Genomic DNA, 112853 nt, shown 5'->3' on the forward strand with positions numbered 1-112853 from the left:
AGGTCCACCTGGCCGCCCATCAGGTCGTTCATGGCGGGGCCGGCGCCCTTGTAGGGCACGACGGTCAGCTTCACGCCCGCCTGGTGCATGAACAGCATGCCGCACAGCTGCGATACCGCGCCCACGCCGGCATTGGCCAGCGACACCGTGTCCTGGTGCTTCTTCACGTAGTCCAGCAGCTCGGGGAAGGTGTTGGCCGGGAAGTCCTTGCGCGACAGCAGGGTCATGGGCACGTCCAGCACCTGGCCGATGTACTCGAAGTCCTTGAGCGGGTCGTAGGGCAGCTTCTTGTACAGCGAGGGGGCCGTGGCCATGCCCATGTGGTGGATCAGGATGGTGTAGCCGTCGGGCCGGGAGCGCACGATGCGCGCCGGCGCCAGCGTGCCGCCCGCGCCCACGGTGTTCTCGACGAGCACCGTCTGCCCGAGGTACTGCCCCATGGGCACGGCGAGCAGGCGCGCCACCACGTCGGTCGGGCCGCCGGCGCTGTAGGGCACGACCAGGGTCACGGGCTTTTCGGGCCAGGTATTGGCCATGGCGCTTCCAGCCAGGCCCAGGGCCAGCAGGGCGCAGGCGGCCGTGATGCGGCGGCGGTCGGTACCGCGGCGATGGTTGAGGTGTGGCGATGTGGTCATGAATGTCTCCTTCATCTGGGTTCTGGCGGGCTTACTTCCGGTCTTGCGCCGGTTGTTCGAAGGTTCCCGGCCGGGCCGGCCGGGAGAGGGGAAAAGGCGATGCCAGGCTCACGCCAGCAGCGCGGCCGTGCGGCTCCACTGCGCCACCTGCCACAGCTGCTGCACGGCGGCCTCGGCCCGCGCTGCGGGCACGGCGCCGCCATAGGCGGCCAGGCGCAGCGCCTTGGCCGTGATCTCCTCGCGCGACAGCGTGTTGCCCGGGTCGCCCTTGGGCTCGTCGATGCGGCCCTGGAGCTGGCGGCCGTCCGTGGTCTGCACGGTGACCTTGCCGATCCAGCGCCGCGGGTAGGCCGTGTCCACCTCGGCATCGAGTTCCATGCGCACTTTTTCGCGCAGCTCCACGGTCTCGGGCGCCAGGTAGTCGCGGTCGAATTCGCCCAGGCCCGCATGGCCGTGGCGCGCGGCCAGGGCCAGCACGGTGCCCATGGAAAACTTGCTCTGGTGCACGGTGCTGGGGCTGACCACGGGGCCTAGCACGTCGAGGGCGCCCTGGTGCACATGGCAGGTGACCTGCGCGATGTCGCCGGTGCCCACGCCATGCGTGCGCATGACCTGCAAGAGCGCATCGGCCGCAGGGTGCGTGTGGCGGCATGACGCATGCCACTTGAACGAAGTCTCGGCCGTGGCCCAGCGTGTGCCAAGGCCGTCGGTGAGACGGGCGGGATCGGCGTCGCTGGACATGCCCGCGGCCATGCCCTGCGGCCCGGTGAAGATGTGCTGCGCGCCCGTGAATCCGTCCTGTGCCAGGTAGGCCGCCATCAGTCCCGCAGCGGCCGCGTGGGCCGTGTGCAGCTGTTTGCTGTCGGCGGCGGTGCGCAGGAATTCCCACAACCCCGCCGATTGCGTGCCGGCCGAGCCGAAGGCGTGCTGCATCTGCGCGGGCGTCAGCTTCAGCAGCCGCCCGACGGCGGCGGCGGCGGCCAGCGTGCCCGCCGTGGCCGTGGTGTGGAAGACCTTGTAGTGGCTGCGGCCCAGGAATTCGCCCACACGGATGCCGACCTCGTAGCCCGCCACGCAGGCCGCCATGAGCTCGGCGCCGCTGGCTCCGATGCTCTGCGCCACGGCCAGCGCGGGCGGGAAGACAACGGCCGCAGGGTGGAACACGGAGCCGTTGTGCACGTCGTCCTGCTCGGCCACATGCGAGGCCGCGGCATTGGCCAGTGCCGCCATCATGGGCGAGGTGCTGGCGCCGTGGCCTATCACCTCGCTGGGTCCCTGGCCAGGCCCTTGCGCCAGCGCGAAGCGCGTGATGCTGGCCACGGGCCGCGCCTGGCAGCCTGCCAGCACGGAGCCGAACCAGTCCACCCACAGGTCTTCGGCGCGGCGCTGCACGGCATCGGGCATGTCGCTCCACTGGAGCCGGGCGGCAAACCGGGCCAGAGGATGGGTGCTTGCTTGGGTTTCTTGCTTCATTTCGGGCTCTGTGGCTTTCGGAGAAAACGCTGGCAGCTATGGTTTTTGAATCAGATGGCCTGGGGCATCTGCAGTGCGTCGATCTGCTCGGCAGACCAGCCGAGTTCGGCCAGGATGGCCGCGTTGTGCTGGCCCACGGCGGGCACGGCGTCCATGCGGTAATCGAAGGCGCTGTTCACGCCGGGCGGCAGCAGCGCGGGCACTTCGCCCGCGGGCGTGGGCACCTGGCGCCAGCGGTTGCGGGCCTGCAGCTGAGGGTGGGCCCACAGGCCGGCCATGTCGTTGACGCGCGCGTTGGCTATTGCCGCCGCGTCCAGCCGCTCCACCACCTGCGTGGCCGTGAGGCCGGCAAAGATGTCGAGGATCAGCGCCTGCAGTTCGGTGCGGTGCCGGTTGCGTCGGGCGTTGCTGTCGAAGCGCGCGTCGGTGGCGACTTCGGGGCGCTGCAGCACTTCGTCGCAGAACACTTTCCACTCGCGCTCGTTCTGCAGGCCCAGCATCACGGTGCCGCCGTCGCCTGCCACAAACGGCCCGTAGGGGTAGATGCTGGCGTGGCTGGCACCCGTGCGCGGGGGCGGGGGGGCGCCGTCGAACGCGTAGTACATCGGGTAGCCCATCCACTCGCCCATGGCTTCGAGCATGGAGACGTCGATGTGGCTGCCCTCGCCCGTCCTGCCGCGCAGCAACAGGGCCGAGAGGATGTTGGTATAGGCGTACATGCCGGCCGCGATATCGGCCACGGAGATGCCGGCCTTGGACGGTGCATCGGGCGTGCCGGTGATGGAGAGAAAGCCGGCCTCGCTCTGGATCAGCAGGTCGTAGGCCTTCTTGTCGCGGTAGGGCCCGTCGCTGCCGTAGCCGCTGATGTCGCAGACGATGAGCCTGGGGTTGTGGCTTTTCAGCGTCTCGTAGGAAAGGCCCATGCGCGCCGCCGCACCGGGCGCGAGATTCTGCACCAGCACGTCGGCCGTCGCCAGCAGCTGCAGCAGCGCGGCCTTGGCCTGTGGCTGTTTCACGTCGAGCGCCAGGCTCTCCTTGCTGCGGTTGATCCAGGTGAAGTGCGAGGACTGGCCCTTGACGCGCTGGTCGTAGCCGCGCGCGAAGTCGCCGCTGCCGGGACGCTCCACCTTGATGACGCGCGCGCCCAGGTCGGCGAGCTGGCGTGTGCAGAACGGGGCAGCCACCGCGTGTTCGAGCGAGACGACGGTGATGCCGTCCAGAGGTCGGGTCATGTCTTCTCTCTTAAAAGTTAAAAGGAACGGGGCAGACCGAGGATGTGCTCGGCCACGTAGGAGTAAATGAGGTTGGTGGAGATGGGTGCAACCTGGTAGAGCCGCGTTTCGCGGAACTTGCGCTCCACGTCGTATTCGCAGGCGAAGCCGAAGCCGCCGTGGAACTGGATGCAGGCGTTGGCCGCCTCCCAGCTGGCCTTGGCCGCCAGGTACTTGGCCATGTTGGCCTGGGCGCCCATGGGTTCATGCTTGTCGAACAGCTCGCAGGCCTTCCAGCGCATGAGGTTGGCGGCCTCGACTTCGATGAAGGCATCGGCGATGGGAAACTGCACGCCCTGGTTCTGGCCGATGGGGCGGCCGAAGACCTGGCGGTCCTTGACATAGCTGGTCACGCGGTCGAGAAACCAGTAGCCGTCGCCAATGCACTCGGCAGCGATCAGCGTGCGCTCGGCGTTCAGGCCATCGAGGATGTACTTGAAGCCCTTGCCCTCCTCGCCGATCAGGTTCTCCTCGGGGAGCTCCAGGTCCTCGAAGAACAGCTCGTTGGTCTCGTGGTTGACCATGTTGGGGATGGGGCGCACGGTGAGGCCCTTCTTCTGCGCCTCGGCCAGGTCCACCATGAAGATGGACATGCCCTCGCTCTTCTTCTTCACGTCGGCCAGCGGCGTGGTGCGCGCCAGCAGGATCATCCAGTCGCTGTGTTGCACGCGGCTGATCCAGACCTTCTGGCCGTTGACCACGTAGCGGCCGTCCTTCTTGACGGCACTGGTCTTGATCTTGGTGGTGTCGGTTCCCGTGGTGGGCTCGGTCACGCCCATGGACTGCAGGCGCCATTCTCCGCTGGCGATCTTGGGAAGGTACTTTTCCTTCTGCGCCTTGGAGCCGTGGCGCAGCAGCGTGCCCATGTTGTACATCTGGCCGTGGCAGGCGCCGGAGTTGCCGCCGCAGCGGTTGATCTCCTCCATGATGACGCTGGCCTCGGTCAGACCCAGGCCGGAGCCGCCGTATTCCTGCGGGATCAGCGCAGCCAGCCAGCCGGCCTGCGTGAGCGCGTTGACGAAGGCCTCGGGGTAGGCGCGCTGCTCGTCGATCTTGCGGAAGTATTCATCCGGGAATTCCGCGCACAGCGCGCGGATGGCGTCGCGGATCTCGTGGTGGTTGTTGGAACTGGTGTGTTCGATCATTTCAAGCCTTCTTGAGCTGCCAGCGCTCTTGCATCAAGCACAGGCAGCCATGGTTTCGATAGTTTTCAAGCCAGCGTGGCCATAGCCTGCATGGTGAGGAAGCCTTCGTGGTCCTGGGCCCACAGCTCCACGGCCCGGCCGTCCGCGGACGGCTTGCCGTGCACGCTGAACGGGTGCAGATCGAAGGTGGGCCGCACGGCCTTGAAATCGAACTCGGCCAGCCGCGTGCCGGGCAGGCTGCGGCGCAGCAGGTCGACCAGCAGCGTGGCGATCAGCGGGCCGTGCACGATCAGGCCCGGGTAGCCTTCGACCTGGGTCACGTACCGGCGGTCGTAATGGATGCGGTGGCCGTTGAAGGTGAGGGCCGAGTAGCGGAACAGCAGCACATCGTCGGGGACGATGGTGCGCGACCACATGGCCTGCGCGGGAGGCTGTTGCGGCTGCGGCACCGGATCGCCGGGCCGGGCCAGGGGTCTATAGACGATGTCGTGTTCCTCGGTCAGCGCCAGGCCGTTCTCGTTCGAGAAACGGTGCTCCACCTGCACGAACAGCAGCTCGCCCGAACGTCCCGCCTTGTGCCTGACGCTCTGGATGGTGGAAGTGCGCTGCACCTCCTGCCCGACCTGCAGCGGGTTGCGGGCTTCCCAGCGCAGCCGTCCGCCGGCCCACATGCGGCGCGGCAGCGGCACCGGCGGCAGAAAACCGCCGCGCCGGGGGTGGCCGTCGGGGCCGATCTCGCTCTGGCGCGCATGCGGCAGAAAGTACAGCCAGTGCCACAGAGGTGGAATCTCGGTGCCCGGCACGGGTGCGGCATCCTCGCGGTCCAGCGTGGCCGACAGCGCGCGCACGGGAGCGGCGGTCATGGTGTCGAGCGTGGTCTCGCTCCTGCCCTGCCAGGATTGCAGATGGGCCAGGGAGGCGGGGTCGATGGAGATGGTCATGGCGATGGCTCAGTGCAAGGTCCCGGGAAGCTGGCGCGCCCCACCCAGGCGTGGTGAGGGGCGCGCAGCGACACGGCGGGCGTTCAATTGATCGTCGCGCCCGAGGTCTTCACGATGCGGGCCCATTTGGCGATGTCCTGCTTCAAGGTGGCGGTTATTTCTTCGGGCGTGGCCTGGCGTGCCGGCGTGCCGGCGAGTTCAACGCCCTGGGCCTGCAGCTGGGCGCGCATGTCCTTGTCTGCCATGGCCTGGTGCATGCCGTCGCGCAGCCTGGCCAGCACCTCCTGGGGCACGCCCGCGGGCGCGAACAGCGCAATCCACAGCGTGCCGTTGTAGCCAGGCACGAATTCGCCCAGGGCCGGAACGTCGGGCAACACGGGCGAGCGTTGCGCGCTGCTGACCGCCAGCGCCCTGAGCTTGCCCGCCTTGATGTACTGCAGCGTGGACGGCAGGCTGCCGAACAGCAGCGGCAGCTGTCCCCCCAGTACGTCGTTGAGCGCCGGCGCCACACCCTTGTAGGGCACATGCTGCAGCTCGATGCCGGCCATCTGGTTGAGCATCTCGCCCAGCAGGTGGTTGAGCGTGCCGTTGCCCGCGGAGGCGTATTGCAGCGCGCCGGCCCGGGACTTGGCCAGCGCCAGCAGCTCGGGAACCGTCTTGGCCGGAAACGAGGGATGGGCCAGCAGCACGTTCGGCACGGCGCCGATCATGCTGACTGGCGTGAAGTCCGCCACGGGATCGAAGCCCGGAGCCTTGTAGAGTGCGGGATTGATGGCCTGGCTGCTGCTGATGGTCATGAGCAGCGTATAGCCGTCCCTGGAGACCTTGGCCACGGCCTGCGTGCCGATATTGCCGCCAGCGCCGGGGCGGTTCTCCACCACCGTGGCCGCCGCCAGCTTCTCGCCCAGCTTCTGGGCCACGATGCGGCCGACGATGTCATTCGTGCCGCCTGCGGCCTGGGGCACCACCAGCACAATGGGGCGGCTGGGATAGCTGCCTTGCGCCACGGCCGGGAATGCAGCAGGCAGCCCCAGGCCCAGCAGAATGCTGGCGCAGGCGGTACGGCGGGATGCGGAGCAGGCATGCACGGCGGGTGTCTCCTCGTTGGAATTTGCCGCTATGCTCGCCGCGCCTGCCGCACGGCACAATCTGTCATATTGGAAGCGAGGCTTTTGTTTTTTCGAAGCCTTGCCGGGCCTGGTACATACCCTCAAGCACCATGCAGTTTGACCTCAAGGATCTTCGACTCTTTGTTTTGATAGCTCAAACTGGAAGCCTGACAAGGGCTTCAGAGCAATCCCATCTGTCGCTGGCTGCCACCAGTGCACGCATCCGCGCGCTGGAGGAACAGGCCGGCATGCCTTTGCTGATCCGAGAGGCTAGGGGTGTAAGGCTTTCGGCGCCCGGCGAGGCCTTTTTGCACCATGCGCGGGCCATGCTGCAGCAGTCGCGCCAGCTTCAGGCCGACCTGCAGGAGTACGGCGCGGGACTGCGCGGCCATGTGCGCGTGTTTGCCAACACGACGGCGGTGGCGGACTTCATGCCCGACATCCTGGCGGCCTATCTCACCGAGCATCCCCATATCAGCGTGGACCTGCAGGAGCGCCCGAATGCTGGCATCGCGGCCGACATCCGCGACGGGCGCGCCGACCTGGGAATTGTTGCCGGAGCCGTGGATACCCATGGGCTGCGCGTGATGCATTTCAGCACCGATCGGCTGGTGCTGGTGGCGCCCGATACCGAGCGCTGGGCAAAGCTGGATTGCGTGGCGTTCGCCGATGTGCTGCACGAGCGCTTCGTGGGCATGCACCGCGGCAGCACGCTGCAGACCTTTCTCGACCATTTGGGCCAGCAGCTGGGGGCCACGCTGAAGCTGCGCATACAGCTATCCAGCTTTGACACCATGTGCCGCATGGTTGCCGCCGGCGTGGGCATTGCCGTGGTGCCCGAGACGGTAGCCCTGCGCTTTCGCGGCACGCCGCAGGTATGCCGCGTGCCGCTGACAGATGCCTGGGCTGTGCGCCCGCGCTACATGCTGGTGCGCGAGGAGCAGCAGTTGTCGGCCCACCTGCAGGAGTTGATCGCCGCCATCGAGGACTATCACGATTGCCCGACGCCGGAGTTCCCCGGGGCTAGCGCCCGTTAGGCCCGGGCTTGCGCGTTCAGCTCACGCGCCAGCGTGGCCACCAGATCGGCCGCCGGCATGGCCCGCGCCAGCGGTGCGCCCTGGCCCGCCCAGTGGGCTGCGTAGTCGCTGCTGCCCTGTGCCGACGCGGCCTGGTGCAGGGCCTTGCCGGCGTCGTACACCATGGGGTAGCCGGGCAGAGCCTGCCCGTAGCCGCGGCCCAGCAGGTGCAGGCGGTTGACCATGCCGCGCGCGGGGCGGCCCGAGATGGCGGCCGTGATGCCGGTGTCGTAGGCCCTGTCGCTCTGCAGTTCGGCCCGGTAGGCCGGGCTGGCGGCGGATTCGGGGCAGAGGATGAAGGCCGTGCCCATCTGCACGGCGCAGGCGCCCACCTGCAGCGCGGCCGCAATGCCGGCGCCGTCCATGATGCCTCCCGCGGCCACCACGGGCAGGCGCGTATGGCGCACGAGGATCTGCACCAGCGCCAGGCTGCTCAACAGCCGGTCCTGTTCCGGATCGAAGCAGCCCCGGTGGCCGCCGGCTTCCATGCCCTGGGCCACGATCACGTCCACGCCGGCCTGCTGGATCTGCAGGGCCTCATCGAGCGAGGTGGCGCAAGCCATCGTGGTGGTGCCGGCCTGGCGCAGGGCCTCGATGAATGAAGCTTCGGGCAGGCCGAAATGGAAGCTCACCACTTGCGGGCGCTGGCGCAGCAGCATGGCCTGCAGCGGCGGGTTGCCGACGGCGCTTGCGTAGATGCAGCGCAGCGCCGTTGGCGGCGCGGCGCCGAAGCGCTCGAACTCCGGCGCCAGATACTCCAGCCATGCGGCTTCGCGCTGTACATCGGCCGCGGCATTGCGGTGGCAGAACAGGTTCACGTTGAAGGCGCGTGCCGTGAGCGCATGGGTCTGCGCGACATGTTGCTCGGCCTGCTCCACGCCATAGGCGCCGATGCCGACCGAGCCCAGGCCTCCCGCATTGCTGACGGCCGCCGCCAGCTGCGGCGTGGACGTGCCGGCCATCGGGGCCTGGATGATGGGGTGCTGCATGCCCAGGCGGGCCATCCATGGGGTAGGGGCGGTGTTGGCGTTCACGGGTTTCCTTTCAGGCGGCGGCAGTCTTTGGCTGCGCGCGGCTGGTGGCGATCATGATGGTACCTAGCAGCAGGGCGCAGCCGGCGATGGCGAACAGCGGACGGTAGGTGCCCAGGCCGGCATACATCCAGGCCATGAAATAGCCCGAGGTGGCCTGCATGAGGGCAAAGGCCGCCGTGGCATAGCCCCACATGCGCTTGTGCTGCTGCGGGCCGATGAGCTGCATCAGATAGCCCGAGGTGATGGCGGCCATGCCCGGCGAGAGCGCGCCGACCAGGAACGAAGAGGTGGCGTGGCCCGCAAAGCCGGCCCAGAACAGCGGCATGGCGATGGCCAGGGTCTTGATCGCATAGGCGCCCGTGGTCGTGCCCCACCAGCCAAAGCGCGTGGCGCAGAAAGCCGCCGCCAGCGGCCCGATGATGGCGCCCACGCCGAAGAAGGCCCATTGCGTGGACGCATAGGCCGTGCCCAGCTGTTGCTCGCGCGCCAGATAGTCCACCCAGAACACGGTGTGCGGCACAAAGCCGAAGGCGTCGCACATATAGGCCAGCATGACCAGGACCACGGCAGCGCTCCAGGCGGCGCCGGGCGCCGGGCTGGCGGCGCGGGCGGCTGTCACAGCAGGGCTGCCGAAGCGCCGGGCCTGTGTCAGGCCCACCGACCAGGCCAGTGCGCTGCACAGCGCCATGGCGCACCACACGGCCGTGAGGCTGAGCCGTGCAAGGGCGGGAACCAGCGTGGCCGAGAGCAGTGCGCCGAAGCCGATGCCGCAGAACATCAGCGGTCCGAGCACGGAGCGGCGCGGCAGCGGTGCGGCCGCCATGGCCATCGACGGGCCCAGCACCATCAGCACGGCGCCGGTCACGCCCGAGATGCAGCGCCACACAAAGAACCAGGCCATGCCCAGGTCCGCGCCCAGGCCCGGCAAGTCGGGCCGGGCGCAGGCCGCAAAGCTCAGCGCGGTGGCGGCCCAGCTCCAGGCCAGCGTGCGCAGCATGCCCAGGCGCTCCGCCAGCCGCGCCGCGGCCAGCGCACCGAACAGATAGCCCAGCAGGTTGGCGGCCCCGAGATAGGCCACCTGCTCGCCGCTGAACCAGCCGGCCTGCACCATTTGCGGCATCAGGGCCGTATAGCCGAAGCGGGCCAGGCCCACGCCGGCCAGCGTGGCCATGAAGCCGGTCAGCAGCAGGGGAAGTTCGTTGCGTTGGATCACGATGGTCGGGCCGATGGGCTGGAGACACTGACAGGAGGGCAGGTTAGTGGCTTGGGGAAATCATGTCCAATGATTGAAAATGATGATGTAAATCTCAAGGAAAGATGGGTGTCATGCAACTCAAGTCCCTGCGCATGCTGGAGGCCGTCTGCGATACCGGCAGCTTTGGCGCTGCCGCCCAGTTGCTGCACACGGTGCAGTCCAATGTCACGGCCCATGTCAAGAAGCTCGAGGAGGAAACCGGCGCCCAGCTGCTGGAGCGGGCCAGCCCTGTCCACCCCACGCCGGCGGGGCGCCTGCTGCTGGAGCATGCGCGGCACATGCTCCGCACGCATGACCTGGCCCTGGCCCAGCTGCAGGGCCTGGACCCGCAGGGCGCCTCGCAGGTGGCCGGCACGCTGCGCATCGGCTCCATGGAAACCACGGCCGCGCTGCGCCTGCCGGTGCTGCTGGCCCAGCTGCGCCGCCAGCACCCCGGCATCGACCTGGAGCTGGAGGCCCAGCCCACGGCCGCGCTGCTGGAAGCGCTGATGGCCGGGCGCATCGATTGCGCTTTCGTGAACGGCGCGGCGCCGCACTCCGGGCTGCAGTCCTGGCCGGTGTTCCGCGAGGAGCTGGTGCTGGTCAGCGGCCAGCCGCTCACGCGCTTTCCAACGCCCCAGGAATTCTGCGCATCGGTGTTCCTGGCCTTCCGCCAGGGTTGCAGCTACCGCCAGCGCGTGGAGCTGCTCATGGCCTCGCAGGGCGTGACGGCGGTGCGCATCATGGAGCTGGGCATGCTGGACACCATCCTCGGCTGCGTGGCCGCCGGCATGGGCTATGCGCTGCTGTCGCGCGCGCTGGTGGAGGCGCAGCAGCAGCGTTTCGGGGTGCACTGGATTTCGCTGCCGCCCGGGCTGGCCGAGGAATTCGCGTGGGTGGACACCTGCTTCGTCACCGGCTCCGTCGCGGGCTGGTCGCCGGCCCTGCGTGCGTTCGCGCAGCTGCTGGGCATCCATGCACAGGCCATTGCGGCCGGCGAGCACGTCCGGCCGGGGCCGGCGCAGCGGGTACACCGGCGGCAGGCCGAGCCTATGCCTGCATGAGCGCACGGCGGTACTGCATGGCCTCGGCCACATGGACCGGCGCAATCGCCGTGCTGCCGGCCAGGTCGGCAATGGTGCGGGCAACCTTGAGCGTGCGGTGCGTGGCGCGTGCCGACCAGCCCAGCTTGGCTGCGGCCTTGTGGGCGAACTGCAGGGCCTCGGGCTGGAGCTGCAGATGGGCGTCGAGCAGCGCACCCTGCAGCAAATGGTTGGGCATGCCCTGGCGCTGCATGGCGGCATTTCTCGCTTCTTCCACGCGGGCGCGCACTTCGCTGCTGGACTCGCCGCCAGGGGCTTCGAGCAGCTCCTGCGCGGGCAGGGCCGCGACTTCGACATGCAGGTCAATGCGGTCCAGCAGCGGCCCGCTGATGCGCGCCTGGTAGCGCGACACCTGGTCGGGCGTGCAGCGGCAGGCGCGCACGCGCGAGCCCCAGTAGCCGCAGGGACAGGGGTTCATGGCTGCGACGAGCTGAAAGCGCGCGGGAAATTCCGCACGCTGCGCTGCGCGCGCAATGGTGATGCAACCGGTTTCCAGAGGCTCTCTCAAGGCCTCCAGCGCGCTCCTGGCAAACTCGGGCAGCTCATCCAGAAACAGCACTCCATGGTGGGCCTGCGAGACCTCTCCGGGTCTTGGGGGCGAGCCTCCTCCCACCAGGGCCACGGGGCTGGCCGTATGGTGGGGCCCGGCAAACGGGCGCTGGCGCCAGCGCTCGGGGCTGAAGCGGCCGCCGAGGCTGGCAATGGCCGCGGTTTCCAGCGCTTCCCCGTCCGTCATGGGCGGCAGCAGGCCCGCGAAACGCTGGGCGAGCATGGATTTGCCCGAGCCCGGTGGCCCGACCATCAGCACCCCGTGCGCGCCGGCCGCGGCGATCTCCAGCGCACGCTTGGCCTGGGCCTGGCCGCGCACATCGCGCAGGTCGGGTGCATCCGTCACGGGGGCGGGCGGCGTCGCCGTCACGCGGTGCCAGCCGGCTGCACCGCAGGCACCGGCGTCCGGTGGCGCAGCGGGCGTTTCCCCGGCATCCGCCGCAACCGGCGATGCATGGGCCAAGAACTGCGCCACCACGTCGAGCAGGTGGTGGGCGCAGAATACCTGGGCCGAGGGAACAAAGGCCGCTTCCTGGGCGCTGCCGGGCGGCAGTACCAGTGCCGCCGTCTGCTGCTGGCGCTGCAGGGCCAGAGCCGTGGCCAGAGCGCCGCGCACGGGGCGCAGCGCGCCGGTCAGCGACAGCTCGCCCGCGAACTCGAAGTCCTTGAGGCGCCGGGCGTCGATCTGCCCGCTGGCTGCAAGAATGCCCAGTGCGATCGGCAGATCGAAGCGACCCGAATCCTTGGGCAGGTCGGCCGGCGCGAGGTTGACCGTGATGCGCCTGTTGGACGGGAACTCCAGCCCCGCATTGAGGATGGCGGCGCGCACGCGTTCACGCGCCTCCTTGACTTCCACATCGGCCAGGCCCACGAGCGTGAACGACGGCAGGCCGTTGGCCAGATGGACCTCCACGGTGACGCCCGGGGCCTCCAGCCCCAGCAGGGCACGACTCTGGATCAGCGCAAGACTCATGGGCCTCTCTTTGGCATAGCGGGGTTGGCGCCTAGCTTATGCGCGCGTGCGGCCGGCGGGCAAGAGGGCTTGTCACGGCTTGGCGGCGGGGCGTTGCTGGCTGCGGTTGCGCGGCGCCTTGGGAATGCTGCCCTGCTGCTGCATGGCGGCCGCGCGCTCCCGGATGCGGGCGAAGGCCCGGGACACGGCTTCCAGCTCCTGCTGCGGCACATCGCGCAGCAGTTCCCGGTTGATGGCCTGGACCTGGGGAAACAGCTCGGCATGCAGCGCCCGGCCCGAAGGCGTGAGCTGCAGCAGCGCCTGGCGCGCATCGCCGGCCAGCCCGTGCTTGCTCACCAGGCCCTTGGCCACCAGGGCGGAGATGGCGCGCGAGGTGCGGGTCCGGTCCAGCTGGGCCTGCTCGGCCAGCTCGGAGGGGCGCATGGGGCCGATGTCGGCCAGCAGGCCGACCATGCGCCATTCGCGGCGCGTGATGCCGAAGCCGCCTTCGCACAGGCGCACCACCATGCTGCCGGCCGAGCCCATGAGGCGGGCCAGGTGGTAGAGGAACATGTCGTCCAGCGTGGATGCCTGCTGCCAGGGATGGAGCGGGGCCGCAGAGGCCTTGTCGTCAGCCATGGGTCGTGCCTGTGGGTTTTCTCTAGGAATGATGGATTAGATCCATTATGGGGAGGCTGCTTACAGTGGCGCAAACGACAAGCGAGGAGACAACCCATGCCCAGCCCCTTTTCTTTGCGCCGCGCCGGCCGCATCGCCGGCATCGCGGCCCTGCTGGCCAGCCCCTGGTGGGCGGCGGCGCAGGCCGCCGATGCCTGGCCCAGCAAGCCCATACGCATCATCGTGCCCAATCCGCCGGCCGGGCCTTCGGACATCGCCATCCGTCCGATTGCCGCGGCCGTGCAGGGCGTATTGGGGCAGGCCGTGGTCGTGGAGAACAAGCCCGGCGCCAACGGCAACATCGGCGCGGCCGAGGCCGCCCGCTCGGCCGCCGACGGCTACACCTGGCTCTGGGCCATGGACCCGGTGATCACCGTCAACAAGCACATCTACAAGAACATCGGCTACCAGAGCGATGCGCTGGTGCCCCTGAATGCCGCGGCCCGCTTCTCGCAGGCGCTGGTCTGCAACCCCAGGCTGGGCTTCAAGACCGTCAAGGACATGATCGACGCGGCCAAGACCCGCGACCTGACCTATGCCACGGGCGGCGCAGGCTCGCCCGGGCACCTGGTGATGGAGTCGCTGCTGAGCACCGCCGGAGTCAAGATGGTGCACATCCCCTACAAGGGGCCGGCGCCCGCCATGCAGGACCTGATGGGAGGCCAGGTGGATTGCGGCTTTCTGGCTGCGCCCACCGCGCTGCCGCAGATCCAGAGCGGGCGTGTGACGGCGCTGGCGACTTCGGGCAGGCAGCGCTCGGCGCTGCTGCCCAAGCTGCCCACGATTGCCGAGTCGGGCTATCCGGAGTTCGACGGCACCTTCTGGCTGTTCCTGGCCGCGCCCAAGGGCGTGCCGCCAGAGATCCAGAAGCGCTTCCTCGCGGCCATGGATGCAGCCATCCGCTCGCCGGAGCAGCAGGAGAAGGTCAAGTCCGTGGACATCGAGATGGTCGGGTCGAGCCCCGAGCAGGCCCAGGCCAAGGCCCGCGAGCTTTCCGACAAATGGGGTGCGCTGGCGCGCAGGATCCAGCTCAAGACGGATTGATGAACGGGCCGGAGGCTGCGCCGCAATCGCGCCGGCAGCGCGCTGAAAAGGCGCGTTGCCCAGGTCCGGCATGGCCGGCGGGCTGGCCTACACTGCATTTTTTCGGCGATGTCGCGGGAGATCTATGACGATGCAAAGAAGAACCCTGGTCCGCATGCTGGCGTGCGCCGGCATGGCGGCGGCCGCAGCCAGCGCGCAGGCGCGTGCCGAGGAAGCGCTGTTCCCGAACAAGGCGCCGCTGCGCATCGTGGTCGGCTATCCGCCCGGCGGCGCCACCGACCGCGTGGCCCGCATCGTGGCCGACAAGCTGCAGGCCCGCATGGGCAGCCCGGTGATCGTGGAAAACAAGCCCGGCGCGGGCGGGCGCCTGTCGGCCCAGCAGGTGAAGAACCTGCCGGCCTCCCAGCCCACGTTGCTGCTGGCCAATCCGGCCGCCATGGTGGTGGCGCCGCTGGTGTTTGCCGACTCCGGCTACGACCCCGAGAAGGACTTCCGCCCGGTCAGCGAGGTCAACCGCTACGAATTCGGCCTGGCCGTGGCCAGCGCCGTGCCGGTCAAGCAGCTGTCGCATTTGTTCGCCTGGCTCAAGGCCAATCCGCAGCAGGCCAACTTCGGCGTGCCGGCCACGGGCAGCCTGCCGCACTTTTTCGCTCTGATGCTGGGCGAGGCGGCCAAGGTGCCCGTGGAGGTCGTGGGCTACAAGGGCTCGGGTCCGCTGCTCACCGACCTGATGGGCGGTCAGGTGCCGATCGCCGTGGACACCCTCGACACACAGATCGCCCAGCACGAAGCGGGCAAGCTGCGCGTGCTGGCCACCTCGGGCGAAAAGCGCAGCCCGATGGCGCCGGGCATTCCCACGCTCAGGGAGCTGGGCGTGGACCTCGTGGGTACGGGCTGGAACACCTTGTTCGCCCCGCAGAGCATGGCGCCGGTCACGGTGCAGCGCCTGTCGCAACTGGTGCAGGAGGTGATGAAGGATGCGGACACGCAGCAGAAGTTCGCGGCCTCCAACCTGATGCCCGTGGTCAGCAGCGCCGAGGAAACCGCGCGCATGCTCCGGGCCTACCGCGCCCAGTGGGCGCCCGTGGTCCAGCGCTCGGGCTTCAAGCCGTGAAGCGTTGAGGGCTTATGAATTGAGGAGCGGCTGACGCGCATCCTGCATGGATTTCATGCTGAAAATGTCTTGAAGTCGATGTGGATCAAGCGCTAGCTGCTTCTGTTTTTGAAACCAAACGCATGGCGCTCCGGTTCGCCGGGACGGCTTTGCACATTTCTTTTCACCATGGCTGATCCCCGCCCCAATCTGATCTTCATCCTGGCCGACGACCTCGGCTATGCCGACCTGGGCTGCACCGGCGCGCGCGATGCGCACAACAATGCCTGCGACGTCTCGCCGCGCCTGGACGCCATGGCGGCCCAGGGCCTGCGCTTCACGCGCGGCTATTCCAACTCGGCCGTGTGCTCGCCCACGCGCTTTGCGCTGGCCACGGGGCGCTGGCAGTACCGGCTGCGCGGCGCGGCCGAGGAGCCGATTGCCAGCGTGCACGGCGACAAGGTGCTGGGCCTGCCGCCCGACCATCCCACCGTGGCTTCGCTGCTGCGCGACGCCGGCTATGCCACGGCCCTGGTGGGCAAGTGGCACCTGGGCTATCCGCCGCATTTCGGCCCGCGCCTGTCGGGCTACGAGGAGTTCTACGGCTTCCATGCGGGCGGGGCCGACTATTTCGCGCACTGCGATCCGCGCGGGCGCCCCGACTTCTGGCTCAACGAGCAGCCGCACGAGGAAGACGGCTACCTGACCGACCTGCTGAGCCGCCGCGCCGTGGATTTCGTCGAGCGCCAGACGGCCGACAGGCCCTTCTTCCTGTCGCTGCACTACAGCGCGCCGCACTGGCCCTGGCTGACGCGCGACGACCGCGAGGAGTCGCTGCGCATCGCGGGCATCGGCAAGCACACCGACGGCGGCTCCATCGCAACCTACCAGCGCATGATCCACCACATGGACGAAGGCATAGGCTGGCTGCTCGATGCGCTCGAGAAGAAAGGCATGGCCGAGAACACGCTCATCGTCTTCACCAGCGACAACGGCGGCGAGCGCTTTTCCAACAACTGGCCCTTCGTGGGCCAGAAGATGGACCTGCTCGAAGGCGGCATCCGCGTGCCGCTGCTGGCGCGCTGGCCGGCGCGCATCGCACCGGGGGCGGTCAGCGACGTGCCCAACCTGACCATGGACTGGAGCGCCACCTTCCTGGCCGCGGCCGGCGTGGCCGCGCATCCGGACTATCCGCTGGACGGCATCAGCCTGCTGCCGCTGATGGACGATGCGCAATGGAATCCGCAGCGCGACCTGGCCTGGCGCATGAAGCACCGCGACCAGCGCGCGCTGGTGCGCGGCGACTGGAAATACCTGCAGGTCGAAGGCATCGAATACCTGTTCAACCTTGCGGCCGACCCGCGCGAGCGCGCCAATCTGCGCGAACGCGAGCCCGGGCGGCTGGCCGAACTGCGCCAGGCCTGGCAGGCGTGGAACGCGGCGCTGCCGCCGATTCCCGAAGAAGCCAGGGTTTCGCTGGTGTTCACCAGGGCGGAGCTGCCCCAGGCCAGCTATTGAAACTGCGCTCCCGCACTTCGGGCCTGCCGGCATGCCGGCAGGCTTTTTTTGCGTCACTGCGGTGCATGCATGCCGCGGGCCGCTGCGTCCTGCCCGGGCAGCGCGTCGTTATCCATGGTGAGGTAGATGAGCACCATCAGCAAGGTGATGAAAAAGCGGAAGGCGTCGGGCACGCCGTTCCATTGCTTGGACATCCACATGCCGAACCATTCGCCGCCCACGGACATGAACGCCACCTGCCAGGTCAGGAAACCGAGGGTCAGGCCCCCAATGGCCCAGTTCTTGGCGGCGCGAAAAGCCCCGGGCGCCGCGTTGCGCGCCTTGAGCAGCCTCGCGCCGCCGATCCAGCACAGCACCGCCGTCAAGGTCTCCAGCGTGATGATGCCGATATAGCCGGCATGGTGCACCCATTCCTGCTGGATCGCACGGTACATGATGCCGTTGCCCGGGAAGGTGGTGTCCATCAGGAACACGTGGTGCACGAAGGCGAAATTGGTGGCGTAGTCGGTGATGTTGCCGAAGGCGACCAGCGTGGCGAAGAAGGCCATGGCGAGCACCATGGCGGATTTGGACAGACGAATAAGCATTCGAGGCTCCGAATAAACAACAAGGATGGGATGAATGAACAGGCCGCCGCAGACGCGAGGTCCGGGCCGGTATTCAGGGAGACACCAACGGGGTTGGCAAGGAGACGTGCTGGCGCACAAAGGCACGGGGATCGGGACTGGAAAACCTGAAGCCGGCTGAAAGCTGGGGAAGCTTTCATTTCCGGCTGGATCGAGTCCGTGCCAGGAGGGGGCCCGATTGTCCCTGCTCTGGTCGATGCATGTCAACAAAGGTGCACCGCACTCCAGGCCGCCCGTGGATGCACTGTTTTGGTGCCGCTCGCTCGCCCGGCCCGGCCTGGCGCGGCTTGCGCGAAACGGTGCACCGCTTGTGCACAGAAGCGGTGCATGGGAGCCGGCCTTCCCAGCGCCTGCGGGGAGAAGGCAGGGGGCGGCGCAGGGCCTGCGCCAGCTGGCACGGTCTGTGCTTTATCCGTTGTGACAAATTTTTTTGCAAACCGGAGGAACCCAGAATGCCCCGTCTCGCTGCCATCCGTTTCACAACCTTCGCCAAGACCGCTGCCCTGGCATGTGCCGCGATGTCTCCGCTGTGGGCCCACGCCGAACTGACGGCCAACGTGGCGCTGACCAGCAACTACAAGTTCCGCGGCCAGGACCAGGACAGCAGCCGCAAGAAGGCCGTCAAGCCCGCGCTGCAGGGCGGCTTCGACTACAGCTTTGGCGACAGCGGCTGGTATGTGGGCAACTGGAATTCCACGGTGGACTGGCTGCCCGGCAACTCGCTGGAAAGCGACTTCTACGGCGGCTACAAGTTCAAGGCCGCCGACGTGGACTGGGACCTGGGCATGCTGACCTATGTCTACCCCGGCAATGCGCGCGGCAACACCACGGAGCTGTATGGCGCCGCCACCTACGGGCCGTTCACGGCCAAGTACTCGCACACGGTCTCCAAGGATTATTTCGGCTGGGCCGGCGCCCGCGACGGCTCGGGCCTGAAGGGGCGCAACACCGGCTATCTGCAGTTCGCCTTCAGCCAGGAGGTCATGCCCAAGGTCACGTTCAAGGCATCGGTGGGCTACACGCATTTCTCCAGCGACATCCGTAGCCTGGGTGTTCCCAGCTACGTGGACTACAGCGTGGGCGGCGCCTACGACTTCGGTTCCGGCGTGGCGCTGGCAGCCGCCGTGACGGGCGCGACCCAGCGCTCCTACTTCGGCGATGTCAACAAGCCGCGTCTGATTCTGACGCTGTCCAAATCCATGTAATCGTTCAGGAGTCCGTCATGAAAATGGTGATTGCCATCATCAAGCCCTTCAAGCTCGACGAGGTGCGCGAAGCCCTGTCCCAGATCGGCGTGCAGGGCATTACGGTGACCGAGGTCAAGGGCTTCGGCCGCCAGAAGGGCCATACCGAGCTGTACCGCGGCGCCGAGTATGTGGTGGATTTCCTGCCCAAGCTCAAGATCGAGGCCGCCATTGCCGACGAGCTGGTCGACGCGGCCATCGATGCCATCGAGGACGCGGCGCGCACCGGCAAGATCGGCGACGGCAAGATCTTCGTGCTGTCGCTGGAGCAGTCCATCCGCATCCGTACCGGCGAGACCGGCGACGCCGCGCTTTGAGCCCCTTATCCCGTCAGAGAAAGATTGCCATGACCAAGAAGCTTTTGAGTATGGGCCTGGGAGCGGGCCTGCTGGCTGCCTGCGCCTCCGTGCTGGCCCAGGACGGCGGTGCCGCGGCAGCGCCTGCCGCTGCGGCCGCCGTGGAGGTCGTGCCCACGCTGAGCGCGGGCGATACGGCCTGGATGCTGACCTCCACCATGCTGGTGATCCTGATGGTCATCCCCGGGCTGGCGCTGTTCTACGGCGGCCTGGTGCGCAGCAAGAACATGCTGTCCGTGCTGGCGCAGGTGTTCGTGATCTTCTCGCTGATCACCGTGCTCTGGGCCATCTACGGCTTCACGCTGGCGTTCGGCGGCGAAGGGAAGTTCTTCGGCGGCTTCGACAAGCTGTTCCTCATGGGCATTGCGCCCGATACGCTGTCGTCCGCGCTCAAGACCATTCCCGAATACGTGTTCGTGGCCTTCCAGTCCACTTTCGCGGCCATCACCGTGGCGCTGATCGTGGGCGCGTTCGCCGAGCGCATCAAGTTCGCGGCCGTGATCGTGTTCTCGGTGCTGTGGTTCACCTTCAGCTACATCCCCATGGCCCACATGGTGTGGGGCGGCGGCCTGCTGGCCGAGGACGGCGCGCTGGACTTTGCCGGCGGCACCGTGGTGCACATCAATGCCGCCGTGGCCGGCCTCGTGGGTGCCTACATGCTGGGCAAGCGCATCGGCTTCGGCAAGGAGGCCCTGCCTCCTCACAGCCTGACGCTGACCATGGTGGGCGCCTCGCTGCTGTGGGTGGGCTGGTTCGGCTTCAATGCAGGCTCGGCCGGCGCGGCCAACGGCATTGCGGGCCTGGCCTTCATCAACACCATCGTGGCCACCGGCGCGGCGGCCCTGTCCTGGATCGCGGCCGAAGCGCTGCACCGCGGCAAGGCCTCGATGCTGGGCGCGGCCTCGGGCGCCGTGGCGGGCCTGGTGTGCATCACGCCGGCCGCGGGCCTCGTCGGCCCCATGGGCTCCATCGTCATGGGCCTGATCGCCGGCCCCCTGTGCCTGTGGGGCGTGTCTGGCCTCAAGCGCATGCTCAAGGTCGATGACGTGTGCGACGTGTTCGGCGTGCACGGCGTGGGCGGCATTCTGGGCGCCATCCTGACCGGCGTGTTCTGCGCCAAGGGCCTGGGCGGCATCGAGCCCGAAGGCTTCAACATGGGCCACCAGGTGTGGGTGCAGGTCAAGAGCGTGCTGCTGACCATCGCCTGGTCCGGCGTGGTGTCCCTGGTGTCCTACAAGATCGCCGCGCTGACCGTGGGGCTGCGCGTCAGCGAGGAGTCCGAGCGCCAGGGCCTGGACATCACCTCGCATGGAGAAGTCGCCTACACCCGCTGAGCTGGGCCAGCTCCCTGTACCGTTTCATTACGTTGGCCCCGCGGCGCAAGCTGCGGGGCTTTTTTGCGGGCGGGGGGCTCGGACAAGGGGCGGCGAGGGCGGTCCAATCCGCGTCACAGTGCTTGTTCAAAAAAATCAAGCGCCCGGGGATGGGGGCGGGCCGCGCCAGCCGCTACCATGCGGGCCATGGACTCAGCCATCAGCCCCTCTCCCCGGATCCACCCACTGGCCGAGCGCATCCGCGCCGCGGCCGCCGACAAGACGCCGCTGCGCATACGCGGCGGCGGCAGCAAGGATTTCCACGGCCTCGCCCTGCAGGGCGAAGTGCTGGATACGCGCGCGCTGGCCGGCATCGTGAGCTATGAGCCCAGCGAGCTCGTCGTGACCGTCATGGCCGGCACGCCGCTGGCCGAGCTGGAGGCCGTGCTGGCCGCACAGGGCCAGTGCCTGGCTTTCGAGCCTCCGCATTGCGCTGCCGGGGCCACCGTGGGCGGCATGGTGGCTGCCGGCCTGTCCGGCCCGGCGCGCGCCAGCGTGGGCGCGGTGCGCGATTTCGTGCTGGGCCTGGAGATGGTCAACGGCCGCGGCGAGCTGCTGCGCTATGGCGGCCAGGTCATGAAGAACGTGGCCGGCTACGACGTCTCGCGCCTGATGGCGGGCAGCTGGGGCACGCTGGGCCTGATCACCGAGGTCAGCCTCAAGGTGTTGCCCGTGGCGCCGGCCGAGGCCACGCTGCGCTTTGCCTGCTCCCAGCCGCAGGCCCTGCAGTGGCTCAACCAGTGGGGCGGCCAGCCCCTGCCGCTGAATGCGAGCTGCTGGCTGCAGGAGCCCGCCCAAACCGAGGGTACGCTGTACCTGCGCCTGCGCGGCGCCCGGGCCGCGGTGCAGGCGGCCTGCCGGCGTTTGATCGGCGAGTGCGGCGGAGAACCGCTGCCCAACGACCAGGTGGCGGCCGACTGGGCGGCCTGCCGCGAGCAGGCCCTGCCCTGGTTTGCCGAGCGCTCTGCCGACTGCTGCCTGTGGCGCCTGTCGGTGCCGCAGACGGCGCCGGTGCTGGCGCTGCCTCCGGACTGCACGGGGCCGTTCATCGAATGGCACGGCGCACAGCGCTGGGTGCAGGCGCCGCGCGGCCTGGGCGCGCCGCTGCAGGCGCTGGCGGCTTCCGTCGGCGGTTCGGCGACGCTTTTCAGGGCTGAAAGTGCTGGCCAGATCAGCGCAGCCCCCGTTTTCGATGCCGCAGCGGGATCGGCCCTGGCCATCCTGCATCAGCGGCTCAAGCAGGCCTTCGATCCCGAGGGCATTTTCAACCGCGGCCGGCTGGCCAGCGCCTGGTAGGCGTCTTGCAGCCCTTGTCATCCCTGCCCATGCGCCGCCTGCACCTGCTGACCGACAGGCACCGCACCGGTGCCAGCAACCGCACCCTGGGCCTGCTGCTGGCCTTCAATGCGGGGGCGGTGAATGCCGGCGGCTTTCTGGTCGTGCATTTCTATACCTCGCACATGACGGGCGTGGTATCGCTGCTGGCCGACAACCTGGTGCTGGGCAACACGGCGCTGGTGCTGGGGGCCATCGGAACGCTGCTGGCCTTCATCTGCGGCGCGGCGGCGACGGCCGTGCTGGTCAACTGGGCGCGCCACCGCCAGCTGCGCAGCAGCTATGCGCTGCCCCTGCTGCTGGAGGCCGGCCTGATGCTGGTCTTCGGCCTGCTGGGCGCGGCCACGCTGGCCTGGTCCACGCCGTTCACCGTGCCGCTGACGGTGCTGCTGCTGGCCTTCATCATGGGCCTGCAGAACGCCACGGTGACCAAGATGTCGTCTTCCCAGATCCGCACCACGCACATGACGGGCGTGATCACCGACCTCGGCATGGAGCTGGGGCGCGCCATGTACTGGAACCGCAACGGCAGCCCGCCCGAGCGCCAGATCCATGCGAACAAGGCGCGGCTCAAGCTGTTCGCCGGCCTGCTGGGCATGTTCATGCTTGGCGGCGTGGCGGGGGCCGCGGGCTTCAAGCACCTGGGCTTCGTGTTCGTGGTGCCGCTGGCCGTGGTGCTGTGCGTGCTGTCGCTGCCGCCCCTGTGGGCCGACCGTGCCCGCCTGCCGCCGCCGCTGGGGCGGATGCCGCGATCCCGGTCCGAGCCGTCCAACCCATAACAAAGAACGGATCCCACCATGCAAACCCAACTCGCTCCCGAATACAGCGCCACGCCCGAAGGCCAGGAGGCCGAGGCCATTTTGCGCAAGTGCGTGCACTGCGGCTTCTGCACGGCCACCTGCCCGACCTACCAGATCCTGGGCGATGAACTCGACGGCCCGCGCGGCCGCATCTACCTGATCAAGCAGGTGCTCGAGGGGCAAAAGCCCACGCGTGCCACGCAGCAGCACCTGGACCGCTGCCTGACCTGCCGCAACTGCGAATCCACCTGCCCCAGCGGCGTGCAGTACGGCCATCTGGTCGACATCGGCCGCAAGATCGTGGACGAGCAGGTGGAACGTCCCTTGGGCGAGCGCGCGCAGCGCTGGGCGCTCAAGGAGGGCATGAACTCGCCGCTGTTCGCGCCGGCGCTGCAGCTGGGCCGTGCCGTGCGCGGCCTGCTGCCCGAAGCGCTGGCCGAGAAGGTGCTGCCCGCCCAGGAGACCGGCGCCTGGCCCGTGCGCGAGCATGCGCGCAAGGTGCTGCTGCTGGCCGGCTGCGTGCAGCCCGCGATGATGCCGCGCATCAACTACGCCACGGCCCGCGTGCTCGACGCCGTGGGCGTGCAGACCGTGATTGCCGACAAGGCCGGCTGCTGCGGCGCCGTGAAGTTCCACCTCAACGACCAGGACGGCGGCAAGGCCCAGATGCGCGCCAACATCGACGCCTGGTGGCCGCTGGTGGAAAGCGGCGCCGTGGAGGCCATCGTGATGAATGCCTCGGGCTGCGGCGTCACCGTCAAGGAGTACGGCCATCTGCTGCGCCTGGACCCGCAATACGCCGACAAGGCCGCGCGCATCAGCGCGCTGACGCGCGACCTGAGCGAGCTGCTGCCGCAGATGCTGCCCGAGCTCGGCGAGAAGCTGCGGGGCCGCGTGCAGGCACCGTCCGCGCCCGTGGCCTACCACCCGCCCTGCACGCTGCAGCATGGCCAGAAGCTGCGCGGCAGCGTGGAAACGCATCTGCGCGCCCTGGGCTTCGACGTGCGTGTGGCGCGCACCGAGTCGCACCTGTGCTGCGGTTCGGCCGGGACCTACTCGGTGCTGCAGCCCGAGATCTCGCACCAGCTGCGCGACCGCAAGATCGCGGCGCTGGACGAGCCCTTCGCGCCCGAAAAGCCGGCGGCGATTCTCTCGGCCAACATGGGCTGCATCGTCCACCTGCAAAACGGCACCGACGTGCCGGTGCGCCACTGGATCGAGGTGCTCGACGAGGCGCTGATAGGCGTGTAACCGGCATCAGCATGCCAATGCTGGCATGATGCAGGGTTTTGTTTCCCCAAGCCCACGGGCTTTGCCATGACTGAAATCATTTCTGAACCACAAGAACAGAAGGCCGTGTCCGAAGGCCAGGCACAGGTCCAGGCTGCGGCGCAAGACCTGCCGCAAGGCGGCGAGGCCGGTGCCCGCCAGCGCGCGCGCCGCGGCGGCCGAGGCCGCAAGAACAATGCGCAGGGTGCGCCGGCACAGGCTGCCGCCGGCACCGCAGCCGCTGCGCGTCCCCCGCATCCCGTGCTGGCCCAGCTGGCCCAGTGGCATCCGGCACTGTTCGGCGAACAGCTGCTGCCGCTCAAGCGCGGCATCTTCGAGGACCTGCTGGCGGCCCATCCCGAGCTGGACAAGGAAGCGCTCAAGAGCGCACTGCAGCAGCACACGCGCTCCGGCCGCTACCTGGCCGCCATGGCCAGCGGCCAGCAGCGCCACGACCTGGACGGCAAGCCGGTGGAAGCCACCCTGCCCGAGCATGTGCACCATGCGCTGATCGAGGTGTTCCGCCGCCGCCAGCAGCGCTCGCCCGAAGACCTGACGCCCAAGCTGCGCAACCGCATCATCATGGCCTACGAGGACTCGGGCCTGTCACGCGAGGAGTATGCCGAGCGCGTGCATGGCAAGGACGAAAAGACCAATGTACTGGTGGCCGAGGCCCTGGCCGAAGCCGATGCCCGCGCGGCCAAGGACGAAGCCCTGCTGCGCGCCTACACCCTCAGCGGCCAGTCTTCGGAAACCGCGTTTGCCGAGATGTACGGCATGAACCCGCGCCAGGTGGCGCAGCAGCTGGAACGGGCACGCCGCCGCCAGCGCAGCTGAGCCCTGCGGCCGGGCTTGTCGGCATGCCCCTGCGGCGCGCCGGCAGCCATCCCACATCCGGCATGCATATGCAAGGCAAGAGTCTTTTGCCATAAGCAATGCATGCCGCCACATCCGGCCATGCGCCTGCGGGTGGAAAATCCCGCCCGCGTTGCAATGGATCGCTCCCATGCCGTCTGGCCCGCACCCCGTGGGGGCGCAGGCGGCTTTGCGCGTGGAGCAGGCGCGCATCTGGGAGCAAGAATCAATGTGGCTGGGTTTATCGCTGTTTTACGTCGGGGCCGTGCTGTTCCTGAACGGCCTGTGGATGCTGGGGCGCATCGCCGACAAGGAAATCTGGGTCATCAACATCTTCACGGGCGTGGTGTCCCTGTGCATAGGGCTGGCCAGCATTTTCGGCCCGGAAGCCAATGCAGAGACCGTCAAGAGCGGCGCGCTGACGCTGCTGTTCGCCTTCACCTATCTGTGGGTGGCGTTCAACCGCTTCACGGGGGCGGACGGCCGCGGCCTGGGCTGGTTCAGCCTGTTCGTGGCCGTCACGGCCGTACCGGTCGCGCTCGATACCCTGGCCGGCGCCAGCACCGGACTGGACTGGTGGATGGGCGTCAATTGGGCGGCCTGGGCCGTGCTGTGGGCGCTGTTCTTTGTCCTGCTGGCGCTGAGAAAGCCCATCGACCGCTTCACCGGCGTGCTGTGCATCGCCCAGGGCATTCTGACGGGGTGGGTGCCCGGCTATCTGATCCTGGCGGGAAGATTGGGCTGACCCCCTGAGGCGCTGCGCGCCTTGCCCCCTGGAAGGGGCGACGCCCTTGCAGCGGGGCGGCCCTTGCTCGGCGTCTCTGGTTGGGGTTGCGCCTGTTCAAGCTTGCCTTCTTCTGCCCAGGGCCGCCAGCAGCGCGGCGGCCATGATGCAGGCGCCGCCCAGCAGCGTGCGGGCCGACAGCGTCTCATGGGCGATCAGCACCGAGGACACACTGGCGAAAGCCACTTCCGAGAGCATGACCACCGAGGTCACGCTGGATGGCAGATGGGCCGCGCCGAACTGCAGCGCCCAGTTGCCCAGCATTAGCAGCACGGCCAGCGCCAGGGCAATGCCCAGCCAGTCCAGGCGCACGGCCGGAAAAGCCGGCACCAGGCCGGCGCCGTGGGCCGTCAGCGCCGTGGCAAGGCCCATGGCCATGCATCCGGCGAACATGACCAGCATGCGGGCCTGGCCCGGGATGGCATGCAGGCGGCGCAGCAGCACATTGGTCAGCGCAAACATGAAGCCGCCGAACACGGCCAGCGCATCGGCCAGGGACAGGCCCTGCACCAGCCCGGCCGGCGAGGCGTCGGCCGGCAGCAGCACCAGCAGCACGCCGCCGAAGGCCAGCACCAGGCGCAGCAGCGCCATCGGGGTGGGGCGCTCTCCCAGGATGGCCCAGGCCAGCAAAATGGCCCAGGCCGGCATCAGATAGAACAGCAGGATCACGCGCACCACGTCGCCCACGGTCACGGCCCAGTTGAAGGCCACGTTGTTCAGGCCCGAACTGGCCGCCAGCAGCAGGAGCACGGGGTATTGCAGCGCCTGCCGTAGGCTGGACGGGCGCAGCGCGAGCAGGCCGCCCAGCAGCAGGCAGTACATCAGCGCCGTGGCCCATAGCGGATGCAGGCCTGCGCCATGCATGGCGCGGAACGGCCACCAGGACAGGCCCCAGATGAAGGCATTGAACAGCAGTGCGAAGACGGGCAGCGGACTGTGCATAAAGCATGAAAAAAGGCATCCGGCGTTGCCAGGCAAGCGCCGGATGCTATTGAATCGGAAGAGCGCGGTCCAAGCCGCGCCGGTCAGTGGCAGTCGCGGCGCGCGATGTCCAGCAGGCGCGCAACCTCCATCGGGTGCTCGCGGCAATTGCGGCGGTGCCAGATGCCGATCAGCAGCATGATGCCGGCCACCACCAGGCCGAACACGGTGATCGCGCCAAAGGCCGTGAGGCCGAACTTGGTCGAGAGGCTGTAGAACGCGCCCATGGCCAGGATGGCGGCCTGCTCGTTGAAGTTCTGCACGGCGATGGAGCGGCCCGCGCCCATGAGGTTGTGGCCGCGGTGCTGCAGCAGCGCGTTCATGGGCACGACCAGAAAGCCGCCCAGGCCGCCGAGCAGGATCAGGAAGGGCACGGCCACCCAGAGGCTGTGGATGAAGATCATGCACACCACCAGCAGGCCCATGCCGATGCCCAGCGGAATCACGCTGGTGGCCGTGTCCAGGCGCATGCGCATGGAGGCCGCCACGGCGCCGATGGCCGTGCCGATGGCGACCACGCCGACCAGGGCCGAGGCCTGGGTGGTGCTGTAGCCCAGCGCGGCCGCGCCCCAGGCCAGCACGATGTAGCGCAGATTGCCCGAGGCGCCCCAGAACAGCGTGGTGGTGGACAGCGAGATCTGGCCCAGCTTGTCGGCCCACAGGCGCTGGCTGCAGGTCCAGAAGTCGGGCAGCAGGCCGACGATGTTGGCCGCCAGGCTCTTGTCCGGGTCCTGGCGCACCGGGCGCAGCGGCACGCCGGTCAGCGGAATGCGCAGGTTGAACCAGGCGGCGATGGCGTAGACGGCGATCAGCACCATGATCGCGGCTTCGGCCGGCGTGTCGATGCCGGTGTCGATATAGGGGAAGTCCAGCGACAGCAGATGGTGGGATATGGTCGGCCCCACGAGCTGGCCGCCGACCAGCACGCCCAGGATGATGGAGGTGATGGTCAGCCCCTCGATCCAGCCGTTGGCCTTGACCAGCTGCGAGGCCGGCAGCAGCTCGGTCAGGATGCCGTACTTGGCGGGCGAGTAGGCCGCCGCGCCCAGCCCGATGACCGCATAGGCGAGCAGCGGATGGTTGCCGAACAGCATCATCAGGCAGCCGATCATCTTGATGGCGTTGCTGATGAGCATGACGCGCCCCTTGGGCAGGGCATCGGCAAAGGCGCCGACAAAGGGCGCGAGCACCACATAGAACAGGGCGAACATGGGCACCAGGGCAGCACGTTGCCACTCGGGAGCGCCATTGGCTCGCAACAGCTCCACGGCGGTCACAAACAATGCGTTGTCTGCCAGCGAGCTGAAAAACTGCGCCGACATGATGGTGTAGAAACCGCGCTTCATGAATAAGCTGAAAGCGGCACCGGCAGGGCCGATGCCAGGGAGTATGGCAAGTGACTGGCGGTTATATCACGCAGGCTGCGGCCGGTGGTGCCAGAATCCCGTGGGTCCGACTGAGAAAAAAGCATGCCTCGCCCCATTACTGCCACCATCCACCCTGCAGCCCTGCGCCACAACCTGGAGCGGGTCCGCCACGCGGTACCCGACGCCAAATTGTGGGCCGTGGTCAAAGCCAACGCCTATGGCCACGGTATCGAAAACGTGTTCGAGGCGCTGCGCGCCGCGGACGGCTTCGCCATGCTGGACCTGGCCGAGGCGCAGCAGGTGCGCAGCCTCGGCTGGCGCGGCCCCATCCTGCTGCTGGAAGGCGTGTTCGAGCCGCGCGACCTGGAGGTATGCTCGCGCCTGGGCCTGTGGCATGCCGTGCACTGCGACGAGCAGATCGACTGGCTGGCCGCGCACAAGACCCAGGTGGGCCACCGCGTCTTCCTCAAGATGAACAGCGGCATGAACCGCCTGGGCTTCACGCCCGAGCGCTACCGCTCGGCCTATGCGCGCCTCAATGCGCTGCCGCAGGTCGACGAGATCTCGTTCATGACCCACTTCAGCGATGCCGACGTGGACCATGGGCTGGACCGGCAGCTGGCGGTCTTCCATGCCACCACGCAGGACCTGCCCGGCGAGCGCAGCATCAGCAACAGCGCGGCCACCCTGCTGCGCGGCGATGCGGCCGAGGTGCGCTGCGACTGGGTGCGCCCCGGCATCGTGCTCTACGGCAGCTCGCCCGACTTTCCCCGGCACGACATGGCCGGCTGGCAGCTGCAGCCTTCCATGACGCTGTCCTCCAGGATCATCGGCGTGCAGATGCTGGGCGCGGGCGATACCGTGGGCTATGGCTCGCGGTTCAGGGCCGAAGGCCCGCTGCGCATGGGCGTGGTGGCCTGCGGCTATGCCGACGGCTATCCGCGCCACTGCGACACGGGCACGCCGGTGCTGGTCGACGGCGTGCGCACGCGCACGCTGGGCCGGGTCAGCATGGACATGATGGCCGTGGACCTGACGCCCGTGCCCCAGGCCGGCATGGGCAGCGAAGTCACGCTGTGGGGCCGCGCTGCCGGCGGCGCGGTGCTGCCCATCGACGAGGTGGCCGCCGCTGCCGGCACCCTGGGCTACGAGCTGATGTGCGCCGTGGCGCCGCGCGTGGCCAAGGTGGTGGAAGGCGAGGGCCGCTGACGGCGGGCATGCCGCCTGCCCATTCCCTGCTTGCCCATTCCCTTTGTTTCCTTGAAAAAAAGCCGTGCGGCTGATGGCTGCACGGCTTTCCCGGTGGCGCCAACGCGGCGTCAGAACGCGTGGGAGACCCCGACGCCGAACGCGGTGCCCGAATCCGCGCCGCGCTCGTAGCTCTTGCGGCCCAGGCTGGCGTAGAGCGTTGTGCGCTTGGACAGCGCATAGTCCGCGCCCAGCGAGTAGAAATGGTTGGTCTGGTCGCCCGAGCCGCTCAGGCGCTGGCGGCCGTAGCCGGCCTTGAAGGTCGTGGCGCCCACCTGGTAGGTCGCGCCCAGCGTGGCGGCGCGCGCCTTGCTGACGCCGTCGGCCGTGCGGCTGTAGTCGTAGGCGGCCATCACGGCAGCCGCGCCGAAGCGGTATTTGCCGGCCACGAACGTGTCCTTGTCGCCGCTGCCGTTGCGCTCGAAGGCGAGCATGCCGGCCAGCGCGCCCTGGTCGTAGTTGAGCGAGGCCGAGTAGCCGCGGCCCTGGTGGCCCGTGGCCTCGGTGCGCTCGGGCGAGCCGCTCAGGTGCAGCGTGAAGCCGGCCACCGTGGGCGAATCGTAGAAGATGCCGTTGGCCATGCGCCCGTACTCGGCAAAGCCGTTGTTGCTCGCGCGGTCCGTCGGGGTCAGGTAGTGCCACTGGTACCAGGCGGGCGAGGAGATGCGGTTGAAGTTGGCCCAGGGGTCGAACTGCCAGTCCTGCGACCACATGGCCGACAGTGCGCGGCCGATGCGCACATGGCCGAAGCCGCCCTGCAGGCCCACGGTGGACTCGTCATGCCAGAAGGGCTTCTTGCCGAAGTCCTCGGTCAGGCCGGTGTCCAGGTCGAAACGGGTGCTCAGCCGGAACGTGGCCTTGAGGCCGCCGCCCAGATCTTCCGTGCCGGCAATCGCCAGATTGCTGCGTTGGATGGTGCCCAGCTCGCTGGTCTTGTCAAAGCTTCTGAACACGCCGGCATCGAGCAGACCGCTGATGCTGACCTGGGATTGGGCCGAGGCGGGCAGGGCCGTGGAAAGAAGGGTGGCACAACCGAGAGAGAGGCAAATACTCAAACGCATCCTGGGAAAACTCCTTGATGGAAATGGCGGCATGGCAGCAGCGCAGCCTGCGCGGCGCGGCCTGTGCGCATGCCTGTGGCGATGATGGATGCCGCCGGTCAGCGACTGCGGCGGCGAGGGAAGGGCGTGGCTCTCCGGGAGGAAAGGCCAGCCCGCAAGGCAACCGGGGCATGCAAGGCGCGGCCGCTGGCTGCGCTCCCCGGTCAAAAAGGTACGCCCCTGCAAGAGGGGCGGTGCGACCGATTATAGAGAGCAGCTGCTCACATCGTCATGGGCACAGACCCTAGGGCTGTGCGCGGGCGTGCCGCTGGCCTCCGGGATGCGGCCGGCGCCGCGCCCGCCCTGCGGTTGCGGGGAAACCCCGTTGACCTCTGGCAAGGCGTTTTCTACATTGGCTGCAAATGAAATACAAATTTCATAAAAATGAGTCAATGAAATTTGGATGTCATCCAGCGGGGTATCACCCCTTCCTCTGCGTCCCAACCCAGGAGTTGCCATGGCTGGCCCCGCACTTTCCTCCGGACCTGATTCCCCCCGCGTCGCCGAGCTCGACCGGGCGCTCGACCAGATCGGCGTCACCCGATCGCACCACACCATCATCTTCCTGATCCTGATCGGCTGCCTGTTCGACGCGTTCGAGCAGAACGCCGTCGGCATCGTCGGCCCCATGCTGCGCGAGCAATGGGGGCTGACGGCCGCCGACATCGGCCTGCTCAACACGGCCACCTTCGCCAGCGCGGCCGTCGGCCGCATCCTGTCGGGCCTGATCGCCGACCGCTGGGGCCGCCGCACCATGCTGACGGTCGACCTGCTGCTGTTCACCATCGGCGCGGGCATCTGCGCCGCGGCGCCCAACCTCACGGTCATGGCGCTGGGCCGCGTGGTCGTGGGCTTCGGCCTGGGCGGCGAGATCGCCATCGCCGTCACAATGCTGGCGGAGTTCTGCTCCACCAAGTTCCGCGGCACGGCCGTGGGCCTGGTGAACGTGGGCGCCGGCGGCCTGGGCAACTTCCTGGCCCCCGGTTTCGGCCTGCTGGTGTTCACGCTGTTCCCGGGCGACAACGCCTGGCGCTGGCTGTTCGTCGCGCTGATGGTGCCGGCCCTGCTGGGCGCCTTCTACCGCCGCTACATCCCCGAGACGCCGCGCTTTCTGCTGTCGCAGGGCCGCATCCGCGAAACCAACGTGGTGCTGTCCCAGCTGGCCTGCGGCCGCCTGTCGGCCCGGAACACGCCGGTGACGCCCTTCCTCACCGACGACGGCAAGGCCCCCTCCGCGGCCGCCAAGGCCAAGGTGCGGGTGACCGAGATCTTTCGCGGCGCGCTGGCGCGGCGCACCATTCCGCTGTGTGTCACGATCTGGATGGCCTATGGCGCACAGATCTCGGTGCTCACGCTGATGCCCACCATTCTCGTCAGCCTGGGCTACACGGTGTCCAAGAGCCTGCTGTTCACCATGATCATGCAGGGCGGCAGCCTGCTGGGCGCCATCGCGGCCTCGGCGCTGGGCTTCAAGTTCCCGCGCAAGCGGGTGCTGACGGCCGGCGCGGTCTGCGCCGGCGTGGCGGCCCTGGTCATCGGCTTCGCGGCCAAGAGCATCGCCATGCTGCTGGTGGCCGGCGCCATCTTCCAGTTCTTCGTGCTGCTGCTCAACACCACCATCTGGATCTTCGCCCCCGAGCTGTACCCGACGCGCGTGCGTGCCTTCGGCACGGCCTTCATCCTGGCCACCGGCACGGCCGCCGGCGCCTGCATGCCGCTGGTGGCGGGCCGCCTGCTCGAGAGCGCAGGCATAGCCGGCGTCTTCGGCATGGTCGCCGTGATGTACGCGGTCTTCGTGCTCAGCATCCAGAGCGTGCCCGAAACCTACGGCCGCTCGCCCGATGCCGAGCCGCTGCTGGCCGAGGAACCCGACGCCGCTCCGCGCACCGCCTGATTCCCGGCTTACTGACGACTTTTGCCCATGCCCAATATTTTGCTCATCAACCCGAACTCGTCCCAGGCCACCACCGACATGATGGTGCGCATCGCGCAGGCCGATGCGCCTGCGGGCTTCACCGTCGTCGGCATCACCGCCAACGGCGGCCCGTCGATGATCGTGAACGAGGCCGAGCTGGCCGCCGCGGCCGTCGAGGTCGAGCGCGCCTGGCGCAGTGCCGATGTGCCGCATGCCGGCGTGATCATCAGCGCCTTCGGCGACCCCGGCATCGACCAGGTGCGTGCGCTCAGCGGCGCCACGCCCGTGGTCGGCATCTGCGAGGCCTCGATGCTGGAGGCCGCCGAGGGCGGCCGGCGCTTCGGCGTCGCGACGGTAACGCCCGACCTGGTCGATGCCATCGATGCCAAGGCCCGCCAGCTGGGCCTGGGCGAGCTCTATACCGGCGTGCAGCTCACGCCCGGCGATCCGCGCGCCCTCGCGGCCGAGCCCCGCATCCTGGAGGACGCGCTGGCCATGGCCACGCAGGAGTGCCTGGACGACGGAGCGCAGGCCGTGATCATCGGCGGCGGCCCCCTGGGCCAGGCCGCGGTCAGCCTGGCCCGGCGCTTCGACATGCCGCTGGTTGCGCCGATCAGCGCCGCGGTGCGCCGGCTGGGCCGGCAACTGGCCGTCAGCGCCTGAAGCTATTTCGCGGCCAGCGCCGCGTGCGCCGGCACTTCAGCTTTTTTCAAGCCGTGCCGCCGCCCAGACGCGGTTCATCTCGCTGCAGAAAGGCTGGGCGCAGGGCGCGCGGCCCTGGTACTGGCAGCCTTCGGTGGTGCACAGATGGGTGCGGTGCTCGCCCAGCGGGCGGCGCTCGCCGGGCACGGCGTTGGCGGCCTGGGCGGCCGCCATCATCAGCCACGGATCGCTCTTGTTCTGCAGCAGCTGCTGCACTTCCTGTGCCAGCGCCGGCGCTGGAGCGAACAGCGGCAGGCCCGCATTGCCGGGCGCCATGGGCGTGGCGATGTTCGCGGATGTGGCCCCCACGGGCGCGGACTGGAACTCCAGCCATAGCAGCGCACTGGTACGCGCGCCCGCCGGATGGTCCTGGGGCTGCAGCACCAGGGCCATGGGGCCCGAGGCCGGCAGCGGCGTGCCTTCGGGCCAGGGCAGGCGCAATGCGGGTGCCGTTGCTGCTGCCTGCGGCGCGCTGTCTGCAGGCGTTGCCGCCCCCATGGACAGGGCCCAGGCCGGGGGCACCTGCAAGGTCAGCGAAAAGCCGCGCTCGCCCTGAGGGGTGAGCAGCGTGCCCTGCTGTACCCACCAGTTCTGCAGCGGCGGCATGGCAGGCGCGGTAGGGGCTGCAGCGCAAGAAGAGGGCGCGGCGGCGGCCTGCAGCGCAGCTGCCAGTGTGGGCGACAGTGCCGCGGCCATGCGCAGCGCCGAGGCCTGGGCGGCATCGCCGGACTCGGAGCCTTGCTGCGCCGCCGCCTGGGTCTGCGCCTGGGCGAGAGCCTGTATCAGCGCCGCCGAGCCGGGCTGGGCCGCGAGCAGCTGCAGCGGCTGGCCCTGCACGGCGATCTGCTGCAGCATGACCTGCAGCCATTGCTGCAGCGGGGCGGAGAGGCCTTGCGCGGGCCAGGCCGGAGCCAGGGGCTGTCCCGGTGCCTGGATCTGCAGCGCAAGCTGGGCGATCAGCTGCTCGAAGGCCTGCAGGCGCAGCTCCTGCAGCGCCTGGGCCGACCATTGGACGCTGGTGGCCGCAGGCATGGCGGCGGGGGCAGAAGCCGGCGCCGGTACGGCCGCGGCCGGCGGCACCGTGCCCGCCACGGGCGTGGCCGCGGCAGGCGCAGCGGGATCGGGCACATTTCCCAATCCGGCGGGCAGCGCGGTCGCGGGTGCAATGGGGGTGCTCATGTATCGAAACCGATAGCTGCTTGCGCTTGTACTGCCTGGGCTGCAGGCCTTTTTAGCCTGAAATCAGGCCTCGGCCGGGTAGAACAGCCGGCGCGTGGGCGTGCTCTGCACGGCCTTGGCGATGGCGCCGATGTGGTCGGGCGTGGTGCCGCAGCAGCCGCCGACGATGTTGACCAGGCCTTCGGCCGCGAACTCGTGCACCAGGCGGCTGGTGACTTCGGGCGTCTCGTCGAAACCGGTGTCGCTCATGGGATTGGGCAGGCCGGCGTTCGGATAGCAGCTGATGAAGGTCTCGGGCGCGGCCTTGTTCAGCTCCTGGATGTAGGGGCGCATCAGCGCCGCGCCCAGCGCGCAGTTCAGGCCGATGGACAGCGGCTGCGCATGGCGCACGCTGTGCCAGAAGGCTGTGACGGTCTGGCCCGACAGGATGCGGCCCGAGGCGTCGGTCACCGTGCCGCTGATCATGATGGGCAGCACCTCGCCGGTCTGCTCGAAGGCCTCGTCCACCGCGAACAGCGCGGCCTTGGCGTTGAGCGTGTCGAAGATGGTCTCGACCAGGATCACGTCGGCCCCGCCCTCGATCAGCGCCAGCGTCTGCTCCAGGTAGGCGGCGCGCAGCTGCTCGAAGCTCACGTTGCGCGCGCCGGGGTCGTTCACGTCGGGGCTGATGGAGGCCGTCTTGGGCGTGGGGCCCAGGGCGCCGGCCACATAGCGCGGATGCTCGGGCGTGCTGTACTTGTCGCAGGCCGCGCGCGCGAGCTGGGCGCTCTTGAGATTCATCTCGTAGGCCAGGTCGGCCATGTGGTAGTCCTCCTGCGCGATGCTGGTCGCGCCGAAGGTATTGGTCTCGATCAGGTCGGCGCCCGCGGCGAGGTACTTCTCGTGGATGTCGCGGATCACGTCGGGGCGCGTGAGCGACAGCAGCTCGTTGTTGCCCTTGACGTCGTGGGCGAAGTCCTTGAAACGGTCGCCCGAGCTGCCGGGGCCGCCATAGCCTTCGCCGCGATATTGGGCCTCGCCCAGCTTGAAGCGCTGGATCATGGTGCCCATGGCGCCGTCGAGGATGACGAGGCGCTTGGCAAGAGTTGCGGGCAGTTCTCGGGCCCGGGTGTACGCGGGCTTGCGGGCGGAAAGGGTATGCGGCTGGCTCATAGCCTGCCATTGTAGGAAAGCAGGCCGCCGGTACGCCTTCGTTGTGGGTAAACCAGTTGTGCCCGGCAGGGGGCTACGGCTGCTCCGCCGGATAGCGGGCCTTGGCCATGCGGAAGGTCAGGTTCCAGCGTTCGCTGCCCAGCAGCGGGTGCAGGCCGTCCCTGAGCGGGCCGACGCCGTGGTAGGCCAGGCGCGTGGGCCCGCCCCAGACCACCACGTCGCCGTGGGCCAGCGCCAGGCGCCGCACCGGGTCCTGGCGCCTGAGGCCGCCCCAGAGGAACGTGCAGCCCAGGCCCAGCGACACCGACACAATCGGCGCGGCGAAGTCGGCTTCGTCCTGGTCGCGGTGCAGCCCCATCCTGGCGCCGGGCCGGTAGCGGTTGACCAGGCAGGCATCCGGCGCAAAGCCCGCATAGCCGGCCGCGTGCGCCGCCGCCCGGGCCTGGCCTGCAAGAAACGCGGGCATGGCGGGCCAGGGCTGCCGGGTCAGCGGGTCCACGGCGCTGTAGCGGTAGCCGCCGGCATCGCTGATCCAGCCCCAGTCGCCGCAGCTGGTCACGGCCACGGACATGGACTTGCCACCGGGCACCTGCATGATTCTGAACGGCGATGCGGCCTGCAGTGCCTGCACTTCGGCAATCCATTGCCCGGCCTGTGCCGTGGCAAAGCCGCGCAGCAGCAGGGCGCCGTCATCGAGAATTTCGGCGGGCAGGGGTTCTGGAGGAAACAACGCAAGCGTCATGGCCGGCCGATGTCCGTTAAAGGCCCGCTACCGCTGGCGTCCTACCTGGCCTGTGCCTGGGCGAATGCCAGCATGGCCTGCAGCATGCGCTGCATGGTGGGCTGGATGCGCGCGGCGACTTCGGGCAGGTAGTCGAAGGGCATGTGCTCCTGCATGTAGCTGGACTGCGTCATTTCGAGCTGCACGGCATGGAAGCCCTGCTCGGGCTGGCCGTAGTTGCGCGTGATGTAGCCGCCCTTGAAGCGGCCGTTGAGCACGCTGGTGTGGCCGGGCGCCTGTTTCGCGATGTCCAGCAGCTGCTGGGCCAGCGCGGGATCGCAGCTCTTGCCGTCGGCCGTGCCCAGGTTCAGGTCGGGCAGCTTGCCCTCGAAGAAGCGCGGCAGCACCGAGCGGATGCTGTGCGCGTCCCACAGCATGGCCACGCCGTGCTCGCGCTTGATGCGGTCCAGTTCGGCGCGCAGCTGGCCGTGGTAGGGCTGCCACCAGGCCTCGCGGCGGCGTGCGATCTCGGCTTCGTCCGGCTCGTCGGCCTTGTTCGCATACAGCGGCGTGTCGTCGAAGGTGTCGACGGGGCACAGGCCCGTGACGCTTTGGCCCGGATAGAGGCTGGCGCCGTCGGGCGGACGATTGAGGTCGATCACATAGCGCGAATGCGTGGCCACGAGGAGGGATGCGCCCAGGGCCTTGGCGAAGTCGTAGAGCGCGGGCATGTGCCAGTCCGTGTCATGGACTTCGCGGCCCTCGGGCGTGAGCTTGGCGGCAATGTCGGCCGGCACATGGGTGCCGGTATGGGGCATGGAGACCAGCAGCGGGGCCGTGCCCTGGTGGAAGATGAAGGGGGGAATGGATGGGCTCATGGGAGGAGCATCTTTCTCGAAAAATCAGGCGGACTGTAGCAGCTGGCTGCGCGCCTGGATGAATGCATGCTTGGCGACTTCATGGCCGCTGTGGCGGCTCTGGCTCACGCGCTGGCAGCCGCCCACCCAGACATCGGCAATCGCCGAAGTGCGGTGGCTGGCGAACACATGGCCGGCATGGGCGCTGTCGGCCGGCAGGCCGGCCAGTGCCACATGCTCGGCGTCCAGCACGACGAAGTCGGCCTGCCGGCCCACGACGAGGCCGGCCACTTCACCCGGCGCCACGCGGCCCGAGGCCTGGGCGCCGCCGGCCACGGCCTGCAGTGTCATGGAGGTCGCCACCTGAGGCTGCAGCCCGCCGCCCAGCACATTGCGCTGGCGCAGGTGCAGGCGCTGGCTGTATTCCAGCATCAGCAGTTCCTCGGCCGCGTTCACCGTGGCATGGCTGTCCGAGCCCACGCCCCAGCGGCCGCCGTTCTTCAGCCACAGCGGCATGTCGAAGATGCCGTCGCCCAGGTTGGCCTCGGTCGTGGGGCAGATGCCGGCCACGGCGCCGCTGCGGGCGGCGCGCGCATATTCGTCGGGCGTCATGTGGGTGGCGTGGATCAGGCACCAGCGCGCGTCGACCGGCGCATGCTCCATCAGCCACTGCACGGGGCGCCGGCCGCACCAGGCCAGGCAGTCGTCGACTTCCTGGGTCTGCTCGGCGATATGGATGTGCACGGGCGCCTGCGGCAGCATGGCATGCAGGCCGGCCACGGCCGCCTGCAGGCTGTCGGGCGGCACGGCGCGCAGCGAGTGCGGGGCCAGGCCCAGGACAGCGCCCTGCGCATGCGTGGCGGGCGCCAGCTGCTGCAAAAGAGAGAGCATGCTGTCTGTGCTGCGGATGAAGCGCGCCTGGTCCTCGCGCGGCGGCTTGCCGCCGAAGCCGCTGGTCTGGTAGAGCACGGGCAGCAGCGTCATGGCGATGCCGGCCTTGCGGGCCGCGCGCAGCAGCGCCAGCGACAGCGTGGCGTCGTCCGCATAGGGCCTGCCGCCCGCGTCGTGGTGCACGTAGTGGAATTCGCAGACCGAGGTGTAGCCGGCCTCCAGCATCTCCAGGTACAGCCAGGTGGCAATCGCCTCCAGCGCCTCGGGTGTCATGCGGTTGGCAAAACCGTACATCAGCTTGCGCCAGCTCCAGAAGCTGTCCTGCGCCTGGCCGCGGAATTCGGTCAGTCCGCCGAACGCGCGCTGGAAGGCGTGCGAATGCAGATTAGGCATGCCCGGGATCACCGGGCCTGCGGCCCGGATCGCACCCTCGGCCTCGCCGGCCTCGCCGCTTTGCGCATCCACATCGGTGAGCACCTCGGTCAGGCGGCCGTTCTGGTCCCAGCTCAGCAGGACATTGCGCGCCCAGCCCGTGGGCAGCAGGGCGTCTTCGGCAAACAGGGTGCGCGGGGCGAAGGTGGATGCGGTCATGGCGGTCGGCTCGAAAGAGGGCGGTGAAAATCAGGCAGCAGCGGGTTCCGCCTGGGCCATGGCGGCCAGCAGGGCCTGGACAAAGCGCGCGTTGTCCTGCTCGGTACCGATGGACACGCGCAGGAAATGCTCGAAGCCCGGCTCCTTCCAGGGCTTGACGATCACGCCCTGGCGCAGCAGCGCCTCGGTCACGGGGCCGTTGGGCCGGCCGATGTCGAGGAACAGGAAATTGGCCACCGAGGGCGCGATGCGCAGGCCGCGCAGCGGGCCGCCGGGCGCGGCCAGGGCCTGCAGCGCGTGGCGCAGGGCCTCGCGCAGCGCCACCGTGGTCGCCACGCCGGCGCGCATGTGCGTGGGGTCGCTCCAGGCCGCCAGCGCCGCGCGCTGGGCTGCCAGGTTCACGTTGAAGGGCGAGCGCACCTTGTCCAGCAGGCTGGCGAAGGCGGCGCTGTCGGCCATGCCGTAGCCCACGCGCAGCCCTGCCAGGCCCCAGGCCTTGGAAAAGGTGCGCAGCACGATCCACGGGCCCTGGCGCGCGGCCAGCATGGCCAGCACGTCGGGGTAGTCCTCGTCATGCAGCGCGTATTCGTAATAGGCCTCGTCCACCACCAGGATGGTGCTGTCGGGCGTGGCCTCCAGCACGCGCGCGAACTGCGCCACATCCATCATGCAGCCCACGGGATTGGACGGATTGGGCAGGAAGGCGATCTTGGGCGCCCGGGCCAGGGCCGCGCACCAGGCATCGATGTCGAAGCCCAGTTCGGCGTCGAGCTCGAGCAGCTCCACCTGGGCGCCCATCATCTTCGGATAGATCTCGTGCAGGCCGAACACGGGGCGCTGGGTCACGACCCGGTCGCCGGGCGAGAGAAACACCTCGCAAAGAATCTTGATCAGGTCTTCCGAGCCGTTGCCGAACACCAGGCGGTTTTCCTCGATGTCCATGCGTGCGGCGATCGCCCGGCGCAGCGCCGTGCAATGGGCGTCGGGGTAGTTGCCCACATCGTCGGCCAGGCCGGCCAGGGCCTGGCGCACGGCCGGGCTGACGCCGAACGGGTTCTCGTTGCTGGCCAGGCGCGCGATGTCGGTCACGCCGTAGCGCGTGCGCACGGCCTCGTTGGACAAGCCTGCGTTGTAGGCGGGCAGGGGGCGCGCCTCGGGGCGCGCCAGGGAGGCGATCAGAGCGTCAGTCATCAGTCGAAAACCTTTCCTGGATTCATCAGGCCCAAGGGGTCCAGCGCCTGCTTGATGGCGCGCATCGCGGCCAGTTCCTCTTGCGTGCGGCTGGCCTGCAGATAGGGCTTCTTGTGCAGGCCTATGCCGTGCTCGGCCGAGACGCTGCCCTGGAATTCGCCCACCAGCCGGTAGAGCTCGGCCTCCACGGCCTCGATGGCTTCGGGCGTGCCGCCCACGGTCTTGCCGTCCACCGAGACGTGCAGGTTGCCGTCGCCCACATGGCCGAAGTACAGCGCATGCTTTTGCGGCCAGCGCGCGCTGAACGCGGCTTCGCAGGCCTGGGCGAAGCGGCCGATGTCGGCCTGGGGCAGGCTCACGTCGAAGTTGATGGCCGGATGCATGTTGTTGTTGAGCTCGGCCGGCGCCTCGCGCAGCTTCCACAGCGCCTGCGCCTGGGCCACGGACTGGGCGACGATGGCGTCCACCACTTCGCCGGCCTCCATGGCCTCTTCCAGCACCTGCTGCACGTCGCCCTGCAGCTGGGATTCGTTCTTGCCGTCCATGTTGATCAGCGCCAGCAGCGGATGGCGTTCGGCGAACGGCGCGCCGAGCTGGAGCCAGGACAGCGAGGCCTGCACGAAGCTGTCCCACATCAGCTCGTAGGCGGCCACGCCGTTGCCGAAGTGCGATTGCATGCGCGCCAGCACGGCCAGGGCCGCGTCGAAATCGGGCATGGCCACCAGCGTGGTGGCCGTGGCCTGCGGCGCGGGGCGCAGGCGCAGCAGCACGCGCGTGACCACGCCCAGCGTGCCTTCGGCGCCGATGAAGAACTGCTTGAGGTCGTAGCCCGTGTTGTTCTTGATCATGGGCCGCAGCATGGGCAGCACCGTGCCGTCGGCCAGCACCACTTCCAGGCCCAGCACCTGCTCGCGCATCATGCCGTGCTGCAGCACGCCGTTGCCGCCGGCATTGGTGGAGACATTGCCGCCGATCTGGCAGCTGCCGCGCGCGCCCAGGTCCACGCCGAAGACCATGCCCGCAGCCACGGCCGCTTCCTGCACGGCCTGCAGCGTGACGCCGGCCTGCACCTGCATCAGGCCGGCGCGGGTGTCGGTGTTCTCGATGGTATTCATGCGCTCCAGCGACAGGGCGATGGCGCCCTGGCTGGGCACGGCGGCGCCGGCCAGGCCCGTGAGCCCGCCCTGGGGCACGACGGCCACCTGGTGCGCCGTGCAAAGGCGCAGCGCCGCGCTGACCTCCTGCGTGCTGCGCGGGCGCACCAGGGCCAGGGGGCGCTGCGGCGGCGTGCCGCTCCAGTCCGTGTGGTAGCGCTCGGGCACGTCGGCGCCGCGCTGCGCCACGTCGGCGCCCAGGGTGGAAATCAGTTCATCGAGAAATTTTTCGTGTGACATCGGCTAGCCTTTTAGAACGTGCTTACGACCTCTACGCAGCCGCGTTGGAGCGCAATCGGAATGAGTTCGAAGCGATAGTCCGCAGCTTGCACTGGGGTGCAAGCAAGGGCCAGCGCGAAGAAATCGCCCGATTTCGCTCCAACCCTTCGGGACAGCGGCTTTGCGGGCGGTCTGCGTTGTTGCAGTCGCTTGCAAGGCATGAGCCTTGCAGCGCACCTGCGCCTAGCATCCCATCCCGCAAAGCCGCTGTCGCGGCGCGAGGAGATCGTAATCACGTTCTTGGTCTCCCCGGATTCAGGTCCTGGCGATCACGCCCTGGCGCACCACGGTGCAATCGGGCTTGTGGCCGAACCAGTAGGCCAGCTCGGCCGCATGGCGCACCGGCCACAGCACGAAGTTGGCGGGCCGGCCCGCTGCGATCAGGCCCTGCTCGTGCTGCAGGCCCAGGGCCAGCGCCGCGTGGCGCGTGATGCCGGCCAGGGCCTCGGGCACCGTGAGCCTGAACAGCGTGCAGGCCATGTTGGCCATGAGCAGCAGGCTCAGGGCCGGGGAGGTACCCGGATTGTGATCCGTGGAAACGGCCATCGGAACCTTGGCGGCCCTCAAACCGTCGATGGGCGGCACTTTTGTGTCGCGCAGCGTGTAGAAGGCGCCGGGCAGCAGCACGGCCACGGTGCCCGCATCCCGCATGGCGGCGATGCCGTTCTCGGACAGGTGCTCGATATGGTCGCAGGACAGAGCGCCATAGCGCGCGGCCAGCGCCGCGCCCTCCATGTTCGACAGCTGCTCGGCATGCAGCTTCACGGGCAGGCCCAGCGCCTGTGCGGCCTGAAAGACCTGCTCGGTCTCGGCCAGCGAAAACGCGATGCGCTCGCAGAACACGTCCACGGCGTCGATCAGGCCTTCGGCAGCCAGCGCGGGCAGCATCTCGCGGCAGACCAGGTCGATGTAGTCCTGGCTTCCTTGAGGTTTGCCAGCGTACTCGGGCGGCAGCGCATGGGCGCCGAGAAAGGTGGTGCGCACGGTCACGCCGCGCAGCTCGGCGAGGCGCCTGGCCACGCGCAGCTGCTTGCGCTCGTGCTCCAGCGACAGGCCGTAGCCGGATTTGATCTCGATGGCGGTCACGCCCTCGGCCAGCAACTGGTCCAGGCGCGGCAGGGCCTGGGCGATCAGCTCTTCCTCGCTGGCCTCGCGCGTGGCCTTGACGCTGGAGACGATGCCGCCGCCGGCCCTGGCCACTTCCTCGTAAGTGGCGCCGGCCAGGCGCATGGCGAATTCGTTGGCGCGCTCGCCGCCATAGACCAGGTGGGTATGGCAGTCGACCAGGCCCGGCGTGGCCAGGCGGGCGCCGCCCTCATGGGCGGGCAGGCCGGCGTAGATGGCGGGAACCTGGTCCTGCGGACCGACCCAGGCGATGCGGCCCTGCTGCACCACGATGCAGGCCGGCTGCCCGTCGGCCACGGGCACATCGGCCGCGAACAGCTCGGGCGCCAGGCGCAGGTCCAGCCAGCGGCCATCGGCGGAAGTGGCGGGCGGGGCGGCTTGCATCATGGTGTGGATTCCTTTGTAGATTCTGAATTGATAGCTGCTGGCGCCTGCTGTATCCATATTTCAATATGGATTCGTACTGATTTGTGTATCCTTCATGCGTTACCAGCTTCTGTTTGTATAGCGATGCTGCTCTTTCAGCCGGCCTGCGCGAGGCGGACCAGCACCAGCCGGCTGGACGCATCGCAAGGCAGCAGGGCCAGGGCCTGCCCGGCGGCATCCCACCACAGGCCCTGGCCTGCATGCAGCAGCGTTTCGCCCTGGGCAAAGCAGCCCTGCAGCACCATGCACAGGCCGGCGGCGCTGCAGCCGGGCTGAACCTCGGCCTCATGGATGCCGACCTGGGCCGACCACTGGCCGCGCCGCGTCATGACGTTGAAATCGGTGGACGTGCCGCCCAGCAGGTGGCAGTCCAGCGCCGCGTCCCCTGAAAACGCAAACGGCTGCCAGCGTTGCTGCAGCGCGTGATCGATGCCCGCCGCCGTGCTGACGAGCTGAACCCCGTCGCCGTCCAGCAGCATGATCTGCCGGTCTATGCCCGGGAAGGCCGAGAACGGCCCGTCCTGGGCAATCGTGGCCACGCTGATGCGCCAAGCAAAGCTGTCCATGCCCGCTCCCGGCGGAAAACACACGATCTCGCGCGTGCTGCCGCCCCCGTTCTTCCAGGGGCTGTGGGGAATCTGGTTCAGATCAAAGCGTTGCATGGAAAGCAATTTGTAGAGGTGAGCTATAGATCAATCCACCTAAAACTGACGCGGCCTAGCTCAGAGACACCGAGCAAGAGCCGCCTCGCAGCGAAGGTGTCGTCCCCCTCCCGCGCAGCGAGAGAGGGGGAAGGCGCGTAAGCGCCTCAGGGGGTGACGTTACTTCACCATCGGCAGGTTCAGCCCGTGGCGCCTGGAAGCCTCCACCGCCATCTCGTAGCCCGCATCCGCATGGCGCATCACGCCCGTGGCCGGATCGTTCCACAGCACGCGGCCCAGGCGGGCGGCGGCCTCGTCGGTGCCGTCGGCCACGATGACCACGCCCGCGTGCTGGGAGTAGCCCATGCCCACGCCGCCGCCGTGGTGCAGGCTGACCCAGGTGGCGCCGCCGGCGGTGTTGAGCAGGGCGTTGAGCAGCGGCCAGTCGGAGACGGCATCCGTGCCGTCCTTCATGGCTTCGGTTTCGCGGTTGGGGCTGGCCACGGAGCCGCAGTCCAGGTGGTCGCGGCCGATGACGATGGGGGCCTTGAGCTCGCCGTTCCTGACCATTTCGTTGAAGGCCAGGGCCGCCTTGTGGCGCTCGCCCAGGCCCAGCCAGCAGATGCGCGATGGCAGGCCCTGGAAGGCGATGCGCTCGCGCGCCATGTCCAGCCAGCGGTGGGTGTGCTTGTTCTCGGGGAACAGCTCCTTGATCTTGGCGTCGGTCTTGTAGATGTCCTCGGGGTCGCCCGACAGCGCCACCCAGCGGAACGGGCCCTTGCCCTCGCAGAACAGCGGGCGGATGTAGGCGGGCACGAAGCCGGGGAAGTCGAAGGCGTTCTTCACGCCTTCGTCGAACGCCACCTGGCGGATGTTGTTGCCGTAGTCCACCGTGGGAATGCCCATGGCCTGAAAGTCCAGCATGGCCTGCACATGCTGGGCGCAGCCTTGCGCGGCGGCTTTCTTCAGCGTGGCGTGCTGGGCGGGGTCGGCCGCGGCGGCGTTCCACTGCTCCACGGTCCAGCCCACGGGCAGGTAGCCGTTGATCAGGTCGTGGGCCGAGGTCTGGTCGGTCACGATGTCGGGACGGGGCCCGCCGGCCTTGGCGCGCCGGACCAGCTCGGGCAGCACTTCGGCGGCGTTGCCCAGCAGGGCGATGGAGACGGCCTCGCCCTTTTCGGTGTGGTGCTGGATCAGGGCCAGCGCGTCGTCGATGTCCCTGGCCTGCTTGTCCACATAGCGGGTGCGCAGGCGGAAGTCGATGCTGCTCTGCTTGCACTCGATGTTCAGCGAGCAGGCGCCGGCCAGGGTGGCGGCCAGGGGCTGGGCGCCGCCCATGCCGCCCAGGCCGGCCGTGAGGATCCACTTGCCGGTCAGGTCGTTGTTGTAGTGCTGGCGGCCGGCCTCGACGAAGGTCTCGAAGGTGCCCTGCACGATGCCCTGGCTGCCGATGTAGATCCAGCTGCCGGCCGTCATCTGGCCGTACATGAACAGTCCCTTCTGGTCCAGCTCGTTGAACTTCTCCCAGGTGGCCCACTTGGGCACCAGGTTGGAGTTGGCCAGCAGCACGCGCGGTGCGTCGGGATGGGTCTTGAACACGCCCACGGGCTTGCCCGACTGGATCAGCAGCGACTCGTCGGCCTCCAGCTTCCTGAGCTGGGCCAGGATCTCGTCGAAGCATTCCCAGTTGCGCGCCGCGCGGCCGATGCCGCCGTAGACCACCAGGGCCTTGGGGTTCTCGGCCACGTCGGGGTCCAGGTTGTTCTGCAGCATGCGGTAGGCGGCTTCGGCCAGCCAGTTCTTGCAGTGCAGCGTGGAGCCGCGGGGAGCGCGGATGACGCGGCTGGCGTCGTAGCGGGGATCCTGTGCGGCTTGGAGGATGGCGTCGTTGGCGTTCATGGTCGTGTCCTTCAGGGAAAAGGTGGGATGGGGTCGGCCGGCCGGCGGGTTCAGGCGGCGGAGGCGGATTTCAGGTAGGCGGCATTGCGGCCGCTGGCGAGCGTGGGGGCGGGCTGTTCGGCCGGGTAGATCATGCGCTCGGGCACCTGCATGGTCTTCCTGGCCAGCGGGTAGTAGACGAGCGAGGTGACGACCAGGCTCACGATCCAGGAGATGTCGGCGCCGCCCATGGCCCTGGCCAGCGGGCCTTCGTACATGGCCTGGTTGATGAACGGGATCTGCACGACGATGCCCAGCACGTAGCTGAACAGGGCCACGCCGTTGTAGGCGCCGTAGCGGCCCTGGCTGTCGTAGAGCGCGGGAATGTCCACCTTCTCCCGGGACACCAGGTAGTAGTCCACGAGGTTGACGGCGCTCCAGGGCACGAACACGGTGAGCAGCAGCAGCACGAAGTTCTTGAACGTGGCCAGGAAGTGCGAGCTGGCCAGCAGGGCCACCAGCACCGTGACCAGCACGAAGCCCAGGATGTAGGCCAGGCGGGTGGCGGGCGAGAACTGCCGCTTGTCGTTGAAGGCGCTCACCGTGGTCAGCATGGTCATGAAGCCGCCATAGGCATTGAGGCAGTTCACCGTGAGCTTGCCGGTCACGATGACCAGGTAGATCACCACGGCCAGCGGGCCGGCCAGCTCGCCCAGGAAGCCGACCTGGTTCTTGATGAAATTGGCGCCCAGCGCCGCCACCAGCGCGCCGAAGCTCATGGCCAGCTGGGCGCTGATCACGCTGCCGCCGAAGGTGCTCCAGAAGGTGGCTGCGGCAGAGGTCTTGCTCGGCAGGTAGCGCGAGTAGTCGGCCACATAGGGCGCGAAGGTCATCTGCCAGCCGGCCGACAGGGCCATGGCGGTCAGGAAGCTGGTCCAGGTGAAGGGCTTGAGGCCGAAGGCGCTGGCCACCTCGTACTGGTGGCACAGCTGCCAGGCCAGGTAGCCGAAGCCCAGGATGCCGACCACGGTGGAGATGCGGCCCACCACGTGGATCAGCCGGTAGCCGACGATGGCGACCAGGGCCGTGAGCGCGCCAAAGATGGCGATGCCCGCGGCGGGGCTGGTGAAGCCGAACATCAGGTTGATGGCCTGGCCCGAGAGCACCGTGCCGGTGGCCGCAAAGCCCAGGTACATCAGGATGACCAGCAGCAGCGGCAGGGCCGCGCCCTTGACGCCGAACTGCACGCGGCTGGAAATCATCTGCGGCAGGCCCAGGCGCGGGCCCTGGGCCGAGTGCAGGGCCATGACGATGCCGCCGAGGATATTGCCGACCAGCAGGCCGAGGATGGCGGTCAGCGCCTCGGCGCCGAAGACCACGGCCAGGGCACCGTCGACCACGGCGGTGATCTGCATGTTGGCACCGAACCAGAGGGTGAACTGGCTGGAGGGCGAACCGTGGCGCTCCCGTTCCGGAACCATGTCGATGGTTCTTGTTTCGATATGGCCGGTTGCCACCGGCGCGCTTGTCTCAATGCTCATGGGATGGATGCTCCGTCAGTCCCTCAGGTGCTTTTGTGTGCATACAACTTCTAGGTAATTCATCTAGAGTTGTATAGACCAATTTTGTGTTTTACTCCGGGCACCGTCAATCGTCTATACCGCTTTTCTGATCCGAACAAACCCTATGCGTAGTCCTACTCGTGCGACCTCCCCGGCGGCCGTTCCGGCGTTCCAACGTATCAAAGACTATGTGCTGCAGCAGATCCAGAGCGGCACCTGGCAGGAGGGCGACGCCATTCCCAGCGAGGCGGCCCTGGCCCGGCAGTTCGAGGTGGCCCGCATGACGGTCAACCGCGCGCTGCGCGAGCTCAGCGACGAGCAGACGCTGACGCGCGTGCAGGGCTCGGGCACCTTCGTGGCCCAGCAGAAATACCAGTCCACGCTGGTCCAGTTGCGCAACATCGCCGACGAGATCGCGGCGCGCGGCCATGTGCACCGCGGGGAGCTGCACAAGCTCGAGCGCTGCCGCGCCGACACGGCCCTGGCACGGCAGTTCGAGCTGTCCCCGGCCCAGCCCCTGTTCCATTCGGTGGTGGTGCACTTCGAGAACGACGTGCCCATCCAGGTCGAGGACCGCCATGTCAATCCCGCGGTCGCGCCCGACTACATGGCCCAGGACTTCGGCAGCCAGACGCCCAATGCCTATCTGATGCGCGTGGCGCCGCTGCAGGGCGTGCAGTTCTCCATCGAGGCCCGCATGCCCGCCGCCGACGTGGCCGAGCTGCTGCACATGGAGGCCGGAGAGCCCTGCCTGGTGCTGCGCCGCACCACGCGCTCCCAGGGGCAGGTGGCATCGGTGTCGGCGCTGTGGCATCCGGCCTCCCGTTATCGCTTTACCGGAAGTTTCTGAGCCGGGTTCAAGGCGCCGTGCTCGGCAGGATGCGCTGCAGCGCGGCGGGCCAGTCGGTTTCCAGCGCCCACAGGCGCATGGTCTCGATGTCGGGGGCCAGGTAGCGGTCCTTGTCCAGGTAGGCGACCTTGCTGCGGATCAGCGCGTACTGCGCTTCCATCAGCGCCGAGCTCTTGAGGCGGCGGTCGAAATCCATGCCCTGCACGGCGGCCATGGCTTCCACGCCCACGACCACGGCCGTGTTGCCGGCCATGTCGGCCAGGCGGCGCGCGCCATAGGTGGCCATGGAGACATGGTCCTCCTGGTTGGCCGAGGTGGGCAGGCTGGTCACGCTGCTGGGGTTGGCCAGGCACTGGTTCTCGGCAGCCAGCGCGGCTGCCGTGACCTGGGCGATCATGAAGCCCGAGTTCACGCCGCTGTCCTCGATCAGGAAGGCCGGCAGGCGCGACAGGCCGGTGTCCAGCAGCAGGGCCATGCGGCGCTCGGAAATGGCGCCGATCTCGGCGATCGCCAGCGCGATGATGTCGGCCGCGAAGGCCACGGGTTCGGCATGGAAGTTGCCGCCCGAGATCACGTCGCCGTTGTCGAACACCAGCGGATTGTCGGAGGCGGCGTTGGCCTCCGTGGCCAGCACGCGCGCCGCATGGCTGAGGTTGTCCAGGCAGGCGCCCATGACCTGGGGCACGCAGCGGATCGAGTACGGGTCCTGCACGCGGCCGCAGTTGGGGTGCGAGGGGTCGATGGCGCTGCCGTCCAGCAGCTCGCGCACCGCGGCGGCCACGGCGATCTGGCCGATCTGGCCGCGTGCCTCATGGATGCGCGCATCGAAAGGCTTGACCGAGCCCTGGATGGCTTCCAGCGTCAGGCAGCCGGCCACCAGGCCCGCGGCCAGCAGGCTCTCGGCCTGGAACAGGCCGGCCAGCGCCAGCGAGGTGGACACCTGCGTGCCGTTGAGCAGGGCCAGTCCTTCCTTGGGGCCGAGCACGAAAGGCTCGCGGCCGATGTGCTGCATGGCCTCGCGGCCCGATACCGTTTTGCCGTCGACCTTGGCCTGGCCCTCGCCGATCAGCACGCAGGCCAGGTGGGACAGCGGCGCGAGGTCGCCCGAGGCGCCCACCGAGCCCTTGGCGGGAATCACGGGCAGCACGTCGGCATTGGCCAGGGCCAGCAGCGCGTCGACCAGTTCCGGGCGGGCGCCCGAGTGGCCGCGCGCCAGGCTCACGGCCTTGGTGGCCAGGATGAGGCGCACCACATGGTCGGGCAGGGGCTCGCCCGTGCCCACGCTGTGCGAGAGCACCAGGTTGCGCTGCAGCTCGGCCAGGCGGTCATGGGCAATCTTGGTCGAGGCCAGCTTGCCGAAGCCGGTGTTGATGCCATAGACCACCTGGTCCTCATCCACGATGTGCTGCACATGGGCCTGGGCGGCGCGCATGGCATCGTAGGCGCTGGCGGCCATGCTCAGCTGCACGCCGCCGTCCTGGATGGCGCGCAGCTGGGCCAGCGTGACCTGGCCGGGACGCAGTTCCAGCGTGGAAGTGGACAGTCCGGAAGTGGTGTGGAGGTTCATGGCTATACCTGTCTATACAGTTGAGAAGTCAAAAAAACCGCGCAGTCCTGTTCTACAGCGTTCTTCAGCCGCCGTGTACCGGGTCCGTGCGGAAGCGGCTACCGAGCCGGTAGCGCATGCCCGGGTGCACGCAGTGCACCCAGGTGATGGGAACGCCGCGCAGCCAGGTGCGGCGTGTCAGCATGAGGCAGGGCTGGTCGGCCGCCATCTGCAGCCAGTGCGCCTGCTCTGCCGTGGGCAGGATGGCGTCGACCACATGCTCGATCTGGTCGTACTGCACGTTGCGCACCAGATAGACCGAGGGCTGCACGGCCGAGAAGTCCTGCTCCATGAAGTCCGGCACCAGGCGCGGGTTCACGTAGCGGTCCTCGAGCTGCACCGGCACCTCGTTCTCGAAATGCACGCCCTGCAGGTGGAAGACCGAAGCGCCGACGGCCAGGTCCAGCGCCGCTGCCACCTCGGGCGAGGCCGAGGCGCGGCGCATGCTGATGAGCTCGAAGCGGTGGTCGTGCCCGCGCTGGGTGATCTCCTCGCCGATGTTGGCGATGCGCAGCAGCGTGGACTGGGGCTTTTCCTCGGCCACGAAGGAGCCCACGCCGGCCACCCGCACGATCACGCCCTGTTCGGCCAGCTCGCGCAGCGCGCGGTTGACCGTCATGCGGGCCACGCCGAATTCCTGCACCAGTTCCTGCTCGGAGGGCACGCGCGCGCCGGCCGTCAGCGAACCGTTGCCGATCTTCTGCAGCACGTGGTCCTTGACCTGCTGGTACAGCGCGACGGGCACGTCGCGGCCGGAACGGGCAGCGGAGCGGGAGGGAGCGGCACGGGAAGTCATGGGTTCAGGCAGAGTTGCAACAGCGCTAGTGTGCTGCAGCCGCAAGGGCTTCGGCGCGAATCTCCTCCGTCAGCCGGGCCTTGAGCTCCATGAATTCCGGCGAAGTCTTGACGGTGTAGTGCCGCGGATGGGGCAGGTTCACGGCGATGTCGGCCTTGATGCGGCCGGGCCGGGCGCTGAAGACGGCCACGCGGTTGGCCATGAAGATGGCCTCGTCGATATCGTGCGTGACGAACATCACGGTCTTGCGCTCGGCCTCCCAGATGCCCAGCAGCAGCTCCTGCATCACCACGCGGGTCTGGTTGTCCAGCGCGCCGAAAGGCTCGTCCATCAGCAATATCCTGGGATCGTTGGCCAGCGCCCGGGCGATCGCCGTGCGCTGCTGCATGCCGCCCGACAGCTGCTTGGGGAAATGGTTCTCGAAGCCGCGCAGGCCCACCTTGGCGATGAAGTAGTCGCTGCGCTCCTTCTGCACGGCCTCGGGCACGCCCTTTTCGCGCAGGCCGAAGCGGATGTTCTGGGCCACGGTGAGCCAGGGAAACAGCGTGTAGCTCTGGAACACCATGCCGCGGTCGGCGCCGGGGCCGTCGATGGCCTGGCCGTCCAGCAGCACCTGGCCCGTGGTCGGGAAGTCCAGCCCCGCCACGATGCGCAGCATGGTCGACTTGCCGCAGCCCGAGGGGCCGAGGATGGTGACGAAATCGTTTTCGCGCACCTCGAAGTCCACGGGCAGCAGGGCCTGGGTCTGGGTACCTTTATGGCTGGTGAAGGTGCGCGATACACCTTGAATGGACAACAGATTCATCACAATTCTCCGAAGTGCCTGGCGCTATCCACGGCGTATGAAACCGGCGTGGCCCAACGCAGGGACACCGAGCAAGAGCCGCCTCGCAGCGAAGGTGTCGTCCACCTCCCGAAGAGAGAGGGGGAAGCGGCGAAGCCGCTCAGGGGGGGCATCTCCATCACAGCGTGCTCCACTCGAACATGCGGCGGTTGATCGTCTTGAAGATGAAGTCGGACACCAGGCCGATGAGGCCGATGACGATGATGCCGAAGATGATCTGGCCGGTATTGAGCAGCGCCTGGCTGTCGGTGATCATGTGGCCTATGCCCGAGGACGAGCCGATCAGCTCGGCCACGATCACGTAGGTCCAGGCCCAGCCCAGCACCAGCCGCAGCGTCTCGGCAATGCCGGGAGCGGCACCGGGAATCAGCACGCGGCGCACGATGCCGGTGTTGCTGGCGCCCAGGGTGTAGGCGGCCTCGACAAGGTCCTTGCGCGCGCCGCCCACGGTGACGGCCACCATCAGCGTGATCTGGAACACCGAGCCGATGTAGATCACCAGCAGCTTCTGTGTCTCGCCCACGCCGGCCCACAGGATGAGCAGCGGGATGAAGGCCGAGGCCGGCAGGTAGCGGCAGAACGAGACAAAAGGCTCGAAGAAGGCCTCGACGGGCTTCCAGGCCCCCATGGCGATGCCCAGGGGCACGGCCACGACGGAGGCCAGGATGAAGCCGCCCATGACGCGCCACACCGTCATGCCTATGTCGTTCAGGAAGTCGTACTCGGTGAACAGCGTCACGCCCTCGCGCACCATGGTCATGGGGCTGGCCAGGAAGGTGGGCGAGACGAAGCCGCCCAGCGTGACGATGGCCCAGACCACGACGAAGAGCACGAAGAAGCCGGTGCCCAGCACCCACTTCATCGTGGGGCTGACGGGCTCCAGCGGAGCCATGCGACGTTTGCGCGCCGGGGGTGCGGAAGGCGTTATCACCTTGGTCATGGTGGGGGGTGCAGAGTGAACAGAAGGGGATACCGCTTCCATGGCGACCTCTCGCTTACTTGATGAAGCTGGCGTCGTACATGACGCTGTAGTTCTCGGGGATGCTGCGGATCACGCCGGCTTCCTTGAGGATGACGGCCGATTCCTTCATGAAGGGCACGAGGTCATTGGCGAAGAACTTCTGGTTGGCGTCCTTGTCCGACCATTTGAGGAAGGAGGCCGATTTGCCGAACTGCTCGCCGCTTTGCTTGACGGCCGCGCCCATGATTTCGAAGCTCTTGTCCTTGTCGGCGCCGATCATGGCCACGGCATCGAAATAGGACTGGGCCAGGGCCTTGGCCGCGGGCGCATTGGCCTTGAGCCACTTGGGGTCGCAGCCCACGGTGTCCATCACCATGGGGTAGTCGATGGTGGTGGCCAGGATCTTGCCGGCCGAAGGATTGGCGCGCACGGTGGACAGATAGGGCTCATAGGTCATGGCCGCATCGTTCTGCCCCGAGACAAAGGCCTGGGCCGCGGGCTGGGGCTCCAGCGACACGGTCTTCACGTCCTTCATGCTCATGCCGTTCTTGTGCAGCATCCAGGCCAGGCCGAAGTAGGGCGCGGTGCCGGGCGCGCTCACCGCCACCGTCTTGCCCTTGAGATCGGCAAAGCTCTTGACGTCGTTGCGCACGGCAATGCCGTCGGCGCCGTAGGACTTGTCCATCTGGAAGATCTGCACAATGGGCACGCCGTTGGTGTTCCAGGCCACATGGGTCTCGATGGTGGTCGCGGCGCACTGGATCGCACCCGAGGCCAGGGCCAGGTGGCGGTCCTTCTGGGGGATCATCTTGAGCTCGACGTTCAACCCGTTCTTCTTGAAGATCCCGGCCTTGTCGGCCAGGGTCAGCGGCGCAAAGCCGGTCCAGCCGGACATGCCCAGCACGATCTTGGTTTCCTGGGCTCCGGCCTGCGGCGCGGCGGCCGCCAGGCAGGCGGAAACCAGTGCCATTTGCAGTGCGCCCGGCCAGGCTGGAATGCGACGCAATGGGTTTGTCGATGTCATGGGCCCCTCCTCGTTCAGGGTGTGCAGCAAGGTTGCAGAAATGGGTTTGTCGGCCTGGCAGCCAGTGCGGACAACGCAGTGTGTTTTTGTTGTGCAGGCATGTATATACAGGCTTACCCGAGACTGACGGCAAGCTCAGGGTTAACCGGTAGGACTGCCGGCCGACGCAGCTGTTTGAGCAAGCGGCGTGCCAATTTGCCGCGGCCTTTGCTGCACCCGAGGAGGCCGCCGCAGCGAAGGCGAAAAAGAGGCCCTGCCGGCAGCGCCAGGCACTATTGCGGTGCGATCACGCTCCTGGCCACGCCCAGGAAAGGTGCAATCAGTGGCGAGGCATGGGTGGCGGGCACCGCGAGCACCACGGGCTGCCGGGCGACCCTGCCCTTGATGCGCTTGCAGACCAGGCGCTTGCCGTCATGCGTGCGGTCCACGGCCGGGCGGGTGGTCAGAATGCTGACGCCATGGCCGTTGGCCACCATGGAGCGCAGCAGCTCTATCGACGAGAACTCGTAGGCCACGGTGGGGGTGACGCCGGCTTCGCGGAACAGCGACAGAAAGTACTCCCGGCTCTGCGGCAGGTTGATCAGCAACAGGGGTGAGCGGGCCAGCTCGGCCAGGCTCAGGCTGGCCGCCGCTGCCAGCGGATGGCGCTGTGGCAGCAGCACATAGGGCGGCAGGGCCGCCACGGCCAGGGTGCACAGGCCCGGCCTCTCCAGACCCAGCCCGTACTGGAGCGCCGCATGCAGCTCGCCCTGCTCGACCTGGCGCGTGAGCGAGGCGATGTCGCCCTCGACCAGTTCCAGCCGGATGTCGGGGTGGCGCTTTTGCATCTGGGCCAGGATCTGCGGAATCCACAGCGGCCCCAGCGTGCTCAGAAAGCCCAGCCGCAGCACGCCCGACAGGCTGGGCCGGCGGCGCTCCTGCAGCTTTTCGGCGGCGGCCAGCAGGGCCATGGCCTCCTGGCTGCGGCTCGCGCCTGCAGCCGTCAGGTCCAGTCCCCTGGCATGCCTTCTCACGAACAGCGCTTCCTTCCATTGCTGCTCCAGATCGGCAATGGCCTTGGAGATCGACGGCTGGGAAACGCCCAGGGCCTGTGCGGCCCTGGAGGTGCTGCCGTGGCGCGCGGCGGCCACGAAGTATTCGAGCTGGCGCAGGCTGATATGAATCAATTTTTCGAATCCAATGCATGGGAAATGAATATTTTCCTTTGATTCCGTATGGGCGCAGCATGGCTTCCTCTTTCCAGACGAACCACGCCAAGCCATGACCGCTGCAAAACCCCCAACCAAGCCGCTTCCGCTGGACGGCATCCGCATCCTGGACTTCACGCGCGTGCTGGCCGGGCCCCTGTCCACGGCCTTGCTGGCCGACCTGGGCGCGCAGGTGGTCAAGGTGGAGCCGCCCCAGGGCGACGACTACCGCGCCATCGGTCCCATGAGGAACGGCCAGAGCGCGCTGTTCACCGTGATGAACCGCAACAAGCAGAGCCTGGTGCTGGACCTCAAGCATCCGCAGGCCGTGGCCCTGGTGCACGAGCTGGCGCAGCAGGTCGACGTGGTGGTCGAGAACTTCCGTCCCGGCGTGGCCGAGCGCCTGGGCATCGGGCCCGCGGCGCTGCGCGCGCTCAATCCCCGGCTGGTCTATGTGAGCGTCTCGGGCTTCGGCCAGACCGGCCCGCTGGCCCACCGGCCCGCCTACGACATCATCGTGCAGGCCATGAGCGGGCTGATGGAGGCCACGGGCGAGCCCCAGGGCGCGCCCACGCTGGTGGGCGAAGCCGTCAGCGACGTGGTGGCCGGGCTGTTTGCCTCCTGGGCCACGCTGGCCGCGCTGCTGCAGGCCCGGCGCACGGGGGAGGGTCAGCATGTGGACGTGTCCATGTTCGATACCACGCTGAGCTTTCTGGCGACTTCCATGTCGCGCTACCTGTTCACGGGCCAGCCCGCGCGGCGCGTGGGCAACCGCCACCCGCTATCGGCACCGTTCGGCGTCTACCGCGCGCGCGACGGCCACTTTGCGCTGGCCGTGCTCAACAAGAAGCTGTTCGATGCCACGGTGGCGGCCATGGAATTGCCGCAGCTGGCGGGCGACCCGCGCTTTGCCACGGACGAAGCCCGCTCGGCCCACGAGCCCGCGCTGCGCGCCGCGCTGGAGGCCTGGGCCATGCAGCACGAGGTGGCCGAAGTCGTGGCCAGGCTGGAGGCTGCGGGCGTGCCCGTGGCGCCGATCTGGAACATCGCGCAGGCGCTGGAGTCCGCGCAGATCCAGGCGCGCGGCCTGCTGCGCGAGGTCGAGGACGAACGCCTGCCCGGCCTGCGCCTGCCCACCCAGCCCGTGCACTTCGGCGGCGCGGCTGCCAACCGTGCGCAGCGCGCGCCGGCGCTGGGCGAGCACACCGAGCTGCTGCTGTCGAGCTGGCTGGACCGCAGCGGCGAAGCCATCGCCGCCTTGCGCGAGGCCGGCGCCCTGGGGTCTGTTGCGGCTACGCATTGACGATTGACCGGCAAATCCATTTTTTTCACCTTGCGAGCGAACGATATGAACTTTCCGAGACTGGGCAGCACCGAGGACGACCAGGCCATTGCCGATGCCGTGGCGCGTTTTGCCGACGAAACCCTGGCCCCCGTGGCCCGGGCCATGGACGAAGAGGCGTTTTCCGCCACCCGCCATGTGCCGGGCCTCGCGGCGCTGGGCGTGATGGGCATGAACCTGCCAGAGTCCCTGGGCGGCCCGGGCGTCACGCCCACGGCCATGCTGATGTCGCTGGTGGCCATCTCGCGCGCCTGTGCGGCCACCTCGTCGATGATCGGCGCCCATTACCTGGGCACGGATGCGGTCCACCTCGGCGGCAGTGCCGAGCAGCAGGCGCAGTGGCTGCCGCGCTGCGCCAGCGGCGAGTGGCTGGCCGCGTTCGCGCTGACCGAGCCGCGCGGCGGCTCACACCCCGCAGACATGCGCACCCGCGCCGTGCGCGAAGGGGACGAATACGTGATCACGGGCGTCAAGCACTTCATCTCCAACGCGGCCGAAGCCGCCTTCATGGTGGTCTTTGCCAAGACCGACATGGACGCCGGCGCGCGCGGCGTCAGCGCCTTCATCGTGCCGCGCGAGCTGCCGGGCATTCAGGTCTCCTCGCCCGAGAAGCTCATGGGCATACGCGGCGGCCATGCGTTCGAAGTGTCGCTGGACGGCGTGCGCGTGCCCGTGGCCAACCGGCTGGGCGCCGAGGGCACGGGCTTCAGGACCGCCATGAAGGTGCTGGACAACAGCCGCCTGGACGTGGCCGCCACCGCGCTGGGCATTGCCGAGGCCGCGCTCCAGGCCGCGGTAGCCTGGGCCAACCAGCGCCTGGTCGGCGGCGAGCCCATCGCCACCAAGCAGGCCATTCAGTTCAAGCTGGCCGAGATGAAGCTGCGCCTGGAGGCGGCCTGGGGCCTGACCATGCAGGCACTGGCCCTGCGCCAGGCCGGCCGGCCCTTCACCCAGCAGTCGGCCATGGCCAAGCTCTACGCCTCGGAAATGGCGGGCTTCGTGACCGACGAGGCGCTGCAGATCCACGGCGGCTATGGCTACACGCGCGAGATGCCGCTGGAGCGCTATGTGCGCGATGCGCGCATTCTGCGCATCTACGAGGGCTCGTCCGAGATCCAGCGCACCATCATCGCGCGTTCCGTGCTGGGCGGCTGATTCCGGACCCGCAGCCGGGGGGAGGGCAGGCGGTGCATTTGCTGGTGTAATCGATGGCATGGAAAAACGCTCTTCCACTTCGCTGCACGGAAAGATCCTCACCGAGATCGAGCAGAACATCCTCAGTGGACGCTGGCCGCCCGGCTACCGCATTCCGTCGGAGATGGAGCTGACCGCGCACTACCAGTGCTCGCGCATGACGGTCAACAAGGTCCTGACCCAGCTGGCGCAGGCCGGGCTGCTGGAGCGCCGGCGCAAGGCCGGCAGCTTCGTGACCCAGCCGCACACCAGCTCGGCCGTGCTGGACATTCCCGACATCCGCCAGGTGGTGCTGGGCATGGGCAAGGAATACGGCAGCCGGCTGCTGAGCCGCAAGCAGCGCCGCAGCACGCGCGACGACATGCAAGCCATGCGCATGGACAAGGCAGGCCCCGTGGTGCACGCGGTCTGCCTGCACATGGCGGGCGCGCGGCCCTTCTGCCTGGAGGACCGGCTGATCAACCTGGAGTCCGTGCCCGACGCGGGCCGGGAAATGTTCACCGAGCAGAGCCCGAGCTCATGGATGGTCAGCCATGTGCCCTGGAGCTCGGCCGAGCACCGCATCCGCGCCGAGGCCGCCGGCGAGGACAACGCGCAGCTGCTGCAGGTGGCGCCGGGCTTTCCCTGCCTGGTGATAGACCGCCGCACCTGGGCGGGGCGCCTGCCGATCACCTTTGTGCGCATGACCTATCCGGCCGACCTGTACGAGCTGGTTGCGCATTTCTCGCCGTCCACCATCGCCGCCTAGCCCTGCCCCTGGCGCCGCCGGCGGCGAGCGGCATATCCCGGCGCGCCGCAGATGCATGGGGACGGGCGCACAATATGGCCCTCCGAATGGCGCATGCCCGTCCCTGCGGCGGCACTCCGTTGCGCTGAGATATACAAGAAATCGGCCTCCAACCCTTGTGTGGAGAGCGCAATAAGCTATCAAATCAAGAGTCATCCCGGTGTCCCCTGAGCAATCCGTCCTGCAAGCTGTCTTCGGCTACGAGCAATTCCGCGGCCCGCAGCAGGCCATCGTCTCGCATGTGATCGCCGGCGGGGATGCGCTGGTGCTCATGCCCACGGGCGGCGGCAAGTCGCTGTGCTACCAGGTGCCGGCCATCGTGCGCCAGCAGCAGGGCAAGGGCGTGGCCATCGTGGTGTCGCCGCTGATCGCGCTCATGCACGACCAGGTGGGCGCGCTGGAGGAGGCCGGCGTCAGCGCCGCCTACCTGAATTCCACGCTCAGCTACGACGAAACCCAGGACGTGGAGTGGCGCCTGCAAAGCGGCGACATCACCATGCTTTACGCAGCGCCCGAGCGCCTGAACACGCCGCGTTTCCTGGGCCTGCTCGACGACCTGCACGCCCAGGGCAAGCTGTCGCTGTTCGCCATCGACGAGGCCCATTGCGTGAGCCAGTGGGGACATGACTTCCGTCCCGAATACCGGGCTCTGACGGTGCTGCACGAGCGCTATGCGGGCGTGCCGCGCATCGCGCTCACGGCCACGGCCGACGCGCTCACGCGCGCCGACATCATCGAGCGCCTGCACCTGGAGGCCGCGCAGCAGTTCATCAGCAGTTTCGACCGGCCCAACATCCGCTACCGCATCGTCGAGAAAAAGGACGTCACGAACCAGCTGCTGCGCTTCATCGAGCGCGAGCACGAAGGCGAGGCCGGCGTGGTCTACTGCCAGTCGCGCAAGCGCGTGGAAGAACTGGCCCAGACGCTGGCGCAGAACGGCATCCATGCCTTGCCCTACCACGCGGGCCTGCCGGTGGAGATGCGCCAGCAGCACCAGGACCGCTTCCTGCGCGAGGACGGCGTGGTGATGTGCGCCACGATCGCCTTCGGCATGGGCATCAACAAGCCCGACGTGCGGTTCGTGGCCCATGTGGACATGCCCAAGAACATCGAGGGCTACTACCAGGAGACCGGCCGCGCGGGCCGCGACGGGCTGCCGGCCGAGGCCTGGATGGCCTACGGCCTGTCCGACGTGGTCAACCAGCGCCGCATGATCGACGAAAGCCCGGCCGAGGAAGGCTTCAAGCAGGTCATGCGCGGCAAGCTCGACGCGCTGCTGGGCCTGGCCGAAGCCACGGACTGCCGCCGCGTGCGCCTGCTGGCCTATTTCGGCGAGCAATACGGCGCCGGTCCGCAGGACGACGGCCGGCCGCTGCAGGCCGTGGCCGGGGCACGCAGGCTGCAGTGCGGCAACTGCGACAACTGCCTGGAGCCGCCGGCCCTGTGGGACGGCACGGACGCGGCGCGCAAGCTGCTGTCCACCATCTACCGCGTGCACGAAACCAGCCGGCTCACCTATGGCGCGGGCCACATCATGGACGTGCTGCGCGGCAAGCTCACCGACAAGGTCGCGCAGTACGGGCACGACAAGGTCTCGACCTTCGGCCTGGGCAAGGACTATTCGGAGCCCCAGCTGCGCGCCGTCATGCGCCAGCTGCTGGCCACGGGCGCCCTGGGCCTGCACAAGGTGGTCAGCGAAAACAGCGGCCATGTGTTCGACACGCTGTGCCTGACGCCCGGCTCGCGGGCCGTGCTCAAGGGCGAAGTCACCGTGCAGCTGCGCGAAGCCGTGGCCGCATCGCGCAGCAAGGCCACGCGCCGTGGCAACCAGCCCAATGCGGCGGCGGCCAACCTGGGGCCCGATGCCCAGGTGCGCTTCATCAACCTCAAGGCCTGGCGCGCCGAAGTGGCCAAGTCCCACAACCTGCCCGCCTACGTCATCTTCCACGATGCCACGCTGGCCGCGATTGCCGAACTCAACCCGCAGTCGCTGCAGGACTTGCAGGGCGTGAGCGGCATGGGGGCCAAGAAGCTCGAGGCCTATGGCGCGGAGGTGCTGAGGGTGGTGGCGCAGGGGTAAGGGAGGCGGCGCGGCTGCGCCGCCTCCACAATTTGCACACAATTGCTCGACAGGGCGGAAAGATTGCATGGCCACACTGCGCCCGCATACTTTCCGGAGCCCTTCCTGCTGTGATCAATACCGCTCAACTGCTGGCCGACGAGGCCCAATACTGCTCGTTCGGCGACACCGTCCACTACGTCAATCCTCCCAAGATCTTCACCGGCTGCGAAGGCAGCTACATGTACGACGACGCGGGCACGCCTTATCTGGACCTGCAGATGTGGTATTCGGCCGTGAACTTCGGCTACAAGAATCCGCGCCTGGAAGCCAAGATGATCGAGCAGCTCAAGGAGCTGCCCCAGGTTGCCAGCCAGTACCTGCACCCGACCAAGATCGAGCTGGCCAAGTTCATCGCCCAGGACGCCGAGAAGAAGTGGGGCCACAAGGGCCGCGTGCACTTCAACGTGGGCGGTGCCCAGGCCATCGAGGATTCGCTCAAGGTCGTGCGCAACGCCAGCAACGGCAAGAGCCTGATGTTCGCCTTCGAGGGCGGCTACCACGGCCGCACGCTGGGCGCTTCCAGCATCACCTCGAGCTACCGCTACCGCCGCCGCTTCGGCCACTTCGGCGACCGCGCGCAGTTCATTCCCTTCCCCTATCCGTTCCGCCGCCCCAAGGGCATGACGGCCGAGGAGTATTCGGACCAGATCGTGCGCGAGTTCGCGCGCAAGTTCGAGAACGAATACCACGCCATCTGGGACCCCAAGACCAACCAGTGCGAATACGCGGCCTTCTACGTGGAGCCCATCCAGGGCACCGGCGGCTACGTGGTGCCGCCGCCCAACTTCTTCAAGGGCCTGAAGAAGGTACTGGACGACCATGGCATCCTGATGGTGGTCGACGAGATCCAGATGGGCTTCTGGCGCACCGGCACGCTGTGGTCGGTGGAGAACTTCGGCGTCAACCCCGACGTGCTGGTCTTCGCCAAGGCGCTGACCAACGGCCTCAACGCCCTGTCGGGCCTGTGGGCGCGCGAGGAGCTGATCAACCCCACGGTCTTCCCGCCGGGCTCGACCCACTCCACCTTCGCTTCCAACCCGCTGGGCACGGCCCTGGGCCTGGAAGTCATGAAGATGACCCACGAGATCGACTTCGGCCGCCAGGTGCGCGAATCGGGTGCCTACTTCCTCGAAGGCCTCAAGGAGCTGCAAAAGCGCCACAAGGAAATCGGCGACGTGGACGGCCTGGGCCTGGCGCTGCGCGCGGAGATCTGCACCGACGACGGCTTCACGCCCAACAAGGCGCTGCTGGACAAGATGGTGGACATCGGCCTGGAAGGCGGCCTGGAGTACCAGGGCCAGAAACGCGGCCTGGTGCTGGACGTGGGCGGCTACTACAAGAACGTGATCACCTTCGCGCCGTCGCTGATGATCACGCGCGCCGAGATCGACGAAGCCATGGTGCTGCTGGACCAGCTGCTGACCAAGGCAAAGCAGGCATAACACCCCCTGAGCGGCTGCGCCTGGGCGGCCCCGCCGCTTCCCCCTCTCTCTTCGGGAGGGGGCATACGGGCAGCCGGCGACGCCCTCGCTGCGGGGCGGCGGGGCCGCCCAGGCCCTTGCTCGGCATCTCTGGTTTGGGTCGTGCCAGTTTTAAATACTGCAGTCGTGCGCAGGCATGCCAAGAAACTGAATACGAAAAGGTGCAATGGCGACGGAGAATTTCCGCAACCAGCTCGAACCCGCCGGCCTGCTGCGGCAGTTCGCAGACCATCCGCCCGAGGGGTTTGCGCTGCTGCAGGACTGGCCGGCGCCGGCCTTCACGGCCCCGTTCGACCTGCTGACCACCGCAGATGACGCGCTCAAGGCGCGTCTTTTGTCATTGCCGGGCGGTTCATGGCTCAGCCGCAAGCTGCGGCTGCCAACCGATTTCGTCGGCACCACGGTCAGCGAGTATGCGCTGCTGCCGCGCGGCCAGGATGCGGCGGCCCAGGCGGCCGCGCTGCGCGAGCATGCGGGCCGCAGGCCGCTGACTATCGTCAAGGACCTGCCCCAGGACTCGCCGCTACTGGCTGCCGGGGACAACGACCACGCGCGCGCACTGGCCGATGCGCTGGCCGGGGCCGGCTTCATCCTGGTCGAGGGGCAGGCCCTGGCCTATGTGCCCATGGACTTTGCCAGCCTGGACGAGTACCTGGCACGGCTGTCCAAGAGCCGCCGCAGCAATCTGCGGCGCAAGCTCAGGAGCCGCGCGCAGCTGAAGATAGCGCGCATCCCCACGGGCGAGGCCTTTGCCGGCGACGCGCGCGTGGATGCGTATTACGCGCTGTTCGAGGCCGTCTACGCGCAAAGCGAGATCCATTTCGACAAGCTCACGCGCGGCTTCTTCGCCGGCCTGCTGCGCGACGCCGGCAACGGCGGCATCGTCTTCGAATACCGCGATGCGGCCAGCGATGCGCTGCTGGGCTGGAACCTGTGCTTCGAGCATGGCGGCCGGCTGATCGACAAGTACATAGGCCTGTCCTATCCGGGCGCACGCGAGGCCAATCTCTATTTCGTGAGCTGGATGGTCAATCTCGAATACGCGCTCGAGCGCGGCCTCACGCACTATGTGGCCGGCTGGACCGATCCCGAGGTCAAGGCCCAGCTCGGTGCCCGCTTCACGCTCACGCGGCATGCGGTGTTCATCCGCAATCCGCTGCTGCGCGCGCTGGGGCGGCGCTTCGCCGGGCATTTCGAGAGCGACAGCCAGTGGAAGGAGCCGGCATGACAGGGCAAACGGCGATGCCGGATGTGGAGTTTCTGCCGTCGCAGCGCCCCGTGGTGCTCGATGTGGACGGTTCGGTGGGCCATCTTCCGGCCGAGCTGCGCCTGCCGCTGGGCCCGTGGCAGGAGGGCGTGCGCTTCGGCTGCGGCCTGGCGCGCTTTGCGCAGTTCGGCGCCGAGCTCAATGCCGCCCTGCCGCGGCACCATGGCACGGTGTTCATGGGCAGCGGCGACTTCCACCATTTCTCCTGGCCGCTGATCGAGCGCTGCATCGCGCAGCAGGGCTTTGCGCCGGAGCGGCCGCTGCGCGTGGTGGTGCTGGACAACCATCCGGACAACATGCGCTTCCCCTGGGGCGTGCATTGCGGCTCCTGGGTGCGGCGCGTGGCCCTGCATCCGGCCGTCTCGCAGGTGCACGTGGCCGGCATCACCTCGGGCGACATCGGCCGCAAGCATGCCTGGGAGAACTACCTGGCGCCGCTGCGCGCGGGCAAGCTCACCTACTGGAGCTGCGGCGTGGGCACGGGCTGGGCGCGCCGCGTGGGGGCGGGCAAGGCCTTCCGCAGCTTCGCCAGCGTGGCCGAGCTGGCGCAGGCGCTGGCGCGCCACCTGAACGCCTGGCCGCAGGACACCTATCTGAGCATAGACAAGGACGTGTTCGCGCCCGAGGTGGTGCGCACCAACTGGGATCAGGGCCGCATGCTGGAGAGCGAGGCCCGGCGCATCATCGAGGCCCTGCGCGGCCAGATCGTGGGCAGCGACGTCACGGGCGATGTCTCGTCCTGGCGCTACACCACCTGGTGGAAGCGCCTGCTGAGCGCCGGCGACGGCCAGGACACCGAGATCGACCCGGCCACGCTGGCCGCCTGGCAGGCCGGCCAGCACGCGTTCAACCAGCGGCTGTTCGCGCAGATCGCTGAAGCGGCCGGCACGGCCGCAGACAATGACACGGCCTAGACAAGAACAATCCGCGACCCCACTGGCCCATTGAGGAGGAGACACCATGATCGACCGGCTGACAGAAAACCTGCTGCGACGCGCTTTCGAGCCGCTGGTCAGGCAGGGCCAGTTGGACGTGGTGCTGCCCTGGGGCCGCGAGCTGCGCTTTGGCGACGGGGGCGAACCCCGGGCGCGCATACGCTTTGCCGACCGGCGCGCCCTCTGGGCGCTGCTGCGCGACCCGGACCTGAACTTCGGCGAGATGTTCATGCAGGAGCGGCTGGTGGTGGAGCAGGGCACGGTGTACGACGTGCTCGAGCTTGTGCTGCGCGGCGCGCGCGAGGTGCCGGTGCCGGCCAGCGTGCGCATGCTCGATGCCTGGCGCATGCGGCTGCGCCCGTTCCTGCAGAACAACCTGCGCGGCAGGTCGCGCGCCAACGTGGCGCACCACTACGATCTCGACGACAGGCTGTACCAGCTGTTCCTGGACCCGGAGCGCCAGTATTCGTGCGCCTACTTCGAGCGCGGCGACGAGACGCTGGAACAGGCCCAGCAGGCCAAGATGCGCCATATCGCGGCCAAGCTGCTGGTGGTGCCCGGCCAGCGTGTGCTCGATATCGGCTGCGGCTGGGGCGGGCTGTCGCGCTACCTGGCCGAGGTGGCCGGCGCCGGCCATGTGACGGGCGTGACGCTGTCGACCGAGCAGCTGGCCGGCGCCCGGCAGCGCGCCGCCGCCTCGTCCTGCGCGGCCCAGCTGGAATACCGGTTGCAGGACTACCGCGACATCGATCCGGCGAAGGACGGCCGGTTCGACCGCATCGTCTCGGTAGGCATGTTCGAGCATGTGGGCACCCAGTTCCACGATGCGTTCTTTCGCCAGTGCCGCGAGCTGCTCAGCGACGACGGCGTGATGCTGCTGCACTTCATCGGCAACAGCGACGTGCCCGATTTCAACAATCCCTGGATAGAGCGCTACATCTTTCCGGGCGGGCATATCCCGTCCATGTCGGAGTTCACGCCGGCCATCGAGCGCGCTGGCCTCGTGATCTGTGACATCGAAGTGCTGCGCCTGCACTATGCGCGGACGCTGCGCATCTGGCGCGAGCGCTTCCTGGCCCGGCGCGCGGAGGCCAGGGCGCTGTACGACGAGCGCTTTTGCAGGATGTGGGAGTTCTACCTGTCCATGTCCGAGACGGCGTTCCGCTACCAGGACATCGCCATTTTCCAGATCCAGCTCGCACGCCGCCAGGAAGCCGTGCCGCTCACGCGCGACTACATCGGGCAGCGCGAAACGCAGCTGCGCGAACGCGAGCAGGCGCTGTCGCGCTATTGAAAAAGGTGCTGCCTGCGCTTGTGCCGGCTCACATTTGTCAATGAATGCATTGGAATTCAAGAAGTAGCAAGCGCTGATTGCTCCAGAATCTGAAGCAGGCCGGCAAAGCGCCCGTCATCCAGCCACGGGCTGTTGCTGATGGCCAGCAGCCGGCCCGCCCAGTCGCGGGCCTGCTCCACAGGGTCGTGGCGGGCCGCGTCCAGCACATGGTCGTAGCGGCCGTAGTCGGTCAGCACGTGGACGAAGGGCAGGGACAGGCCGCTGCCGTCGCCCCAATGCGCGCGCAGCAGCGCGTCGCGCGCCGCGCTGCGCGGCAGGCGCAGCAGGATCACGGGCCAGGTGCCCCGGGCCCGGGGCGCGGCGTCCGCGACGACTTCGAGGCCCGGGATGGCGGCCAGTTGCGCACTGCGCCGCTGCGCCTGCCCGGCGGCCTGCTGCTGGAAGGCGGCAAGGCGCTCCAGCGCCCGGCAGCCCACGCGCCGGCGCCAGCGGCCCAGCGGGTGCTGGGGAATGAAGTCGTCGAAATCGTCGCCCGCGGCTTCCACCCAGTCATGGCGTGCCAGCGATTGCTGCAGCGGCGCGCCATAGGCCAGATGCAGGCCCGCGGGGCGGTAGAGCGCGGCATAGCCTGCAAGCTCCACGCTGCGGCGCAGCTCCCACCAGGGGCTGGGCCGGACGGTGGCGGCGCTGGTGGCGCGCAGCGCCTCGCGCACAGCGGCGTCGCGCGCGGTCAGCACGCCGCCCTCGAAGGTGGTCAGGCCCTTGCCCACGGCCAGACTGTAGAAGCCGATGTCGCCCAGCGTGCCTGCGGGCCGGTCGTTCGGCTGCGGTCCGAATTTGGCCCCCAGCGCCTGGGCGGCATCCTCGACCACATAGGCGCCCACGGCATGTGCGCGGTCCATCGCCATGGCCACGTCGGCCACGCGGCCGCACAGATGCGTGGGCAGCACGGCCAGCGTCCGTTCGCTGCACAGCGCGCGCAGGGCCTGCGGGTCCATGTCGAGCGCGTCGGCGCGCAGGTCGCACAGGCGCAGCCGGAGCCCGCATTGCGCCACGGCCAGGGCCACGAGCGGGCAGGTATAGGCGGGGGCAACGACTTCGCTGCGTCCGGGGGCCAGCGTTTTCAGCGTGCGCAGGGCCACCATGAGCGCCGAGGTGCCCGAGCATTCGAGCTGGACCTGGTGGGGCAGGCCCAGCCACTGCGCGAGCCGTCCGGCCAGATCGGCATCGCCCCAGGGCCGCAGGTCCGCCAGCCGCAGCGGCAGGCCCGCGGTCGGCGGAACCGTGGCCGGCCTAGCCATGGCGACGGGGGGCGGGCGGATGCTCCATGAGGTGTGCCGCACCCGCGCTGGCCGAGCCCGCGCCGGGATTGCCGCCCGCATGGCCGGCCGCATCGCCGTGTTCATCGGCCTCGCGGGTTTCGCTGACGGCCAGGCAGGCAATGCCGGCCACGATGAAGCCGCAGCCCATGATCTGCGGCCAGCCAATCTGCTCGCTGAACAGCCAGTGGGAAACCGCCAGCACCGAGATGATCTCCAGGTGCGAGGCCGCGAACGCCGGGCCTATGGGAGCGCGCTGCAGCAGGCTCATCCAGGTGAAGAAGGCGCCGATGTAGCCCACGAAGGCGCCGTAGATCCAGGGCTGGCCGAACACGCGCAGCAGCCAGGCCGTCGACATCTCCAGCGGCAGGGCCGATTCGCCCGCGTACTTGAAGCTGATCTGGGCCAGGGTGTCGAAAGCCATGAGCACCAGAAAGCCGATGATGTAGAAACGCTTCATCTCAGTGCAGCCCCACCACCGCCACGCCGATGGAGACCAGCACGATGCCGGCCACGCGCATGGGCGCCAGCTTTTCCTTGAACAGGATGCGGCCCAGGATCATGATGGCTACGATGTTGATCGAGCCCAGCAGCACGCCGTCGGACAGCGGCACCAGCGACAGGAACGCCAGCCAGGCCAGGAATTCGGCCACATAGCAGGCGCCGCCGATCCAGATCCAGGGCCGCGAGAGCATGAAGCGCCAGCGCGCCATGCCGTCGCGTTCGCCGGGCTCGCTGGCGGCGGCCTTGAAGGCCAGCTGTCCGCCGCTGTCCACCAGCACGTTGACGATCCAGAGCGTGATGACCAGGGGCGAAAGCTCACTGCCCATGGACTTCGACCTTGAGCGGGGCGGCAGTGCGCGCGATCTGCGCGACGAACTCGTTCATCTTGGCGATCACGGTGCGGCGCTCGCGGTCGATGGTGATCATGTGGTAGCAGTTGTCGAGCAGCACCAGCTCCACATGGGCGTTGCTGGCGCCGCGCACGATGTCCTGCGCGTTGCCGACCGCAGAGATGTCGTCCTCCCTGGCATGCACCACGAGGCAGGGCGAGCGCAGCCGGCCCAGGCGCGAGCGCACGTGGGCCGAGAGGCGGCGCAGCTCGATGATGGACCACCAGGGGTTGCCGGGCAGGCCCGCGGCGCTGCTGTCGCCGCTGTGCATCTGCTCGACGATGCGCGCGCGCAGCGCCTCGTCCTTGATGCCGTAGGGCGGAGCCTCCATGAAGACGTTGTTGCGGCCGATGCCGAGCAGCCGGAACAGCGGCAGCAGAAAGGCCAGTCGCGTGTAGAAGGGAATGCTCCAGCCGTCGTAGCGGAAGGTGGTCGAGAGCGCGCACACGCCGGCCACGTCTTCCGGGCGGTCCTCGGCCACGGCCAGCGACAGCAGCGCGCCCATGGACAGGCCGCCCACGACCACATGGTCCACATGACCGCGAAAGCGCTGCAGGCCCGAAGCCACGCTGGCCAGCCAGTCGCCCCAGCGGGTGTCGACCAGATCCTCCATGGTGCCGCAGTGGCCGGCCAGCTGCACCGCATAGACGGTGAAGCCCTGCCTGTTCAGGCCCTTGCCCAGCACGCGCATCTCGGCGGGCGTGCCCGTGAGGCCGTGCACCAGCAGCACGCCGGTGCGGGCATGGCTGCCAGAGCCCGGCATGACGAATTCATGGGGCGTGAGGCACAGGCTTTCCAGCCCGGCCGTCTTGTCGCTGTCCTGCAGCTGCGCGAAGCCTTGGGCCATGTCGTTCATGCCGGCTGCTCCAGTCCGAGCAGCGTGCGTTCCAGCAGGGCGGTGGCCTGGCCGAAATGCGTGAAGCGCGCATGTGCGATGCCCTGGCTTTCGCAATAGTCGACGAGCTTGTGCTTGGCCAGCACGAAGTCGGCCTTGCCCGAGACGCAGAAGTCCGAGCTGCCGTCGCCGATATAGAGCACGCGGCCGTGCACGGCCTGCTGCTCGGCCAGGCGCTCGCACTTGCAGTTGCCGCTGGCGCGCGCGCAGCGCGCGCTGGCCCAGGGCGATTCCAGGCGCCATTGCCGCTCGCCGGTCTGCACCAGATGGTTGGCAATGACTTCCAGGTCGCCCAGGCCGTGGCGGCCCAGTACATGGCGGATCGCATAGTCGATGCCGTCGCTGACCACCTGCACCTTGACGCCGTGCAGCCGGGCCTCGGCCACGAAGCCCACGAATTCGGGATCGATGGCTATGGTGTCCAGATGGGCCTGCAGCTCGCTTTCGCTCATGTCGAGCAGGGCCACCTGGCCCTTCATGCATTCGCGCGAGCCGATGTCGCCGCGCTCCCAGGCATCTTCCAGCTCCTGCCAGCCCGGCTTGCCGAAGCGGTTGAGCAGGGTATCGGTCACGTCGAGCACGCTGATCGTGCCGTCGAAATCGCTCTGGACCATCCAGCCGCCCTGATGGGAGCCGTTGGCCGGGTACAACTGAATGCGCTTATTCATGGAAGCTCACCCTCACGTTCTGGCCCACCTTGGCCTGTGCCGGAGCCTGGTCGAAGCTCAGCACGCACTCGATGACGCGTATGGGGCCGCGTTGGGCGTCATCCTGCAGCCGCGCGGTCCCGTAGACGGGGCTCACGCGCAGCACGGTGGCATTGGGAAATGAGACGGCCGCGGCGCCGCCGTCGCTGTCGGCCACCACGGTGGCATGCATGCCTTCGCGCACCACGTTGGCAAAGCTCTCGTTGAGCTCGGCCCGCACGATCAGCGGACGCTTGGGCAGCAGCACCAGGGCCGGGGCGCCGGGCTGCACATTGGCCCCGGCATGGGTGGCGATGCGCACCACGGTAGCCGCCTCGGGCGCATGCAGCTCGAAGCGTTTCTGCTGCGCGCGCAGCTGTTCCACCTTGCGCTGCGCGACCACCACTTCGGCGGCCGCCACGTCGATTTCGGACTGCGCATCGCGCAGTGCCTGGGCGGCCTCGTCCACGTTCTGCGCATCGGCCGCGCCTTCCCTGGCGGCGGCCTGCCAGCGCGCCAGCGTCTGCTTGAGCACGGGCAGGCGCGCTAGGCGCGCCTTCTGCCGGGCCTGGGCCAGTTGCCATTCGGATTCGGCCACCGACAGGTCGGCGCGTGCGGCGTCGTCGCCCACGCGCAGCAGCAGCTGGCCGCGCTGCACGGCCTGGCCTTCCTTGACGGACAGCTGCTGCACGGTGCCGGCCGCCGCGGCCGACAGCTCCATCAGGCCGCCTTCGACGTCGATCTTGCCGCGCGCCATGGCCACGGGCGCATTGTTCTTGGCCTGCGCCGCGGCGGAAGAGATGGCCGAAGGCGTATCCCGGGAGGGCGAGCAGCCCGAGACCGCGAAGGCCGAGGCCAGGATCAGGGCCGCGGCCAGGCTGCAGGGCAGAGGCTGCGCAACGGGGCTCCGGTCGGCGCGGCGGGAGCGGTAAACATTCATGGGACTTGTTCCTTGAGAGGGCTGGTCTGGCGCCAGTCGCTGCGGATGGCGCCGTCCTCCATGCCCAGCACGCGGTCCGCGTGGCGCACCAGGCGCGGGTCGTGGCTCACGCACAGCACCGTGGTGCCGTGCGTGCGCGCCGCGCGGTGCAGGATGTCGATCACGCGCTGGCCGCTTTCGGCATCCAGCGCGCTGGTGGGTTCGTCGGCGAACAGCAGCTGCGGCTCCTTGGCCATGGCGCGGGCAATGGCCACGCGCTGCTTCTCGCCGCCCGACAGCTGGGCCGGCCGCATGTGGCTGCGGTGGGACAGGCCCACCTCGTCCAGCGCCACCTTGGCGCGGCGCAGCGTCTCGCGGCTGTCCAGGCCCATATAGCCCAGCGGCAGCTGCACCTGCTCCAGCGCCGTCAGCGCGGGAAACAGGTTGAAGCCCTGGAACACGAAGCCCGTGTAGCGCAGGCGGAATTTCTCGAGCGCGCGCTGGCCCATGCGGCCCAGGTCCTGGCCCAGCGCCAGGGCCTGGCCGCTGTCGGGCGACTGCAGGCCCGACATCAGCGACAGCAGCGTGCTCTTGCCGCAGCCCGAGGGGCCCGAGATCAGGCTGAGCTCGCCCGGATACAGGGTGACGGAGAGATCCTGCAGCACCTGGACCTGCACCACGCCGCTCAGAAAGGTCTTGCACAGGCGCACGGCCTCCAGGCTGGGCGCCAGATCGGGCTTGAGCGGCGGTGCCATGGCGGCGTGTGCGGCAGTGTTCATGGTGGTCATGCCGTGCCTCTCAGCGCAACAGCGTTGCGGGATCCGCGCGCAGCAGGCTGCGCATGGCGCCCAGGCCGGACAGCAGCGACAGCACGGCCACCAGCACCGCACAGGCCAGCACGGCGGCCAGGTTCAGCGCCACGGGAACGCGGTAGGCCGCGGCAATGCTCAGCAGCACAGCGCTGGCGAGGGCCGCGAGCACAAAGCCCAGGCCGCCGATCCAGCAGGCCTGCTCGACCACGACGCGGCCCAGCGCGCCGCGGCTCACGCCCAGCGCGTTGAGCACGGCGTATTCGCGGGCCGAGCCGGCCACCACGGCCTTGAGTGACTGGCTGGTCACGACCGAGCCGACCAGGCAGACGATGATGGCCATGAACAGCACGCCGGCGCCGGCGCCGGTGTCGAGCATCCAGTAGCGCTGCGAGCGGCGGGCAAAGGACTTGGCGGTCCAGGCCTCGTAGGGGCCGAAGCCGGACACGGTATGGGACAGGCGCTGCTGCACGGCCTCGGGCCTGGCGCCGGCGCGCACGCGGGCCACGAAATAGGTGCTGGCATTGCTGCCGGCAATCTCCCGGGCCGTGGCCAGGGAGGCAATCACGTTGGCGCCGCCCAGGCCGCGCAGGCCATCCACGGCGGCCACGATATGCACTGCATGGTTGTTGACCCAGGCCGTGCCGCCTTCGGGCGTGCCCAGCGTGTCGAGGTCGGCCCGGTCCACGATCACGGCACCGGGCTCGCGCAGGCGCTGGCGCTGCCAGGATGTGAGGAGCTGGGTGAACATCATGGAGTCGTCGGCCGTGCTGATGCCCGACAGGTAGATGGAGACGCCGCCGCTGGTTGTATCGGGGCCGGCGCCGTAGTGGGCGGGTGCGGCGGCGCGCCAGTCGCCGTCGATCCAGACATAGGGCTCGACGGCGGCCACGTCGGGGTCCATGCGCACGCGCATTTCCACGTCGCTGCCGATGTTGCGGCCGAAGTTCACGCTCTGCGTGCCCGGATAGCCAACCCAGATGTCGGCGGAGGAGGCCGTCACATAGACCGCGGCGGAGCCGAAGATGCCCAGGACCAGCGCGGCCTGCATGGCCAGCAGCACGCCCGAGAAGCCGACTGCGAAGACCGAGGGAATGAAACGGCGCCACTCGTGCACCAGCGTCTTGCGTGCCAGCGCGATCATTGGCGGGCCTCCGCGGAGGCGGTGCCGCCGGCCGTCTGCTGCAGCAGCGGATCCAGCGGCGCGCCGCCCAGCGCCTTGTACAGCGCGACATAGGCCAGGGACTGCGCGGCCTGGGCCGTGGCCATGTCGCTTTGCGCTTGCAGCAGCGCGCGCTGCTCGTCCATGGCACCCAGGGGGCTGTCCAGGCCGAGCTTCTGGCGCACGCCTTGGGCGCGGACCTGTTGTTGCAGCAGAGTGCCCGTCTGCTCCAGCTGGCGCTGGCGCTCCTGCTGCGCCGCCATCGCGGCCAGCGAGGCTTCCACATCGGCGATGCCATTGAGTACGCTCTGGCGGTAGCCCTTGATGGCGGCCTGCAGGCCCAGTTCGCCGGCATCGGCCTGGGCGCGGCGGCGGCCCCAGTCGAACAGCGGTATGTCGATCTGCGGCCCGAACACGGGCATGTAGTCGGACGTGGTCCTGAAGTTCTGCGTCAGGTTGTACGAGTACAGGATGGAGCCGGTCAGCGTCAGCCGCGGATACAGCGCGGCATGAGCGATGCCGGCATCGGCCGCCGCGCGTTCGACGGCGGCCTCGGCGCTCCGGATGTCGGGCCGGGTGCGCAGCATGTCGGCCGGCACGGCCGCCGGGGGGCGGGCCTGCGGCGCCGGCAGCGCAGCCTGGGCATCGGCGGCCAGCCAGGCGGCGTCAGGGGCCGTGCGGCCCAGCAGCGCGGCCAGGCCATGGGCGGCACGCGCCTGGGCGGCAACGACCTCGGCCAGCTGGCCCGCCGTCTTGCTGCTTTGCAGTTGCTGCTGCTGCACGGCCAGGCTGCTGCCCAGGCGCTGCGTGCGGCGTACCTGCAGCAGGCGCAGCGCGTCTGCATCCAGCGTGCCCAGCTGCGCATACAGCGCGCGCTGGCGCTGGGCCAGGCGGATATCCAGGTAGCGGTGGACCACATCGGCCACCAGGGCCACGCGGGCCGCATGCAGCTGGGCCTGGGCGTCGAGCAGGCCCGCATCGGCCGAGCGCTGCGCGGATTCCGAGGCGCCGAACAGGCCCAGATCCCAGCTCACGTCGATGCTGGCGTGGAAGTACGAGTCGACGGCCGCGATGTCCTGCAGCGTGCGTGCGCCGGCCGTCACGCCGGGCATGTAGGCGGAGTGCGCGGTGCCGGCCAGCAGGCGCTGCTGGCGCACGCGCAGCTGTGCCTGCGCCACGTCCAGGTTCTGGGCCAGGGCTTCCTCGACCAGGGCATTGAGCTGCGGGTCGTTCCAGGCCTGCCACCAGCTGCGCAGGTCGGGCGCCGGCTGGCGGCCGGCATCGGCCGTCTGCTGGCTCCAGTGCGCGGGCACGGAGCGGTCCAGCTCCACGGGCAGGGGCGCGGCGCAGCCGGCCAGCAGCGCGACAGCGCCCAGGCACCAACCGCTTATGCGGGCAAAAGGAACATGGATGGCAGGTTTCACGGCAACGCGACGGGGGCAGAAGGCTGGTGAAAATCCGGACACCAGCAGGCAAAAAGGGAGAGACAAGCCCCCAAGGTCGGTATTGGATAAGGCAAAGCTTGCGCCTCAATGCATGGTTTATGTAGGAAATATGGAGATTGCGCTGTGCTTCTGCGCCGCGCGATTGTCATCCCATAATGCGCCGTGGTACACCGCGACGACCCTTGTGTTGCGGTGTTTTTGATCGGGGCTTGTGCAGGCGGACAGCCGTCCGTGGCTATGGCCGGCCGGCTGCGGCCCGGGCCGGCCGGCTTGCGCAAGCCGTGTCGGTGTTATTGCTATGAACTCTTTTGCACAGCCTGCAGCCACGCCCCTGGTGCTGGTCGTCGAGGACGAGCCCGGCATTGCCAGCATCCTGAGCGCCTACCTGGAGCGTGACGGACTGCGTGCGCGCGTGGCCCAGGACGGCGAGGAAGCGCTGCAGCTGTTTCGCCAGCTGCGGCCGGATCTGGTGCTGCTGGACATCCATCTGCCCAAGGTCGACGGTGTCGACGTGCTGCGCGTGATCCGCAACGAAGGCCAGGTACCCGTCATCATGGTCACGGCCCTGGCCGGGGATGTGGACAAGCTGCTGGCCCTGCGCATGGGCGCCGACGACTATGTGGTCAAGCCCTTCAATCCGCCGGAGGTGGTGGCGCGCGTGCGTGCGGTGCTGCGCCGCACCCAGGCGCAGCCGGCCGCGGTGGCGGCGCCGATACGCGTGGGCCCCATAGAGATCGACGAGCAGGCCCACAGCGCCGTGGTGTACGACGCCAAGGGCTTAGCCACGCCGCTGCCGCTGACGCTGACGGAATTCCGGCTGCTGGCCTGCCTGGCCGCCCAGCCGCGGCGCTGCTTCTCGCGCGCCTACCTGATCGAGAACTGCCTGCCCGAGAGCGATGCGCTGGAGCGCGTGATCGACTCCCATCTGTCCAAGCTGCGGCGCAAGCTGCAGCAGGCCGGGCAGGACGGCCTGATAGAGACGGTGCGCGGCATCGGGTACCGGCTATGGCCCTGGGACTGAACCGCATCTGGGTGCGCTTCGGCCTGTGGATCACGGCCACGGTGCTGGTCACCATCGCCTCGCTGACGCTGGGCGTGCTGGTGTTCTCTGAGCTGCAATACCGCGACTTCTACAAGAACCTGCCCGCATCCGTGCAGGCCGAACTGGACGAGCTCAATGCCCGCAAGCTGGACGACAGCCCGCGCGCACTGCAGATCTACAGCCAGTACTGGGACGGCGGGGACCTGTATTTCGGCGAACGCTGGTCGCTGCTCATCGGCCTGGCGGTCTGCGTGCCCCTGGGGCTGGGCGCGGGCTTCTGGGTGTCGCGGCGCATCACGCGGCCGCTGGCCTCCATGGTGGAAGTGGCCAAGCGCGTGGAGCAGGGCGATCTGGCCGCGCGCGCGGTCAAGGGCAAGGCCCATGGCGAGATGGCCGAGATGATCGACACCTTCAACGGCATGGTGGACTCGCTGGAGACCCTGGAGAACGAGCGCCGGGCCACGGCGGCCTCCATCTCGCATGAACTGCGCACGCCCCTGACCGTGCTGCAGGCGCGCCTGCATGCGATGTGCGACGGCGTGATCGACGCCAGCCCCGCCGAGATCCGGATGCTGCTGTCGCAGGTCGAGCACCTGGGGCGGCTGGTGGGCGACCTGCATACGCTGTCCATGGCCGATGCCGGCCAGCTGTCGCTGCAAAAGCGCAAGCTCGACCTGGCCGAGCTGGTCGGCGAAGTGGTGGACCAGCTGCATCCGCAGCTGCAGGAGCAGGGCATGCAGCTGTCGCTGACGCTGCCGGTGCAGGAGGGCTCGGGCACCACGGAAATCCGCGCCGACGCCGACCGCATGCGCCAGATCATCTCCAACCTCATCAGCAATGCCATGCGCCATGCGGGCAGCGGGCACTGGCTGGGCGTGGAGGTGGCGACCGAGACCGACGCGCAGCTGGAGCAATGGGTGGTGCTGCGCATCAGCGATGCGGGCCCGGGCCTGCCCGCGGAGCTGCAAAGTCATCCGTTCCAGCGTTTTGCCCAGGCGCCGGGCAAGCGCCGGCGCGAAGGCTCGGGCCTGGGCCTGTCCATCGTGCGGGCGCTGACGGTGCTGCAGGGCGGCACCGTCCACGCCGACAGCTCGGAGCGCGGCGGCGCCCGCTTCAATCTGCGCTTTCCTAGAAGTTGACACCCCCTGAGCGGCTACGCCGCTTCCCCCCAAGGGGGACGACGGCCTCGCGGCGGGCGGCCCTTGCTCGCCGTTCCGCGCTTGGGCCGCGCCAGTATCAAGGGCCTGTTATGTCCCGCTGACGTAGGGATTCATCTTGCGCTCGCGGCCAAAGCTGCTTTCGGGGCCGTGGCCCGGGATGAACACGGTCTGGTCGCCCATGGGCCACAGCCGCTGGACGATGCTGGAGATCAGCTGTTCATGGTTGCCCTGGGGAAAGTCCGTGCGGCCGATGCTGCCGGCAAACAGCACGTCGCCGACAAAGCAGCGGTCGATCTGCGGCGCATGGAACACCACATGGCCGGGCGTATGGCCGGGGCAGTGGCGCACCTTCAGGGTCTCCTGGCCTATGGACACCGTGTCGCCATCGTGCAGCCAGCGCGTGGGGGTGAAGGGCTCCGAGTGCGGGAAGCCGAACATCGCGCCCTGCTGCGGCAATGCCTCGATCCAGAACTGGTCTCCGGGATGCGGGCCGATGATGGGCAGCTGCTGCGCATCGGCCAGCTCGCGCGTGCCGCCCGCATGGTCGATATGGGCGTGCGTCAGCCAGATGGCCTTGAGCTTCAGGCCCAGGCGCTCGACTTCCCAGCCGATCTGCTCGAGGTCGCCGCCCGGATCGATGACGGTCGCGTCCATGGTCTGGTCGCACCAGACCAGCGAGCAGTTCTGCTGGAAGGCGGTGACGGGGATGGTGTGGTATTGCAACATGGGTGACTTGTAATTTTCAGCTAATTGCGTAGCCTCGCTCGGCGAACTCCGCAAGCATGCCATGACAGGCCATGGGCATCAAAAATGCTCGCCCGGACCGTCCCGGCATCCTCCATATGCGCTAGCGCAGATACGACTGCCCCAATCGGGCGCGGTCTGCTACAAAGCGCCTAGCGGGCAAACGCTCCATCGAAGCGGCCCACCCGGTTTCAGGATTTCAGGCCGTGCGTCGTCCGTGCCGCTCACTTCCCGCCAGCCCGCTTCCTCTCCGGAACGGGTGAGACTGCGCCGGATGCAGGGAGCGCCCCACGAGAGACGCAAAGCCTGGTGTGACGATTTCAAAACTCCAGGAGATCTCCCATGCAGACCAGTCCCAGCCCTACGCCGCAGTCCGCCGGCACCCCCCAGCCTAGTGATGCCCAGCGTGGTGACGCCCAACGCATAGGCGTGCCCAAGGAAACCTTCCCGCTGGAAAAACGGGTCGCCACGGTTCCCGATGTGGTCGAGAAGCTCGTCAAGCTGGGCTTTCAGGTCGCGGTCGAATCGGGCGCAGGCGAGGCTGCCAACTTCAGCGATGACGCCTACCGCGCCGCGGGCGCCGAGATCCTGCCCGATGCCGCGTCGCTGTGGGCTGCGTCCGACATCGTGCTCAAGGTGCGCCCGCCGAGCGAAGCCGAGGTGGCGCTGATGCGCGAAGGCGGCACGCTGATCGACTTCATCTGGCCCGCGCAGAACCCCACGCTGATGCATCAGCTGGCCGCGAAGAAGGCCACGGTGCTGGCCATCGACTGCCTGCCGCGCACGCTCTCGCGCGCACAGAAGATGGATGCGCTGACCTCCACGGCCGGCGTCTCAGGCTACCGCGCCGTGATCGAGGCGGCCAATGCCTTTGGCCGCTACTTCAACGGCCAGATCACGGCCGCGGGCAAGGTGCCGCCGGCCAAGGTCTTCGTCGCCGGCGCCGGCGTGGCCGGTCTGGCGGCCATCGGCACGGCGGCCAACCTGGGCGCCATCGTGCGCGCCAACGACACGCGCGCCGAGGTGGCCGACCAGGTCAAGTCGCTGGGCGGCGAGTTCGTCAAGGTGGACTACGAGGAAGACGGCTCGGGCGGCGGCGGCTACGCCAAGGTCATGAGCGAGGGCTTCCAGGCCGCGCAGCGCCAGATGTATGCGCAGCAGGCCAAGGATGCCGACATCATCATCACCACCGCGCTGATCCCCGGCAAGCCGGCGCCCAAGCTCATCACCGCCGAGATGGTGCAGAGCATGAAGCCCGGCAGCGTGATCGTGGACATGGCCGCCGAGCAGGGCGGCAACTGCGAGCTCACCGTGCCCGGCGAGGCCGTGGTGCGCCATGGCGTGACCATCATCGGCTACACCGACCTGGCCTCGCGCCTGGCCAAGCAGTCGTCCACGCTGTACGCCACCAACCTGCTGCGCCTGATCGAAGAGCTGTGCAAGGCCAAGGACGGCGTGGCCGTGGTCAACATGGAGGACGACGCGATCCGCGGCCTCACCGTCATCAAGGACGGCGAGATCACCTGGCCCGCGCCGCCGCTCAAGCAGGCCCCTGCGCCCGCCCCCAAGGCCGCGGCCGCGCCCGTGGAGCAGAAGAAGAGCGGCCACGGCCATGGCGCCGGCGCGCCCATGCCGGTCAAGTCGCTGGTCATCGTGTTCGCGGTGGCGGCCGTGCTGTTCGCGCTGATCGGCGCCTATGCGCCCGCGGCCTTCCTCGGCCACTTCACGGTGTTCGTGCTGGCCTGCTTCATCGGCTACATGGTGGTGTGGAACGTGACGCCCGCGCTGCACACGCCGCTGATGAGCGTGACCAACGCCATCTCCAGCATCATCGCCATCGGGGCGCTGGTGCAGATTGCGCCGCCAGAAATGGGAGGTGTAGCGGGGACCAACGGCCGGCCTGACAGCCTCATCATGTGGCTGGCCTTTGCCGCGCTGGTGCTCACGGCCGTCAACATGTTCGGCGGCTTTGCCGTCACGCGCCGCATGCTGGCCATGTTCCGCAAGTAACAACGACAACAACAAAGAAGGAAGACGAACATGTCCCAAAGTCTCGCTACCGTCGCCTACCTGGGCGCGGCCATCCTGTTCATCCTCAGCCTGGGTGGCCTGTCCAATCCCGAAACCTCGCGCCGCGGCAACGTGTTCGGCATGATCGGCATGGCGCTGGCCGTGCTGGCCACCGTGTTCGGCCCGCGCGTCAGCCCCTCGGGCATCGCCTGGATCGTGATCGCTCTGGTCATCGGCGGCGGCATCGGCCTGTATGCGGCAAGAATAGTCAAGATGACGCAGATGCCCGAGCTGGTCGCGCTCATGCACAGCCTGGTGGGCCTGGCGGCCTGCTTGGTGGGCTTTGCCAGTTATGTCGACACCTCCGTGCAGTTCACGGGCGCCGAGAAGGCCATCCACGAGGTGGAGATCTACGTCGGCATCCTGATCGGTGCGGTCACCTTCAGCGGCTCGCTGATCGCCTTCGGCAAGCTCAACGGCCGCATCGGCGGCAAGCCGCTGCTGCTGCCCGCGCGCCACTGGCTCAACCTGGTGGCCCTGCTGGTGGTGATCTGGTTCGGCAAGCAGTTCCTCGGCGCGCATGAAGCCGGCGCCGGCATGACGGCGCTGGTCGTGATGACGGCGATCGCGCTGCTGTTCGGCGTGCACATGGTGATGGCCATCGGCGGCGCCGACATGCCGGTGGTGGTGTCCATGCTCAACAGCTACTCGGGCTGGGCGGCCGCGGCCACCGGCTTCATGCTGAACAACGACCTGCTGATCGTCACCGGCGCGCTGGTGGGCTCGTCGGGTGCGATCCTGTCGTACATCATGTGCCAGGCGATGAACCGCAACTTCATCAGCGTGATCGCCGGCGGCTTCGGCTCGGGCGCGCCCAAGAAGGCGGCCGGTGGCGGTGCCGCCGCCGAACCCCAGGGCGAGGCCGTGCCGGTCAGCGCGGCCGAGACCGCCGAGATGCTGCGCGAGGCCAAGAGCGTGATCATCGTGCCCGGCTACGGCATGGCCGTGGCCCAGGCCCAGCACACGGTGTACGAGATCACCAAGGCGCTGCGCGAGAAGGGCGTGGAGGTGCGCTTTGCCATCCACCCGGTGGCCGGCCGCATGCCGGGCCACATGAACGTGCTGCTGGCCGAGGCCAAGGTGCCCTACGACATCGTGATGGAGATGGACGAGATCAACGAGGACTTCCCGGATGCGGACGTGGCCATGGTGATCGGCGCCAACGACATCGTGAACCCCAGCGCGCTGGAAGACCCGGACAGCCCGATCGCCGGCATGCCGGTGCTCGAGGTGTGGAAGGCCAAGCACTCCATCGTGATGAAGCGCTCCATGGCCGCGGGCTACGCGGGCGTGGACAACCCGCTGTTCTACAAGGACAACAACCGCATGCTGTTCGGGGATGCCAAGAAGATGCTGGACGAGGTGCTGGCGGCGCTCAGGAGCTGAGCACCGGCGCATGAAGCCAAAAAGCCTGCGGCGCACGCCGCAGGCTTTTTTATTCTGCTCGCCATTAAGGAGCTGTCAGCGCTTGCTGTTCAAGTAATCCTGATGCATAAGCATCTGAAGACGAATGGTGGCTGGCGCTGACAGCTTCTTTTTCAATAGTGCAGCAGGCTACAGGCGCATCTCGTAGCCGATGGTGATGGGGGCGTGGTCCGAGAACTTCTCGCCCTTGTAGATGGACTCGGTGCGCGCCAGCGCGGCCGTGGCCGGCGTGGCCAGGTGGTAGTCCAGGCGCCAGCCCACGTTGTTCGCATAGGCCTGGCCGCGGTTGCTCCACCACGTGTAGCAGGCATCGGTGGTCTCGGGCTGCAGCAGCCGGTAGACGTCCACGATGCCGCCTGTGGGCTCGGTCTTGTGCAGCAGCTTCGTCATCCAGGCGCGCTCCTCGGGCGTGAAGCCGCTGTTCTTCTGGTTGCCGCGCCAGTTCTTGAGGTCGATGTTCTGGTGGGCGATGTTGATGTCGCCGCAGAGGATGAACTCGCGCTCGCCCTTCATCTTCATGAGGTGGGCATGCATCTCGGCGAGGAAGCGGAACTTGGCCTCCTGGCGCATCTCGCCCGAGCTGCCGCTGGGGAAGTAGGCGCTGATGATGGACAGCTTGCGCGCGGGCGTGTCGAAGCGCGTCTCCACATAGCGGCCCTCGGCATCGAACTCGTGGGAGCCGAAGCCGATCACCACGTCGCTGGGCTCGTGGCGCGCATACACGCCCACGCCCGAGTAGCCCTTTTTCTCGGCGAAATGGAAATAGCCCTTCATGCCCGCCAACACCTCGAAGCGCCCGGCCATGTCGGGCGCCTGGGCCTTGATTTCCTGTACGCAAATACAATCTGGCGCAGTCGCCGCGATCCAGGCCTCCACGCCCTTGGTCGTGGCGGAGCGGATGCCGTTGAGGTTGAGGCTGGTTAATTTGAACAAGGATGAATCCATGGTGGTGAGTGAGAAACCGGCAGACGGCATGGGCCGTCTGGCGCAGGAATTTGTGCAGTTTGCCGTCGACGCAGGCGTGCTGCGCTTTGGCGAATTCAAGACCAAGGCCGGGCGCATGAGCCCGTATTTCTTCAATGCCGGCCTGTTCGACGACGGCGCCAAGATGGCGCGGCTGGCTGAATTCTATGCAAAAGCCATTCTGGCCAGCGGCATCGAGTTCGACATGGTTTTCGGCCCCGCCTACAAGGGCATCCCGCTGGCGGCCACGGTGGCCGTGGAGCTGGCGCGCCAGGGCAAGAACGTGCCGTTTGCCTACAACCGCAAGGAAGCCAAGGACCACGGCGAAGGCGGCACCCTGGTGGGCGCGCCGCTGGCCGGCCGTGTGCTCATCGTCGACGACGTGATGTCGGCCGGCACGGCCGCGCGCGAATCCATCGCCATCATCCAGGCCGCGGGCGCCACGCCGCATGCCGTGGCGATTGCGCTGGACCGCCAGGAAATGGCCACCGAAAACGGCCAGGACGTACCCCACAGCGCCGTGCAATACGTGCGCAACCAGCTGGGCATGCAGGTCTGCACCATCGCCAAGCTGGCGGACTTGCTGCTGTACCTGCAGGCGCAGGGCGGCGACGCCGGCCGCGGCCATCACGAACGCGTGCTGGCCTACCGCCAGCGCTATGGTGTGCAAGACAAATAGGCAAAACCGCCTGTGCAGATCGGAACCGGAGGACTGCACAGGCCCCAAGGGAGCAAGTCACTCATGAAGCAGGCGCTGCAGGCAGCCATCTTTGTATGTGTTCTGGGAGGACTCTGGGCCGGCGCCGCGCTGGCCCAGCCTGCCCCCGCCACCGGCATCTACGCCTGCACGGACGCCAAGGGCCGGCGCCTCACGGCCGACCGCCCGATTGCCGACTGCGTGGACCGCGACCAGCGCGTGCTGGGCACCACGGGCGTCGAGCTGCGCCGAGTGGGCCCCACGCTGACCGAGAACGAACGCGCCGAGATGGATGCCCGGCGCCGTCAGCAGCTGGCCGAGCAGCAGCGGCTGCGCGAGGAGCGTGCGCGCGACAAGGCCCTGCTGCTGCGCTACCCCGAACCGGCCGCCCACGATGCGGCGCGCGCCGAGGCGCTGGCGCAGGTGGACAGCGTGATGGCCGTGGCCCAGCAGCGCCTGCAGGAGCTGGGCGCGCGGCAGAAGAAGCTCGACACCGAGCTGGAGTTCTACCAGAACGACCCGCGCAAGGCGCCGCCCGGCCTGCGCCGCCAGTTGCAGGAGAACACGGACTCCCAGCAGGAGCAGCGGCGCTTCCTGCAGCACCAGGCGCAGGAAAGGCAGCGCATCAACCAGCGCTTCGATGCGCAGCTGGCCGAGCTGCGCCGGCTGTGGGCCGGCGAAGCGGGTGCCGCCGCCGTCACCGCGCGCGAATAGGCAAATAGGCCCATAGGCAAATAGGCCAATAGGCGGCAGGGGCTACGTCGGGTTGCGCAGGCGCAGCACGCGCCCGACCAGCAGCGCCGCCATCCAGGCTATCCCGCCGATGAGCAGCGGCAGCTGCACGAAGGCCGGTGCCTGCGCCATGTGCACGAACGCATCGCCGCGCCACAGCGGGCCGTAGCCCTTGGCAAGCCCGTAGGCCAGCCACAGCAGCAGCCCCAGGCTGGCCAGCAGCGCCATGCGGCGCGCGGCCCGGGCATCGGTGTCGGCCCGCAGGGCCTGGCGCCACAGCCAGGCTCCCGCCGCAGCGACCAGCAGCACGCAGGCGCCCAGGGACAGCGGCAGCCACCAGGCAAGAGGAATCGTATTCATGACCGCGCTACTGTAGCGGCAGGTGGCAGGGCGGAACGAAAAACGCCCGCCGGAGCGGGCGTCTGGGGATATGAAGAACAGTCGGGCGCGGGCTCATGCCAGTTGCCAGACCGAATGCTCGCCGGGCACGGGCTGTATGCCCAGCACCGTGGCATGGCGGGCCAGCAGTTCGTCGAACTGCCTGGCGGTTTCGCTGCTGGCGGGACTGTCGTCGTATTCGCTGGCCACCTGTGCGGTGGTGAACGACGTGGCGCCGAACCTTTGCACGATGTTGCGCAGCTTGTCGAGGTTGGGAGGGGTCTGGACGTTCATGGCAACTCCTTTCTGGAAACCGGGCAGGGCTTGCAGCCAAGTGTAGTCCGTGGCTTGTGCAGGGCAAGAGTGCAATGCTGGATGGCCGTTTCGGCAGCGCAGCCGCCACGCAGGGCTGCGCTGCCGCAGTGTGGCCTACTGTGGCTGGGCGGTCTGGTAGAGCACGCGCACCAGGTCGGACTGGGTGAGTATGCCCACCAGCTGCCCGTTGTCCCGCACGATGGGAATATGGTGGTGGCCGTCCTCGCTGAACAGCGGCACCAGCTCGGCCACGCGCTGGCTGGCACGCGCGGTGCGGACCTCGCGCGTCATGATCTGGCCGATCTGCCGGGGCTGGCCGGCGCCCCCCGTCAGCAGGGTGCGCAGGCGCCTGCCCAGGCCCAGCGGCTGGGCGTCCGGCTCCGCATGGCGCATGAAGTCGGCGCGCGTCACGATGCCCACCACGCGCTGCGCGGCATCCACCACGGGCAGTGCCTTGATGCGGCGCTCGCGCATGGTGGCCCAGGCGTCGGCCAGGGAGGTGTCGGTGCGCGCCGTCACCGGGTCCGCCGACATGGCATCCTCGCAGCGCAGCTCGCCCCATTGGCGCTGCCAGGCGGCGAGTTCGGCCGCCTGCAGCAGGGCTTCCAGGTCGTCGCGCGGCACGTCCAGCACCTGGTTGTAGTGGGCCAGCGCGACGTCGAAGTCCGCCGCGGTGAAGTGCGAGGACCGCGGCGGCGCCGCCTGCTGCGTGTGGGGGTAGCGTCGCCCCGTGAGGCGGTTGTAGGCCATGCCGGCCAGCGCCATCAGCACGGCGTTCGCCAGCACGGGAAACAGCACGAATCGCGGCTCCACGGCATGGCTGAGCACGGCGAACAGCGCCGTGGCGCCGCCCGGCGGGTGCAGGCAGCGCAGCGCGAACATGGCGGCAATCGCCAGGCCCACGGCCGCCGCGCCTGCCCAGGCGGTGTCGGGAATCCAGGCCGCGCAGGCCACGCCCACCAGCGCCGCCACGCAGTGGCTGCCGACCACGGACCAGGGCTGCGCCAGCGGGCTGGCCGGCAGGGCAAAGATCAGCACCGCCGAGGCGCCCATGGGCGCGATCAGCCAGGCCGACAGGCCGTTGTCCTGCGCAAGGGCCCGGCACACGAGCGCCGTCAGCGCGATGCCCAGGGCCCCGCCCAGCGAGGCGCGCAGCCGCTCGCGCCCGTTGACGCGCATGCGCGCCGGCCGCAAAGCCAGCCAGAGGGCCTTCAGGTGATGGGGGATGCTCATTGCCATTGTTCGGTGAATGCGGAGATATGGGCGACCTGGAACACCTCCTTGAGCGAGCGTAGCTCGCGCCGGTGCAGCGCTGCCAGCCGCAGCAGCCGCGCCTCGCCCTCGGCGCTCAGATGCACCAGCACCTGGCGCCGGTCGGCCGTGCCGCTTTCGCGGCGCACCAGCCCCAGGGCCTCGCAGCGCGCCACCAGGGTCAGGGCGCCGTGCGGCTGCACCTGCAGGCGCTCGGCCAGCTCGCCCACCGTGGCCCAGTCGCGCCCGGGGTAGCCCTTGACGTGCAGCAGCAGCTGGTATTGCTGGGGTGTCAGGCCTTCGGCCTGGGCGGCCTCTTCGCTGAAACGCAGAAAGCGGCGCAGCTGGTAACGGAATTCGGATAAGGCCTCGAGGTCGGCTTTGGTGGGTGCTTGTGCCATGGTGAAAAAACATCACATTATGATGTAATTCGGGCATGACCTTCCCCGCTTCACCTGCCGCGCGCGACTATGCGGCCGATTCCCGCCTCGCCCTGCTGGCGCTGCTGGCCATTCCCATCGGCGCGCTGGGCGTGGGTGCGGCCTGGCTGCTGCTCACCCTGATCCGCTTCTTCACCAATCTGTTCTTCTTCCAGACGCTGTCCGTCGCGCCCACCTCGCCCGCCGACCACCAGCTGGGCCTGGCGGTGATCCTGGTGCCCGTGGTGGGCGCACTGATCGTGGGTCTGATGGCACGCTTCGGCTCGGACAAGATCCGCGGCCACGGCATTCCGGAGGCCATCGAGGCCATCCTGTTCGGCAAGAGCCTGATGTCGCCCAAGGTGGCGGTGCTCAAGCCCCTGTCGTCGGGCATTGTCATCGGCTCGGGCGGCCCGTTCGGCGCCGAGGGGCCGATCATCATGACGGGCGGGGCCATAGGCTCGCTGCTCGCTCAGTGGCTGCACCTGTCGGCGGCGGAGCGCAAGACGCTGCTGGTCTGTGGCGCCACGGCGGGCATGACGGCCGTGTTCGGCACGCCCGTGGCCGCCGTGCTGCTGGCGGTGGAACTGCTTCTGTTCGAGCTGCGCCCGCGCAGCCTGCTGCCGGTGGCGCTGGCCTGCGCCACGGCGGGTTTCTTGCGCCCGCTGGTGCTCGAAGCGGGCCGCCTGTTCCCGCTGAATACCGCGCCCGCGGGCCTCGCCGCTTTGGGCTCCTGCGTGGTGGCCGGACTGCTGGCGGCGCTGCTCGCGGCGGGCCTGTCGCGCGCGCTGTATGCGGTCGAAGACGGTTTCCACCGCCTGCCCGTGCACTGGATGTGGTGGCCCGCGCTGGGCGCCGTGGCTATCGGCATCGGCGGCTGGCTGCAGCCGCGCGCGCTGGGCGTGGGCTACGACGTGATCGGCGACCTGCTCCACGGCAACCTGCTGGTCGGCGCGGCGCTGGCGCTGCTGGCGGCCAAGGCCGTGATGTGGGTGCTGGCGCTGGGGTCGGGCACCTCGGGCGGCGTGCTCGCGCCGGTGCTGATGATGGGCGCGGGCCTGGGCACGGTGCTGGCGCCCTGGCTGCCCGGCGGCTCGCCCGGGCTGTGGCCGCTGGTGTGCATGGCGGCGGTGCTGGCTGGGGTGCTGGGCGCGCCGCTGACGGCCGCGGTGTTCGCCTTCGGCCTCACAGGCGACGGCGATGCGCTGCTGCCGCTGCTGCTGGCCTGCGCGGTGTCGCACGGGGTCACGGTGCTGCTGATGGACCGCTCCATCATGACCGAGCGCCTGTCGCGCCGCGGCCGCCATGTGTACCGAGAGTACGGCGTCGATCCGCTGGAGCGCACGCCCGTCGAGGCCGTGATGACACGCCATGTGCAGACCATTGCGGCCGATGCGCCGCTGGCGCGCGTGGTGCACGAATGGTTCGGCCCCGCACAGCGGCACCGCGCCTTTGCGGTGGTCGATGCGGCTGGCGTGTGCCTGGGCATGCTGGACCGCGACCGGCTGAATGACATGGGCGGCGACACGCGCACGGCCGGCGATCTGCTGCGCGGCAGCGCCGTGCAGTTTGCGCTGCCGCACCAGACCTGCCGCGCGCTGTCGCAGCAGATGGCGTCCTGGGGCCTGGAGCGCCTGCCCGTGGTGGCGGATGCGCAGACGCGGCGCCTGGTGGGCATTGTCAGCCGCAGCGACCTGGTGAAGGTGGCCCAGGCGGTGCACGAAGAGGAAGCGGTGCGCGAGCGTGTGAGGGGCTGGAATCGCTCCTGATGCAGGAGCGAAAGGCGCTTGCCGTGCAAGGGCGAAAGCCCTTTTTCTCAAACCCTGGACTGGAGGGCGCCGGCGCTGAGCACTTCGGCCAGCGGCTTGCGCGGTGAGGCCGTCTCGCGCTCGCGCAGGTCGTCGGGCAGGGTGCTGGCATCGCCGCGGCGGCCCACGGCGATCACCACTTCGGGCACCAGGTGTTCGGGCAGCCGCAGCACGGCGCGCGCCTCGTCGGCCGAAAAGCCGCCCATGGCATGCGTGGCCAGGCCCATGTCATGGGCCTGCAGGGCCAGGTAGCCCCAGGCGCAGCCGGCATCGAAGCTGTGCTTGCCGGGCGAGGCCTGCCTGTCCGACACCAGCACGATCAGCGCGCCGGCGTTCAGGCACCAGCGGCGGTTGGCTTCGTTCGGGATGGCCGAGAAGGCGTCCCAGTTGGCATCGCCGCGCAGCGCGTAGGCAAAGTGCCAGGGCTGCTTGTTGCTGGCGGACGGCGCCCAGCGGGCGGCATCGGCCAGCTGCTCGATCTGGGCCGTGGTCAGCGCCTCGGGCACGAAGGCGCGCGGAGACATGCGCTCCAGGAACTGCGAGTGGATGGGCGTGGTGGTGCTGCGGGTGTTGTGCATGGATGGGTCCGGAAACAGCGAGGCCCGGCCGCCGCCGGCGGATGCCGGACGGGAGCCGGGCCTCGAATGAAACCCGAAACAATAGCGCAAGCCCGGGCATTGGCCCGGGGCGCAGGGGTTTCAGGACTTTTGCTCGCAGGAGCGTTGGCTCATCAGGCGCATATGGCGCTCCATGCGGATCAGCACCAGCACCATGACGACCATCACCAGGCAACTGATGAGCATGGTGCCGAAGGCGGTTTCCATGCTGGAGAACTCCCATTTGTCGTTGTCGGAATCCTCGCCCTTGAGGCGCTGGGCCAGGCGGTCGAACGACAGCGTGTAGTTGAGCAGCAGCATGCTGGTGATCTGCTGGGCCGACTGCCCGCGCAGCTTGGCCGTCAGGCTGTCGTTGGCCAGCACCTGCTCCAGCGCGGCCGGCAGGCCCTGGACAAAGGCCGCATAGGCGCCGGCACCGTGCTCGGTTTCGGCCATCTGGGCGCGCTCGTGGATCTGGGCGGCCAGGTCCACGGGCTCGCTGAGCCAGTCGTCGCCTTCGGGCTCCTCCTCGGTGGAGGATGCAGCCGCCGCCACTGCGGCGCGCGAGGCCTCGCGCTCGCCGCGCACGCGGTGCACGGCGGCATCGGCCGTTGCATCGAGGGCCGCCGCCGAGGCATCCTGAGCGGCATCGCCGCAGCAGGCGTTCTCGCGCTGTTCGCGCAGCTTGATCTGGCGCTGCACCTCGGCGTCCGAGGGCACGGCGTCGCCCTTGAGCAGCGGATGGACCGGCGCCAGGCCCTGGCTGTTGTTGTCCTTCTCCACGCGCTTGCGGGCCGCCGGGTCGCTGTAGATGAAGCCGCGCAGCAGGCCGTCGGCCTTCTGGAAGCTGGGGCGCAGCGCGGGGTCGGCCAGGCGCTTTTCCATGGGGGTCTGGTCGGTCATGCCGCTGAGGTCGCGGGCGGTCTCGTCCACCACATACTTCAGGTCGGGCTTGGCGCTGTTCCAGTCCAGGGCCACCTGCGCGGCAGCCGGCGCGGCATCGCTCTGCTTGGGTTTGTAATGGCTCCAGAGCCAGAACGCCATGCCTGTCAGCACGAATACGGAAAACGCCAGCAGCACCACTCGCACAATCTGCACGAGCACATCCTCGATGCGACGTAACAGGTTCATCATTTACAGCAAATCCTTGTCTTGAAGCTTACAGGTAAAGGTGCTCTAGCTATCGAATTGAAAGCACCCAAGCGATGCGCGAATTCTAGGGAGGCAAGGCGTCCGTCGTATTCTTTTACATGTCCTGCAAGTGCAAAAGAGAGTGCTTGCTCTCGATGTTCAGCCCGCTGCGCCTGTCATCCTGCATGCAGGCCGCAAGCCAGGAGCTGGTCCGCTGCGCTGCACAAATGCAACATTTGTAAGGCGGAGAGCCTACGCGCCGTGGCAGATTAGGCGATCCGTTCAAATGGGGTTTTCACGGATCGCAGGGCCTGCTTATGACCAAGACGTCGCTGGACAAATCGAAGATCAAGTTTCTGCTGCTGGAAGGCATCCATCCCTCCGCGCTCAAGGTGTTGCACGATGCGGGCTACACCAACGTGGAGGCGCTGTCCGGCGCGCTGGAGGGCGAGGAGCTCAAGCGCAAGATCGCCGATGTGCACTTTGTCGGCATCCGCTCGCGCACGCAGCTGACCGAGGAAGTCTTTGCCGCGGCCCAGAAGCTGGTGGCCGTGGGGTGCTTCTGCATAGGCACCAACCAGGTGAATCTGAATGCCGCGCGCGAGCGTGGCGTGGTGGTGTTCAACGCCCCGTATTCCAATACCCGCTCGGTGGCCGAGCTGGTGCTGGCCGAGGCCATCCTGCTGCTGCGCGGCGTGCCGGCCAAGAACGCGGCCGCGCACCGTGGCGGCTGGCTCAAGAGCGCCGAGAACGCCTACGAGATCCGCGGCAAGACGCTGGGCATCGTGGGCTACGGCTCCATCGGCACCCAGCTGTCGGTGCTGGCCGAATCCCTGGGCATGCAGGTGGTGTTCCATGACGTGGCGACCAAGCTGCCGCTGGGCAATGCGCGCCAGGCGGCCTCGCTCGACGACCTGCTGGCCCAGGCCGACATCGTGACCCTGCACGTGCCCGAGCTGCCGTCCACCCACGGCATGATGGGCGCCCGCGAAATCGCGGCCATGAAGCCGGGCAGCATTCTGATCAACGCCTCGCGCGGCACCGTGGTCGACATCGACGCACTGGCCTCGGCCCTGCGGGAGGGCAAGCTGCTGGGCGCGGCCATCGACGTGTTCCCGGTCGAGCCCAAGAGCAACAAGGACGAGTTCAGCTCGCCGCTGCGCGGCCTGGACAATGCCATCCTCACGCCCCACATCGGCGGCTCCACCATGGAGGCCCAGGCCAACATCGGCCTGGAGGTGGCGGAAAAGCTGGTCAAGTACAGCGACAACGGCACCACGACCTCGGCCGTGAACTTCCCCGAGGTGGCGCTGCCCGCCCATCCGGGCAAGAACCGCATTCTGCACGTGCACCACAACGTACCCGGCGTGCTGTCGGCCATCAATCTGGTGTTCGCCGAAAACGGCATCAACATCGCGGGCCAGTACCTGCGCACCGATGAAAAGGTGGGCTACGTGGTGATCGACCTGGACGTGGAATCCTCGGCCCTGGCCGTGGAAAAGCTCTCGCAGATCCCGGGCACCATCCGCTGCCGCGTGTTGTTCTAGACTGCGCGCCTCGGCAGCGCGGCAAAGGGAGCCCAGGCTCCCTTTTTGATAGCTGCAGGCGCTTGGCGGGAAAGGGTTTGGCGGTGAAAAAGCTTGAGATCAACGCCGGGCCGGGCCCACATGGCGCAGCAGCTGCTCGCGCAGAGGCGCCAGCACCGTGGCTTCGGCGCCCGCCTGGCGCGCAATGGCGAGGAACAGGCGCGGTTGCAGGTAGATGAGGAGGAATTCGGCATCCTCGGCCCACTGGATGATGAGGTTCCAGGGCAGCCTGGTTTCGCCAACGCTCGATTGGATGCGCAGCATGTCCTCCTGCACGGCCACCGTCTGGGGTTGCTGCATGGCCGGGTAGCGGCGATAGGCGCGCCGAGCCATGGGCTGCGTGATGCAGCGGAAGGTGGCCCACGGCAGCATCGCGTAAGCGAGGCCCGCCGGAGCCAGCCAATAATGGCGGTAGTAAAGTCCCGGGCCCGGCATCAGCACGCCGGCCAGGGATGCCGCCCACAGAAAGAGCCGCAGATAGCAGGGCTTGAAGCGCGCATGCAGCCGCTGGGCGCCGACATATGGGTTTTCGGAGATCGTGTAGGCCGGTTCGGCCATGCGGGGGTGATACGGGCCGGCAGCAGCACGGCGCGGTCCCCGTGGATGATGGCGCAGGCGGGAAAACCGGGGCCGGGTGCGCGGCAGCAGACGCAGGGAGCGCATCGGCTCGCATCAATGATTGCAGTTATGGAAAAAAACTCTTTATCGCGTGAATTCACGGTGCGCGGCGTTCTTCTGGGCGCGCTCATCACTCTGGCCTTCACGGCGGCCAACGTCTACCTGGGCCTGAAGGTCGGGCTGACCTTCGCCTCGGCCATTCCGGCGGCCGTGATCTCCATGGCGCTGCTGTACCGCTTCAAGGATTCCAGCATCCTGGAGAACAACCTGGTGCAGACCCAGGCCTCGGCCGCGGGCACGCTGTCATCGGTGATCTTCGTGCTGCCGGCCCTGCTGATGCTGGGCCTGTGGTCGGGCTTTCCGTTCTGGCAGACGGCGCTGATCTGCGCGGCCGGCGGCACGCTGGGCGTGCTCTACACCGTGCCGCTGCGCCGCGTGATGGTGGTGCAGTCCGACCTGCCCTATCCCGAAGGCGTGGCCGCGGCCGAGGTGCTGCGCGTGGGCGAGGAGCAGCGCCACCGCAGCGACGCCTCCGGCGCCGGCTCGCCGCGTTCGGGCCTGCGCGACCTGGGTTGGGGTGCGGGCCTGGCTGCGCTGTTCGGTTTTCTGAGCGGCGGCCTGCGCGTGCTCGGCGACGCCATCAACCTCTGGATTCCCGTGGGCGGCGTGGCCCTGCGCGTGGCCGCGGGCTTCTCGCCGGCGCTGCTGGCCGCCGGCTACCTCATGGGCGCGGCCGCGGGCATTGCGGTGCTGGCCGGCCTGGTGCTGTGCTGGGGCGTGGTCGTTCCCTGGCTCACGGCCCATGCCACGCCGGCGGCAGGCCAGGCCGTCAGCGACCTGGCCACCCAGCTGTGGAGCGGCAAGGCGCGCTTCCTGGGCGCAGGGGTGATCGGCATCTCGGCGCTGTGGACCGTGGGCACGCTTGCCCGCCCCATCCTCCAGGCCATCCGCAGCCAGCCCGCGCGCGCCTCGGGCAGTGCCGCAATGGCCGGCGACGAAACCGACAAGGACATGCCGCGCAGCTGGATGCTGCTCATCGGCCTGGCCGCGCTGGCCGTGCTGTTCCTGGTCGTCAACGGCTTTGTGCACGAGCACATGCCCGAGCTGGCCGACGCCGCGCGCTACGGGCTGACGGCACTGTGCGTGCTGTTCGCCGCCGTGTTCGGCTTTCTGGTCGCCGCGGCCTGCGGCTACATGGCCGGCCTCGTGGGCTCGTCGGCCAGCCCCATCTCGGGCATAGGCATCATCGCGACCATTTTGATGGCCCTGTCACTGCTGGCACTGCATGCCGCGGTGCCCGCGTTCGCGGACAGCGTCTCGGGCCAGCTCGGCGTGGCGCTGGTGCTGTTCATGGTGTCGGTCATCCTGGCCATGGCCTCGATTTCCAACGACAACCTGCAGGACCTGAAGACTGGCTACCTGGTCGGTGCCACGCCCTGGCGCCAGCAGGTGGTGCTCATCATCGGCTGCCTGGTCGGCGCGGCCGTGATTCCGCCCGTGCTGGACCTGCTGTACAACGCCTACGGCTTTGCCGGCTCGCTGCCGCGCGAAGGCATGGACCCCGGCCAGGCGCTGGCCGCACCCCAGGCCACGCTGATGAAGCAGATCGCCACCGGCATCTTCAGCGGCTCGCTGGACTGGACCATGCTGGGCCTGGGCGTGGCGGTCGGCGTGGTCGTCATCGTGCTGGACGTGATGCTGCGCAAGGCTGGTCGCGGCGCGCTGCCGCCGCTGGCCGTGGGCCTGGGCATCTACCTGCCGCCCACCATCGGCCTGACGCTGACCATCGGCGCGGTGCTGGGCTTTTTCCTGCAGCGCGCCATCCGGGCCCGCGGCCAGCGCGCCGGCCAGCCCTGGGCGGCCGCGGCCGAGGAGCGCGGCCTGCTGCTGGCCTCGGGCCTGATCGTCGGCGAGAGCCTGATGGGCCTGGTCATTGCCGCGCTGATCGGCTTCAGCGGCAAGGATGCGCCGCTGGCCATCGTGGGCGAGGGCTTTGCGCCCGCCATGTGGCTGGGCCTGCTGTGCTTCGCGGCCCTGTGCGCCTTCTTCTACCGCCGGGTGCTGGGCAAATGAGGACGGGGACTTTCGCGCCCGACGGGCAGGCGACGCAGGAGCAGCCGTTTCGCAAGGGCAACCTGGCCTGCAGCCATGAATGGCTGGAGGATGTCGCAAGCCTGGACGAAGTGCTGGCCCGGCTTGACGTGCTGCGCGCCGCGGACCCCGCGCACTGCTATCTGAGCACGCTGGACGACCTCGACCAGTGCAGCTATACCTGTGGCCACGCGAGCCAGGACGAGCGCCTGTACCTGGAGGTGCCCGAAGGCTTCGACTGGGAAGACCCGGTGCAGCTGGCGGCCTGGGAATGCGACAGCCTGCGGCACCGTGCGGGCCAGCTGCGCAATCCCGAGCTGATGCAAAGCTGGGAGCAGGTCTGCGGCACGCTGTGCACCATCGGCCCGGATGTGGATGCGCTGCTGGCCGCGAACCGCGCGCCCGAGCAATTGCTGGATGACGTGCTGTACCTGCAGCGCGTGCCGGTGGCTGCCCAGGACCTGGCGATTGCCGGCCTGCCCAATGGCTACTTCAGCGCCGACTGGGACATGTTCCAGAACCATGCCGTCATCCGCCACCTGGGCCAGGCCCATGGCTATGCCTTCTTCGGCATGGGGGCGAGCTGGCTGGGCTTTGCGCGCGCGCAACCCCTCGATGCCGCCATGGCGCGGCAACTGGCGGCCGAACTGCGCCAGCTCTACGGCAAAGGCCGCGAGGAGGTGCTGGAACATGGGGGCTGGGCGCAGCTGGCTGCACTGCTGGCGCAGCGCCGCACACTGTTGCTGGGCTATACGGAAAGCTTTGCCGAGACCCTGGACCTGGGCGAAGGCGACTAGCCGAGCGCACGGCCTGTCTTATAGTGGCCGCCTCCACGCTCTGCATCTGCATCCTTTCCCATGGCCCGCGTCCAATTCGAGCTTCCCGCGCAGTTCCTGTTCTCCACCGAGATGCAGATCTACATCAGCCACGTCAACCAGGGCGGCCATCTGGACAATGCCCAGCTGCTGACCCTGGTGTCCGAGGCGCGCGTGCGCTTCTTCAAGCACCTGGGCTACCGCGAGTCGGATGTGCAGGGCCACGGCGTGGTGGTGGGCGACATCGTGGCCCAGTACAAGTCCGAGGGCTTTCACGGCGAGACCATGCGCGTGGAGATGACGCCGGCCGATCCCAACAAATACGGCTTCGACCTGGTCTTTCGCATGACCGAGACGGCCAGCGCCCGCGAAGTGGCGCGCGGCAAGGTCGGCGTGGTCTTTGTGGCCCGGGGCGAACGCAAGGTGGCGCCGATTCCCGAACCGTTGCGGCTGGCGCTTTTTGGCGCATGAAAAAAACCGCAGGGCGCGAGCCGCTGCGGTTTTTCTATCGCCGCCGGGCCGTCCCAAGGCAATAAAGTGCCCTCTCGGGGGGCGCAGCCGCACTACGTGGGCGTGCGTGGGGCGTTTGTTGTCGCGGAGGCTGACTTATTTGCCTGCGGTGCCTTCCGCGCCGTAGGTCTTGCTCAGGTAGTCCACGATGGGCTCGATGTCGGCCTCGGGGAAGGGCGCGCCGAACGGCTTTTTCATCTTCTTGACCGTGGCCTCCCAGTAGCTGCGCGGCGAGGTGTGTGGCTGGGTCTGCACGTACTGGGCCGAGTGGCACATCAGGCAGTGGGCCATGGCCAGCTGGTAGCCGGGCAGGCTGCTTTCCTGGTAGACGGCGGTCTCGGCCGGCAGCGTGATCTCCAGCGCCTGGGCCGGGCCCAGGGCCAGGCCGGCGGCCAGCAGCAGGGCGCTCTTCAGGATGGTGGTTTTCATGGCGCTTCTCCTCAGACCGCGTTGATGCGGACGGTTTCCACCACATTGCGCATATAGCCCGCGGGGTTCCACAGCGCCTCCATCGGCTGGCCCTGGCCCGCGCGGTTGACGGCGCGCACCTTGAGCTCGTACTCGCCCTTCCTCGGCGGCTTGAAGCTGGCCTTCCACTCGCGGAACGAATAGCGGCTGAGCTCCTCGCCGAGCGTGGCGGCCTGCCAGGTCCTGCCGCCGTCGCTGGAGATGCTGACCTCGGCAATGCCCTGGCCGCCGTCGAAGGCGATGCCGCGCAGCACCACTTCCTTGCCGGCCTGGAGGCGTGCGCCGTCCTGGTGGCTGGTGATGAAGGAGCGGGTGTTGAAGCGGCCGATGGGCGCGGTCTTGGCCGGGCCCTTGCCCGCCGGCGTGCAGGCGCAGGCGTTGGCGGGGATGCGGTAGGCCGAGGCCATCCAGAAGCCGTCGAACACCTTGTCCAGCACCTGGATCTCGTTCACATGCTTGATCCAGTAGGTGCCGTAGTAGCCGGGCACGACCAGGCGCAGCGGGTAGCCGTTGAGCATGGGCAGGTCCTGGTCGTTCATGGCCCAGGCCAGCATGACCTCGCCGTCCATGGCATGGTCGATGTCCAGCGCCTTCACGAAGTCCGGGCCGCCGTCGATGGGCGGCTTGTCCATGCCGTTGAAGCTGACCTGCACCGCGCCGGGCTTGAGGCCGGCCTTCTCCAGCACGCGCCTGAGCGGCACGCCGGTCCACTTGGCATTGCCCATGGCGCCGTTGCCCAGCTGCCCGCCGTTGACGCGCGGAGTGAAGAAGCCCCGGCTGTTGCCCGAGCACTGGTGCACGGCCACGAGGCTCACCGGCTCGCCCAGGGCCTTGAGCTCGGCCAGCGACAGCGTGAGCGGCCTCTCCACCAGTCCGCCGATGCTGACGCGGAACTCCTCGGCCTTGATGTCGGTGGGGATGCCGCTCCAGTGGTAGCGCACGAAGAAGGCGTCGTTGGGCGTGATCAGGCCTTCGTTGAACACCTCGAACGGCGTCTCCAGCTGGGGCGGGCGGCTGGTCTGCAGGATCAACGGGCGCTTCTGGGGAAAGGCCGCCAGCTCGCGCACGCCGTTGGCGAACGGCAGCGTGACCTGCGTGGGCGCCGCATTGGCGGCCAGCGCGCGCACGGCGGGGCTCAGCAGCGCGGCGCCCGCGCCGGCGGCCTGCAGCCAGTGGCGGCGGCTGCCCTGCAAGGGCTGGGGTGGATGGGCGGGATGCTTCATCGGTGGTCTCCGGGGAATGTTGTTGTGAGCCGATAGCGCAGCGGTCCGCAGGCGGCATGGCTGCGCCTGCCCATGGTAAGCAGCTTGGGCCCGGCCCGGAAGCCCGGCCATGGAGCCAGCCGGCAACATTCGATGGAGCCAGGGCCATGGCCGGCAATCCGGTGAGTGCGGCCCTGTGGTTCGGCCTCAGGCCACGGCCGGCGCCTGGATGCGGTAGAGGCAGTGCTCGGCCAGCCGGTGGCCGGCGGGCAGCGCGGGGTGAAGAAAAGTGGTGGCGTCCCGGCGCATGCCCAGCCGCTGCATCACGGCCTCGGAGCGTGTGTTGTGGACGGAGGTGAAGGACACCACTTCCTCCAGCCCCAGCACCTCGAATGCAAACCGCAGCGCGGCGGCAGCGCCCTCGGTGGCGTAGCCCTTGCCCCAGTGCGCGCGGGCCAGCCGCCAGCCCACTTCCACGCAGGGCGAAAAGGGCAGGTGGGCGGGCGCATGCAGGCCGATCATGCCGACGAAGGCGCCGCTGCGGCGCTCCTCCACGGCCCAGAAGCCGCCCCAGCCGCGCTCGGCAATCAGCGCCTGGCAGCGCAGCGCGATGGCATCGCTCTCGGCGCGCGACAGCACGGCGGGAAAGTGGCGCATGACCTCGGGGTCGGCGTTGAGCGCGGCAAACGCCGGCAGATCCTGCGCGCGCCACTGGCGCAGTTGCAGGCGGGCCGTGTGCAGGGTTCGGGGCGGAAGGAGGGCAAGGTCCATAGGCCCGGATATTAGCCGTGGGCGTGCAGGCGGTCTTGAATCGATAGCTGCCTGCGCTTGATGGATAAGGGAATGAGGATGTTTTTGCCGGAGGAAAGCCCGGCGGGCCTCTTCGTCAGCGCATGGGTCTAGCGGGTGGGGCCACGAACCGCGCCACGGCATCCCACAGCGCCGGGGCCCGCAGAATGCTGGAGTGTCCGGTGTGCGGCAGGGCCAGCACTTCCACGGCCTTGCCCTGGAGGCTTTGCAGCAAGGCATCGGTGCGCGCCGCACCCACCACCTTGTCGTGGCTGGCGCGCAGCACCAGGATGGGGCCCTGGTAATGCTTCAGGTGCGCGGCGGAGTCGAAAGGATCGCGCAGCAGCAGCTCCACCGGCAGCCAGGCATACATGCCGCGCACGGTGTTCAGAATGCTGTCGAACGGCGTGACCAGCACCAGCCCGTCGGGCCGGCGCGCATCGGCCACGGCCGCGGCCACGCCCGTGCCCAGGCTGCGCCCCATGACCGTGATGGGCTCCTGTGGGTGCAGCCGCCGGACCTCGTCGAACAGGGCCACGGCGTCCAGCTCCATCATCTCCTGCGAAGGCTCGCCCTCGCTGGCGCCGTAGCCGCGGTAGGCCAGCATGTAGATGTCGCTGTGGGGCAGCGCGCGGGCCAGCTGCGGCAGGCGGCGCTCGATGTTCTCGGCATTGCCGCCGAAGTAGATCACCGCGCTGCCGGCCTTGCCATCCTCGGGATGCCACTGCCAGCCGCGCAGCAGCACATCGGCGCGTTGCAGCGCGAAATTGGTGGTCTCCGCCGCCACCCGCGTGCTCTCGCCCGGAAAGATCATCTGGCGCTGCTGGGCGAACATATAGCTGCAGATGCAGACATAGACTGCCACGCACAGGGCGAGCAGCCACAGCAGTGGCTTGAGCAGCTTGGAGAACATGAACGGATGAGGAAATGATGCGGAGTGCGCCGGATTGTGCGCAGTTTTGTGTGACGACTGTGTAGTCTTTACCGGGGCTTTATGTAAAGGCGGCCCGGGGCGCTTGTGGGAGCCGCATGCCTTGCATGCCGGGGGCAGGTCTCGGCCCGCCCCAGGCCGAAAGAAAGCAGCCCTTTTGCAGCGCTGCGGGCAACCTGCGGAGCACAAGGCCGATGGAGGGCAGGATGGCTTCTTTATATTTTTGATAGCTGCCGGCGCTTGCTGCATCAGCGTCGGAGGCTAATTCTTCCATGGCTCTTGCAGGCCGCCTGCCGGAGCACGACCCGGCGCGGCCGGCTGGGCTACAAGGCAGCCGCTGCTTGATGGTGGCGGCGTTGGACCTTCCAGCGCTACAGCTCCATTCCATCGTGCCTGGATGGGAAAAAACCTCCCGAAGGAGGTTTTTAACAAGGCACCGAAATGCGGGCGGCAGCTTATGCCAGCTTCGCCTTCAACAGCTCATTCACCTGCCCGGGATTGGCCTTGCCCTTGGAGGCCTTCATCACCTGGCCGACCAGCGCGTTGAATGCCTTGTCCTTGCCGGCCTTGTACTGCTCCACGTTCGCGGGGTTGGCGGCGATCACCTCGTCGATGATCTTTTCCAGCGCGCCGGTGTCGTTCATCTGCTTGAGGCCCTTGGCTTCGATGACGGCATCCACGTCGGAGCCTTCGCCGGACCACAGCGCCTCGAACACCTGCTTGGCGGCGTTGTTGGAGATGGTGCCGTCGCCGATGCGCCTGATCAGCGCGCCCAGCTGCTGGCTGCCGACCTTGACGGCGTCCATGCCGATTTCCTCGTTGTTGAGGCGCCGCGAGATCTCGCCCATCACCCAGTTGGAGGCCAGCTTGGGCGCGCCGCAGGCCTTGGCGGCGTCCTCGAAGTAGGCGGCCATGGCTTGGCTCTGGGTCAGCGTGGTGGCGTCGTACTCGGGCAGGCCGTACTGCTGCACGAAGCGCGCGGCCATGGCGCGGGGCAGCTCGGGCATTTCGGCCTTCACGCGCTCCACCCATTCGGGGGCCACGACCAGCGGCGGCAGGTCGGGGTCGGGGAAGTAGCGGTAGTCGGCCGCGTCTTCCTTGGTGCGCATGGCGCGGGTCTCGCCCGTGTCGGGGTTGAACAGCACGGTGGCCTGCTGGATCTTGTGGCCGTCCTCGAGCTGCTCGATCTGCCAGAGGATTTCGTAGTCGATGGCGATCTGCATGTTCCTGAACGAGTTCAGGTTCTTGATCTCGCGGCGCGTGCCCAGCGGCTGGCCCGGCTTGCGCACGGAGACGTTGGCGTCGCAACGGAACGATCCTTCCTGCATGTTGCCGTCGCAGATGCCGATCCAGGTGACGATCTTGTGCAGTTCCTTGGCGTAGGCCACGGCTTCTTCGGTAGAGCGGATGTCGGGCTCGGTCACGATTTCCAGCAGCGGCGTGCCGGCGCGGTTCAGGTCGATGCCGGATTCGGCCGGGAACTCGTCGTGCACGGATTTGCCGGCGTCTTCTTCCAGGTGGGCGCGCACCAGGCGCACGGTCTTGAGCTGGTCGCCCACGTAGAAGCTGACTTCGCCGCCCTGCACCACGGGGATCTCGAACTGGGAGATCTGGTAGCCCTTGGGCAGGTCGGGGTAGAAGTAGTTCTTGCGCGCGAAGATGGAGCGCGGCGCAATCGTGGAGCCGAGCGACAGGCCGAGCTTGATCGCGCATTCCACGGCCTTCCTGTTCATGACCGGCAGCGTGCCGGGCAGGGCCAGGTCCACGGCGCAGGCCTGGGTGTTGGGCGCGGCGCCGAAGGCGGTGCTGGCGCGGCTGAAGATCTTGCTGTTCGTGGCCAGCTGGGCGTGGGTCTCGAAGCCGATGACGACTTCGTAGCCATTGATCAGTTTCACTGTCATTTGCAGAGAGTCCTTCCTGCGTCTGTCTTAGATACCGGCGGGCGTGCGCAGGTGGAAGTCGGTGGCCTGCTGGAAGCGGTGGGCGGCATTGAGCAGCCGGCTTTCGCCGAAGTAGTTGCCGATCAGCTGCAGGCCCACGGGCATGCCGCCTTCGCCGAAGCCCGCAGGCAGGGAAAGGCCGGGCAGGCCGGCCAGCGATGCGGGCAGCGTGAAGATGTCGGCCAGGTAGTTGGAGACCGGGTCGCTCTTGCCGCCGATGGCCCAGGCCGTGGTGGGCGCCGCGGCGCCGGCGATGACGTCGCATTCCTTGAACGCGGCCTGGAAATCGTCGGCAATCATGCGGCGGATCTTCTGGGCCTGCAGGTAGTAGGCGTCGTAATAGCCTTCGCTCAGCACATAGGCGCCGATCATGATGCGGCGCTTGACCTCGTCGCCAAAGCCTTCGGCGCGGGTTTTCTTGTACATGTCGACCAGGTCGGTGTAGTTCTTGGCGCGGTGGCCGAACTTCACGCCGTCGAAGCGCGACAGGTTGGACGAAGCCTCGGCCGGCGCCAGGATGTAGTACACGGGCACGGACAGCTCGGTGCGCGGCAGGCTGATGGGCACCAGCTTGGCGCCGAGCTTTTCGTATTCCTTGAGCGCAGCGTCCACGGCGGCGCGCACGTCGGCCGCCAGACCTTCGCCGAAGAATTCGGCGGGAATGCCGATGCGCAGGCCGGAAATGGAGTCGTTGAGATTCTTGCTGAAATCCTCGGCTGGCACATCCAGGCTGGTGGAGTCGCGGTCCAGGTCGGGGCCGCACATTTCGGACAGCAGCAGGGCGCAATCTTCGGCCGAGCGGCCCATGGGGCCGGCCTGGTCCAGCGACGAGGCAAACGCGATCATGCCGTAGCGGCTGGCGCGGCCGTAGGTGGGCTTGATGCCGGTGATGCCGCAGAAGCTCGCGGGTTGGCGGATCGAGCCGCCGGTATCGGTACCGGTCACGGCCGGAGCCAGGCGCGCGGCCACGGCGGCGGCCGAGCCGCCCGAGGAGCCGCCGGGCACGCGTTCGGTGTTCCAGGGGTTGCGCACGGGCTGGGCGCTGTCGAAGCCCACGGGGGCGACGGCCGAGTTCTCGTTGGCGCCGCCCATGGCGAATTCGTCGCAGTTGAGCTTGCCCAGGGTGACCACGCCGGCATCGGCCAGCTTTTTCACCACGGTGGCGTCGAAAGGCGACTTGTAGCCCTCCAGCATCTTGCTGGCGGCGGTGGTGGGGAAGTCCTTGGTGACGAAGATGTCCTTGTGCGCGATGGGCACGCCGGCCAGCTTGCCGCCCCTGCCTTCGGCGATCAGGGCATCGGCCGCCCTGGCCTGGGCCAGCGTGGCTTCTTCGTTGATGGAGACGAAAGCACCCAGGTTCTGATGCTGCCGGGCGCGGGCCAGGAAATGCTGGGCCGCCTCAAGGGCGGAGACTTGCTTGGCGCGCAGCTGTGCGGCCAGCTCGGCCACGCCGAGGGTATGCAGTTCGGTGTTGCTCATGGGATGGTGTGGCTTGGCGCGTTTATTCGATGACCTTGGGCACGAGGAAATAGCCCTTTTCGGCGGCCGGCGCGTTTTGCATGTTGGCTTCGCGGTTGTCGGGCTCGCTGACCACATCGTCACGCAGCCGCAAGGCGATGTCCTGGATGGCCGCCACGGGATGTGACAGCGGGCTGACGCCCGAGGTATCCACAGCCTGCATTTTTTCGACGATGCCGAAAAAGTCGTTTAGTTGCGCCAGCATGCGCTCACTTTCGCCTTGCGACAGCTCGAGGCGTGCCAAGTTGGCGATGCGCGCAATGTCCTGTTCGTTCAATGCCATAGAAATTTTTTAGCGGGGCAGCCGCACGTAAAGCAGTGTTTCTGACCCTGGTAGTGGAAGTTATTCACAGGGGATACGGTATTATCTCGGCTTTGCCGCAAGACCCTCACTGAGCCGGTCATTGTGCGAAAAGCCAACCCACCCAGACTCCCCAACTTTCATCCCGGCGATGGCAGGCCGACGAGCATGCCGTGCCTGAGAGGACTCTCGTAATGTTCGGAGCTTTCCGTCGGTATTTCTCCACCGACCTTGCCATCGACCTTGGCACAGCCAATACCCTGATTTTCGCCCGAGACAAGGGCATTGTTCTCGACGAGCCCTCGGTCGTCGCGATTCGCCACGAAGGCGGCCCGCACGGCAAGAAGGTGATCCAGGCCGTGGGCCGGGAAGCCAAGGCCATGCTGGGCAAGGTGCCCGGCAACATCGAGGCCATCCGCCCGATGAAGGACGGCGTGATCGCCGACTTCGTGATCACCGAGCAGATGATCAAGCAGTTCATCAAGATGGTGCATCCGCGCTCGGTGCTCACGCCCAGCCCCCGCATCATCATCTGCGTGCCCTGCGGCTCGACCCAGGTCGAGCGCCGCGCCATCAAGGATGCGGCCGAAGCCGCGGGCGCCACCTCGGTCTACCTGATCGAGGAGCCCATGGCCGCCGGCATCGGCGCGGGCCTGCCCGTGTCCGAGGCTTCGGGCTCCATGGTGGTGGACATCGGCGGCGGCACGACCGAAGTGGGCGTGATCTCGCTGGGCGGCATGGTCTACAAGGGTTCGGTGCGCGTGGGCGGCGACAAGTTCGACGAAGCCATCATCAGCTACATCCGTCGCAACTACGGCATGCTGATCGGCGAGCCTACGGCCGAAGCCATCAAGAAGCAGATCGGCTCGGCCTTCCCGGGCTCCGAAGTCAAGGAAATGGAAGTCAAGGGCCGCAACCTCTCCGAAGGCGTGCCGCGCAGCTTCACCATCTCGTCCAACGAAGTGCTGGAAGCCCTGACCGATCCGCTCAACCAGATCGTCTCGGCCGTGAAGAACGCGCTGGAGCAGACGCCTCCCGAGCTGGGCGCCGACATCGCCGAGCGCGGCATGATGCTGACCGGCGGCGGTGCGCTGCTGCGCGACCTGGACCGCCTGCTGGCCGAGGAAACCGGCCTGCCCGTGCTGGTGGCCGAGGAGCCCCTGACCTGCGTGGTGCGCGGCTGCGGCATGGCGCTGGAGACCATGGACCGCCAGGGCAGCATCTTCACCAGCGACTGATCGCTGAGCTGCACGCCACGACACTACGGGACCGCGCATGCCCCTGGATACACTGGATCGCTCTGCGCCCTCTTTGTTCAAGCAGAGGGCGTCACGCCCTTCGCAGCTCGCCCTGTACAGCGCCTTGGCGCTGTTTTTGATGGTGGCCGACGCGCGCTTCAAGATCACCGAGCCGGCGCGCATCGCGGTATCCACCGTGCTCTCGCCCGTGCAATGGCTGGTGGCCCAGCCGGTGCTGGCCTACCAGAATGCCAGCCGCTATGCCGAGGTGCAGCAGCAGGCGGTGCGCAAGGAGGACGAGGCGCGCAAGGAGCTGGTGGCCATGGCCCAGCGCGCCGAGCTGGCCGAGGAGCTGCTCGAGGAAAACGGGCATCTGCGTGCCTTGCTGGGCCTGCGCGAGCGCATGACCCAGCCCGGGCAGGCGGCCGAAGTGATCTACGACAGCCCCGACCCCTACACGCGCCGCGTCGTGATCGACAAGGGCGAGACGGACGGCATTGCGCCGGGCTCGCCCGTGCTCGACGAGAAAGGCGTGGTCGGGCAGGTCACGCGCGTCTATGCCACGCGCTCCGAGGTCTCGCTGCTGATCGACCGTGACCAGGCCATTCCCGTGTTCAATCCGCGCACCGGTGCGCGCAGCGTGGCCTACGGCGATCCCTCGCCGGCGCGCAGCGGCGGCATGGAGCTGCGCTTCATGCCCAGCAATGCCGATGTGCAGGAAGGCGACCTGCTGACCACCAGCGGCGTGGACGGGCTGTACCCGCCGGGCCTGCCCGTGGCCAAGGTGGTCACGGTGGACCGCCGGGCCGACTCGGCCTTCACGCGCATCTACTGCGAGCCCGTGGGCCGTGTACAGGGCGTGCGCCATGTGATGGTGCTGCAGCCGCTCAACCGCGCCGTCCATCCCGAAGCCGAGGCGCAGGCCGCCCAGGCGGCCGCCGACAAGAAGGCCAAGGATGCCGCCAAAGGCAAGAAGGACGGCAAGTCTGACAAGGGCAGGTCCGGCAAGTCCGGCGACGCCGCCGCACCGGCCCAGCCTGCAAAGGACCCCGCATGATCATGCCGCGCGGCCAGCAGCTGTTGCTGCCGGTCAATCCCCTGTTCATCGTGGTCACGCTGGTGATCGCGCTGGCCTTCAACATGCTGCCGCTGGGCCGCATCGTCTGGCTGCCTGACCTGCTGATGGTGCTGCTGGCGTTCTGGGGGCTGAACCAGCCCCAGCGCGTGGGCATGGGCACGGGCTTCGCCCTGGGCCTGCTCATGGATGTGGACCGTGCCTCGCTGCTGGGCCAGCACGCGCTGGCCTACACGCTGCTGATGTATGTGGCGGGCGCGGCCAGCCGCCGCCTGTCGTGGTTCTCCAGCCCGGTGCAGGCGCTGCACCTGCTGCCGCTGTTCGCGGCCGTGCACGGCATCCAGGTGCTGCTGCGCGTGGTGGCCGGTGGCATCTTCCCCGGCCCCATGCTGCTGGTGGCGCCCGTGATCGAGACCCTGCTGTGGCCTCTGGTCAGCGGCCTGCTGCTGGCGCCGCAGCGCCGTCCGCCCGACAGCGACGAAAACCGTCCGCTGTAAGCCCGGCCCGAGATCCTGAGGCTGCCGTCCATGATGGAGATCCGCAACACCGAGGCCGAGCTGCAGCGCTTTCGCCTGCGCGCCATCGTCATGAGCGTGGTGGTGTTCCTCGCGTTCTGTCTGTTGGTGTCGCGCCTGCTGGTGCTGCAGGTGGAGCGCCATGAGGAACTGGCCGAGCGCGCCGAGAGCAACCGCACGGCCGTGGTGCCCATCGTGCCCAACCGCGGCCAGATCCTGGACCGCAACGGCGTGGTGCTGGCCACCAACTATTCGGCCTACACGCTGGAGATCACGCGCTCCAAGGTGGGCAATCTGGACGAGACCATCGACGGCCTGTCCGAGATCGTGGAGATCACTGCGCGCGACCGGCGCAAGTTCAAGCGCCTCATGGACGACTCCAAGAGCTTCGAGTCCATCCCGATCCGCTCGCGCCTGAGCGACGAGGAAGTGGCGCGCTTCGCGGCGCAGCGCTACCGCTTCCCGGGCGTGGACATCAAGGCGCGGCTGTTCCGCACCTATCCGATGAAGGAGACGGCCAGCCACATCATCGGCTACATCGGCCGCATCAACCAGAAGGAAAAGGAAGAGATCGAGGATTCGGACGACGCGGCCAACTACCGCGGCACCGAGGTCATCGGCAAGCTGGGCGCCGAAAAGAGCTACGAGCAGGAGCTGCACGGCCAGACCGGCTGGGAGGAAATGGAAACCTCGGCCGGCGGCCACGCGGTGCGCAAGCTGGGCAGCCGCCCCGCGACGCCGGGCAAGAGCCTGCAGCTGTCCATAGACATCAAGCTGCAGAAGATGGTCGAGGACCTGTACGGCGACCGCCGCGGCGTGGCCATTGCCATGGATCCGCGCAACGGCGAGCTGCTGGCCATGGTCAGCAAGCCCACCTACGACCCCAACCTGTTCGTGGACGGCATCGACCAGGAGAACTGGAAGGCGCTCAACGAATCCATCGACCGCCCCCTGCTCAACCGCGCGCTGCGCGGCACCTATCCCACGGGGTCGACCTACAAGCCCTTCATGGGACTGGCCGGGCTGGAGATGGGCAAGCGCACGCCGCAGACCATCATCCAGGACGGCGGCTCCTGGACCTTTGGCGGCCACACCTTCCGCTCGGGCCATGCGCTGGGGCCCGTGGACCTGAACCGGGCCATCCAGCACTCCAGCAATGTGTACTTCTACACGCTGGCCAACGACCTGGGCGTGGACGGTATCCACGACTTCATGAAGCCGCTGGGCTTCGGCCAGATCACGGGCATCGACCTGCCCGGCGAAGTGCGCGGCGTGCTGCCCAGCCGGGAATGGAAGCGCAACACCTACAAGCGTCCGGCGCAGCAGCAGTGGTATGCGGGCGAGACGATCTCGCTGGGCATCGGCCAGGGCTACAACAACTTCACCATCCTGCAGCTGACCCATGCGCTGTCGGCCCTGGTCAACAACGGCGTGAGCACGACGCCGCACGTGGGCAAGGTGCTGATCGATCCGGTCACGGGCATGCGCTCGGACATCGCCCAGCCCGCGCCGGTCCGGCTGGGCTACAAGCAGTCCAATATCGACGCGGTCAAGCGCGGCATGGTGTCCGTGGTCACGGGCGGCACGGGCCGCGGTTCGTTCGGCAACGCGCGCTACAGCGCCGGCGGCAAGACCGGCACGGCCCAGGCGATCACCGTGGGCCAGAAGGAAAAATACAATGCCGCGCGCCTGGCCGAGCGCCAGCGCGACCATGCGCTGTACATTGCCTTCGCGCCGGCCGACGACCCCAAGATCGCCGTCGGCGTGATCGTGGAGAACGCGGGCTTCGGCGCGGCCACGGCGGCGCCGATCGCACGCCGCATCATCGACTACTGGCTGCTGGGCGAATATCCCAGCGAGGCCGACATGGCCGCCATGCGCAAGGGACAGGCCCAGTCGCCGATAGGCACGCCGCGCCGCGTGGAGGACATTCCCGTCGAGCCCGACGACAGCGCGCCCTGAGCCGGCGCGGCCGGGGCGTCAGCGCAGGAAGGCGTCGTAACCGGTCTTGAGGATGAGCACGCTGACCACGGCGATGAAGATGCCGCGCACGAAACCCGTGCCGTGGCGCAGGGCCATGTGCGTGCCCAGCGTGGCGCCCAGCACGTTGGCGACGGCCATGGGCAGGGCCAGGTGCCACCAGATATGGCCCTTCATGGCAAACAGCGACAGGGCCGCGAGATTGGTGGCCAGGTTGAGCAGCTTGGCCGATGCCGAGGCGTTCAGGAAGTCGTAGCCCATCAGGCGCACGAACAGGAACACGAAGAAGCTGCCCGTGCCGGGGCCGAAGAATCCGTCGTAGAAACCGATGGTCAGGCCGATGGCGCAGGCGATCACGGTCTCGGTGCGGCCGCTGTAGCGCGGCACATGCGTGCGGCCCATGTCCTTGCGCGCCAGCGTATAGGCGAGCACGCCGACCAGCACCAGCGGCAGCAGCTTGCGCAGGAAGTCCGGCGAAATCTGGGTCACGGCCCAGGCGCCGAGGAAGGAGCCCAGGGCGCCCACCAGGGCCGCAGGCATCATGGCGCGCCAGGGCAGCTGCACCTTGCGGCCATATTGCCAGGTGGACATGGCCGTGCCCCAGACCGAAGCACTCTTGTTGGTGCCCAGCAGCGTGGCCGGCGGTGCCGCGGGGTAGGTGGCGAAGAGCGCGGGCAGCAGTATCAGGCCGCCGCCGCCCACGATGGCGTCCACAAAGCCGGCCAGCGCGGAGGCCAGCGAAACAACAATCCATTCCATGAGTAGGTGCTTACAGGTGATGCAGGGACTGGCACGGCAAGGCATGGATGAAGGCCATGCACTCTTGCGGTGCAGAGAATGCCTGTCCACGGGGCACCGCCGGCGGGGCGCGCCGTTGGGGCAGACAGGGATGACGGCGGCGATTGTCGCACCTGGCAAGCGACTGTGCCCGCTGATGGAGTGTTCTTCGGTATCCCGCCTGGAGCCAGGGCTGCCGCGCGAGGGGATGCTGGCGGCGGGGCAATAAAAAAGCGCCACGAGGGCGCTTTGAATGCATCTTTGATGCTTTTATGGAATGTTGATCTGGTTGTGTCGAGTTGTCTCCTCGGCCCCTCCATGCTGCTTCGTGGAGCAGCGAGAGTGACGAGAATGTAAGCCCTGCACCTACATGGTGCATTGGGGAATTCCCTCGGGTTGGACGAAAAACTTTGACGTTTGCGCGCGGATACAGGCCTTTTGCCGCAACGATTCATCAGGTCTTCAAAAAAAGGAGCATGCATCGCAATGCCGGCAAGCGCTACAGCCCTGTTTCTTTTGAATACCGATGGGCGCGCTCGTCCGGCCTTTTTGTGTCCTTTTGCATCATGCAGGCTCGGCGACTTCCGTGGCCGGAGGATGCAGCGCGGCATGCTGCGCCGGCGCGCTGCGGCTGTCTTCCAGAATCCAGGCCGCGGCCTTTTCGGCCATCATCAGCGTGGGGCTGTTGGTGTTGCCGCTGGTGATGGTGGGCATGGCGCCGGCGTCGACCACGCGCAGGCCCTGCACGCCGCGCACGCGCAGGCGGCTGTCGAGCACGGCCAGGGGGTCGCCGTCTCGGCCCATCCGGGTGGTGCCCACGGGATGGAAGATGGTGGTGGCGATGTCGCCCGCCAGCCGCGCCAGGTCCTCGTCGCTCTGGTATTGCACCCCGGGCTTCCATTCCTCGGGCCGGTAGGGCGCCAGCGCAGGCTGGGCGACGATGCGGCGCGTCACGCGCAGGCTGTCGGCTGCCACCTGCCGGTCCTCGGCGGTGGACAGGTAGTTGGGCGCAATCGCGGGAGCCTGGCGGAAATCCGGGCCCTGGATGTGCACCGTGCCGCGGCTCGTGGGGTTGAGGTTGCAGACGCTGGCCGTGAAGGCCGGAAACGGGTGCAGCGGCTCGCCGAAGGCTTCGAGCGACAGCGGCTGCACGTGGTATTCGAGGTTGGGGTGGGCCAGGCCGGGGCGGCTGCGCGTGAAGGCGCCCAGCTGCGAAGGCGCCATGCTCATGGGCCCGCTGCGGCGCAGCAGGTATTCGAGGCCGATGGCCGCCTTGCCCACCAGGCTGGCGGCCATGGTGTTGAGCGTCTTGGCGCCCTGGACCTTGTAAACCGAGCGGATCTGCAGATGGTCCTGGAGATTGGCGCCCACGCCGGGCAGGTCGCGGCGCACGGCAATGCCGTGGCGCTGCAGCAATTCGCCCGGGCCGATGCCCGACAGCTGCAGGATCTGCGGCGAGTTGACGGCGCCCGCGCACAGCAGTACCTCGCGTTCGGCATGCACGGTCACCATTTCCCGGCCCGTCCAGACCTCGGCGCCGGTGCAGCGCTGGCCGCCGCCCGGCAGGTCTTCCAGCAGCAGCCGGCTGACCTGGGCCGAGGTCCACATCTCGAAGTTGGCTCGCCCGTAGCAGGTGGGGCGCAGAAAGGCCTTGGCCGTGTTCCAGCGCCAGCCGTTCTTCTGGTTGACCTCGAAATAGCCCACGCCTTCGTTGGTGCCGCGGTTGAAGTCGTCGGTGGCCGGAATGCCGGCCTGCTGGGCGGCCTGGGCGAATGCGTCGAGGATGTCCCAGCGCAGGCGCTGCTTTTCCACGCGCCATTCGCCGCTGCCGCCGGTGCTTTTGCTGCCGTGCAGGCGCCTGAACTCCTCGCTGGCGTTGCCGCCGGCATCCAGCCGCCAGTGGTCCTCGTGTTGGCGAAAGGCCGGCAGCACGGCATCCCAGCGCCAGGTGTCGTCGCCCGTGAGGTCGGCCCACTGCTCGTAGTCGCGGGCCTGGCCGCGCATGTAGATCATGCCGTTGATGCTGGAGCAGCCGCCCAGGGTCTTGCCGCGCGGATAGCGCAGGCGCCGGCCGTTGAGGCCGGGGTCGGGCTCGGTCTGGTAGAGCCAGTCGGTGCGCGGATTGCCTATGCAGTAGAGGTAGCCGACGGGAATGTGGATCCAGTGGTAGTCGTCCTTGCGGCCGGCCTCGATGAGCAGCACGCGGTGCTGCGGGTTGCGGGTGAGGCGGTTGCAAAGCAGCGAGCCTGCCGTGCCGGCGCCGATGACGATGTAGTCAAACGTGGTGTCGCTCATGAAACAAAAGCGGGCTTGCGGCAGGCCAAGCCCTGGGTAGTCCTTGCGTGGAGGCTCAACACGGCTTGCGCGGCACAGGTGGTGCACGGCGCAAGTTCCTGCAACGATTGTGCAAAGCACAAAACTTCTGTCGATAGGGAAAGCGCGCGGACTCCTGTTTGCATAGCTGCCAGCGCTTGATGGGCAAGCAATACAGCCGTTTTTGATTGAAAATCCTCATCCACCGGCCCGGCGGCCAAGGCGCAGGCCTACGCCGCCTGCCGCCATGTTCCAGATGCCTGCCGGCGCGGGCGCGTTATCCTGCGCTCTGCCCCCGAGGCCTTCCAGGGGGGCGCGCGGGCATACTCCGCGGGAGCGTTGCCTGCGGCCGCCGGCCGCAGCCCGGGCCCGCCGCACCTTTTCCCGGTCCTGTATAAGCCGCATGTTTGTTTGTCCAAGGAAGTCACTCTTTGACTAGCTCAGACCAATTACCTCGATGCCCGGTGCAGGCGCGCGACGGCGCGCAGTGGGCGGTACCGCAAGGCCGCTGGAGCGCCGCCGAGCTGGGGGAGCGCGAGATCTGGCGCAGACTGCGCGCGCAGCTGGCGGCGGTGCCTGCCGGTGCCGGCTGGGACCTGCAGGGCCTGCAGAGGCTGGACCATGTGGGTGCCCAGCTGCTGTGGGAGCACTGGGGCCGGCGCTGGCCCGCGCAGCTGCAGGCACAGCCGGCCCAGCGCGCCATGCTGGAGCGGGTGGCGCGCTTCAGCGACGTGCCGGCGCCCCGGCCCGAGCCGGCGGGCCTGGCAACGCAGATCGATGCCCTGGGCTGCCTGGTGATCAATGCCTGCAGGCATTTCCGCAGCCTGATCGAGCTCATCGGTCAGCTGCTGCTCGATACCGTCCGGCTGGCGTGCAATCCGCGCCGCGGGCCCTGGCGCGACATCTCGGGCCATCTGTATGCCACGGGGGCGACGGCGCTGCCGATCACGGCACTGGTGGGCTTTCTGATCGGCGTGGTGCTGGCCTACCTGATGGCGCTGCAGCTGCGCCAGTTCGGTGCCGAATCCTTCATCGTCAACATCCTGGGCATCTCGCTGATCCGCGAGCTCGGGCCGCTGCTGGGCGCGATCCTGGTGGCAGGCCGCAGCGGCTCGGCCATCACGGCCCAGATCGGCGTGATGCGCGTGACCGAGGAGCTGGATGCCATGCAGGTCATGGGTATTTCCAAAGGCTTCCGGCTGGTGCTGCCGCGGGCCCTGGCGCTGGCCGTGTCCATGCCGCTGGTGGCGCTGTGGACCACGCTGGCCGCGCTGGCCGGCGGCATGCTGGCCGCCGACCTGACCATGGGCATCACGCCGTCCTATTTCGCCCAGAGCCTGCCGTCCGCCGTCAACGTGGCGAACCTGGGCCTGGCCATGGGCAAGTCCATGGTGTTCGGCGTGATGATCGCGCTGATCGGCTGCCACTGGGGCCTGCAGGTGGAGCCCAATACCCAGAGCCTGGGGCAGGGCACGACGGCATCGGTGGTGTCGTCCATCACCATGGTCATCATCGTGGATGCGATCTTCGCCATCCTGTTCAGGAATGTGGGGTTTTAAAAATGACATACCCCCTGAGCAGCTTCGCTGCTCCCCCCTGGAAGGGGGACGACACCTTCGCTGCGGGGCGGCCCTTGCTCGGTGTCCCTGGCATGGGGCGCGCCAGTTTTGGAGGGCTCGCGAATGGCTGAGGTGATGCAAAACCGCCGGATCGACGGTGCTGTCGGTGGCTACGAGCCGCCGCAGGATGCGCGGCCGCTGGTGCAGGTCACGGACCTGTGGACGGAGTTCGGCTCGGGCGAGTCGCGCTTTGCCGTGCACCAGGATCTGAACCTGGATGTGTACCCGGGCGAGATCCTGACGCTGGTCGGCGGCTCGGGCACGGGCAAGACCGTGCTGCTGCGCCAGATCCTCGGGCTGCTGACGCCTTCCCGCGGCACGGTCACCATCGGCGGCCGTCCCTCGCACGAGGTCATCAACGGCGAGCGGGCGGCAAGCCAGGTGGGCATGCTGTTCCAGCAGGGGGCGCTGTATTCGGCCTTCAACGTGCTGGACAACATCGCGTTCGCGCTGCGCGAGCAAGGGACGCTGCCCGATTCCGTGGTGCGTGACGCGGCCATGGTCAAGCTGCAGATGGTGGGCCTCAAGCCCGAGCATGCGATGCGCATGCCGGCCGATCTGTCGGGCGGCATGATCAAGCGCGTGGCGCTGGCGCGCGCCCTCATCATGGATCCGCCGCTGCTGCTGCTGGACGAGCCCACGGCCGGGCTGGATCCCAAGGGCTCGGACGAGTTCTGCGATCTGCTGCGCGAAGTCCATGGCGAACTCGGCCTGACCGTCATCATGGTCACCCACGATCTGGACACCCTGTTCGCCCTGTCCACGCGCGTGGCCGTGCTGGCCGAGAAGAAGGTGCTGGTGACCGGCGCGCCGCGCGATGTCGCCGGGGTCCAGCACCCGTTCATCGAACACTTTTTCCAGGGAGAGCGTGGCCGCAGAGCCATGACCCCGGTGCAAGGCGGCGCGGCCGCGGAGGAAAGCTGATGGAAAACAAGTCCCATGCCATGGCGGCCGGCATTTTCGTGCTGGTGGTGGCAGCGCTGCTGGCCGGCCTGGCGGTCTGGCTGACGCGCGACAACCGCCAGTACCAACTCTATGAAATGTCCACCAAGGACGGCGTCAGCGGCCTGCAGCCCCAGGCCACCGTGCGCTACAAGGGCGTTCCCGTGGGCAAGGTGGTGCGCATCGGCTTCGATCCGCAGCTGCCGGGCAATGTGCTGATCCGCATCGCCGTGGGCGAGGACACGCCCGTCACGCCCGCCACCTATGCCATGCTCGGTTACCAGGGCGTGACGGGCCTGGCGCATATCCAGCTCGACGACGACAGCAAGCCCCAGGAAGTGCCCAAGCCCGGCCCCAGCGGCCTGCCGCGCCTGCCGATGAAGTCCTCGCCGCTCAACATCCTGGCCGACCAGGGGCCGGTGCTGCTCGAGCGCGTGGACGAGATTTCGCGCCGCATCGTGACCATGCTCGACGACGACAACCAGCGCCGGGTGAGTCAGGCGCTGGACAACATCGGCGCCGCCGCCGCCGGCGTGCAGCAGCTGTCGGCCTCGCTGGACAAGACGGCCAGGCAGCTGCCCCAGCTGGCCACGGACGCGCAGCAGACGATGCAGGCGCTGACCAAGGCCGGCAACGCCGCCAGCGGGGCCGCCAGCGAGCTGCAGACGACCGTGCGCCAGGTCAATGCGCCCGGCGGTCCGCTGGCCAGCATCTCGCAAGGCACCCAGGCGCTGGCCGCGGCGGCCGAATCGCTGGGCCGCAGCACCGTGCCGCGCGCGAACCGCGCGGCCGACGATGTTTCGCGCGCAGCCCGCCAGATGGGCAGCGCCGCCAGCCGCTTCAGCGACAACCCGCAGGCCGTGATCTACGGCCCGGGCGCCGGCATGCCCGGCCCCGGGGAGCCCGGCTTTGTGGCACCCGGCGCCCGCTAACCCATACCGACAAGAGGAATACGCATGGTGATGCAACGCACACGCTTGAACGCCGGGGCGGCGTCCCGGAATGCCGGCGTCCGGGGGGCGGCCCGTCCCCTGGCGCTGGCGGCCCTGCTGCTGGCGCTGGCCGGATGCTCGGCCTTGCCGAGCCCGCCGGCCCAGTCCACGCGCTACGACCTGGGCCTGGTGGAGGCCGCGCCGGTTTCCCAGGCCGCGGTGCAGCTGCCCCCGCTGGTGCTAGCCGATGTGCAGTCGCCGGGCCTGCCCGAAGGGCTGTCGTCCATGTACTACCGGCTGGCCTATGCCAACGGCCAGGAGCTGCGCCCGTACCAGCATGCACGCTGGAGCCAGCCTCCGGCCCAGCTGGTGCAGCAGCGGCTGCGCGCGCGCCTGGGGGGGCAGCGGGCCCTGCTGGGCAGCCAGGACAGCGTCAGCCTGCCCAGCCAGAACCTGCCCGTGGCCACGTTGCGGGTCGATGTGGAGGAGTTCAGCCAGGTTTTCGACTCGGCCACTTCCAGCAGGGGCGTGGTGCAGCTGCGGGCCAGCCTCATCGGCGCGCAGACGCGGATCGGCAACATCCTGCTGGGGCAGCAGGTCTTCACGGCCCAGGTGCCGGCCGGCACGGCCGACGCTGCGGGCGGCGCCCGGGCCCTGGCAGCCGCCACTGACGATGCGCTGGCGCAGATGAACCGCTGGCTGCAGGGGCTGGGCCATTGATGGGCTGCCTGCGATGGGCCGGGCGTGAGCCGTTTGGCAGGAATTTTTGCGGCACGCGGCAGTTTTTCCAAAACCGGGCGCAGATGGCGCTATAATCGATGGCTTCGGCGTGTAGCGCAGCCTGGTAGCGCACTTGCATGGGGTGCAAGGGGTCGCGAGTTCGAATCCCGCCACGCCGACCACACAACAAGCCTTCTGACATCTGTCAGAAGGCTTTTTTGTTTTGCCATTCGCTGACCTGCATCAAGCGGCTTCCCGCGCCGGTTTCCTAAGCTGCGGTTTCTTGAAGTCACCGCAAAGGAAGCACTATGGCAAGCCTGCAATGGACCCCCGCCCTGGTTCTGGACCTCCCGGCCATGGATGCCGTGCACGAGGAGTTCGTGGCCCTGCTGGCCCGAGTGGAGGAGGCGGCAGACGACCGGCTGTGTGCCCTCTGGGAGGAGCTGATCGCGCATACCCAGCAGCATTTCGACCAGGAAGACCGCTGGATGCAGGCCACGCGCTTTGCCACCGGCAACTGCCACAGCCAGCAGCACAAGGTGGTGCTGGCTGTCATGCGCGAAGGCGCGGCCAGGGGGGCGCAGGGCGATCTGGCCACCATCCGCGGCATGGCGGCCGAGCTCGGGCCCTGGTTCAGCCACCACGCGCAGAACATGGACGCGGCCCTGGCCCTGCACCTGCGGCGCGTGGGCTTCGATCCCCTCACGGGCCGGCTGCTCGCACCGCAGGAGCTGCCGGAGCAACTGATCACCGGCTGCGGTGGCGCCTGCGGCGGCCGCGCCGACCAGGCCGGGCCGGCGCAGCTGGCTGCCTGACGGCCCGGGGGCTCAGGGGTAGATCGCGGGCGATGCCAGGATGGGGAAGATCTTGATCAGCCCGCCCGTCATCACCTCGATGGCCAGGGCGGCCAGGATCAGGCCCATGAGGCGCGTCATCACGTTGATGCCGGTCTTGCCCAGCGCACGCG

General features: G+C 68.3%; 104 protein-coding genes and 1 tRNA gene (2 of these 105 running past the window's edge). 46 read left to right on the forward strand and 59 right to left on the reverse strand.

Features of this window, described 5'->3' with window-relative positions; all coding sequences use genetic code 11:
• From Cte04_RS07840 to Cte04_RS07865, 6 genes are all read right to left on the reverse strand, one after another.
• A protein-coding gene (locus Cte04_RS07840) for a tripartite tricarboxylate transporter substrate binding protein BugD (protein ID WP_066475402.1) crosses the window boundary here: on the reverse strand, window positions 1–635 show its 5' portion. 382 nt of this gene lie to the left of the window's left edge; only the first 635 of its 1017 coding nucleotides appear in the window; the start codon lies at window positions 633–635; its stop codon lies off the left edge, out of view.
• A 108-nt stretch (window positions 636–743) separates the two neighbouring features.
• A complete protein-coding gene (locus Cte04_RS07845) occupies window positions 744–2108 on the reverse strand; it encodes an MmgE/PrpD family protein (protein ID WP_066474977.1) in 1365 nt (454 codons plus the stop codon).
• Between the two features lie 50 nt (window positions 2109–2158).
• A complete protein-coding gene (locus Cte04_RS07850) occupies window positions 2159–3340 on the reverse strand; it encodes a CaiB/BaiF CoA transferase family protein (RefSeq protein ID WP_066474979.1) in 1182 nt (393 codons plus the stop codon).
• Between the two features lie 17 nt (window positions 3341–3357).
• The gene (locus tag Cte04_RS07855; RefSeq protein WP_066474981.1) at window positions 3358–4524 is read right to left on the reverse strand and encodes an acyl-CoA dehydrogenase family protein; all 1167 of its coding nucleotides are present in this window, start codon (window positions 4522–4524) and stop codon (window positions 3358–3360) included.
• Window positions 4525–4589: 65 nt separating this feature from the next.
• Complete coding sequence (locus Cte04_RS07860) at window positions 4590–5465, reverse strand: HTD2 family dehydratase (protein ID WP_066474985.1); 876 nt, start codon at window positions 5463–5465, stop codon at window positions 4590–4592.
• Window positions 5466–5548: 83 nt separating this feature from the next.
• Window positions 5549–6553, reverse strand: a complete 1005-nt coding sequence (locus Cte04_RS07865; protein ID WP_083526559.1) for a Bug family tripartite tricarboxylate transporter substrate binding protein — start codon at window positions 6551–6553, stop codon at window positions 5549–5551.
• 131 nt (window positions 6554–6684) lie between these two features.
• On the opposite strand from Cte04_RS07865, the gene Cte04_RS07870 reads away from it, so the two are divergent.
• Window positions 6685–7611: a LysR family transcriptional regulator gene (locus Cte04_RS07870; protein ID WP_066474990.1), complete on the forward strand. Its 927-nt coding sequence runs from the start codon at window positions 6685–6687 to the stop codon at window positions 7609–7611.
• Here Cte04_RS07870 and Cte04_RS07875 read toward each other — a convergent pair.
• Together Cte04_RS07875 and Cte04_RS07880 are read right to left on the reverse strand one after the other, a co-directional pair.
• Window positions 7608–8654 carry an NAD(P)H-dependent flavin oxidoreductase gene (locus Cte04_RS07875; RefSeq protein WP_066474998.1) on the reverse strand — a complete coding sequence of 349 codons (1047 nt, stop codon included), beginning with the start codon at window positions 8652–8654 and terminating at the stop codon, window positions 7608–7610. The genes Cte04_RS07870 and Cte04_RS07875 overlap by 4 nt on opposite strands.
• Window positions 8655–8694: 40 nt before the next feature.
• The gene (locus Cte04_RS07880) at window positions 8695–9897 is read right to left on the reverse strand and encodes a YbfB/YjiJ family MFS transporter (protein ID WP_174522901.1); all 1203 of its coding nucleotides are present in this window, start codon (window positions 9895–9897) and stop codon (window positions 8695–8697) included.
• A 113-nt stretch (window positions 9898–10010) separates the two neighbouring features.
• Here Cte04_RS07880 and Cte04_RS07885 point away from each other — a divergent pair, with 113 nt between their 5' ends.
• Window positions 10011–10982, forward strand: coding sequence for a LysR substrate-binding domain-containing protein (locus Cte04_RS07885; RefSeq protein WP_083526571.1), 972 nt, complete (start codon window positions 10011–10013; stop codon window positions 10980–10982).
• Here Cte04_RS07885 and Cte04_RS07890 read toward each other — a convergent pair.
• Complete coding sequence (locus Cte04_RS07890) at window positions 10969–12543, reverse strand: YifB family Mg chelatase-like AAA ATPase (protein ID WP_066475007.1); 1575 nt, start codon at window positions 12541–12543, stop codon at window positions 10969–10971. The two genes, Cte04_RS07885 and Cte04_RS07890, sit on opposite strands and share 14 nt — an antisense overlap.
• 72 nt (window positions 12544–12615) lie before the next feature.
• Entirely contained in the window at window positions 12616–13161 is a 546-nt protein-coding gene (locus Cte04_RS07895; RefSeq protein WP_066475009.1) for a MarR family winged helix-turn-helix transcriptional regulator, read from the reverse strand.
• Window positions 13162–13257: 96 nt separating this feature from the next.
• Here Cte04_RS07895 and Cte04_RS07900 point away from each other — a divergent pair, with 96 nt between their 5' ends.
• The 3 genes from Cte04_RS07900 to Cte04_RS07910 all read left to right on the forward strand — a co-directional run bounded on the left by Cte04_RS07900 (window position 13258) and on the right by Cte04_RS07910 (window position 16855).
• Entirely contained in the window at window positions 13258–14244 is a 987-nt protein-coding gene (locus Cte04_RS07900; protein WP_066475022.1) for a tripartite tricarboxylate transporter substrate binding protein, read from the forward strand.
• A 130-nt stretch (window positions 14245–14374) separates the two neighbouring features.
• Window positions 14375–15358: a Bug family tripartite tricarboxylate transporter substrate binding protein gene (locus tag Cte04_RS07905; protein ID WP_066475404.1), complete on the forward strand. Its 984-nt coding sequence runs from the start codon at window positions 14375–14377 to the stop codon at window positions 15356–15358.
• A 168-nt stretch (window positions 15359–15526) separates the two neighbouring features.
• Window positions 15527–16855: a sulfatase family protein gene (locus Cte04_RS07910; protein WP_066475024.1), complete on the forward strand. Its 1329-nt coding sequence runs from the start codon at window positions 15527–15529 to the stop codon at window positions 16853–16855.
• Window positions 16856–16908: 53 nt separating this feature from the next.
• Here Cte04_RS07910 and Cte04_RS07915 read toward each other — a convergent pair whose 3' ends face one another.
• Complete coding sequence (locus Cte04_RS07915; protein WP_066475026.1) at window positions 16909–17442, reverse strand: DUF2165 family protein; 534 nt, start codon at window positions 17440–17442, stop codon at window positions 16909–16911.
• Between the two features lie 491 nt (window positions 17443–17933).
• Here Cte04_RS07915 and Cte04_RS07920 point away from each other — a divergent pair, with 491 nt between their 5' ends.
• The 8 genes from Cte04_RS07920 (at window position 17934) to Cte04_RS07955 (ending at window position 25458) form a co-directional block, all read left to right on the forward strand.
• Window positions 17934–18686: a TorF family putative porin gene (locus tag Cte04_RS07920; RefSeq protein ID WP_066475032.1), complete on the forward strand. Its 753-nt coding sequence runs from the start codon at window positions 17934–17936 to the stop codon at window positions 18684–18686.
• 17 nt (window positions 18687–18703) lie between these two features.
• On the forward strand, window positions 18704–19042 hold the full coding sequence (gene glnK, locus Cte04_RS07925) for a P-II family nitrogen regulator (RefSeq protein ID WP_066475036.1): 339 nt from the start codon (window positions 18704–18706) through the stop codon (window positions 19040–19042).
• Between the two features lie 29 nt (window positions 19043–19071).
• Entirely contained in the window at window positions 19072–20415 is a 1344-nt protein-coding gene (amt, locus tag Cte04_RS07930) for an ammonium transporter (RefSeq protein ID WP_174522902.1), read from the forward strand.
• Window positions 20416–20592: 177 nt separating this feature from the next.
• Window positions 20593–21750, forward strand: coding sequence for a glycolate oxidase subunit GlcE (glcE, locus tag Cte04_RS07935; protein ID WP_066475041.1), 1158 nt, complete (start codon window positions 20593–20595; stop codon window positions 21748–21750).
• A 29-nt stretch (window positions 21751–21779) separates the two neighbouring features.
• Window positions 21780–22568 (forward strand): YoaK family protein, encoded by a 789-nt coding sequence (locus tag Cte04_RS07940; protein WP_066475044.1) that lies wholly within the window; start codon window positions 21780–21782, stop codon window positions 22566–22568.
• Window positions 22569–22586: 18 nt separating this feature from the next.
• On the forward strand, window positions 22587–23840 hold the full coding sequence (gene glcF / locus Cte04_RS07945) for a glycolate oxidase subunit GlcF (RefSeq protein ID WP_066475048.1): 1254 nt from the start codon (window positions 22587–22589) through the stop codon (window positions 23838–23840).
• Between the two features lie 66 nt (window positions 23841–23906).
• Window positions 23907–24695, forward strand: coding sequence for a ProQ/FinO family protein (locus Cte04_RS07950; RefSeq protein WP_066475051.1), 789 nt, complete (start codon window positions 23907–23909; stop codon window positions 24693–24695).
• Between the two features lie 247 nt (window positions 24696–24942).
• Window positions 24943–25458 carry an AmiS/UreI family transporter gene (locus Cte04_RS07955; protein WP_066475406.1) on the forward strand — a complete coding sequence of 172 codons (516 nt, stop codon included), beginning with the start codon at window positions 24943–24945 and terminating at the stop codon, window positions 25456–25458.
• Window positions 25459–25554: 96 nt separating this feature from the next.
• Here Cte04_RS07955 and Cte04_RS07960 read toward each other — a convergent pair whose 3' ends face one another.
• Window positions 25555–26439: a DMT family transporter gene (locus tag Cte04_RS07960; protein WP_066475053.1), complete on the reverse strand. Its 885-nt coding sequence runs from the start codon at window positions 26437–26439 to the stop codon at window positions 25555–25557.
• An 83-nt stretch (window positions 26440–26522) separates the two neighbouring features.
• On the reverse strand, window positions 26523–27824 hold the full coding sequence (gene lplT / locus Cte04_RS07965) for a lysophospholipid transporter LplT (protein WP_066475055.1): 1302 nt from the start codon (window positions 27822–27824) through the stop codon (window positions 26523–26525).
• Between the two features lie 123 nt (window positions 27825–27947).
• Here lplT and alr point away from each other — a divergent pair, with 123 nt between their 5' ends.
• On the forward strand, window positions 27948–29054 hold the full coding sequence (gene alr, locus Cte04_RS07970) for an alanine racemase (protein WP_066475059.1): 1107 nt from the start codon (window positions 27948–27950) through the stop codon (window positions 29052–29054).
• Between the two features lie 110 nt (window positions 29055–29164).
• On the opposite strand, the gene Cte04_RS07975 is transcribed toward alr, so the two are convergent.
• Window positions 29165–30154, reverse strand: coding sequence for a porin (locus Cte04_RS07975; RefSeq protein ID WP_066475061.1), 990 nt, complete (start codon window positions 30152–30154; stop codon window positions 29165–29167).
• Between the two features lie 496 nt (window positions 30155–30650).
• On the opposite strand from Cte04_RS07975, the gene Cte04_RS07980 reads away from it, so the two are divergent.
• Both Cte04_RS07980 and Cte04_RS07985 read left to right on the forward strand, forming a co-directional pair.
• Window positions 30651–32087: an MFS transporter gene (locus tag Cte04_RS07980; protein ID WP_066475063.1), complete on the forward strand. Its 1437-nt coding sequence runs from the start codon at window positions 30651–30653 to the stop codon at window positions 32085–32087.
• Window positions 32088–32114: 27 nt separating this feature from the next.
• Window positions 32115–32771, forward strand: coding sequence for an aspartate/glutamate racemase family protein (locus tag Cte04_RS07985; protein ID WP_066475064.1), 657 nt, complete (start codon window positions 32115–32117; stop codon window positions 32769–32771).
• Between the two features lie 36 nt (window positions 32772–32807).
• Here Cte04_RS07985 and Cte04_RS07990 read toward each other — a convergent pair whose 3' ends face one another.
• The 11 genes from Cte04_RS07990 to Cte04_RS08040 form a co-directional block, all read right to left on the reverse strand.
• Window positions 32808–33989 carry a hypothetical protein gene (locus tag Cte04_RS07990; protein ID WP_066475065.1) on the reverse strand — a complete coding sequence of 394 codons (1182 nt, stop codon included), beginning with the start codon at window positions 33987–33989 and terminating at the stop codon, window positions 32808–32810.
• Between the two features lie 63 nt (window positions 33990–34052).
• The gene (locus Cte04_RS07995; protein WP_066475068.1) at window positions 34053–35141 is read right to left on the reverse strand and encodes a homocysteine S-methyltransferase family protein; all 1089 of its coding nucleotides are present in this window, start codon (window positions 35139–35141) and stop codon (window positions 34053–34055) included.
• Window positions 35142–35214: 73 nt separating this feature from the next.
• Entirely contained in the window at window positions 35215–35883 is a 669-nt protein-coding gene (alkB, locus tag Cte04_RS08000) for a DNA oxidative demethylase AlkB (RefSeq protein WP_066475074.1), read from the reverse strand.
• A gap of 41 nt (window positions 35884–35924) precedes the next feature.
• A complete protein-coding gene (hutG, locus tag Cte04_RS08005; RefSeq protein ID WP_066475079.1) occupies window positions 35925–36740 on the reverse strand; it encodes an N-formylglutamate deformylase in 816 nt (271 codons plus the stop codon).
• A gap of 24 nt (window positions 36741–36764) precedes the next feature.
• Entirely contained in the window at window positions 36765–38201 is a 1437-nt protein-coding gene (locus Cte04_RS08010; protein ID WP_066475087.1) for a formimidoylglutamate deiminase, read from the reverse strand.
• Between the two features lie 30 nt (window positions 38202–38231).
• On the reverse strand, window positions 38232–39392 hold the full coding sequence (locus tag Cte04_RS08015) for a histidinol-phosphate transaminase (protein WP_066475093.1): 1161 nt from the start codon (window positions 39390–39392) through the stop codon (window positions 38232–38234).
• Window positions 39392–40786: an FAD-binding oxidoreductase gene (locus Cte04_RS08020; protein WP_066475095.1), complete on the reverse strand. Its 1395-nt coding sequence runs from the start codon at window positions 40784–40786 to the stop codon at window positions 39392–39394. The genes Cte04_RS08015 and Cte04_RS08020 overlap by 1 nt, the downstream gene beginning before the upstream one ends.
• Before the next feature lie 294 nt (window positions 40787–41080).
• Window positions 41081–42337, reverse strand: a complete 1257-nt coding sequence (gene hutI / locus Cte04_RS08025) for an imidazolonepropionase (RefSeq protein ID WP_066475408.1) — start codon at window positions 42335–42337, stop codon at window positions 41081–41083.
• Between the two features lie 134 nt (window positions 42338–42471).
• Entirely contained in the window at window positions 42472–43038 is a 567-nt protein-coding gene (locus Cte04_RS08030) for a HutD/Ves family protein (RefSeq protein ID WP_066475101.1), read from the reverse strand.
• 159 nt (window positions 43039–43197) lie between these two features.
• Entirely contained in the window at window positions 43198–44916 is a 1719-nt protein-coding gene (hutU, locus tag Cte04_RS08035; RefSeq protein ID WP_066475104.1) for a urocanate hydratase, read from the reverse strand.
• Between the two features lie 50 nt (window positions 44917–44966).
• A complete protein-coding gene (locus tag Cte04_RS08040) occupies window positions 44967–46436 on the reverse strand; it encodes a purine-cytosine permease family protein (RefSeq protein ID WP_066475113.1) in 1470 nt (489 codons plus the stop codon).
• A 145-nt stretch (window positions 46437–46581) separates the two neighbouring features.
• On the opposite strand from Cte04_RS08040, the gene hutC (Cte04_RS08045) reads away from it, so the two are divergent.
• The gene (gene hutC / locus Cte04_RS08045) at window positions 46582–47307 is read left to right on the forward strand and encodes a histidine utilization transcriptional repressor HutC (protein WP_066475116.1); all 726 of its coding nucleotides are present in this window, start codon (window positions 46582–46584) and stop codon (window positions 47305–47307) included.
• Between the two features lie 7 nt (window positions 47308–47314).
• Here hutC (Cte04_RS08045) and hutH read toward each other — a convergent pair whose 3' ends face one another.
• The 6 genes from hutH to Cte04_RS08075 all read right to left on the reverse strand — a co-directional run bounded on the left by hutH (window position 47315) and on the right by Cte04_RS08075 (window position 53704).
• Window positions 47315–48874 carry a histidine ammonia-lyase gene (gene hutH, locus Cte04_RS08050; RefSeq protein WP_066475125.1) on the reverse strand — a complete coding sequence of 520 codons (1560 nt, stop codon included), beginning with the start codon at window positions 48872–48874 and terminating at the stop codon, window positions 47315–47317.
• Between the two features lie 64 nt (window positions 48875–48938).
• Window positions 48939–49709 (reverse strand): histidine utilization transcriptional repressor HutC, encoded by a 771-nt coding sequence (gene hutC / locus Cte04_RS08055; RefSeq protein ID WP_066475128.1) that lies wholly within the window; start codon window positions 49707–49709, stop codon window positions 48939–48941.
• Window positions 49710–49734: 25 nt separating this feature from the next.
• Entirely contained in the window at window positions 49735–50514 is a 780-nt protein-coding gene (locus Cte04_RS08060) for an ABC transporter ATP-binding protein (protein WP_066475130.1), read from the reverse strand.
• Window positions 50515–50671: 157 nt separating this feature from the next.
• On the reverse strand, window positions 50672–51493 hold the full coding sequence (locus tag Cte04_RS08065) for an ABC transporter permease (RefSeq protein ID WP_245633319.1): 822 nt from the start codon (window positions 51491–51493) through the stop codon (window positions 50672–50674).
• A 55-nt stretch (window positions 51494–51548) separates the two neighbouring features.
• On the reverse strand, window positions 51549–52484 hold the full coding sequence (locus Cte04_RS08070) for an ABC transporter substrate-binding protein (RefSeq protein ID WP_349708683.1): 936 nt from the start codon (window positions 52482–52484) through the stop codon (window positions 51549–51551).
• Window positions 52485–52810: 326 nt separating this feature from the next.
• The gene (locus Cte04_RS08075) at window positions 52811–53704 is read right to left on the reverse strand and encodes a LysR family transcriptional regulator (RefSeq protein WP_066475139.1); all 894 of its coding nucleotides are present in this window, start codon (window positions 53702–53704) and stop codon (window positions 52811–52813) included.
• Window positions 53705–53798: 94 nt separating this feature from the next.
• Between Cte04_RS08075 and Cte04_RS08080 the strand changes: the two genes are divergently transcribed.
• The 8 genes from Cte04_RS08080 to Cte04_RS08115 all read left to right on the forward strand — a co-directional run bounded on the left by Cte04_RS08080 (window position 53799) and on the right by Cte04_RS08115 (window position 64147).
• Complete coding sequence (locus Cte04_RS08080; RefSeq protein WP_066475141.1) at window positions 53799–55028, forward strand: CaiB/BaiF CoA transferase family protein; 1230 nt, start codon at window positions 53799–53801, stop codon at window positions 55026–55028.
• Between the two features lie 45 nt (window positions 55029–55073).
• The gene (locus Cte04_RS08085) at window positions 55074–56222 is read left to right on the forward strand and encodes an acyl-CoA dehydrogenase family protein (protein ID WP_066475147.1); all 1149 of its coding nucleotides are present in this window, start codon (window positions 55074–55076) and stop codon (window positions 56220–56222) included.
• Between the two features lie 58 nt (window positions 56223–56280).
• On the forward strand, window positions 56281–57009 hold the full coding sequence (gene hutC, locus Cte04_RS08090; RefSeq protein ID WP_066475149.1) for a histidine utilization transcriptional repressor HutC: 729 nt from the start codon (window positions 56281–56283) through the stop codon (window positions 57007–57009).
• 199 nt (window positions 57010–57208) lie between these two features.
• On the forward strand, window positions 57209–59128 hold the full coding sequence (recQ, locus tag Cte04_RS08095; protein ID WP_066475155.1) for a DNA helicase RecQ: 1920 nt from the start codon (window positions 57209–57211) through the stop codon (window positions 59126–59128).
• A 110-nt stretch (window positions 59129–59238) separates the two neighbouring features.
• On the forward strand, window positions 59239–60612 hold the full coding sequence (locus Cte04_RS08100; protein WP_066475158.1) for an aspartate aminotransferase family protein: 1374 nt from the start codon (window positions 59239–59241) through the stop codon (window positions 60610–60612).
• Between the two features lie 205 nt (window positions 60613–60817).
• Window positions 60818–61879 carry a GNAT family N-acetyltransferase gene (locus Cte04_RS08105; protein WP_066475160.1) on the forward strand — a complete coding sequence of 354 codons (1062 nt, stop codon included), beginning with the start codon at window positions 60818–60820 and terminating at the stop codon, window positions 61877–61879.
• A complete protein-coding gene (locus Cte04_RS08110) occupies window positions 61876–62832 on the forward strand; it encodes an arginase family protein (protein WP_245633320.1) in 957 nt (318 codons plus the stop codon). Before Cte04_RS08105 ends, Cte04_RS08110 begins: the two co-directional genes overlap by 4 nt.
• Window positions 62833–62878: 46 nt before the next feature.
• Window positions 62879–64147 carry an SAM-dependent methyltransferase gene (locus Cte04_RS08115; protein ID WP_066475161.1) on the forward strand — a complete coding sequence of 423 codons (1269 nt, stop codon included), beginning with the start codon at window positions 62879–62881 and terminating at the stop codon, window positions 64145–64147.
• Window positions 64148–64203: 56 nt separating this feature from the next.
• Here the strand turns inward: Cte04_RS08115 and Cte04_RS08120 are convergent, their stop codons facing one another.
• The 9 genes from Cte04_RS08120 to Cte04_RS08160 are packed head-to-tail and all read right to left on the reverse strand — an operon-like array spanning window position 64204 to window position 72254.
• Complete coding sequence (locus tag Cte04_RS08120; RefSeq protein WP_066475165.1) at window positions 64204–65448, reverse strand: DegT/DnrJ/EryC1/StrS family aminotransferase; 1245 nt, start codon at window positions 65446–65448, stop codon at window positions 64204–64206.
• On the reverse strand, window positions 65441–65926 hold the full coding sequence (locus tag Cte04_RS08125) for a DMT family transporter (RefSeq protein ID WP_066475168.1): 486 nt from the start codon (window positions 65924–65926) through the stop codon (window positions 65441–65443). Before Cte04_RS08125 ends, Cte04_RS08120 begins: the two co-directional genes overlap by 8 nt.
• 1 nt (window position 65927) lies before the next feature.
• A complete protein-coding gene (locus tag Cte04_RS08130; protein WP_066475171.1) occupies window positions 65928–66296 on the reverse strand; it encodes a DMT family transporter in 369 nt (122 codons plus the stop codon).
• Window positions 66286–67215 (reverse strand): alpha/beta hydrolase, encoded by a 930-nt coding sequence (locus Cte04_RS08135; RefSeq protein ID WP_066475174.1) that lies wholly within the window; start codon window positions 67213–67215, stop codon window positions 66286–66288. The genes Cte04_RS08130 and Cte04_RS08135 overlap by 11 nt, the downstream gene beginning before the upstream one ends.
• Window positions 67212–67922, reverse strand: a complete 711-nt coding sequence (locus Cte04_RS08140) for an MtnX-like HAD-IB family phosphatase (RefSeq protein ID WP_066475181.1) — start codon at window positions 67920–67922, stop codon at window positions 67212–67214. The genes Cte04_RS08135 and Cte04_RS08140 overlap by 4 nt, the downstream gene beginning before the upstream one ends.
• Entirely contained in the window at window positions 67915–68880 is a 966-nt protein-coding gene (locus tag Cte04_RS08145) for an HlyD family secretion protein (RefSeq protein WP_083526560.1), read from the reverse strand. Before Cte04_RS08145 ends, Cte04_RS08140 begins: the two co-directional genes overlap by 8 nt.
• Complete coding sequence (locus tag Cte04_RS08150) at window positions 68877–69638, reverse strand: ABC transporter ATP-binding protein (RefSeq protein WP_066475421.1); 762 nt, start codon at window positions 69636–69638, stop codon at window positions 68877–68879. The genes Cte04_RS08145 and Cte04_RS08150 overlap by 4 nt, the downstream gene beginning before the upstream one ends.
• A 19-nt stretch (window positions 69639–69657) precedes the next feature.
• Complete coding sequence (locus tag Cte04_RS08155; protein WP_066475187.1) at window positions 69658–70812, reverse strand: ABC transporter permease; 1155 nt, start codon at window positions 70810–70812, stop codon at window positions 69658–69660.
• Window positions 70809–72254 (reverse strand): efflux transporter outer membrane subunit, encoded by a 1446-nt coding sequence (locus Cte04_RS08160; RefSeq protein WP_245633321.1) that lies wholly within the window; start codon window positions 72252–72254, stop codon window positions 70809–70811. Before Cte04_RS08160 ends, Cte04_RS08155 begins: the two co-directional genes overlap by 4 nt.
• A 319-nt stretch (window positions 72255–72573) precedes the next feature.
• Between Cte04_RS08160 and Cte04_RS08165 the strand changes: the two genes are divergently transcribed.
• Together Cte04_RS08165 and Cte04_RS08170 are read left to right on the forward strand one after the other, a co-directional pair.
• Entirely contained in the window at window positions 72574–73296 is a 723-nt protein-coding gene (locus Cte04_RS08165; protein WP_066475193.1) for a response regulator, read from the forward strand.
• On the forward strand, window positions 73281–74456 hold the full coding sequence (locus Cte04_RS08170; RefSeq protein ID WP_066475202.1) for a sensor histidine kinase: 1176 nt from the start codon (window positions 73281–73283) through the stop codon (window positions 74454–74456). Before Cte04_RS08165 ends, Cte04_RS08170 begins: the two co-directional genes overlap by 16 nt.
• A gap of 108 nt (window positions 74457–74564) precedes the next feature.
• Here the strand turns inward: Cte04_RS08170 and Cte04_RS08175 are convergent, their stop codons facing one another.
• Window positions 74565–75203, reverse strand: coding sequence for an MBL fold metallo-hydrolase (locus tag Cte04_RS08175; protein ID WP_066475205.1), 639 nt, complete (start codon window positions 75201–75203; stop codon window positions 74565–74567).
• A gap of 360 nt (window positions 75204–75563) precedes the next feature.
• On the opposite strand from Cte04_RS08175, the gene Cte04_RS08180 reads away from it, so the two are divergent.
• Together Cte04_RS08180 and pntB are read left to right on the forward strand one after the other, a co-directional pair.
• Window positions 75564–77231: a Re/Si-specific NAD(P)(+) transhydrogenase subunit alpha gene (locus Cte04_RS08180; RefSeq protein WP_281178763.1), complete on the forward strand. Its 1668-nt coding sequence runs from the start codon at window positions 75564–75566 to the stop codon at window positions 77229–77231.
• Between the two features lie 30 nt (window positions 77232–77261).
• Complete coding sequence (pntB, locus tag Cte04_RS08185) at window positions 77262–78677, forward strand: Re/Si-specific NAD(P)(+) transhydrogenase subunit beta (protein ID WP_066475210.1); 1416 nt, start codon at window positions 77262–77264, stop codon at window positions 78675–78677.
• Between the two features lie 168 nt (window positions 78678–78845).
• Here the strand turns inward: pntB and Cte04_RS08190 are convergent, their stop codons facing one another.
• The gene (locus Cte04_RS08190) at window positions 78846–79649 is read right to left on the reverse strand and encodes an exodeoxyribonuclease III (protein ID WP_066475212.1); all 804 of its coding nucleotides are present in this window, start codon (window positions 79647–79649) and stop codon (window positions 78846–78848) included.
• A 10-nt stretch (window positions 79650–79659) separates the two neighbouring features.
• Between Cte04_RS08190 and pyrE the strand changes: the two genes are divergently transcribed.
• Entirely contained in the window at window positions 79660–80358 is a 699-nt protein-coding gene (gene pyrE, locus Cte04_RS08195; RefSeq protein WP_066475426.1) for an orotate phosphoribosyltransferase, read from the forward strand.
• Between the two features lie 63 nt (window positions 80359–80421).
• Entirely contained in the window at window positions 80422–81090 is a 669-nt protein-coding gene (locus tag Cte04_RS08200; protein ID WP_066475214.1) for a hypothetical protein, read from the forward strand.
• Window positions 81091–81132: 42 nt separating this feature from the next.
• On the opposite strand, the gene Cte04_RS08205 is transcribed toward Cte04_RS08200, so the two are convergent.
• From Cte04_RS08205 to Cte04_RS08220, 4 genes are all read right to left on the reverse strand, one after another.
• On the reverse strand, window positions 81133–81468 hold the full coding sequence (locus Cte04_RS08205) for a hypothetical protein (RefSeq protein WP_066475223.1): 336 nt from the start codon (window positions 81466–81468) through the stop codon (window positions 81133–81135).
• Between the two features lie 93 nt (window positions 81469–81561).
• On the reverse strand, window positions 81562–81780 hold the full coding sequence (locus Cte04_RS08210; protein WP_066475225.1) for a hypothetical protein: 219 nt from the start codon (window positions 81778–81780) through the stop codon (window positions 81562–81564).
• 135 nt (window positions 81781–81915) lie between these two features.
• Window positions 81916–83034 carry an HPP family protein gene (locus tag Cte04_RS08215; protein WP_245633322.1) on the reverse strand — a complete coding sequence of 373 codons (1119 nt, stop codon included), beginning with the start codon at window positions 83032–83034 and terminating at the stop codon, window positions 81916–81918.
• A complete protein-coding gene (locus tag Cte04_RS08220; RefSeq protein WP_066475228.1) occupies window positions 83031–83453 on the reverse strand; it encodes a MarR family winged helix-turn-helix transcriptional regulator in 423 nt (140 codons plus the stop codon). The genes Cte04_RS08215 and Cte04_RS08220 overlap by 4 nt, the downstream gene beginning before the upstream one ends.
• Before the next feature lie 35 nt (window positions 83454–83488).
• Here Cte04_RS08220 and Cte04_RS08225 point away from each other — a divergent pair, with 35 nt between their 5' ends.
• Window positions 83489–85240, forward strand: coding sequence for a chloride channel protein (locus Cte04_RS08225; protein ID WP_066475231.1), 1752 nt, complete (start codon window positions 83489–83491; stop codon window positions 85238–85240).
• 47 nt (window positions 85241–85287) lie between these two features.
• Here the strand turns inward: Cte04_RS08225 and Cte04_RS08230 are convergent, their stop codons facing one another.
• Together Cte04_RS08230 and Cte04_RS08235 are read right to left on the reverse strand one after the other, a co-directional pair.
• Window positions 85288–85857 carry a nitroreductase family protein gene (locus Cte04_RS08230; RefSeq protein WP_066475232.1) on the reverse strand — a complete coding sequence of 190 codons (570 nt, stop codon included), beginning with the start codon at window positions 85855–85857 and terminating at the stop codon, window positions 85288–85290.
• A gap of 120 nt (window positions 85858–85977) precedes the next feature.
• Window positions 85978–87006, reverse strand: coding sequence for a hypothetical protein (locus Cte04_RS08235; protein WP_245633323.1), 1029 nt, complete (start codon window positions 87004–87006; stop codon window positions 85978–85980).
• A 317-nt stretch (window positions 87007–87323) separates the two neighbouring features.
• Between Cte04_RS08235 and serA the strand changes: the two genes are divergently transcribed.
• Complete coding sequence (serA, locus tag Cte04_RS08240) at window positions 87324–88553, forward strand: phosphoglycerate dehydrogenase (RefSeq protein ID WP_066475237.1); 1230 nt, start codon at window positions 87324–87326, stop codon at window positions 88551–88553.
• Window positions 88554–88652: 99 nt separating this feature from the next.
• Here serA and Cte04_RS08245 read toward each other — a convergent pair whose 3' ends face one another.
• Entirely contained in the window at window positions 88653–89150 is a 498-nt protein-coding gene (locus Cte04_RS08245) for a YcxB family protein (RefSeq protein ID WP_066475239.1), read from the reverse strand.
• 129 nt (window positions 89151–89279) lie between these two features.
• Between Cte04_RS08245 and Cte04_RS08250 the strand changes: the two genes are divergently transcribed.
• From Cte04_RS08250 to Cte04_RS08260, 3 genes are read left to right on the forward strand one after another with little or no spacing between them, the layout of a single operon-like run.
• The gene (locus Cte04_RS08250) at window positions 89280–91283 is read left to right on the forward strand and encodes an OPT family oligopeptide transporter (RefSeq protein WP_083526561.1); all 2004 of its coding nucleotides are present in this window, start codon (window positions 89280–89282) and stop codon (window positions 91281–91283) included.
• On the forward strand, window positions 91280–92098 hold the full coding sequence (locus tag Cte04_RS08255; RefSeq protein ID WP_066475243.1) for a hypothetical protein: 819 nt from the start codon (window positions 91280–91282) through the stop codon (window positions 92096–92098). Before Cte04_RS08250 ends, Cte04_RS08255 begins: the two co-directional genes overlap by 4 nt.
• Before the next feature lie 60 nt (window positions 92099–92158).
• A complete protein-coding gene (locus tag Cte04_RS08260; RefSeq protein ID WP_066475244.1) occupies window positions 92159–92587 on the forward strand; it encodes an acyl-CoA thioesterase in 429 nt (142 codons plus the stop codon).
• 135 nt (window positions 92588–92722) lie between these two features.
• Here Cte04_RS08260 and sorB read toward each other — a convergent pair whose 3' ends face one another.
• The 7 genes from sorB to gatC form a co-directional block, all read right to left on the reverse strand.
• Window positions 92723–93055 (reverse strand): SorB family sulfite dehydrogenase c-type cytochrome subunit, encoded by a 333-nt coding sequence (gene sorB, locus Cte04_RS08265; protein WP_066475246.1) that lies wholly within the window; start codon window positions 93053–93055, stop codon window positions 92723–92725.
• An 11-nt stretch (window positions 93056–93066) separates the two neighbouring features.
• Complete coding sequence (gene sorA / locus Cte04_RS08270; RefSeq protein ID WP_066475249.1) at window positions 93067–94317, reverse strand: SorA family sulfite dehydrogenase catalytic subunit; 1251 nt, start codon at window positions 94315–94317, stop codon at window positions 93067–93069.
• A 186-nt stretch (window positions 94318–94503) separates the two neighbouring features.
• On the reverse strand, window positions 94504–95067 hold the full coding sequence (locus Cte04_RS08275; RefSeq protein ID WP_066475251.1) for a GNAT family N-acetyltransferase: 564 nt from the start codon (window positions 95065–95067) through the stop codon (window positions 94504–94506).
• Between the two features lie 115 nt (window positions 95068–95182).
• The gene (locus tag Cte04_RS08280; RefSeq protein WP_066475253.1) at window positions 95183–95998 is read right to left on the reverse strand and encodes an alpha/beta hydrolase; all 816 of its coding nucleotides are present in this window, start codon (window positions 95996–95998) and stop codon (window positions 95183–95185) included.
• A gap of 473 nt (window positions 95999–96471) precedes the next feature.
• The gene (gene gatB / locus Cte04_RS08285; protein ID WP_066475258.1) at window positions 96472–97917 is read right to left on the reverse strand and encodes an Asp-tRNA(Asn)/Glu-tRNA(Gln) amidotransferase subunit GatB; all 1446 of its coding nucleotides are present in this window, start codon (window positions 97915–97917) and stop codon (window positions 96472–96474) included.
• Window positions 97918–97944: 27 nt separating this feature from the next.
• Window positions 97945–99435 carry an Asp-tRNA(Asn)/Glu-tRNA(Gln) amidotransferase subunit GatA gene (gene gatA, locus Cte04_RS08290; protein ID WP_066475261.1) on the reverse strand — a complete coding sequence of 497 codons (1491 nt, stop codon included), beginning with the start codon at window positions 99433–99435 and terminating at the stop codon, window positions 97945–97947.
• Window positions 99436–99457: 22 nt separating this feature from the next.
• Complete coding sequence (gatC, locus tag Cte04_RS08295; RefSeq protein ID WP_066475263.1) at window positions 99458–99757, reverse strand: Asp-tRNA(Asn)/Glu-tRNA(Gln) amidotransferase subunit GatC; 300 nt, start codon at window positions 99755–99757, stop codon at window positions 99458–99460.
• Window positions 99758–99969: 212 nt separating this feature from the next.
• On the opposite strand from gatC, the gene Cte04_RS08300 reads away from it, so the two are divergent.
• Genes Cte04_RS08300 through mrdA form a run of 4 tightly spaced genes read left to right on the forward strand, consistent with a single transcriptional unit; the run spans window position 99970 to window position 104565 of the window.
• Window positions 99970–101013 carry a rod shape-determining protein gene (locus tag Cte04_RS08300; protein ID WP_066475265.1) on the forward strand — a complete coding sequence of 348 codons (1044 nt, stop codon included), beginning with the start codon at window positions 99970–99972 and terminating at the stop codon, window positions 101011–101013.
• A gap of 37 nt (window positions 101014–101050) precedes the next feature.
• Window positions 101051–102070, forward strand: a complete 1020-nt coding sequence (gene mreC / locus Cte04_RS08305; protein WP_066475267.1) for a rod shape-determining protein MreC — start codon at window positions 101051–101053, stop codon at window positions 102068–102070.
• Window positions 102067–102585 (forward strand): rod shape-determining protein MreD, encoded by a 519-nt coding sequence (mreD, locus tag Cte04_RS08310; RefSeq protein ID WP_066475268.1) that lies wholly within the window; start codon window positions 102067–102069, stop codon window positions 102583–102585. Before mreC ends, mreD begins: the two co-directional genes overlap by 4 nt.
• Before the next feature lie 30 nt (window positions 102586–102615).
• Complete coding sequence (mrdA, locus tag Cte04_RS08315; RefSeq protein ID WP_066475270.1) at window positions 102616–104565, forward strand: penicillin-binding protein 2; 1950 nt, start codon at window positions 102616–102618, stop codon at window positions 104563–104565.
• An 18-nt stretch (window positions 104566–104583) separates the two neighbouring features.
• Here the strand turns inward: mrdA and Cte04_RS08320 are convergent, their stop codons facing one another.
• Window positions 104584–105342: a sulfite exporter TauE/SafE family protein gene (locus Cte04_RS08320; RefSeq protein WP_066475272.1), complete on the reverse strand. Its 759-nt coding sequence runs from the start codon at window positions 105340–105342 to the stop codon at window positions 104584–104586.
• A gap of 582 nt (window positions 105343–105924) precedes the next feature.
• Window positions 105925–107655: a GMC family oxidoreductase gene (locus Cte04_RS08325; protein ID WP_066475275.1), complete on the reverse strand. Its 1731-nt coding sequence runs from the start codon at window positions 107653–107655 to the stop codon at window positions 105925–105927.
• A 449-nt stretch (window positions 107656–108104) separates the two neighbouring features.
• On the opposite strand from Cte04_RS08325, the gene Cte04_RS08330 reads away from it, so the two are divergent.
• The 6 genes from Cte04_RS08330 (at window position 108105) to Cte04_RS08355 (ending at window position 112701) form a co-directional block, all read left to right on the forward strand.
• Window positions 108105–109232, forward strand: coding sequence for an MlaE family ABC transporter permease (locus Cte04_RS08330; RefSeq protein ID WP_066475278.1), 1128 nt, complete (start codon window positions 108105–108107; stop codon window positions 109230–109232).
• A gap of 135 nt (window positions 109233–109367) precedes the next feature.
• A complete protein-coding gene (locus Cte04_RS08335) occupies window positions 109368–110216 on the forward strand; it encodes an ABC transporter ATP-binding protein (protein WP_066475427.1) in 849 nt (282 codons plus the stop codon).
• A complete protein-coding gene (locus Cte04_RS08340) occupies window positions 110216–111166 on the forward strand; it encodes an MlaD family protein (protein WP_066475279.1) in 951 nt (316 codons plus the stop codon). Before Cte04_RS08335 ends, Cte04_RS08340 begins: the two co-directional genes overlap by 1 nt.
• 24 nt (window positions 111167–111190) lie before the next feature.
• Window positions 111191–111886: an ABC-type transport auxiliary lipoprotein family protein gene (locus Cte04_RS08345; protein ID WP_245633324.1), complete on the forward strand. Its 696-nt coding sequence runs from the start codon at window positions 111191–111193 to the stop codon at window positions 111884–111886.
• Between the two features lie 105 nt (window positions 111887–111991).
• Window positions 111992–112068: transfer RNA gene (locus tag Cte04_RS08350), tRNA-Pro, on the forward strand.
• Window positions 112069–112194: 126 nt separating this feature from the next.
• Window positions 112195–112701, forward strand: coding sequence for a hemerythrin domain-containing protein (locus Cte04_RS08355; protein WP_066475283.1), 507 nt, complete (start codon window positions 112195–112197; stop codon window positions 112699–112701).
• Window positions 112702–112713: 12 nt separating this feature from the next.
• Here Cte04_RS08355 and Cte04_RS08360 read toward each other — a convergent pair whose 3' ends face one another.
• Window positions 112714–112853, reverse strand: partial view of a MarC family protein gene (locus tag Cte04_RS08360; RefSeq protein WP_066475284.1) — the end only. It continues 508 nt past the right edge of the window; 140 of the gene's 648 nt are visible here — the last part of the coding sequence; the start codon falls outside the window, past its right edge; it ends in the stop codon at window positions 112714–112716.

The organism is Comamonas terrae, assembly GCF_001544075.1.
In the GTDB taxonomy this organism is placed as follows: domain Bacteria; phylum Pseudomonadota; class Gammaproteobacteria; order Burkholderiales; family Burkholderiaceae_C; genus Comamonas; species Comamonas terrae.

Coding starts and splice junctions, on each gene's coding strand:
- Cte04_RS07845 (WP_066474977.1), bottom strand. CDS start 2,108: ATGAAGCAAGAAACCCAAGCAAGCACCCATCCTCTGGCCCGGTTTGCC.
- Cte04_RS07850 (WP_066474979.1), bottom strand. CDS start 3,340: ATGACCCGACCTCTGGACGGCATCACCGTCGTCTCGCTCGAACACGCG.
- Cte04_RS07855 (WP_066474981.1), bottom strand. CDS start 4,524: ATGATCGAACACACCAGTTCCAACAACCACCACGAGATCCGCGACGCC.
- Cte04_RS07860 (WP_066474985.1), bottom strand. CDS start 5,465: ATGACCATCTCCATCGACCCCGCCTCCCTGGCCCATCTGCAATCCTGG.
- Cte04_RS07870 (WP_066474990.1), top strand. CDS start 6,685: ATGCAGTTTGACCTCAAGGATCTTCGACTCTTTGTTTTGATAGCTCAA.
- Cte04_RS07875 (WP_066474998.1), bottom strand. CDS start 8,654: ATGGCCCGCCTGGGCATGCAGCACCCCATCATCCAGGCCCCGATGGCC.
- Cte04_RS07885 (WP_083526571.1), top strand. CDS start 10,011: ATGCAACTCAAGTCCCTGCGCATGCTGGAGGCCGTCTGCGATACCGGC.
- Cte04_RS07890 (WP_066475007.1), bottom strand. CDS start 12,543: ATGAGTCTTGCGCTGATCCAGAGTCGTGCCCTGCTGGGGCTGGAGGCC.
- Cte04_RS07895 (WP_066475009.1), bottom strand. CDS start 13,161: ATGGCTGACGACAAGGCCTCTGCGGCCCCGCTCCATCCCTGGCAGCAG.
- Cte04_RS07900 (WP_066475022.1), top strand. CDS start 13,258: ATGCCCAGCCCCTTTTCTTTGCGCCGCGCCGGCCGCATCGCCGGCATC.
- Cte04_RS07905 (WP_066475404.1), top strand. CDS start 14,375: ATGCAAAGAAGAACCCTGGTCCGCATGCTGGCGTGCGCCGGCATGGCG.
- Cte04_RS07910 (WP_066475024.1), top strand. CDS start 15,527: ATGGCTGATCCCCGCCCCAATCTGATCTTCATCCTGGCCGACGACCTC.
- Cte04_RS07915 (WP_066475026.1), bottom strand. CDS start 17,442: ATGCTTATTCGTCTGTCCAAATCCGCCATGGTGCTCGCCATGGCCTTC.
- Cte04_RS07920 (WP_066475032.1), top strand. CDS start 17,934: ATGCCCCGTCTCGCTGCCATCCGTTTCACAACCTTCGCCAAGACCGCT.
- glnK (WP_066475036.1), top strand. CDS start 18,704: ATGAAAATGGTGATTGCCATCATCAAGCCCTTCAAGCTCGACGAGGTG.
- amt (WP_174522902.1), top strand. CDS start 19,072: ATGACCAAGAAGCTTTTGAGTATGGGCCTGGGAGCGGGCCTGCTGGCT.
- glcE (WP_066475041.1), top strand. CDS start 20,593: ATGCGGGCCATGGACTCAGCCATCAGCCCCTCTCCCCGGATCCACCCA.
- Cte04_RS07940 (WP_066475044.1), top strand. CDS start 21,780: ATGCGCCGCCTGCACCTGCTGACCGACAGGCACCGCACCGGTGCCAGC.
- glcF (WP_066475048.1), top strand. CDS start 22,587: ATGCAAACCCAACTCGCTCCCGAATACAGCGCCACGCCCGAAGGCCAG.
- Cte04_RS07950 (WP_066475051.1), top strand. CDS start 23,907: ATGACTGAAATCATTTCTGAACCACAAGAACAGAAGGCCGTGTCCGAA.
- Cte04_RS07955 (WP_066475406.1), top strand. CDS start 24,943: ATGTGGCTGGGTTTATCGCTGTTTTACGTCGGGGCCGTGCTGTTCCTG.
- Cte04_RS07960 (WP_066475053.1), bottom strand. CDS start 26,439: ATGCACAGTCCGCTGCCCGTCTTCGCACTGCTGTTCAATGCCTTCATC.
- lplT (WP_066475055.1), bottom strand. CDS start 27,824: ATGAAGCGCGGTTTCTACACCATCATGTCGGCGCAGTTTTTCAGCTCG.
- alr (WP_066475059.1), top strand. CDS start 27,948: ATGCCTCGCCCCATTACTGCCACCATCCACCCTGCAGCCCTGCGCCAC.
- Cte04_RS07975 (WP_066475061.1), bottom strand. CDS start 30,154: ATGCGTTTGAGTATTTGCCTCTCTCTCGGTTGTGCCACCCTTCTTTCC.
- Cte04_RS07980 (WP_066475063.1), top strand. CDS start 30,651: ATGGCTGGCCCCGCACTTTCCTCCGGACCTGATTCCCCCCGCGTCGCC.
- Cte04_RS07985 (WP_066475064.1), top strand. CDS start 32,115: ATGCCCAATATTTTGCTCATCAACCCGAACTCGTCCCAGGCCACCACC.
- Cte04_RS07990 (WP_066475065.1), bottom strand. CDS start 33,989: ATGAGCACCCCCATTGCACCCGCGACCGCGCTGCCCGCCGGATTGGGA.
- Cte04_RS07995 (WP_066475068.1), bottom strand. CDS start 35,141: ATGAGCCAGCCGCATACCCTTTCCGCCCGCAAGCCCGCGTACACCCGG.
- alkB (WP_066475074.1), bottom strand. CDS start 35,883: ATGACGCTTGCGTTGTTTCCTCCAGAACCCCTGCCCGCCGAAATTCTC.
- hutG (WP_066475079.1), bottom strand. CDS start 36,740: ATGAGCCCATCCATTCCCCCCTTCATCTTCCACCAGGGCACGGCCCCG.
- Cte04_RS08010 (WP_066475087.1), bottom strand. CDS start 38,201: ATGACCGCATCCACCTTCGCCCCGCGCACCCTGTTTGCCGAAGACGCC.
- Cte04_RS08015 (WP_066475093.1), bottom strand. CDS start 39,392: ATGACTGACGCTCTGATCGCCTCCCTGGCGCGCCCCGAGGCGCGCCCC.
- Cte04_RS08020 (WP_066475095.1), bottom strand. CDS start 40,786: ATGTCACACGAAAAATTTCTCGATGAACTGATTTCCACCCTGGGCGCC.
- hutI (WP_066475408.1), bottom strand. CDS start 42,337: ATGATGCAAGCCGCCCCGCCCGCCACTTCCGCCGATGGCCGCTGGCTG.
- Cte04_RS08030 (WP_066475101.1), bottom strand. CDS start 43,038: ATGCAACGCTTTGATCTGAACCAGATTCCCCACAGCCCCTGGAAGAAC.
- hutU (WP_066475104.1), bottom strand. CDS start 44,916: ATGAACGCCAACGACGCCATCCTCCAAGCCGCACAGGATCCCCGCTAC.
- Cte04_RS08040 (WP_066475113.1), bottom strand. CDS start 46,436: ATGAGCATTGAGACAAGCGCGCCGGTGGCAACCGGCCATATCGAAACA.
- hutC (WP_066475116.1), top strand. CDS start 46,582: ATGCGTAGTCCTACTCGTGCGACCTCCCCGGCGGCCGTTCCGGCGTTC.
- hutH (WP_066475125.1), bottom strand. CDS start 48,874: ATGAACCTCCACACCACTTCCGGACTGTCCACTTCCACGCTGGAACTG.
- hutC (WP_066475128.1), bottom strand. CDS start 49,709: ATGACTTCCCGTGCCGCTCCCTCCCGCTCCGCTGCCCGTTCCGGCCGC.
- Cte04_RS08060 (WP_066475130.1), bottom strand. CDS start 50,514: ATGAATCTGTTGTCCATTCAAGGTGTATCGCGCACCTTCACCAGCCAT.
- Cte04_RS08065 (WP_245633319.1), bottom strand. CDS start 51,493: ATGACCAAGGTGATAACGCCTTCCGCACCCCCGGCGCGCAAACGTCGC.
- Cte04_RS08070 (WP_349708683.1), bottom strand. CDS start 52,484: ATGGCACTGGTTTCCGCCTGCCTGGCGGCCGCCGCGCCGCAGGCCGGA.
- Cte04_RS08080 (WP_066475141.1), top strand. CDS start 53,799: ATGACCGCTGCAAAACCCCCAACCAAGCCGCTTCCGCTGGACGGCATC.
- Cte04_RS08085 (WP_066475147.1), top strand. CDS start 55,074: ATGAACTTTCCGAGACTGGGCAGCACCGAGGACGACCAGGCCATTGCC.
- hutC (WP_066475149.1), top strand. CDS start 56,281: ATGGAAAAACGCTCTTCCACTTCGCTGCACGGAAAGATCCTCACCGAG.
- Cte04_RS08105 (WP_066475160.1), top strand. CDS start 60,818: ATGGCGACGGAGAATTTCCGCAACCAGCTCGAACCCGCCGGCCTGCTG.
- Cte04_RS08110 (WP_245633320.1), top strand. CDS start 61,876: ATGACAGGGCAAACGGCGATGCCGGATGTGGAGTTTCTGCCGTCGCAG.
- Cte04_RS08115 (WP_066475161.1), top strand. CDS start 62,879: ATGATCGACCGGCTGACAGAAAACCTGCTGCGACGCGCTTTCGAGCCG.
- Cte04_RS08120 (WP_066475165.1), bottom strand. CDS start 65,448: ATGGCTAGGCCGGCCACGGTTCCGCCGACCGCGGGCCTGCCGCTGCGG.
- Cte04_RS08125 (WP_066475168.1), bottom strand. CDS start 65,926: ATGAAGCGTTTCTACATCATCGGCTTTCTGGTGCTCATGGCTTTCGAC.
- Cte04_RS08130 (WP_066475171.1), bottom strand. CDS start 66,296: ATGGGCAGTGAGCTTTCGCCCCTGGTCATCACGCTCTGGATCGTCAAC.
- Cte04_RS08135 (WP_066475174.1), bottom strand. CDS start 67,215: ATGAACGACATGGCCCAAGGCTTCGCGCAGCTGCAGGACAGCGACAAG.
- Cte04_RS08140 (WP_066475181.1), bottom strand. CDS start 67,922: ATGAATAAGCGCATTCAGTTGTACCCGGCCAACGGCTCCCATCAGGGC.
- Cte04_RS08145 (WP_083526560.1), bottom strand. CDS start 68,880: ATGAATGTTTACCGCTCCCGCCGCGCCGACCGGAGCCCCGTTGCGCAG.
- Cte04_RS08150 (WP_066475421.1), bottom strand. CDS start 69,638: ATGAACACTGCCGCACACGCCGCCATGGCACCGCCGCTCAAGCCCGAT.
- Cte04_RS08155 (WP_066475187.1), bottom strand. CDS start 70,812: ATGATCGCGCTGGCACGCAAGACGCTGGTGCACGAGTGGCGCCGTTTC.
- Cte04_RS08165 (WP_066475193.1), top strand. CDS start 72,574: ATGAACTCTTTTGCACAGCCTGCAGCCACGCCCCTGGTGCTGGTCGTC.
- Cte04_RS08170 (WP_066475202.1), top strand. CDS start 73,281: ATGGCCCTGGGACTGAACCGCATCTGGGTGCGCTTCGGCCTGTGGATC.
- Cte04_RS08175 (WP_066475205.1), bottom strand. CDS start 75,203: ATGTTGCAATACCACACCATCCCCGTCACCGCCTTCCAGCAGAACTGC.
- Cte04_RS08180 (WP_281178763.1), top strand. CDS start 75,564: ATGCAGACCAGTCCCAGCCCTACGCCGCAGTCCGCCGGCACCCCCCAG.
- pntB (WP_066475210.1), top strand. CDS start 77,262: ATGTCCCAAAGTCTCGCTACCGTCGCCTACCTGGGCGCGGCCATCCTG.
- pyrE (WP_066475426.1), top strand. CDS start 79,660: ATGGTGGTGAGTGAGAAACCGGCAGACGGCATGGGCCGTCTGGCGCAG.
- Cte04_RS08200 (WP_066475214.1), top strand. CDS start 80,422: ATGAAGCAGGCGCTGCAGGCAGCCATCTTTGTATGTGTTCTGGGAGGA.
- Cte04_RS08205 (WP_066475223.1), bottom strand. CDS start 81,468: ATGAATACGATTCCTCTTGCCTGGTGGCTGCCGCTGTCCCTGGGCGCC.
- Cte04_RS08210 (WP_066475225.1), bottom strand. CDS start 81,780: ATGAACGTCCAGACCCCTCCCAACCTCGACAAGCTGCGCAACATCGTG.
- Cte04_RS08215 (WP_245633322.1), bottom strand. CDS start 83,034: ATGAGCATCCCCCATCACCTGAAGGCCCTCTGGCTGGCTTTGCGGCCG.
- Cte04_RS08220 (WP_066475228.1), bottom strand. CDS start 83,453: ATGGCACAAGCACCCACCAAAGCCGACCTCGAGGCCTTATCCGAATTC.
- Cte04_RS08225 (WP_066475231.1), top strand. CDS start 83,489: ATGACCTTCCCCGCTTCACCTGCCGCGCGCGACTATGCGGCCGATTCC.
- Cte04_RS08230 (WP_066475232.1), bottom strand. CDS start 85,857: ATGCACAACACCCGCAGCACCACCACGCCCATCCACTCGCAGTTCCTG.
- Cte04_RS08235 (WP_245633323.1), bottom strand. CDS start 87,006: ATGAACCTGTTACGTCGCATCGAGGATGTGCTCGTGCAGATTGTGCGA.
- serA (WP_066475237.1), top strand. CDS start 87,324: ATGACCAAGACGTCGCTGGACAAATCGAAGATCAAGTTTCTGCTGCTG.
- Cte04_RS08245 (WP_066475239.1), bottom strand. CDS start 89,150: ATGGCCGAACCGGCCTACACGATCTCCGAAAACCCATATGTCGGCGCC.
- Cte04_RS08250 (WP_083526561.1), top strand. CDS start 89,280: ATGGAAAAAAACTCTTTATCGCGTGAATTCACGGTGCGCGGCGTTCTT.
- Cte04_RS08255 (WP_066475243.1), top strand. CDS start 91,280: ATGAGGACGGGGACTTTCGCGCCCGACGGGCAGGCGACGCAGGAGCAG.
- Cte04_RS08260 (WP_066475244.1), top strand. CDS start 92,159: ATGGCCCGCGTCCAATTCGAGCTTCCCGCGCAGTTCCTGTTCTCCACC.
- sorB (WP_066475246.1), bottom strand. CDS start 93,055: ATGAAAACCACCATCCTGAAGAGCGCCCTGCTGCTGGCCGCCGGCCTG.
- sorA (WP_066475249.1), bottom strand. CDS start 94,317: ATGAAGCATCCCGCCCATCCACCCCAGCCCTTGCAGGGCAGCCGCCGC.
- Cte04_RS08275 (WP_066475251.1), bottom strand. CDS start 95,067: ATGGACCTTGCCCTCCTTCCGCCCCGAACCCTGCACACGGCCCGCCTG.
- Cte04_RS08280 (WP_066475253.1), bottom strand. CDS start 95,998: ATGTTCTCCAAGCTGCTCAAGCCACTGCTGTGGCTGCTCGCCCTGTGC.
- gatB (WP_066475258.1), bottom strand. CDS start 97,917: ATGACAGTGAAACTGATCAATGGCTACGAAGTCGTCATCGGCTTCGAG.
- gatA (WP_066475261.1), bottom strand. CDS start 99,435: ATGAGCAACACCGAACTGCATACCCTCGGCGTGGCCGAGCTGGCCGCA.
- gatC (WP_066475263.1), bottom strand. CDS start 99,757: ATGGCATTGAACGAACAGGACATTGCGCGCATCGCCAACTTGGCACGC.
- Cte04_RS08300 (WP_066475265.1), top strand. CDS start 99,970: ATGTTCGGAGCTTTCCGTCGGTATTTCTCCACCGACCTTGCCATCGAC.
- mreC (WP_066475267.1), top strand. CDS start 101,051: ATGCCCCTGGATACACTGGATCGCTCTGCGCCCTCTTTGTTCAAGCAG.
- mreD (WP_066475268.1), top strand. CDS start 102,067: ATGATCATGCCGCGCGGCCAGCAGCTGTTGCTGCCGGTCAATCCCCTG.
- mrdA (WP_066475270.1), top strand. CDS start 102,616: ATGATGGAGATCCGCAACACCGAGGCCGAGCTGCAGCGCTTTCGCCTG.
- Cte04_RS08320 (WP_066475272.1), bottom strand. CDS start 105,342: ATGGAATGGATTGTTGTTTCGCTGGCCTCCGCGCTGGCCGGCTTTGTG.
- Cte04_RS08325 (WP_066475275.1), bottom strand. CDS start 107,655: ATGAGCGACACCACGTTTGACTACATCGTCATCGGCGCCGGCACGGCA.
- Cte04_RS08335 (WP_066475427.1), top strand. CDS start 109,368: ATGCAAAACCGCCGGATCGACGGTGCTGTCGGTGGCTACGAGCCGCCG.
- Cte04_RS08340 (WP_066475279.1), top strand. CDS start 110,216: ATGGAAAACAAGTCCCATGCCATGGCGGCCGGCATTTTCGTGCTGGTG.
- Cte04_RS08345 (WP_245633324.1), top strand. CDS start 111,191: ATGGTGATGCAACGCACACGCTTGAACGCCGGGGCGGCGTCCCGGAAT.
- Cte04_RS08355 (WP_066475283.1), top strand. CDS start 112,195: ATGGCAAGCCTGCAATGGACCCCCGCCCTGGTTCTGGACCTCCCGGCC.